Origin of the sequence: Oerskovia turbata (assembly GCF_000718325.1) — a bacterium.
Classification (GTDB): Bacteria; Actinomycetota; Actinomycetes; order Actinomycetales; family Cellulomonadaceae; genus Oerskovia; species Oerskovia turbata.
In genome coordinates, this window is the sequence record NZ_JOFV01000001.1 from 171,120 (window position 1) to 286,462 (window position 115,343).

Genomic DNA, 115,343 nt, shown 5'->3' on the forward strand with positions numbered 1-115,343 from the left:
CCCAGGTGCCGCGCGTCCTGCTCGTGACCAAGGGCGAGCTGTCGTCCGGGTCCACGGTCTGGGCCCAGGGCGGCATCGCCGCGGCGCTCGACCCCTCGGACTCCCCGGCCGCGCACCTCGAGGACACGCTCGCCGCAGGCGGCGGGCTGTGCGACCCTGCCGCGGTCGAGGTCCTCGTGACCGAAGGACCCGAGCGGGTGCGCGAGCTCGTCTCGCGCGGCGCGAACTTCGACCTGGCACCCGGCGGAGACATCGCCCTCACGCGCGAGGGCGGCCACCACGCCGACCGCATCGCGCACGCGGGCGGCGACGCCACGGGCGCCGAGATCTCCCGGGCACTCGTCGCCCAGCTCGAGGCAGTCCTCGCCGACCCCGGGATCGAGGTCATCGAGAACGCGCTCGTGCTCGACGTCCTGACCACCGCGCCCGACGCCCCGGGCGGCGAGCGGGCGTGCGGCGTCACGCTGCACGTGCGCGGCGAGGGTTCGCGTGACGGCGTGGGGGCCGTCCTCGGCCGGGCCGTCGTGCTCGCGACGGGCGGGATCGGGCAGGTCTTCCGCTCCTCGACCAACCCGCCCCAGGCCACGGGCGACGGCATGGCCGCCGCGCTGCGGGCCGGTGCGACGCTCGGCGACGTCGAGTTCGTCCAGTTCCACCCGACCGTGCTGTGGCTCGGGCTGGGCGCCAAGGGCCAGCTCCCGCTCATCTCCGAGGCCGTGCGCGGTGAGGGCGCGATCCTCCTCGACACCGACGGGCACCGCTTCATGCCCGCCGTGCACCCCATGGCCGAGCTCGCGCCGCGCGACGTCGTCGCGCACGCGATCGTGCGGCAGATGGCCGCGACCGGCTCGGACCACGTGCTGCTCGACGCCCGACACCTCGGCGCGGACTTCCTCCGCAGGCGCTTCCCGACCATCACCGAGCGGCTGCTCGACCAGGGCATCGACCTCACCGAGGAACCGATCCCGGTCGCGCCCGCCCAGCACTACCACTCGGGCGGCGTCGTGACCGACCTCCACGGCCGCTCGACCCTCGACGGCCTGTACGCCGTGGGTGAGGTCGCCTGCACGGGAGTGCACGGGGCGAACCGGCTCGCGTCGAACTCCCTCCTGGAGGGACTGGTCTTCGCGTACCGCGCGGCCCAGGAGATCACGGCCCGGGTGGCCGCCGGCGAGCTCCCGCTCGGGACACCCGTCGAGCGCGCCGGAGCGGCGGCCCTCGTGCCGGCCGCGGCACGCTCCCGGGTCCAGTCCGTCTCGTCGGCCGGTCCGGGCGTGATCCGCAGCGGCGAAGGGTTGCGTGCCGCGGCCGACAGGCTCGCGGCCGTCCGTACCGACGCGCACCGGTCCACGGACGTCGTCGCCGCGCCGCAGACCGCCGAGTGGGAGACGACCAACGTCCACCAGGTCGCGACCGTGCTCACCGAGGCTGCGCTCCTGCGCGAGGAGAGCCGCGGTGGCCACTTCCGGACGGACTTCCCCGAGGTCGAGCCCGCATGGGCGCGGCGGATCGAGATCACGTTGGGGCCCGACGGCGAGCTGCGGGTCGTCTGAGCCGCTCGCCCGCCGAGGGTGACGGCCCGGTACGCCGAGGGTGACGTGCGTGCCCGCCGAGGGTGACGTGCGTGCCCGCTGAGGGTGACGGCCCGGTGCGCCGAGGGTGACGTGCGTGCCCGCCGAGGGTGACGTGCGTGCCCGCTGAGGGTGACGGCCGAGTCATGAGGTGGCCATCAGGAGGTGCTGCGCGTCACCCTCGGCGGTCGCCCGCGTCACCCTCGGCGGTTAGGACCGTCACCCTCGGCGGTCAGGACCGTCACCCTCGGCGGGCGGTAGCGTGAGCGCCGTGAACTCTCCCTCTCTCATCGAGCCAGGTCTCGACCCCCGGTGGGTCGCCGACATCGTGACGCGCGCCCTCGACGAGGACCTCGGCCCCACGCCCGGCCGGGACGTGACCACCCAGGCCACCGTGCCGCCGTCGGGCACGGGGACGGCCCACCTCGTGGCGAGAGCCGACGGGGTCGTGGCCGGGCTCGTCGTCGTCGAGGAGGTCACCCGGCAGGTGGCACAGCGCTTCGGGCTGGCACCCGTGACCGTCACGTTCACCGCCCAGGACGGCGATGCGGTGACCCGTGGTCGTGTCCTGGCGGCCCTCACGGGCCCCGTCCAGGTGCTCCTGACCGCCGAGCGCACCCTGCTCAACCTCGCGAGCCGTGCGAGCGGCGTCGCGACCGCGACGAGGGCCTGGGCGCGCGAGCTCGACGGCACCGGGGCGCAGGTGCTCGACACCCGCAAGACGACCCCCGGCCTGCGGGCACTGGAGAAGTACGCGGTCCGCGCCGGCGGCGGCACGAACAAGCGCATGGGGCTGTACGACGTGGCCATGGTCAAGGACAACCACGTCGTGGCGGCCGGTTCGGTGAGCGGCGCGATCGACGCGGTGCGGGAGATGTTCCCCGACGTCCTGATCCAGGTCGAGGCCGACACGACCGACCAGGCCCTGGAGGCCCTCGACGCGGGTGCCGACTTCCTGCTGCTCGACAACATGCCCACGCCTGTGCTCGCCGAGACGGTGCGGCTCGTGCGCGCGCGGGAGGGCGCCCCGGACGGCCCGGCGAAGATCGAGCTCGAGGCGACGGGCAACCTGACCCTCGACCGGGCGCGCGAGGTCGCCGGGACGGGTGTGGACTACCTGTCGGTGGGCGCCCTCACGCACTCGGCGCCCATCCTCGACCTCGCGCTCGACCTGATCGGCTGAGGTGTCGGGCCTGGCCAGGTCAGCAACCGGATCGGCCCCGCCAGGCATGGCCGGCCCGACCGGGACGGCCGGCCACAGGGTCGGAACCCTCCCTGCCGGGCCCCGGTAGAATCGTCGCGTGACTTCCCCCGATCCCGCTGCTGCCGCCGTGCCCGCCGCCGATGCCGCTCCCGTCGTGAACCCCGCCCCGGCGGAGGTCGAGGAGACGGACGACCTCCCCGAGCAGCTGCGGGTCCGGCGCGAGAAGCGTGAGCGTCTCCTGGCGCAGGGTGAGGAGGCGTACCCGGTCTCGGTACCTCGTACGCACACGATCGCCCAGGTCCGTACGTCGTACGACCATCTCGAGAGCGGCCAGGAGACGGACGACGTCGTGGGGGTGGCGGGCCGTGTCGTGTACCTGCGGAACACGGGCAAGCTCTGCTTCGTGACGTTGCAGGACGGCGAGGGCAACCGCCTCCAGGTCATGCTGAGCCAGGCCGTGGTGGGCGAGGAGTCGCTCGCGGCGTTCAAGGCGGACGTGGATCTGGGTGACCACCTGTTCGCGCACGGCCGGGTCATCAGCTCGCGTCGCGGTGAGCTGAGCATCTTCGCGGACGAGTGGAGGATCGCCGCGAAGTCGTTGCGCCCGCTGCCTGTGCTGCACAAGGAGCTCGCGGAGGAGAGCCGTGTCCGTCAGCGCTACGTCGACCTGATCGCGCGGCCTGCGGCGCGGGACATGGTCCGTCTGCGCGCGGCGGTCGTGCGGTCGTTGCGCGAGAACTTCCACGAGCGTGGCTACCTCGAGGTCGAGACCCCGATGCTCCAGACCATCCACGGTGGTGCGGCGGCGCGTCCGTTCACGACGCACATGAATGCGTTCGACATGGAGCTGTACCTGCGGATCGCGCCGGAGCTGTTCCTCAAGCGTGCGGTCGTGGGTGGCGTGGAGCGGGTGTTCGAGATCAACCGCAACTTCCGCAACGAGGGTGCGGACTCGACGCACTCGCCGGAATTCGCGATGCTCGAGGCGTACGAGGCCTACGGTGATTACAACACCATGGCCGACCTGGCCCAGAACCTCGTCCAGCGTGCTGCTCAGGATGCTCTGGGAACGACGACGATCGAGCTTCCGGACGGCGAGCGGTACGAGCTCGGTGGTGAATGGGCGCAGCTCAAGATGTACGACTCGTTGTCGGCGGCGCTGGGGGAGGAGATCACCCCGGAAACGTCTGTGGAACACCTGTCCAAGATTGCCGACCGGCTCGAGATCTCGTACGACACGAAGCGTGTCGGCCACGGCAAGCTCGTCGAGGAGATCTGGGAGCACATGGTGGGCGACCACCTGTATGCCCCGACGTTCGTGCGCGACTTCCCGGTCGAGACCTCTCCTTTGACGCGTGATCACCGCACGGTCAAGGGGCAGGTCGAGAAGTGGGACCTCTACGTCCGTGGGTTCGAGCTCGCGACGGCCTATTCCGAGCTCGTCGACCCCGTGATCCAGCGTCAGCGTTTCGAGGCGCAGGCGGTCCTCGCGGCGGCGGGCGACGACGAGGCGATGCGCCTCGACGAGGACTTCCTCACAGCGATGGAGTACGCGATGCCGCCGTCGGGGGGCATGGGGATGGGACTCGACCGCCTCCTCATGGCGCTGACCGGTCACGGTATCCGCGAGACGATCCTCTTCCCGCTGGTCAAGCCCGCGCAGTGAACTCGCGGGCGGGTGACCGCCCGAGGTGCCCCAGGTGCAGTGCCGCGCGCCGCGTGGGACGCGTGCGGGGCGCAGGCCGACCGGTCGGCGCCCCGCACGCTTCCGGCGGTCGTAGACTGGCCCGCATGAGCGATTTCTGGCCGGCCGTCTATGCCCTGATCCCGTCGATCGGGGTCGGCATCCTCTTCTATTTCGCGATGCGCGCGATCATCCGTGCGGACCGTAACGAACGTCTCGCCATGGCCGAGCTCGACGCGCAGGCGGAGCGGGCGGAGGTCGCCGCACGGACCGCGGGTGATTCTTCGACGACTTCTGCCTAGCCGCGACACGCTCTTTGACTTTGACGTCATTCCCTCGTAATGGCACACTTCGAGATACCAGCATCAATTCTCGAAGACGCGAGGTAGCACAGTGGCACAGAAGGTCCAGGTAATTCTCGTCGACGACGTCGACGGCGGAGTGGCGGACGAGTCCGTGACGTTCGCTCTCGACGGCGTCTCCTACGAGATCGACCTCAGCTCGGCTCACGCCCAGGAATTGCGCGACGCTTTTGCGTCGTGGGTCGGTCACGCACGCAAGGTCACGCGCGGCGGTGCTCGCCCCGCAGCGCGCAAGGCGCGTTCTTCTGCAGCGGGCCCGTCGCGTGCGACGGAGATCCGTGAATGGGCGCGCGCGAACGGTCACACGGTCAGCGAGCGCGGTCGTATCTCGGCCGACGTCCAGCAGGCGTACGACGCGGCGCACTGATTCTTCGCTGTTTCTCGTCAGGGGCGTCCTGACCTGTTCTCCGTTCTGCGGAGGTCGGGTCGGGGCGCCCCTGAGGCGTGTCCGGGTGCTACTAGGCTCTGGTCATGACCTCCATCTCGACATCGTCCGTGGCTTCCGCTCCGGACTCGCGGACCCTCTGGCTCGGCACGTACCCCGACGGCGCGGCGCCCGGGAGCGGTGAGGGGATCTGGCGGTTGTCGGTCGACGCGTCGACGGGCGAGCTGGGTGATCCGGTGCTCGCGGCCGTGTCGCCGTCGCCGTCGTTCGTCGCGCTCGCCCCGGGTGGCGAGCGCCTGTACGCGGTGTCGGAGACCGAGCAGGGGACGGTCAGCGGCTTCGAGGTCACGCCGGACGGGGGGCTGGCGCCGTCGGGCACGGCGCTGAGTGGGGGCACGTACCCGTGCCACCTGGTCGCGACGGACGACGCCGTGCGGGTCGCGAACTACGGCGACGGCACGTTCGCGGTCCTCCCGCTCGACGCCTCGGGTGTCCCGACGGCACCTCTGCGCCTGGGGCACCGGGGTGCCGGGCCGGACGCGGCCCGTCAGGAGGGGCCGCACGCTCACTTCGTGGCGGAGGTCGCGGGGGAGCCGGTCGTGGTGGACCTGGGCACGGACGAGCTGCGCGCGTACCCGCGGTCTCTCGTGGACGTTCGCTCTCTGGCCGAGGGGCCCGACGGCGCCGGTCCGGCCCGTGTCGCGGCCACGTTCCCGGCGGGGGCCGGCCCGCGGCACCTCGCGGTCCTCGAGGACGGGCGCGGCGTGCCGGCCGCGCTCTTCGTCGCGACCGAGCTCGACGCGCGTGTGTACGTCCTGGTCCCGTCGAGCGAGGGTTCCTTCGAGGTGGCCGCCTCTGTCGAGGCCACGGCGGCACCGGTCCCCGTGGGCGGCCGCAACTACCCCTCGCACGTCGCGCTGAGCGAGGACGGATCGCGCCTGTTCGTCGCGATCCGTGGTGCGGACGTCCTGTCGACGTTCGCGGTCTCGCGGACGTCCGCGGGGCCCGACGGCGCCGCTCCTGTCCTCGAGCACCTCGCCGACTCCCCGCTCGGCGGGGCGTGGCCGCGGCACTTCGCGGTGCTGGCTCCTGCGGGCCAGGGCTCCCCCGAGGCTGATCTGGTCGTGGTGGCGAACCAGAACTCGTCGAACCTCACGGTCCTGCGGATCGACCGGGCGGACGGTGCGGGCACGCTCGTCGACGAGGTCGCGATCCCCGTCCCGGCCTGCGTCGTGGAGGCCTGAGCGCCGTGAAGGACTCGCCGCGCATCGCGATGCTCTCGGTGCACACCTCTCCGCTCGACCAGCCCGGCACGGGTGACGCGGGCGGCATGAACGTGTACATCACGGAGCTGTCGCGGGCGCTGGCGCGTCGCGGGGCGAAGGTCGAGATCTTCACGCGCGCGACGTCGTCGGCGCAGCCTCCGGTGGTCGAGGCCGAGGACGGCGTCCTGGTGCGCCACGTCGTGGCCGGTCCGTTCGAGGGGCTCGACAAGAACGACCTGCCCGGTCAGCTGTGCGCCTTCACGGCAGGGGTCCTGCGGGCCGAGGCGCGTCGGGACGCGGGCTGGTACGACGTGGTGCACACGCACTACTGGTTGTCGGGGCAGGCGGGCTGGCTCGCTGCCGACCGGTGGGACGTGCCGCTCGTGAACTCGATGCACACCATGGCTCGTGTGAAGAACGCGGCCCTCGCACCGGGGGACGCCCCGGAGCCGCTCGGCCGGATCATCGGCGAGGAGCAGGTCGTGGCGGAGGCCGACGCGCTCGTGGCGAGCACTCCCGAGGAGTTCAAGGACCTCGTCGAGGAGTACGGGGCGGACCCTGCAAAGGTGCACGTCGTGCCTCCGGGGGTCGATCTGGAGCTGTTCTCGCCGCCTGCCCGGGGTGAGACGAAGGAGTCGCTGCGGGCCGCGCTCGGGCTGCCCACGACGGGTCGGCTCGTGCTGTTCGCGGGTCGGGTCCAGCCGCTCAAGGCTCCGGACGTCCTGGTCCGGGCGCTCGGCGTCCTCGCGGACCACGACGAGCCGCTGCCGACGCTCGTGGTGCTCGGGGGGCCGAGCGGGCGGATGACGGCTGTGCGTGAGCTCGAGGCGCTGGCTTACCAGATGGGGGTCTCCGACCGGGTGATCGTGCGGCCCCCGGTGCCGCGCGACGAGCTCGTGCGTTACTACCGGGCCGCCGACGTCGTCGCGGTGCCGTCGCACAACGAGTCGTTCGGGCTGGTCGCGGCCGAGGCGCAGGCGTCGGGCACGCCCGTGGTGGCGGCGGCCGTGGGCGGGCTGCGGACGGTCGTCGAGGACGGCGTCTCCGGGATCCTGGTCGCCGACCACAACCCGTGGACCTGGTCGAGCACGTTGAGGGACCTCCTCGCTGACGATGCGCGCCGCGCGGAGCTCGCGGTGGGGGCTCGGCGCGTGAGCGAGCGCTACGGCTGGGACGCGACCGCGGAGGCCGTGCTCACGGTGTACGAGCAGGCGGCCGAGGCGCGGGCGCGCAGGCCGCGCTGAGGGGTGCTCGTGGGTTCCGGCGACGAGCGCAGGGGCGGGCGTCAGCCCCGACGCTCCAGGACGAGCACCGGGATCTCGCGGGCCGTGTAGTCGTGGTGCAACGCGTGGTGCGCGCGACCATTCCCGGGTCGTCCGTCGCCGAGGGATTCCCGTTCCGTAGATGTTCGGTGACCATTTCCCGGGACAGCGCTGCCACGGCCGCTGCGGTACGGGATGATGGTCACCATGACCTACACCCTCGTGCTGCTCCGCCACGGCGAGAGCGAATGGAATGCCAAGAACCTGTTCACCGGCTGGGTGGACGTCGCACTCTCGGAGAAGGGCGTCGAGGAGGCGAAGCGCGGCGGGAGCCTGCTGACGGACGCGGGAGTGCTTCCGGACGTCGTGCACACGTCGCTGCTGCGTCGCGCGATCACCACGGCGAACCTCGCCCTGGACTCCGCGGACCGTCACTGGATCCCGGTGAAGCGCTCGTGGCGCCTCAACGAGCGCCACTACGGTGCGCTCCAGGGCAAGGACAAGAAGCAGACGCTCGCCGAGTTCGGCGAGGAGCAGTTCATGCTGTGGCGTCGTTCGTACGACGTGCCGCCGCCCGCGATCGAGCTGGGCTCGGAGTTCTCGCAGGACACGGACCCGCGCTACGCGGACGCCCCGGTCGTGCAGACCGAGTGCCTCAAGGACGTGCTCGAGCGCGCCCTTCCCTACTGGGAGGGTGAGGTCGTCCCCGACCTCAAGGCGGGCAAGACGGTCCTCGTCGCGGCTCACGGCAACTCGCTGCGCGCGATCATCAAGCACCTGGACGGCATCTCGGACGAGGACATCGCGGGCCTCAACGTGCCCACGGGCATCCCGCTCGTCTACGAGCTGGACGAGAACCTCGTCCCCGTCGTCAAGGGTGGGAAGTACCTCGACCCGGCTGCTGCGGCGGACGCGATCGCCGCGGTCGCGAACCAGGGTCGCTGATCGTCCCGTCGCTCTGACGCGAACGCCCGACGGCGCCGCCCCCCTCGCGAGGGGAGCGGCGCCGTCGGGCGTTCGCGTGGGTGACGGGTGCCGTGCTGCTCGCACGGACCGCGCCCGGCCGACGGGCCGGCCCTTCGCCGCCAACATGCGGTTGACGCACCACGAGCATGCGGTTGGCGTCGAGAAACGCGTGATTCTCGACGCCAACCGCATGCTCGGCAGCGGGAGGGGGCCGGGTACCCGGGACCCGGGACCCGGGACTTCGGAGGGCTGGCTAGGCGCGTGCGGCCTGGCCGCGGTCGTCCGCGAAGTCGCCCGTGACGAGGTAGGTCACGCGCTTGGCGATCGACACGCCGTGGTCGCCGAACCGCTCGTAGTACCGGCCCACGAGGGTCACGTCGACCGTCTCCTGGGCGGTGCCGGTCCAGTCCGGTCCCAGAAGAGCGGCGAACGTGTCCTGGTGGAGGTGGTCCAGCAGGTCGTCGTCCCGCTCGACGTTGGCCGCGACCGTCAGGTCCCGGGTCGTGAGCAGGGTCGTGGTGCGACGCGCGACGCGGGTCGCGGCGTCGTGCATCTGGGAGAACGTCCCCTCCAGCAAGGGGTGGATCGCGTGCGCCGGGTAGCGGCCCCGCGCGACCTGGGCGACGTGCCGGGCGAGGTCGCCCATGCGCTCCAGGGTCGCGCTCATGCGCAGGGCGCTCACGACGACGCGCAGGTCCGTGGCGACGGGTTGCTGCTGCGCGAGCAGCAGCACGCACCGCTCGTCGAGCTCACGCTCCAGGGCGTCGATCGCGTGGTCCGACGCGATGACGGACTGCGCGAGCTGGAGGTCTGCGGTGAGCAGCGCCGTCCCGGCTCGACTGATGGCCGACTCGACCAGCCGACTCATCTCGGCGAGGTCGTCGCCGACCTGCTTGAGCTCGGCCTCGAAGATTTCCCGCATCGCTTCCCTTTCCTGGTGACCAGCAGAGTCCACCATGACAGGTGCGGTGAACGGGGAGATGAACGGTCAGGTGAACGCTGGGACGACGCCACGTGAACTCTTGGACACGCGTCGGCCTGCCGGGCCAAGCTGGTCGGGTCGCCCCGGGGGACGACCGTACGCTGGTGCCGTGGAAGGAATCCAGGAGGGCATCGGGCTGCTCGTCGCGGGAGTCATCGGGCTCCTCGTCGGCGTCTTCGCGACGCTCGCGTTCCGGTTCAGCGAGCGCACGCTGCGGCGCATGCCCGACGAGGAGGCGCCCGAGCTCGACGAGGGGCTGGTCCGTGTCCTCGCGGTGCTGCGCTCCGCGGCCGTCGTGCTCGACGCCGAGGGTGAGGTCGTGCGGGCCAGCCCGCCGGCCTACGCGCTGGGCGTGGTCCGTGGGGACGCGATCGTGCACGCCCCGATCCTCGACATGATCGAGGAGGTCCGGCGCGACGGCGTGATCCGCGACGAGGAGCTCGAGCTGCCGCGCGGGCCGGTCGGTCGCGGCATGGTCATGCTCCAGGTGCGCGTCGCGCAGGTCGGCCCCCACCACATCCTGGTGCTCGCGGAGGACCGGACCGAGGCACGTCGTGTCGACGCGATCCGCCGTGACTTCGTCGTCAACGTGTCGCACGAGCTCAAGACGCCCGTGGGCGCGCTCGCCCTGCTCGCCGAGACCGTCCAGGACGCCGCCGACGACCCCGTCGCGGTCCGCCGCTTCACGGGGCGCATGCAGCAGGAGGCGACGCGCCTGTCCGCGCTGGTGCAGGAGATCATCGAGCTCTCTCGCCTTCAGGTGGCCGGCGCCCTCCAGGCGGTCACGGCCGTGCCCGTGCGCGGGGTCGTGGAGGAGTCGGTCGACCGTGCCCGCACCAACGCCCAGGGCAAGGGCATCGTCCTGACCGTCGGCGGGGACCTCGATGCCGTGGTCTACGGGGACCACGCGCTGCTCGTGACCGCGGTCCGCAACCTGCTCGACAACGCGGTCGCCTACTCGGGGGAGAACACCCGCGTCGGTGTCGGGGTGAGCGTGGTCGGCGACCTCGTCGAGATCGCGGTCGTGGACCAGGGCATCGGGATCTCCGAGGGCGAGCAGCAGCGCGTGTTCGAGCGCTTCTACCGGGTCGACCCCGCACGCTCGCGCGACACCGGTGGGACGGGCCTGGGGCTCAGCATCGTCAAGCACATCGCGGCCGACCACGGTGGCGAGGTGACCATGTGGTCCGAGCCGGGGCGCGGGTCGACGTTCACGCTGCGCATCCCGGCGGCGAACCCGACCGCCGAGGGCTTCCGGAGCGGCACGGACCCCGACGGGCAGGACGTGGCAGAGCCGTCCGACGCGTCCGGCCCTGCGGGCGTCCGCCCCGCCGACACCGACGCCGCGGCTGAGCCCGACCGTCCGACGGACGCCGACGCCGACGCCGACGCCGACGCCGCGCACGCCGACCCGACCGGCGCCGGCGCTGCGGGCGTCCCGGCCGAGCCCGACGGCCCCACGAACCCCGGTCCGACGCCCACCCGGGCACAGGCCGCCCAGACAGCTCCCCATCCGGGCACGTCCCCCAGAACCAAGGAGGTGGGTGCGTGACGCGCATCCTGGTCGTCGAGGACGAGGAGTCGTACCGCGACCCTCTGACCTACCAGCTGGCCCGTGAGGGCTTCGACGTCGTCGAGGCGGCGACGGGGCCCGAGGCCCTGGCCGCGTACGACGCCGGGGGAGCGGACCTCGTGCTGCTCGACCTCATGCTCCCGGGGCTCAGCGGCACCGAGGTGTGCCGGGAGCTGCGCCAGCGCGGCAACGTGCCCGTCATCATGCTCACGGCCAAGGACTCGGAGATCGACAAGGTCGTGGGTCTCGAGCTCGGGGCCGACGACTACGTGACCAAGCCGTACTCGTTCCGCGAGCTCCTGGCGCGTGTCCGTGCGGTGCTGCGGCGCCAGGGCAGCGCCGAACCGGCCGCCGAGCCCGAGGTCGACGGGGCGCTCGAGGTCGGGCCCGTGCGGATGGACGTCGACCGGCACGTCGTCACGGTGCACGGCGAGCTCGTGTCGTTCCCGCTCAAGGAGTTCGAGCTGCTCGAGCTGCTGCTGCGCAACGCCGGACGCGTGCTGACGCGCGGCCAGCTGATCGACCGGGTGTGGGGTGCCGACTACGTGGGCGACACCAAGACGCTCGACGTGCACGTCAAGCGCATCCGCTCGAAGATCGAGCCGGACCCTGCGACGCCCCGCTACCTGCTCACGGTCCGTGGCCTGGGCTACAAGGTGGCCGACGGCGCCGCGTAGGCGGGGTGCGCGGGTGCACCTGCCGGGGAGCGGGGCCCGCAGCGGGTGACACGGGCGGCACCTCCGCCGGCCGCCGGCCGGGGCCCGCTCGTGTCAGGTGGGCGGCGGGCCTGCGGGCGGACCACTGGGCGGTCCGTCGGGCGGTGCGTCGCGGTCGCCGCGCCGCCGGGGCCGTCCGATGAGCGCACCTCGCCGCTCGGCGGGCGTCTTGGGAGGCTTCGGCGGTTTGGGGGGCTTGCGCCCGTCGCTGCCGTAGAGCTCGTCCCACTGCTCGGAGATGGACTCGGTGACGCGGCGCGTGACGTGCTGGGTGAGTGCGAGGCGCGCCTGTGCGCGTTCGGCGCGCAGGATCGCGGAGTGCTCCTCGCGCAGGGCGATCACTGTGGACAGGGCCATCCCGATCATCACGACCGAGAACGGCAGCGCGATGAGGATGGCAGCGGTCTGGAGCGCGCTGAGTCCACCCGAGATCAGGAGTGCGACCGCGAGGAGCCCGGACAGCACGGCCCACAGGATGCGGTTCCACACCGCGGGGTGCGGATCGCCGCCCGAGGTCAGCATCCCGACGACGAACGAGCCCGAGTCGGCGGACGTCACGAAGAACACTCCGATGACCGCGATCGCGAGGACCGTGAGGACGGCTCCGCCGGGCAGGTCGCCGAGGAGCTGGAAGAGCACGGTGTCGGTGTCGACGCTCCCGTCCGGGCCCACGAGCCCGCCGTCGCCGAAGATCTGCCGGTACAGCGCGGAGCCGCCGAAGACCGAGAACCACAGGAACGTCACGAGCGTGGGGACCAGGAGCGTGCCCATGACGAACTCGCGGATGGTGCGGCCGCGCGAGATGCGCGCGATGAAGACGCCCACGAACGGGGCCCAGGAGATCCACCAGCCCCAGTAGAAGATGGTCCATGCCGACTGCCACTCGAGGCCGGCGTCGCCCTGGAAGGCCGTGGTGTCGAACGTGAGACGGATGACGTTCTGCAGGTAGTACCCCATGGACTGCACGTAGTCGCGCAGCAGGAACAGCGTGGGGCCGACGACGAGCACCGTGAGGGCCAGGACGCCCGCGAGGATCATGTTGCCGTTGGACAGCCACTTCATGCCGCGTCCCAGGCCGGACGCGACCGAGAGCGTCGCGACGGCCGTGATCCCGACGATGAGCCCGATCTGGAGCGCGAGGCCCGGCTCGGCGACGTTCAGGTAGCCGAGGCCCGCCCCGATCTGCAGGACCCCGAAGCCGAGCGAGGTCGCGACGCCGAACACGGTGCCGAGCACCGCGAAGACGTCGACCAGGTCGCCGAGGCGCCCCTTGACCCGGTCGCCGAGCAGGGGTTCGAGGGCCCACCGGATCGAGACGGGCCGCCCCTTGCGGTGGATCGCGTAGGCGAGCGCGAGGCCTGCGACGACGTAGATCGCCCAGGCGTGCACGCCCCAGTGGAGGTAGCTCTGCCCCATCGCGGCCTGTGCGAGGGCCGCGGGCTCGCCCGTGACGCCGGGCTTGGGCGACGCGTAGTGCGTCAGCGGCTCGGCGGCTCCCCAGTACACGAGCCCGATCCCCATGCCGGTCGCGAACAGCATCGCGAACCATACGGGCAGCCGGAACAGCGGGGCCTCGTCGTCCTTGCCGAGCACGATGTCGCCGAAGCGGCTCAGCCCCATCCACAGCGCGAAGATGACGAACCCGGCCACGATGAGCACGTAGTACCAGCCGAACGCCCCGATCACGTCGGCCTGGAGCGTGTCCAGGACCGCGGTCGTCCCGTCGGTGAAGACCATCGCGAGGAGCACGAACAGCAGGATGAGCCCCGCGGCGGGGTAGAAGACGCGGGGGTACATGCGCCCGGGCGGGGCGGGCAGCACCGCCGTGCCCGACGACGTCGCGTCCTCGGGTGCGGGGGCGGCGCCGTCGGCGGCCGTGGCCTGGTCCGTGGTCGAGGCGGTCGTGGTGGCCTCCGGCTCGCCCTCGGCCGGGTGCGGCTGGCTCGTGCCGTCGTCTGTCACAGGGGTCCTCCTGACGTCCGTCGTGGTGCGGTCGTCGATCGACCTCGGATCGCCGGACCGTGGTGCGTCCCGGTGACCTGTTCCCACCAGACTTCCCGACGCGTACGGGCAGGGCAACCGCTGGCGTGCGCGCGGGGTGTGCTCTGCCTCACCGGGTCACGGGGAGGGGGCGGAGCGGTGGTGCCGACGGAGACCGCCGTCGGCCGACCGCCGCTCTGTCCACAGGCCGCAAGAGTCTGTGCACTGTTCATCCGTCGTTCACCCGGAGCACCGGAGCGCGTCACCCGGGCTGCTTAGCGTCGTTGTTGTCACCGGCGCTCGCTGGTGCCTCCGCGTTGACAGGATGGAAGAAGAGAGTGAAGCTCAGCCGATTCACCCGCGCAGGTTCCGCAGCAGCCGTCGGTGTGCTCGCGTTGACGTTGGCAGCGTGCGGCTCGAACAGCACCGACTCCGGTGGTGGCGCTGCCACCGACGGCGCAGAGAACGGCTCGACCGAGGACCTCACGGGAACGCTTGCCGGCGCGGGCGCCTCGTCCCAGGAGAAGGCCGTGGCCGGCTGGATCGCCGGCTTCGGTGACATCGCTCCGGGCGTGACCCTCAGCTACGACGCGGTGGGCTCGGGCGGTGGCCGGGAGCAGTTCCTGTCCGGCGCGACGCAGTTCGCCGGGTCGGACGCCGCGCTCAAGGAGGACGAGCTCGCGACCGCGACCGACCGCTGCTTCGGCGGCGAGGCCATCGAGGTCCCGCTCTACATCAGCCCCATCGCCGTGATCTACAACCTGCCCGGCCTCGACGCCGAGCACCTCAACCTCTCGGCCGCGACCCTCGCGAAGATCTTCAACCGCGAGATCACGACCTGGAACGACCCGGCGATCGCCGCGGAGAACGAGGGCGTGACCCTCCCCAGCACCGCGATCATCCCCGTCAACCGCTCGGACGAGTCCGGCACGACGGAGAACTTCACGGAGTACCTCGCGGACGCCTCGAACGGCGCCTGGCCGCACGAGGCCAGCGGTGACTGGCCGCTGTCCGGCGGACAGTCCGGCCAGGGCACGCAGGGCGTCGTCGACACGGTCACGGGTGCCGAGGGCGCCATCGGGTACGCCGACGCCTCGCGCGCCGGCGACCTGGGCACGGTCGCGATCAAGGTCGGCGAGGAGTACGTGCCGTTCTCGCCCGAGGCCGCGGCCAAGGTGGTCGACGCCTCGCCGCGCGCCGCGGACGCGACCGACAAGCGCCTGGTCGTCGAGATCGACCGCACCACGACCGAGCCCGGCGTCTACCCGCTGGTCCTCATCTCCTACTCGCTCGCGTGCGACACCTACGACAAGGCCGAGGACGCCGCCAACGTCAAGGCGTACCTGACCTACGTCGCCAGCGAGGAGGGCCAGGCCCGCGCGGCCGAGCCGTCCGTCGCCGGCTCCGCCCCGATCTCGGACGCGCTGCGCACCGAGGTCCAGGCTGCGCTCGACTCGATCAGCGTCAAGAGCTGACCGAACACCTGAACACGGTCACTCACCCAGGGGCGGGTCACGTCGAGGCACTGCGCCCGACGCGGCCCGCCACGGGTGCGTGACCACCGGAACGTCCGTCCCACCACCGCCGCACCTCAGTCATCGGAGCATCAGTGGCCGTCACCTCTCCTCCCTCCACCCGAGCCGGGCTCGAGTCCGAACCCACGGTCCCCGTGACCAAGGGCGGCCTGGCGGGCCGTCTCTTCGCGGGCCTGTCGACGGGTGCCGGGATCCTCATCCTGCTCGTCCTCGCCGCGGTGGCCGTGTTCCTCGTCATCGAGGCGTGGCCGGCCCTGACGGCGAGCCCCGAGGAGCTCCAGGAGATCTCCTGGTTCAAGGCGGACTCGCTGCTCGCCTACGTCGGGCCTCTGGTGTTCGGCACGCTCCTCGCCTCGATCCTGGCGCTCCTGATCGCCGTGCCGGTCTCGGTGGGCATCGCGCTGTTCATCTCGCACTACGCGCCCCGGCGTCTGGCGCAGGGCCTCGGCTACCTGATCGACCTCCTCGCGGCCATCCCGAGCGTCGTGTACGGCCTGTGGGGCGCGTTGTGGCTGCTCCCGATCCTCAACCCGTTCTTCACGTGGCTGAGCGGCACGCTCGGGTTCATCCCCTTGTTCGAGGGGTACCAGGCCCCCGCGAAGAACATCATGTCGGCCTCGATCGTCCTGGCCGTCATGATCCTGCCGATCATCACGGCGGTCTCGCGCGAGGTGTTCCTCCAGACCCCGGTCCTGCACGAGGAGGCCTCGCTCGCGCTGGGGGCGACCCGCTGGGAGATGGTCCGCATGGCCGTCCTGCCGTTCGGCCGCTCGGGCGTGATCAGCGCGTCGATGCTGGGCCTCGGGCGTGCGCTCGGCGAGACCATGGCCGTGCTCATGGTCATCTCGCCCGGGTTCCTCTACTCGCTGTTCCTGCTCAAGCCGGGCCAGCAGCAGACGATCGCCGCGAACATCGCCTCGAAGTTCCCTGAGGCCAGCGGCCTCGCGGTGAGCACCCTCATCGCGACGGGCCTCGCGCTGTTCGTCATCACGTTCGTCGTCAACATGATCGCGCGCTGGATCATCGCGCGCCGCAAGGACTTCTCGGGAGCGAACTGATGACGGCCACCGACCTCACCCCCACCACGCCCGCCGCCCCCGACGGCTCGGGCTCCCTCCAGCTCGTCCCGGCGCAGAAGCGCCTGCCCCGCTGGGCCCCCTGGGCCTTCGCCCTGGGCGGTGTCCTCGTCGCGTTCGCGGTCCTCGCGCTCGCCGGGAACCCGACCGTCGCGGGGGTGCTGGGCCTCGGCGCGGTGCTCTACGCCGTCGGGCTGACCGTGACCTCGCGGTTCGTCGAGGGCGCCCGCTGGGCCACCGACCGCCTCGCGACCACGCTCGTGACGTTCGCGTTCCTGCTCGCGCTGATCCCGCTCGTCTCGCTGCTGTGGATCGTGGTCTCGCGCGGCGCCGAGCTGTTCGGGGCGACGTTCCTGTCGACCGACATGGTCGGCGTCTACGGCGACATGACGAGCGGCGGGATCTGGCACGCGATCGTCGGGACGCTCCTCATCACGGGCGCGGCGACGCTCATCTCCGTGCCGATCGGCCTGCTCACCGCGATCTACCTCGTCGAGTACGGGCGCGGCCCCCTCGCCCGCTGGATCACGTTCCTCGTGGACGTCATGACGGGCATCCCGTCGATCGTCGCGGGCCTGTTCGCGTTCTCGCTGTTCACGCTGATCTTCGGCCCCGCGTACCGGGCCGGGATCATGGGCGCGGTCGCGCTGTCGCTGCTCATGACCCCGGTCGTGATCCGCTCGGTCGAGGAGATGCTGCGCCTGGTCCCCAACGAGCTGCGCGAGGCGTCCCTCGCGCTGGGTGTGCCCAAGTGGCTGACGATCGTCAAGGTCGTGCTGCGCACGTCGATCGCCGGGATCGTCACGGGCGTGATGCTCTCGATCGCCCGCGTGATCGGGGAGACCGCGCCGCTGCTCCTCACGGTCGGCCTCATCACCCAGGTGAACTGGGACCTGTTCGACGGCCGCATGGCGACCCTGCCGGTCTTCGCCTACCGCCAGTACGAGCAGGGCGGCGTCGGGATCGACCGGGCGTGGGCCGCGGCCCTGACCCTGATCCTGATCGTCATGCTGCTCAACCTGATCGCCCGGCTCGTCAGCCGCCTGTTCTCACCCAAGACCGCTCGCTGAACCGAGCCCACCAGCCTGTCCGGGCACCGCACCCCGCGGGACCGGACACCGGAAGGAAGCACATCATGTCGAAGCGAATCGACGTCTCCGACCTCAACGTCTACTACGGCGACTTCCTCGCCGTGGAGGGCGTGACCATGGCGATCGAGCCGCGCTCGGTCACGGCGCTGATCGGCCCGTCGGGCTGCGGCAAGTCGACGTTCCTGCGCACGCTCAACCGCATGCACGAGGTCATCCCGGGGGCGCACGTCCAGGGCAAGGCCGTCATGGACGGCCAGGACCTCTACGCGCCCGACGTCGACCCGGTCGCGGTCCGCCGCCAGGTGGGCATGGTCTTCCAGCGGCCCAACCCGTTCCCGACCATGTCGATCAAGGAGAACGTCCTCGCGGGAGTGCGCCTCAATAACAAGCGCATCTCCAAGTCCGACGCCGAGGAGCTCGTCGAGACGTCGCTGCAGGGCGCGAACCTGTGGAACGAGGTCAAGGACCGCCTCGACCGTCCCGGGTCGGGCCTGTCCGGCGGGCAGCAGCAGCGCCTGTGCATCGCGCGCGCGATCGCGGTGCGCCCGCAGGTGCTCCTCATGGACGAGCCGTGCTCGGCTCTCGACCCGATCTCGACGCTCGCGATCGAGGACCTCATGGCCGAGCTCAAGGACGAGTACACGATCGTCATCGTGACGCACAACATGCAGCAGGCGGCCCGTGTGAGCGACCGCACGGCGTTCTTCAACATCGCGGGCACGGGCAAGCCGGGCCGGCTGATCGAGATGGGCGACACCGCGACGATGTTCTCGTCGCCGACCGAGCAGGCCACGGAGGACTACATCTCGGGCCGCTTCGGGTGACCTGGCGGCACCCGCACCGCCCGTGACGCACGACGGCGAGGCCCCCTTCCAGGAGGGGGCCTCGCCGTCGTGCTGTCTTGCGTCGCCGGTGCCGGCACCGTTGCCGGACCGGCGGCCGTCGATCAGGGCAGGTAGTCCTGGTACTCCTCGAGCGCGCCGTTGACGACCGGGACCTGGACGGTCTCGGACTCGCCCGAGCTCGCGGTGACCGTCACGGAGATCGTGGCGCCGGGGGCGGCGTCGACGTTCCCGAACTGGGCCTCGAACCCGTCCTCGACGCCGATGTAGACGGTCTCGCCGGCCTCGAGCGGGATGTCGACCGGGTCGGTGCCCTCCGGGGCGATGGTGATCTCGACCGGCTCGTCCGAGTCGTTCGCGGCCCCGCCCAGCAGCGTCCCGGGCTCGCCCTCGGCGGCCGAGACGATGAGCAGGTTGAGCGCGCGGACCTCGTCGGTGAGGTCGACGCGGATGCCGTCCGACGGCGAGTAGGCGATGTCCGTCGTGATGGGTGAGCAGGCCGACACGGCGACGGCGCTCGCCACGATCACGGGGATCGCGAGCATGAGCGACCGGCGCGGCGTGGTCGGGCGGGACGGGGTGCGGGTCACGTGCGCTCCAATGTGCTGCGGTCAGTCTCGGTGTGCTCAGGGGGTGTGCTCGACGAGGTTCTCCGCCGCCGGCGCCCCCCTGGGCGCAGATGATCACAGCCTAGTCGCTCCCGGAGGTGTCCGGCCCGGTGTCTCCCGGAGCGTCGGTCGGCGCGGCGTCGGGTCTCCCGAGGCGGGCCGCAGCCCGTCCGGAGCCGTCAGGGCGTGGGAGGTATTCGTGCCAGGACGTCCTCCGGAGGGCCGCACGACCAGGAAAAACGCTGGGACGGTGCGCCTGCCGACCTGGGCAGGGGCTCGGAACGGAGGGACCCCCGTGGTAAGATCGACCTCCGCGAAAGGGGACATCTGCAGATGACGTTCACAGTAGGCGAGACCGTTGTCTACCCACATCACGGTGCCGCAAAGATCGAAGAGATCAAGACCCGCACCATCCGCGGGGAGGACAAGATCTACCTGAAGCTCAAGGTGGCTCAGGGCGACCTGACGATCGAGGTCCCGGCGGACAACGTCGACCTGGTGGGCGTCCGCGACGTCGTCGGCCAGGAAGGCCTCGACAAGGTCTTCGAAGTTCTTCGCGCACCATACACCGAAGAGCCGACCAACTGGTCGCGCCGCTACAAGGCCAACCTCGAGAAGCTGGCCTCGGGCGACGTGATCAAGGTGGCAGAGGTCGTCCGCGACCTCTCGCGACGTGACGCGGACCGCGGCCTCTCGGCCGGGGAGAAGCGCATGCTCGCGAAGGCTCGACAGATCCTGGTCTCGGAGCTGGCCCTGGCCGAGCACACCGAGGAGGACAAGGCCGAGGCCATCCTCGACGAGGTCCTGGCTTCCTGAGCAGAACCCTCACCCACGCACCACCGACGACGCACGGACCGCCAGCGGTCCGTGCGTCGTCGTCGTTCACGCCGACGTCCGCGTGAGGAGGCGCTCACCGCGCCCCGCGTGAGGAGGCGTGGGGGCGACTTCTCACGACCGCTCGTCTCGTCAGCGGGCCGAGGACGGTCCGCAGGCCGAGATCGTCTACCGTGATCGGTGTGACGACCCTCGCCATCCTGACCGCCGCCGGCTCCGGTACCCGCCTCGGCTTCGACCTTCCCAAGGCCCTCGTCCCCCTGCGCGGTCTTCCGCTGGTCCTGCACGCGGCCCGCCGCCTGACCGCCTCGGGCGTGGTCGACGCGCTCGTCGTCACGGCACCGAACGGGCTCGTCTCGGTCATGTCGGACGTCCTGGAGCACGACCCGCACGTGAGCGTGCCCGTGGTCGTCGTGGCGGGCGGGACCACGCGCCAGTCGTCGGTCGCGGCGGGCCTGACGCGGGCCCGTGCCGACATCGACACGGTCGTCGTGCACGACGCCGCACGGCCGCTGGCCCCGGCCGCGATGATCCGTCGCGTCGTCGAGACCGTCAAGGCGGGTCACCAGGCCGTCATCCCCGGGCTCGCCGTGACGGACACCGTCAAGATCCTGGCCCCGCGCGGCCCGGCCGAGGGCTCCACGCTGCCCGCAGGGGTGGACCGGGTCGCCGCCACCCCGGCGCGCACGCTGCTGCGCGCCGTCCAGACGCCGCAGGCCTTCGACCGGGCGCTCCTGGTGCGCGCGCACGCCGCAGGAGCCGCACGGGCCCGGACCGAGGCCACGGCCGCGACGGACGACGCGTCGCTCGTCGAGGCGCTGGGGGAGGACGTGTTCGTGGTCGAGGGCGACGAGCTCGCGATGAAGGTCACGACCGCACGCGACTTCTACTACATCGAGAAGCTGCTGACGGAGGACGTGCGATGAACCTGCCACGCACCGGCATCGGGACCGACGTCCACGCGTACGCCCCGGCGGGCGAGGAACGCGAGCTGTGGCTCGCTGGACTGCACTGGCCCGGGGAACGCGGCCTGGCAGGCCACTCGGACGCCGACGTGGCGGCTCACGCCGCGGCCGACGCCCTGTTCTCGGCGGCGGGGATCGGGGACCTCGGCTCGAACTTCGGGACGAGCGCCCCGGAGTGGTCGGGGGCGAGCGGCGCGTCGCTGCTCGCCGAGGCCGCCCGGCGGGTGCGCGCTGCCGGGTTCGAGATCGGCAACGTCGCGGTCCAGGTCATCGGCAACAGGCCCCGCCTCGGGCCGCGCCGGGCCGAGGGCGAGGCAGCGTTGAGCGCCGCCGCCGGGGCGCCCGTGACCCTCACGGCGACCACGACCGACGGCCTGGGGCTGACCGGCCGCGGCGAGGGCGTCGCGGCCCTCGCGACCGCGCTCGTCGTCCGGACCGGCTAGCGGTCTCGACCGGCTCACGAGAGACGCCCTGGGACACCCGGGCGGTTCCGGGCCAGGACCCCCGGGCCCCGCCCGAGCGCCCCAGGACGGGCCGGGTCAGGTTGTCGGCAGCCAGATGCGCATGGTCGACGGCCCGCGGTTCGCCCAGTCGTGGTAGGGGGTCAGGACGACGTCGAGCAGCTCGTCCGCCGGACCCGAGCCGCCCCCCTGGCCGTCCCGATCGGTGCGCGGGCTCTCCGCGTAGGGCCACGCGCGGTCGGTCGGCGCAGACCGCCGCCCCGTCGCGATCACGAGCCCCTGCTCCTCGCGCAGCGGCAGGGAGGGGTCGACCACGAGCTCGGCGACGTCGTCGACCGTCTGGTCGAGCGACTCGGCGCACAGCACCTCGGGGCCGCGCTCGACCGCGACGCAGCCCCGCACGGCATCGATCCTGTCGTCGGCCGTCACGACCCGTGGCGACACGTCGAGCTCGAGGCGCACCTCGTCGCCCGCGAGGAAGGTCCGCCGGACCTCTGCGGTGCCCGGCTCGACGCTCCAGGTCTCACCGCCCGTGGACAGGCGGGCAGAGGCCGACCACGCCGGCACCCGCACCCGCAAGGACCAGTCACGGCCCGTGTCCCGCAGCACACGGAGGACCACGACCCCCGAGTCGGGGAAGTCGGTGTGCACGTCGACCTCGACAGGTGTGCCGTCCGGCAACGCCGTACGGATCTGCGCGTCGGCGTACTGGTGCACCTGGAGGCCGTCCTCGTCGACCGTCGCGAAGTACGCGGCGAGGCTCGCGAACGTGCGTGCGACGTTGGGCGGGCAGCACGAGACCTCGAACCAGGGGGCCCGCAGCGAGGACGAGGCGCGCACGCTCGCGACGTCCGCGGGTGCGACGGCTCCCGGGACCCGCTGGTGCAGGGTGTTCGTGTAGTAGAACGATGTGCCGTCGTGCGCGGGGGACGTCGCGACGACGTTGAAGAGCGTCCGCTCGACCAGGTCGGAGTAGCGGGCCTCACCCGTGGCGAGCAGCAGCCGCCAGCTCGTCATGATCGAGCCGATCCCGGCGCAGGTCTCCGCGTACGCCCGGTCGGGGGGCAGGACGAAGTCCTCCCCGAAGGCCTCGTCCTGGTGGTGCGAGCCCTGCCCGCCCGTGAGGTAGGTGCGCCGGGCCACGGTGTTCTGCCACTGCGTCGCGACCGCGCGCAGGAGATCGCGGTCGCCCGTGTCGGCGGCGACGTCGAGAGCACCGGCCGCGAGATAGTTGGCACGCACCGCGTGCCCCCGGAAGACGGTCGCCTCACGGACCGGCTGGTCGTCCTGGAAGTAGGAGCGGCCGAACTCGATGTCACGCAGCGTGCCGTTGCCGTGCCGCTCGACGAACAGCGCAGCCTGGTCGAGATAGCGACGCTCGCCCGTGACCCGGGACAGCTCGGCGAGCGCGACCTCGATCTCGGCGTGCCCGCAGATCCCCTGCCGGCCGTCGGGCCCGAACACCGCGCACACGTGGTCGGCGGCCCGCCGGGCCACGTCGACCAGGAGCTGGTCGCCGCCCGTGCGGGCGCGGGCCACCGCGGCCTGGATCAGGTGGCCGTAGCAGTACAGCTCGTGCCCCCACTCGAGGTCCGAGTAGCGGTCCCCCTGGCCAGGCCGGCCGAACATCGTGGACAGGTAGCCGTCCGGCTCCTGCACGGCCGCCACGCGCCGGACGATCGCGTCGAAGCGGGCGTCGAGCTCGCCGTCGGGCCTCCTGCCCAGCTCCCAGGCCATGGCCTCGAGGAGCTTGTACACCTCGGAGTCGGAGAACTCGCGCCCGCGGCGGGCCGCCGGGAGACGGCCCTCGACGGCCGCGTCGAAGTTGCCCAGCCACCCCTCCTTCTCGAGCCAGTGCTCGATGTGGGCCAGCGTGGCCACGCGGTTCGTCTCCTGGCGGTCGGCCCAGAACCCGCCCGTGATCCGGACTTCGTCGAGGCCGAGCGGACGCAGGACCGACGAGCTGGGGACGACCGGTCGGCCGCCGGTCGACCGACTGGTGGTGGTGGTCACGGAATTCCTCCGGTGAGGTCGATGCCCACGAGGATGGGCGAGGTGATGGGTGGGACGGGACTGCGCGGTGACCCGGAGGTCAGCCCTTGAGCGCGCCCGACATGAAGCCCTGGACGTAGTGCCGCTGCAGCAGCAGGAAGAGGACGACGCACGGCAGGGCGAGGACGACCACGCCCGCCTCGGTGGCCCCGTAGTCGACGATGCCCATGATCTGCTGGCGCATGTTGGCCACGGCCAGCGGGAGCGGGAGCTTGGACGAGTCGGAGATGAGGATCAGCGGCGCGATGAAGTCGTTCCAGGCCGCGAGGAACGCGAAGAGGCCGACCGTGATGAGACCGGGCTTGACCGCCGGCAGCAGCACCCGCCGCAGGGCACCGAACGACGTGCACCCGTCGACGAGGGCCGCCTCCTCCATCTCGGTGGGGACGGACTCGAACGAGATCCGCATCATGAAGGTCGCGAACGGGAGCTGGAACATCGTCAGGACCAGCGCGAGCCCGAAGAGCGAGTTCTGCAGGTGCAGGGCGTTCAGCAGGACGTAGAGCGGGATCAGCAGGGTCGCGTAGGGCACCATCAGGATCCCGAGCGTGAGCATGAAGAGGATGTTCTTGCCGGGGAACGCGAAGCGGGCGAACGCGTAGCCGCCGAGGAGCGAGGTCACGAGGGTGAACAGCACGGTCAGCCCGGAGACCACGACCGAGTTCAGGAGGTACTGCCCGATCCCCGCCTGGTAGCCGGCGAGGGTCACGTAGTTCCCGAACCCCCAGCCGTCGCTCTGCGCGCTGCCGGCCTGCGGCGAGACCGATGCGACACCGGCCCAGATGAGCGGGAAGAGGAAGATCAGGGCGAGGCCGCCCGTGAAGACGTAGTACGGCGTACGCAGCGCGAGGCCGCCGAGCGTCGTGGTCGGGGTCGCACGCACGACCCGGCGTCGTCGCCGTGCCGGCGTGGGGGGCGCGGCGGTCACGGACGGAGGGACGGGAGCGGACGGGGTGTCGGTCGTGGTGGGCATGTCCGGGGTCCTCACTTCTCGTCCGTCTGGCGCATGCCGCGGAACTGCAGGGCGTTGATGACGATCAGGGCCAGGAGCACGAGGATCGACAGGGCGGCAGCGCGGCCCAGGTCGTTCTGGCCCTGGAACGCCATGTTGTAGATCAGCTGGACGACCGTGATGGTGCTGTTGTCCGGGCCGCCCTTGGTCAGGATGTAGAACTGGTCGAACGCGAGCAGCGAGCCCGTGACGCACATGATCGTGCAGAGCATGAGCGAGGGGCGCAGGAGCGGCAGGGTGATGCTCCGGAAGATCTGGAACGGCTTGGCGCCGTCGATGCGCGCCGCCTCGTACACCTCGCCGGGGATGTTCTGCAGACCCACCAGGAGCAGGAGCATGTAGAAGCCCGCGAACCGCCACACGATGAGGAAGACGGTCGACCACAGGGCCGCGGTGGGTGTGCCCAGGAAGGAGATGGGCTCGTCGACCAGGCCGAGCTTCTCGAGGAAGGGGCTGATCGGGCCGGACTGGGGGGAGTAGAGCGCGTAGAACAGGAGCGAGGCGGAGGCCAGGCCGAGCGCGCTGGGGACGAGGAACGCGGTGCGCAGGAACCCCTTCCACCGCGTGCTCTCCTGGACCAGCAGCGCCATCCCGAGCCCGAGGCCCAGGAGGAGGACCGTCGCGATCACGGTGTACTTCAGCGTGAAGACGATCGATGGCCAGAAGTACTTGTTGGCGACGACGTCCTGGAAGTTCTCCGGGAAGTTGGGGCCGCGGTTGCCCGCGAGCAGGGGCCAGTCGGAGACCGACATCTGCACGACCAGGAGGATCGGGACGATGAAGAAGAGGCCGACGAAGACGGCGGTGGGCATCGCGTAGAGCCAGCCCTGGGCCCCCCGACCGCGCAGGGCGTTGCGCGTGCGGCGGCGCCCGGCCGGGCGGGCTGCGGGCCTCGGGGTGCTCACGGGGGCCGTGGTGTGCGTGGTCACGGGAGTCCTCTCTGACTCGGGTGGACCGTGGTGGGTGCGCCGGTGCGCACCCACCACGGTGCTCGTCCTCGACGGACGGAGCTGGTTACTGGTCGAGGACGGCCGTGATCTCGTCGTTGTCGGCGTCGATGTTCTTCGCGTCGCCGAAGACCGCTCCACGGACGAGCGTCAGCCACGGGCTGTCGGGAGCGTTGAACGCCTGCTGGAAGTTGATCGCGACGGGCGTGCTGCCCTTGGCCGCGACCTCGTTGATCGTCACGAGGCGCGGGTCGACGGCCGCGTACTTGTTGTCGGCCAGGTCCGCACGCGACACGACGTCGTTGTTCTTGGCCAGGACCTCGACCTGCGCGTCCTCGCTCGTGAGCCACGAGAGGAAGTTCCAGGCGGCCGCCTCGTTCTTCGAGTCCTTCGAGATCCCGATGCCGTCACCGCCCACGAACGTGGACTCCCCGCCGTCGGGACCGGGGATCGGGGCGACGCCGACGTCGACCGTCTCGGCCGCGGTCGACAGCAGGGTCGCGGGGTACGGCATCACACCGACCTTGCCCTCCTGGAAGGGGCCGGTCCACGTCGCGCCGGTCTCGTCCTTGGTGCCGGTGCCGATCGCCCCCGAGTCGACCATGTCCTTGTAGACCGCGTAGACGTCCTTGGCGGTGTCGCTCGCGAGCAGGGACTCGGTGCCGTCGGCGCTCAGGACCTGGTCGCCGCCGGCCCAGACGGACGGGAACCACGTGAAGAGCGTGCACCCGCCGCAGTTGCCGCCGAAGTACGTGCCGGACACGCCGTCCTTGCCCAGCCCGCTGATCGCCTTGGCGTGCTCGCCGTACTCCTTGAGCGTCGTCGGGGGCTTCTCGGGGTCGAGCCCGGCCTCGCGGTAGAGGTCCTTGTTGTAGAACATGACCGAGAGGTCGAGGACGAACGGCAGGACGTGCTCCTGGTCCTCGTACGTCCCTGCGTCGACGTGGCCCTGCGCGAGCTCGTCGGCGTAGGGAAGCCCGTCGATCCGGTCGGTGATGTCGGTGAACAGGCCTTGGGAGGTCCAGTTCGGGACGTAGACGATGTCCGCCGCGAAGAGATCCGGGAGGCTGCTGCTGCCGGCCGCCGCGCCCACCTTCGCGACGTAGTCGTCGTTGGGCGTGATGGTCAGGGAGACCTGGTTCTTGTGGCTCGCGTTGTAGGCGTCGACCAGGAGGGTGGCCTGCTTCTCCATCGGGGCACGGGTCCACAGCGTGAGCTCCGTGCCGTCGTCGATCCCCTCGGGCGAGTCGCTCGCGGCGGCGTCGCCGCCGGACCCGCTGTCGGTGTCGTCGGCGGGCGAGCACGCAGCCAGGCTCGTGGCCAGCATGCCGACCGTGAGGAGGGTCGCCAGCGGGCGGACTGCGCGGATCGACTTCCGTGTGGTGCTCATTCGAGCCTCCAAGCTCTCTTCGTTGAGGGTGGTACGGGGGTGTGCGGGTGCTGCTGTGCACGTCCAGGGGGCCTGCACACGGCGACGAAACCGTTTCGGAAGCAGGTCATGGAGATCTGACGATCGTGACAATCCTGCGTCCGTGACGAGCTCAATCCGCGTGTTGAGGCCGCTGGGAGCAGGTTAGCGCTCACACGGCCTCTCGCGAAATCCGCCGAAAAGGTTTTCTGAGACTATTGCGGAGTGAGGGAGCCGTCAACCCTCTGAGGGGGCTACAGTTTCGTCACGACCTCCGGACCCACCAGGGGCCTGGAACATCTCGAGGGAGCAGGACGATGGTGCGCGAGGACGAAGGGGGAGCCCTGCCGGTCGACCGAGCCAAGCGCTCGGTCACGCTGACCGACGTCGCCCGGCTCGCAGGCGTCTCGGTGGCCACGGCCTCCAAGGCGCTCAACGGGCGTGACCAGGTCAAGGCCGAGACCAGGACGCGGGTCATGGAAGCGGCCGAGCGCCTGTCGTTCCAGCCCAACGCGCTCGCCCGTGGGCTGCTCGCGGGCCGGACCGGCACGGTCGGCCTGCTCACGAGCGACCTCGAGGGACGCTTCGTCATCCCCATCCTCATGGGCGCCGAGGACGCGTTCGGGGCCGGCCGCGTCTCGGTCTTCCTGTGCGACGCGCGGGGCGACTCGATCCGCGAGCAGTACCACCTCCAGGCGCTGCTCTCACGTCGCGTCGACGGTCTGATCGTCGTCGGGCGCCAGACGGACCCGCGCCAGTCGTTGGGCCAGCGGCTCCCCGTACCCGTGGTCTACGCCTACGCGCCGTCCCAGGACGACACGGACCTCTCGATCGTCCCCGACAACGTCGCGGGCGGTCGGGTCGCCGTCGAGCACCTCATCGCGTGCGGGCGACGGCGCATCGCGCACGTCTCGGGCGACCCCACGTACGCGGCAGCCCAGGACCGCGCCGCCGGCACCACCGCGGCGCTCGCGGCAGCGGGACTCGAGCTCGCGGGGGACGGCGTGCTGTTCGGGGAGTGGTCGGAGAGATGGGGACGGAGCGCAACGGCCATGCTCCTGGCCAAGGACCCGTCGATCGACGCGATCTTCGCCGCGAGCGACCAGATCGCCCGGGGCGTGCTGGAGACCCTCCGTGAGCTCGGCAGGGACGTACCGGGCGACGTCTCGGTCATCGGGTTCGACAACTGGGAGCAGTTCGCGCTCGGCGCGCGACCCGAGCTCACGAGCGTCGACAACAACCTCGAGGTCCTGGGACGCTACGCAGCACAACGCCTGTTCGCCGCGATCGACGGCCAGCGGGCGTCAGGGGTCGAGAAGCTCCCGTGCCGCCTGGTCCCGCGGGAGTCGACCTCACCGCTCGGAGCGCTCGGTCCCTAGGCGTGACCCGCCGTCACCCGACGGGCGTCACGACCAGGCTGTCCGTCACCGCGCGGGCCTGCGCGGCGCCGTCGGCGTCCTGCGTCGCGAACGACTCCGTGACGAACGCGAACGCGGTCCCCGCCGTGGTCGCGACCTCGACGATCGTCTCGACCTGGGAGACCTCGATGCCGTCGACCGTGCGGGTGCCCCCGAACCGGTGGGCGGGAAGCCCGGCGAGCTCGATCGGTCCCGGCTGGGTCGGGTCGACGGTCCAGTCCGCGGTCCCCGCCAGGAAGTCGGCAGCGGCGGCGGTCCGCTCGACGAGCGTCGACCCGCCCGGGGCCTCGGTCGTGACGACCACGTTGGCCGTGAAGCCCGGGTCGCCGTACGGCTTCTGCGCACGGACGACGAGAGGCACCTCCTGCCCCGCCCGGTCCCAGCCCGCGGGTACCGTCAGCGTGACCGAGACCCCGTCGGCGACGACCACGACGCTCTGCGAGGTCGCCGCAGGCGGCGGCGCCTCGTGCGTCGCGCCGCCGCACCCCGCGAGCAGAGGCACGAGCAGCCCGCAGGCAGCGACGAGGGAGAACGGGCGGTGCGAGCGAGCCACAGGTGTCCTTTCGGGCCGGGACGGGCTCCGACGGGAGCCGATCCTCCCAGCCTGCCACGCCCAGGTCGTGGCACGGCCCGTTCGCACGCCCCCCACGTGCGAAAATACGACATTGAAGGCATGGTGGACAGCGACGACGACGGGGCGTTCCTGCCCCGCCGTGCTGCCGGAGCGTGGTCATGAGGGAGGTCGACGATGAACCGCATGTCGATCGAGGAACGTCGGGCGCAGATCGTCGACGCAGCGATGTCGATCGCCGTCCGGGACGGTGTCGAGGCCGTGACGGTGCGCGGGGTCGCGGCCGAGGCCGGGATCTCGTTGGGGACCGTGCACTACTGCTTCGAGGACAAGGACGCGATGCTGCGTGCCATGGGGCACAGCGTCGCGGTCGTCGCCTCGGACCCGGTGCGCATGGCCATGGACCCCACGAAGGACATCCGGACCATCGCCCACGCGGCGGCCGACGGCCTGTGGGAGGGCCTGACGCCGCGCCGGCACATGCGGCTGCTGACGTTCGAGTTCGCCACCGCCGGGTCGCGCAACCGTGCGCTGCGTCCCGTCGCGAAGGCGCACCTCGAGCAGACGTGGGCCATGACGCAGGGCATCCTCGACCAGCTCGCCGAGATCGCGAACATCACGTACTCGATGGACACGCCCTTCCTGTCGCGCATCGTGGCGGGGTACATCGACGGCATCGAGATCGCGTGGCTCGTCGAGCAGGACGACGACGCCGCGATCCGCAGCTTCCACGCGCTCGCCGACTACGTCCTGTCGCTCGTGGTGCACCCCGACGGCGCGGCTCCGGGCGCAGGACCTGACGACGGGCGGCCCGACGGCGCCGCCCCCGCCGCGTCGTAGGCGCACCGCACACCGTGCGCATCCCGTGCGGCGCGTCCACCGCGGGGTGCACCGTGAGCCGTGCGCCTCAGCGCGGCCCGAAGACCTGGTCCGTGTAGGGGTTGGCGAACACGCCGCCGGGGTCGGCCTGGGCGCGGACCCGGCGGAAGGCCTCGAAGCGCGGGTACCGCTCCGCGAGGTCCTCGGCAACCAGCGTGTGGAGCTTGCCCCAGTGCGGTCGCCCGCCGACGTCCGCGACGATCTTCTCGACGCCCTCGAAGTAGCGCTCGTGGGGGAGGCGCACGTACTGGTGGACCGCGACGTAGGCGCTGTCGCGTCCGTGCGCGGTCGAGAGCCAGACGTCGTCCGCGGCCGCGAAGCGGACCTCGACCGGGAAGGGGACGTTCTCGCCCGAGGCGCGGACCCACGAGTCGATCTCCTCGAGCACGTTCACGAGCTCCGCGCGGGGGACCGCGTACTCCATCTCGCGGAAGCGCACCCTGCGCGGCGACACGAACACCTCGTGCGAGGGCGCGACGTACGTGCGCGGGGCGAGCGCACGCGCCGACAGGGCGTTGATCCGCGGGGTCGCGCGCGGCACCGCGGTCGCGACGCGGTTGACGACCTCGAACAGCCCGTTGGACAGCAGCTCCTCGTCGACCCACGACCGCGCGCGCGTCACCGCGCCCGGGCGCTCGCCCCGGGCCGTGCGCAGGACGGCCGCGGCCTCGTCGTCGGGCGCGAGGCGGTCGTTGCGCTTGGTGAGCGCCCGGCGCGTGTGGGGGAACCAGTAGAACTCGACGTGGTCGTGCGCGTTCTCCAGGCCCTCGGCGTCGCTGCCACCGCCACGTCCGCCCGACGCCGTGCTGAGCTCTTCGAGGACCCGGTCCAGCGGCCAGGGCTCCTCCTGGGCACGCAGGTGGAACGCCGGGACCACGTCGAGCGTGACCGCGGCCAGCACGCCCGTGCTGCCCAGGCCCAGGCGGCTCGCCTCGAACAGGTCGGGGTTCTCGTCGGGCGTGGCCTCGGTCACCGAACCGTCGGCGCCGACCACGCGCACACCACGCACCTGCGTCGCGAGCCCGCCGAGCGAGGCTCCCGTGCCGTGCGTGCCGGTCGAGATCGCGCCCGCGACCGACTGCCGGTCGATGTCCCCGAGGTTGCGCATCGCGAGGCCCGCGGACGCGAGCACCGCGTTGAGCCGGTGCAGACGGATCCCGGCACCCACGGTCACGCGCGCCCCGGTCTCGGTGCGGGTCACGTCCTCGACGGTGCCGAGCGCGTCGAGGCTCACGAGCACGCCGTCGGTCACGGCCGCACCCGTGAACGAGTGCCCCGCACCGACGGCCCGCACGCGCAGGCCGTCGGCGGCGGCCCGACGCACGACCTCGGAGAGCTCGTCGGTGTCGCGCGGGGCGACGCGGTGCAGGGGAGCGGCGGTCTGGTTTCGCGCCCAGTTCGTCCATGAACCGGGAGCCTGCTGGCTCGTCACACACGCACTGTCTCACGAGGGGTAGGTTTCCTTCCATGACGACGACGCCCGTGCAGCGCAGCACGCAGGACCCGTCCACGCCGTCCTGGTCCCGAGGACGGGTGAGCCCCGAGGGGCAGGGGGCGCACGACGCGTCGGCCGGGGCCCGCACCCTCGGCGACCGGCTGTCGGCCGCGACCGAGCGCGTCCCGGGGCCCGTCGCGGTCGTCGACCTCGACGTGTTCGACGCCAACGCGCGCGAGCTCCTGGCCCGCGCGGGCGGCGTGCCCGTGCGGCTCGCGTCCAAGTCGGTGCGCGTGCGCCCCCTCGTGCGGCGCGCGGGCGAGCTGGGCTTCGCAGGGATCATGGCGTACTCGCTCGCGGAAGCCCTGTGGCTCGTCGAGGAGGGCGCGCGCGACGTCCTGGTCGCGTACCCCACGGTCGACCGCCGGGCGCTCGCCGAGCTCGCCGCGGACCTGGCGGCCCGCCGCGAGATCACCCTCATGGTCGACGACGTCGCGCAGGTCGCGCTCGTCGCCGCGGCGCTCGCGGGCCACCACCCCGGCGTGGACGGCGGTGCGGCACCGGACGGGCCGCCCGTCCTGCTCTGCCTCGACGTCGATGCGTCGCTGCGCCTGGGCCTCGGCCCGTTCACGGTCCACCTCGGGACCCGCCGCTCACCCGTCCACACGGCCGCCGAGGCACGAGCCCTCGCACGGGCCGTCGCGGACACCCCGGGCCTGCGCGTGCGTGGCCTGATGTTCTACGAGGCGCAGGTCGCGGGCCTGCCCGACACGAGCCCCGCCGTACGGCTCGTCAAGAAGGCCTCGGTCGCGGACCTGGCCACGCGCCGGGGCGAGGTGATCGCCGCGGTGAGCGACGTCGTCGGGCACGACCTGGAGCTCGTGAACTCCGGCGGGACCGGGTCGCTCGAGTCGTCCGCCGCGGACCCGGTCGTGACCGAGGTGACGTCGGGCTCGGGGCTCTACGCGCCCGGGCTGTTCGACGGCTACCGGTCGTTCGACCCGCACCCGTCCGCGTTCTTCGGCCTCGACGTCGTCCGCGTCCCCGCACCCGGCTACGCGACCGCGTTCGCGGGCGGCTACGTGGCCTCGGGACCCGCCGGGGCGCTGCGCGTGCCACGCGTCGTGGAGCCGGGCTGGCGGCTCACGCCCTCGGAGGGCGTGGGCGAGGTCCAGACGCCGCTGCGCGCCACCCGCGGGGCCGAGCGACGGCTCACCGTGGGCGACCGCGTCTGGTTCCGGCACGCCAAGGCCGGCGAGCTCATGGAACGCTTCGACCGCGTGCACCTCGTGCGCGGCGACCAGGTCGTCGAGGAGGTCCCCACCTACCGGGGCGAGGGGAAGAACTTCGGCTGACGGCGTCGGCGACGCTCCCCGAGGTGCCGACCGTGACCACGAGCGAGGCCGACGGCACCGACGAGCACCGCCCCCACGAGAGGGCGGGTTCTGCCGGGAGGGGTGCACCCCGGTAACCTTTGGTCGTGAGCCTTCGACTGTTCGACACCGCGACGCGGGACGTGCGCGCCTTCATCCCTCAGACCCAGGGTGAGGTCGGCATCTACCTGTGCGGTGCGACGGTCCAGTCGGCGCCGCACATCGGGCACATGCGCTCGGCCGTCGCGTTCGACGTCCTGGTGCGCTGGCTGCGCCGCACAGGCTCGCGCGTGACCCTCATCCGCAACGTCACGGACATCGACGACAAGATCCTCGCCAAGTCCGCCGACGCCGGCGAGCCCTGGTGGGCCTGGGCCGCGACCTACGAGCGCGAGTTCACCGCGGCCTACGACGCCCTGGGCGTCGCACCGCCCACCTACGAACCCCGCGCCACCGGGCACGTCACCGACATGGTCGAGCTCATGCAGCGGCTCGTCGACACCGGCCACGCCTACACGACCGGACCCGGCGACGTGTGGTTCGACGTGCGCTCGTGGGCCGACTACGGCTCGCTCACCAACCAGCGGCTCGAGGACCTCACGCCCGCACCCGCGGACTCGGCCGAGGAGTCCCTCAAGCGCGACCCCCGCGACTTCGCGCTCTGGAAGGCCCCCAAGCCCGGCGAGCCCGCCACGGCCTCCTGGGACACCCCGTTCGGGCGCGGACGACCCGGCTGGCACCTCGAGTGCTCGGCCATGGCCCACCGCTACCTCGGCGGCACGTTCGACATCCACGGCGGCGGCCTCGACCTGCGCTTCCCGCACCACGAGAACGAGCAGGCCCAGTCCCGCGCCGCCGGCGACGGGTTCGCCCAGTACTGGCTCCACTCCGCGTGGGTCACGCAGGGCGGCACCAAGATGAGCAAGTCCCTCGGCAACGGGCTCCTCGTCCGCGAGGTCCTGCGCACCACGAGCCCCGCCGTCCTGCGCTACGCGCTCGCAGCCGTCCAGTACCGCTCGATGCTCGAGTGGACCCAGGACACCGTGAGCGAGGCCGAAGCCACGTGGGAGCGGCTCAGCGGGTTCGTGCAGCGCGCGACCGAGCGCGTCGGGACGATCGACCTCGACGACGTGCGCCAGGCCGAGCTCCCGGCCGCCTTCGTGGCCGCCATGGACGACGACCTCAACGTGCCCGCCGCGCTCGCGGTCGTGCACGAGCACCTGCGCGCCGGGAACTCGGCCCTCGCCGACCGCTCCCCGGCCGCGGACGCCGTCGCCCGGCACCACCTCGTCGCCCTCCGGGCGATGCTCGACGTCCTGGGGCTCGACCCCGCGGGCGAGCGGTGGGCCGACGCCGGGGACACCCGGTACCGTCAGGCGCTCGACGCGGTCGTCACGGCCGAGCTCGACGCCCGCGCACAGGCACGGGCAGCACGTGACTTCGCCACCTCCGACGCGATCCGGGACCGCCTCGCGGTCGCCGGGATCGTCGTCGAGGACTCCAGCGACGGGGCCCGCTGGTCCCTCGCTGCACGCCAGGGCACCTGACCCGGAACCCTGGACGGCAGGACGGGCCCACCCGGGCCCAGGGTCCGCCACCACAACTTCACTCGCACACAACGACCGACGGGGCAGACCCATGGCTGGAAACTCACAACGACGCGGCGCGACCCGCAGCAGCAACAAGAAGGGCGCCGTCGCCGGCACGGGCGGCAAGAACCGCCGCGCCCTCGAAGGCCGCGGCCCGACGCCCAAGGCCGAGGACCGCACCTACCACAAGGCCCACAAGGCGAAGGTCGCCGCCGAGCGCCGCGACGCCACCTCGACCGGCCCGCGCGCGCACGACGCCAAGAGCGCTGCCCGCGGCGGACGCCCCAGCGGGCGCACGCCCTCGCGCACGACCCGTTCGAGCAGCGCGAACGAGGTCGTCAACGGCCGCAACGCCGTGCTCGAAGCCCTGCGCGCCTACATCCCGGTCTCCGCGGTGTACATCGCGACGCGCCTCGAGGCTGACGACCGCACCAAGGAGATCCTGAACATCGCCTCCGGGCGCGGGTACAACCTCCTCGAGGTCACCAAGGCCGAGCTCGACCGCATGACCGACGGCTCGGTCCACCAGGGCGTCGCGATCCAGGTCCCGCCCTACGAGTACGCCGACCCCGAGGACCTGCTCGACCGCGCGCACGAGGCCGGCGAGCCGCCGCTCATCGTGGCCCTCGACGGTGTGACCGACCCGCGCAACCTCGGTGCCGTGCTGCGTTCCGCGGGCGCGTTCGGGGCACACGGCGTCCTGGTGCCCGAGCGTCGCGCGGCCGGCGTGACGGCATCCGCGTGGAAGGTCTCCGCGGGCGCTGCGGCGCGCGTGCCCGTGGCCCGCGCGACCAACCTCGTCCGCACGCTCACCGAGTACAAGGCCGCCGGTTGCTTCATCGTGGGGCTCGACGGCGGCGGCCCGGTCGCCGTGGGCGAGCTCGCGTTCGGCAAGGACCCGCTCGTGCTCGTCGTCGGCTCCGAGGGCAAGGGCCTCTCGCGCCTCGTCCGCGAGACGTGCGACGTCGTCGCCTCGATCCCGATCCTCTCGGACGTCGAGTCCCTCAACGCCGGTGTCGCCGCCGGGATCTCGCTCTACGAGGTCGCGCGCCTGCGCTCCGCCGAGGACTGAGTCCCCGCCTCGTTCGTCCAGGACGCCCCGTCGCGCCACCTTCCCGGGGGCGCGACGGGGCGTCCTGCGTCGGCGGCGTGCGACGCCGGCGGCGCGTCGCTGGCCGTGCGGGGGGCCGCCTGGCGGGGCACTGGGGCTGGTGGTGACGCAGGGCGCCCCGGCCGCGACTACTCCTGCCGGTCGACCTCACCCGGGGCGAGGCCCAGGATCGCCTTCTCGTCGGGGCGGTGCCGCAGGACGTTCTCGACGTAGGAGGCCGTGGCCTCGGGCATGGGGATGTCGCGCCCGGCCTTCTCCGAGATGAACCAGCGGTGGTCGAGGATCTCGTGGAAGAGCTGGGCCGGCTGGAGCTTGCGCCGCAGGTCGCGCGGCACCGCCTGGATGGTCGGCTCGAAGACCCCGCTGAGCCAGTCGTGCGCGACGAACTCCTCGTCGTCGTTCTGGCGCTCGGCGGCGGCCCGGTAGGAGTCGAGGTCGTTGAGGAGGCGGCGTGCCTGGTTCTCCTGGACGTCGAGGCCCGTCAGGCGCAGCAGGCGGCGCGCGTGGTGGCCCGCGTCGACGACCTTGGGCTGGATCTGGACGGTCGTGCCGTCGATGTCGGTCGTGATCGCGAGCTCGCCCACGTCGAAGCCCAGGTTGTTGAGGCGTTCGATGCGCGCGGCGACGCGCCAGCGCTCGTCCGAGGCGAAGGTCTCGGCGTTCGTCAGGGCCTCCCAGAGCTCGTCGTAGCGTGCGACGAGCGCGTCACCCACGAGGATCTCGTCGATGTCCTCGTCGAGCAGCTCGCCTGCCGACAGGTCCATGAGCTCACCGATGATGTTGGTCCGGGCGAGGTCCACGTCGTAGCTGCGCTGGCCCGGGCTCAGCTCGCGGTGCAGGTCCCCGGTCTCGGCGTCGACGAGGTACGCGGCGAAGGTCTCGGCGTCGCGCCGGAAGAGCGTGTTGGACAGCGACACGTCGCCCCAGTAGAAGCCGATGAGGTGCAGGCGCACGAGCAGGACCGCGAGGGCGTCGATGAGCCGGGTCGCGGTGTCCGGCTGGAGGGCCTGGCTGAAGAGCGCGCGGTAGGGGAGCGAGAACTGCAGGTGCTCGGTGATGAGCACGGCTTCGAGCCGTTCGCCGTTCGCGTCGCTCCGGCCCGTGATGACCCCCACGGGCACGACGCTGGGGACGTCGAGGCGGCTGAGCTGGCGCAGCAGCTCGTACTCGCGGTACGCGACGGACTCGCCGATCTCCTTGATCGCGATGACGCGGCCCGAGAGCCGCACGAAGCGCACGATGTGGCGCGAGATACCGCGGGGCAGGGCGGCCAGGACGCTGTCCGGCCACTCCTCCAGGGGGATGTCCCAGGGGAGGTCGAGCAGTGCTGGGTCGGGGGCTGACGCGGTGATCTGCAGGTTCTGCACCATGACAGGTCCTTTCTCCGCGGTGGCCGGTCGCGTGCGGGGGCGTGGTGGCGCGGACGTTCCGCACCACCGGGAAGGATATGCGAAAGGGGGCGGCCCCGGCTGTCGCCGAGCCCGCCCCCGTGTCGCTGTGGGTCAGCTGAGACGCAGGCCCGTCGCGGTCGAGAAGATGTGCGTGTTGCCGGGACGGATCGCCACGTAGATGCGCTCGCCCTTGGCGGGCACGTTGCGCGGGTCGACGCGGACGATGATCTGGTTGTCGCCGGCACCCGAGTGGATGTCCGCGTTGGCTGCCAGGTCGCCCTTGAGGGTGCCGTAGACGAACGCGTCGGAGCCGAGCTCCTCGACGATGTTGACCTCGACCGGGAAGGCGCTCTCGTTGGCCTGCGAGGTGACCTCGAGGGCCTCGGGGCGGAAGCCGAGCGTGATCTTGCCCTTGTCGGCGTCGGTGATCTTGGCGGCGACGTCGCGCTCGAGCGGGATGCGGGCCGGGCCGACCTCTGCCAGGCCGTTGTTCACGGCGAACGTGCCGAGGTTCATCGCGGGCGAGCCGATGAAGCCGGCGACGAAGACGTTGGCGGGGGTGTCGTACATGTCGCGCGGCGTGCCGACCTGCTGCAGGAGGCCGTCCTTGAGGACCGCGATGCGGTCACCCATGGTGAGGGCCTCGGTCTGGTCGTGCGTGACGTAGACGGTCGTGACGCCGAGGCGACGCTGGAGCGACGCGATCTGCGTACGGGTCTGGACACGCAGCTTGGCGTCGAGGTTCGACAGCGGCTCGTCCATGAGGAACACCTGGGGCTGACGCACGATCGCGCGGCCCATGGCGACACGCTGACGCTGACCACCCGAGAGCGCCTTGGGCTTGCGGTCCAGGTACTCGGTGAGGTCGAGGATCTTGGCGGCCTCCTCGACGCGCTGGCGGATGTCCGCCTTGGGCGTGCCGGCGATCTTCAGCGCGAAGCCCATGTTGTCCGCGACGGACATGTGGGGGTACAGCGCGTAGTTCTGGAACACCATCGCGATGTCGCGGTCCTTGGGCTGCACGTCGGTGACGTCGCGGTCACCGATGAAGATGTGCCCGCCGTTGACGTCCTCGAGGCCCGCGAGCATGCGGAGCGACGTCGACTTGCCACAACCCGAGGGGCCGACGAGGACGAGGAACTCGCCGTCCTCGATGTGCAGGTTGAGCTGGTCCACCGCAGGACGCTCGGTCCCCGGGTAGAGCCGCGTTGCGTGGTCGAAAGTGACCGTAGCCATGATGGGTACATCCCTCCACCGGCAGGTACGTGCCGGACGATCCGTTGTGTAGTGACGTGCCGCGCTTTCACGTGGTGCGTGTCTGCTGTGACACAGAAGAAGTCGAACTGCCAGGGCTTCCGGTCACCCGGGGGACCTGGTGGTCCGACGTCATCGTTGCTCGGCATCCTACCCCTGGTTCCTGAGTCCTCCGTCACACCCGGGTCACGTCCGGGTCACGGTCGTGGTCGTCAGGGGTTCTCAGGGGTTCTCAGGAGTCCAGCAGGTCGGCGAGCGTGGTCAGTGCGGCCGCGGCGCCGGCGGGGTCGGCGACGCGGTACGTGGCGAGGGTCTCGCCCTCGCCCACCTTGATGCCCACGTCGGCCGGGCCGAGCACCGCGAAGGCCCGCTCGTCGGTCACGTCGTCGCCCAGGTAGAGCACGGCGGGGGAGCCGAGCCGCGCGCGCAGCGTGTCGAGCGCGATGCCCTTGGAGGTCCTGGTGACCGCGATCTCGACGACGTTCTTCCCGGCCATGACGTGCGCGCCGAGCCGGTCCCCGAGCTCGACGGCAGCGGCCGACGCGGTGTGCGCGGGCCCGACGGGTGACAGGCGGGTGTGGAGCACCGCGGCCGAGGGCTTGTGCTCGACCCAGGCACCCTCGATCGGTGCCGCGATCTCCTCGAGGCCGGATGCGACGTCGGCGAGCAGGTCGCGCTGCGCCTCGTCGAGCGCGACGGGGACGAGGCGGACGCGTGCCGCCGTCCCGTCGGCACGCACCGAGCGCTCGTCGTCGGTTCCGTCCCGCAGCGGTGCGAGCACCTCGCCCGTCTCTGCCCCGTGGCTGCCGACGAGGAGCGCACCGGGCGGCGGCGAGGCGAGGTGCGCGAGGTCCTCGATCCGGCGGCCCGACACGAGCGCGACGCGCACCCGGTCGGGTCCGCACGCCGCGAGGCGCGCGAGGGCTGCGGCGGCGGCCGGGGTGGGGCGTGACGCGAGCGGGTCGTCCCCGAGGGGGGCGAGGACCCCGTCGAAGTCGCTGGCGACCAGGACGGGTCCGGTCCCTGCGTCCTGGTGGGGCGTCGCGGCGGCCGCGAGGGTCGCGAGGGCCACGCCGAGGTCGGCGGGTCCGCCGACCTCGGTCTGAGAGGTTCCCGACGCCGTCACGCGCCTTCCCCTTCGACGGGTGCCTCGTCCGTGGGGCGGGACGGGGCGTGGGTGCGGGGCGTGTCGCGCGAGGGCATGGCCTGGAGCACGCCGAGGAACGACTCGGACCACTTCGAGACGTCGTCGGCGAGCACGCGGCGGCGCAGGCGGCGCATGCGCTTGCGTTGCTCGCGCACGTCCATGTTCGCGGCCGCGACGATGATGTCCTTCATGCCGTCGATGTCGTGGGGGTTGACGAGCAGCGCGCCGCCCGCGAGCTCGTCGGCGGCCCCCGTGAACTCCGAGAGGACCAGGACGCCGCGGTCGTCGGAGCGGGCCGCGATGTACTCCTTGGCGACGAGGTTCATGCCGTCGCGCAGCGAGGTGACGAGCATGACGTCGGCCGCGAGGTAGAGCGCGGCCATCTCCTCGGGCGGGTAGGAGTGGTGCAGGTAGTGGATCGCGGCGTGGCCGATCTCGGCGTACTCGCCGTTGATGCGGCCCACGAGGCCTTCGACCTGCTCGCGCAGCTCCTGGTAGGCGCCGACGTTCTCGCGGCTCGGGCTCGCGACCTGGACGAGCGTGACGTGCTCGACGTCGATGCGCCCGTCCTGGAGGATCTCGCCGTAGGCCTTGATGCGGTGGCGGATGCCCTTGGTGTAGTCGAGGCGGTCGACGCCGAGCATCATGCACTCGGGGTCGCCCAGGTCGGCGCGGATCTCGCGCGAGCGGGCCTGGACCTCGGGGGTCCGGGCGAGCTCGTCGAACGTCCGGGAGTCGATCGAGATGGGGAAGGCCGCGGCGCGGACGTTGCGCGAGGGGCGGTCCTCGTCGCCGGGGACGGTCACGATGGGGCCGCGGGTCGTGTAGCCCGTGAGGCGGCGCACGGCGCGGATGAAGTTGGACGCGTCGCCCGCGCGCTGGAACCCGATGAGGTCGGCGCCCAGGAGCCCGTCGATCACCTGGCGTCGCCACGGGAGCTGCTGGAAGAGCTCGAGCGGTGGGAACGGGATGTGGTTGAAGAACCCGATCTTCAGGTCGGGGCGCTGCTCGCGCAGCATGCGTGGCACGAGCTGGAGCTGGTAGTCGTGGACCCAGACGGTCGCGCCCTGCTCGGCCTGCGCGGCGGCGGCGTCGGCGAAGCGCTGGTTGACGCGGCGGTACGCGTCCCACCACTGCCGGTGGAACGCGGGGGGAGCGATCACGTCGTGGTAGAGCGGCCAGAGCGTGTCGTTGGAGAAGCCCTCGTAGTAGCGCTCGATCTCGGTCGCGGACAGCGTCACGGGCACCAGGCGCATGTCGTCGGCGTCGAACGGGTCGACCTCGAGGTCAGGGGCTCCGGACCAGCCGACCCAGGCGCCGTCGGACTTCTGCATGACGGGTTCGAGCGCGGTCACGAGTCCCCCGGGGGAGCGCTTCCAGTCGACGTGCCCCTCGTCGTCGACCGTGAAGTCGACGGGGAGCCGGTTGGACACCACGACGAGGTCGTAGCCGTCTTTGCCAGTCAATGGAGATCTCCTTGGTATTCGGTTGAACTTTGGTGAAACTCCACCCAGGTTATCGGTGTCGCGTCCTGCGTGCTCCCGGGAGCGCAGGGCAGGGCCCCGATTTGTCGATACCTTGACACCATGGAGGAGGCCAGCAGCAGACCAGCCGACCCGGCGCACGACCCGGCGCTCGACCCGGCGCGGAGCAGCGGTGCCGCGCGGCGCGGCGGCCTGCCCACGGGCAGCGAGGTCGGCGGGTACCGCATCCTCGCGCGGCTCGGCGCCGGCGCGATGGGCGCGGTCTACGAGGCCGAGGACGGCGGCGGGAACCTCGTTGCGATCAAGTTCCTGCACGCGCACCTCGACGTCGACGCGCAGGGGCGCGAGCGCCTTCGCCGCGAGGCCGTCGCCCTCCAGCGCCTGCGGCACCCCGCGGTCGCGCAGATCCTCGACGTCGAGCTCGACGGCTCCGAGGCGTTCATCGTGACCGAGCTCGTCGACGGCCCCAACCTCGAGGAGGAGATCGCGACGGGCGGCCCGCTCGACGCGCGCGACCTGTTCGAGCTCGCGGACCAGCTCGCCGAGGCGCTCGAGGCGGTCCATGCGGCAGGGGTCGTGCACCGCGACCTCAAGCCCAGCAACGTCCTGGTGACCGAGAACGGCCCGGTCCTCATCGACTTCGGCATCGCGCACGGGCTCGACGAGGCCCGTGCGACCTCGACCGGCCTCGTCATGGGCACACCGGGCTACCTGGCCCCCGAGCTCCTCGAGGGCGCGGCCCCGAGCGCCAACAGCGACTGGTGGGGCTGGGCGGCGCTGCTCGCGTTCTCCGCGACCGGTCGCCCACCGTTCGGCATGCGCCCGGTCGAGGCCGTGCTCGCGCGCGCCCGGTCGGGAGAGGCGGACCTCGACGGGCTGGGGCCGCGGACGGCCGCGGCGCTCGCGGCGGCGCTGCGGGCGGACCCGGCCTCCCGGCTCGGCCCGTCGGAGGTCGCCGCGGTCCTGCACCGCGTGGCCCAGGAGGGAGACGGCCCGACGGCGTCGCCCGCCACGGGCGCGACGGCGGTCGTCCCGCACCACCTCGGGGGAGGGGGGAGCGCCGGTGGTGGGGGCAGGGCGGCCGGTGGCGCGGCGCTCGCCGGTACCGCCGCCGTGGCCGCCGCCGGAGGCACGCTCGCCGCTGCCGAGCGAGCGGCCGCCGTGGGGGCCGCGGCGCCCGCTGCCGCGAACGGGGCCGGCGGTGGCGCGGTGGCCACCGCGGGTGCCGGTGCGTCCGGTGCCGCGGCGACCGTCGCCCTGCCGGCCTCGGCCGGGGACGTCCAGCCGACGAGCGTCGTCCCGACCGTGCGCTCGGCAGTGCCCGTGCCGCGGCCGACCCCGACCGCACCGTCGATCCCGCCGCTCGCCGCGACCCAGATCATCGCGAACGACGGCCGGACCGTCGCGGTGCCGACGATGCCGCCGACCAGCATGCCGCCGACGGCCATGTCGCCGACCGCGGTGCAGCCCGCCGTCCAGCAGCCCACCCTGAGGCAACCCCCGGCCCCCTCGGCGCCACCCGGGGCGTACCCGCCCGCCCAGGGCCCGTACCCCCCGCCGTCCCAGGGCCCGTACGCGCCGCAGCCCGCTCCTCCCGCGGACGCTCCGGCGTCGGGCAGGCGGAAGGGGCGTGGCGCGCAGGTGGCCGGAACCGAGGGTGGCGACCCGCTCGACGCGTTCGGCCAGCCCCTCGGCGAGGTGTCCGCGTCCGGCTACGCCCGACCCGCCCACCGGCGGCGCGCCGGGACCGTCGCGGCCCTCGGGCTGCCGCTCGTGCTGCTCGCCGGGACGTACCCGGGCATCGCGTTCGTGCTCCTCGCCGTGGTCGTGGTCGTGCTGCGCGTCGTCGGGGTGGGGGCTGACTCGTTCCACGGCCGTCGCGAGCGCAAGGGTGTCCAGCGCAGCGACGGCGTGCGCTCGGTGGTCGCGGTGCCCTGGTACGCGCTGCGCGCGGTCGTCGGCGCCGTACCCTCGCTGCTCGTCGCGCTGTGCGGGGGCGTGCTGCTCGTCGTGGGCTCGTGGTGGCTGCTCGCGCCCGGGATGCTCGTCCTCGCGCCGCAGCAGACCGTCGAGGCGCGGTCGGTCGGCGGCGCCAACGAACCCTGGGTGTTCACGGTCGTGCTGTGCGTCGCGATGGTGGTCACGGTGCTGCTCGCGTGGTTCGGGCCGCTGTCCGGCCTCACCCGGTACGGCGCGCGCACCACGCTCGCGCACGTGGCCCCCGGCCGCGTCGGGGCGATCTTCCTGGTCCTCGCCGGGCTCGTCCTCGCAGCGATCGTGCTCTTCCCCCTCGGCGACGGGGCGCCGATCGACTGGGCCCCCTTCCCGGGACCGCCGCCCAGCCTGTGACGCCCCGCGACTCACCGGAAACTCTCAGAATGCGCGGGTACCCTGAGCCCGTGACCAGGACGTCCGCCCCGGGAGCGCCGACCGGCGCGACCTCCGGGACAGCCCCGAGCGAGGCCGCACCCGCGGCCCGCCCGCGCGCGCGCACGGACCGCCCCGAGCGCCTGCTGGGGCGGTCGCTGACCGCCGCGACCTCGCTCGTCGTCGCAGGCTTCCTCCTGGTCGTCGGGACCCTGACGCTCCTCGCCGACCGCGGGTTCAGCCTCGTCCACCAGTGCGTGCCCGCCCCGGGCGGCTGGGGGGTCGCAGGCGTGCACCTGGCCCTCCTGCGGGAGACCGCCGACTGCCCCGCCGGCACCGCCGCGCTCGGGGGAGACCCCACCCGCGTGGTCACGGTCGTCGGCGTGCTCGCGCTGCCGGTGCTGCTCGCCCACCTCGCGCTGCTCCTCGCCGGGTGCGGGCTGGCCGCCGAGGCCCTGCGCGTCCGTGACCGGGCGACCGCCGTCCTGAGCCCGCGCCGCGCCGTCGCCCTCCTGCGGGCGCCGCTCGCACCCGTCGCCCTCTCGTGCCGGCAGGTCGTGCGGTCCGCGACCAAGGTGCTGCACCACCTCGCGCTCGCCGCGGTGCGCTCCCTGCGCGGGCCACCCGCCGCGCTCGCGGCCGCCTGACGACTCGATCCCGACTCGTCACCGCCGCGCGACCCGGTGCCACCCGCACCCTGGGCACGCGTGGCACGGACCGCTACCCTCGCGACCAGTGCGCCCCCGCGTGGGGCCGCGCCACCACACGACCTCCAAGGACTCCCATGTCGAACGAACCCCGTCAGACCAAGGCCGACCGCCGCGACGCTGCCCGCGCCGAAGCCCTCGCGCTGCGCGAGGCCCAGGCCAAGCGCGACAAGCGCAACCGTGCGATCACCATCGGCGCCCTCGTCGGTGGGCTCGCCGTGCTCATCGGCGCCTTCCTCTGGGTCTTCATCCCCGCGATGAACCAGAAGGAGGCGCGCACCACCGCACCCATGACCGGTGTCACCGCCCCCGCCACGGCCAACGACACGGGCGGCATCCCGATCGGCACGGACGGCGCCGCCGGGACCAGCACCGAGGGCGCCGTCGAGCTGGGCGTGTACTTCGACTACATGTGCCCCATCTGCGGTGACTTCGAGCAGGTCAACTCCGCCTCGATCGACGAGATGCGCGAGGCCGGGGACATCACCCTCGTCCAGCACCCCGTCGCGATCCTCAACCGCATGACGAACGCGCAGGAGTTCTCCACCCGCTCGGCCGCCGCTGCCGCGTACGTCGCCGAGCACGCCCCCGCCCAGTTCAACGCGTTCAACTCGGCGATGTTCGCCAACCAGCCCGAGGAGAACAAGGAGACGCTGACCGACGCGCAGATCGCGGAGATCGCCAAGACCGCGGGCGTCCCGGCCGACGTGGCCGACGAGATCGCCGCGGGTGCAGCGGTCGACGAGTTCGGCGACTGGGTCGAGGGCGCCACGAACCTCGCGACGCAGAACCCCGACCTCGCCAACCCGCAGACCGGTGGCTTCGGCACGCCGACCATCACGATCAACGGCGAGCGCTGGGACGGCAACTGGACCGACCCGGCCGAGCTCAAGAAGGCCGTCGAGGCAGCCAAGGGCTGACCTGCCCGGTCGCTCGCGGTGCGCTCGCGGCAGCGTGCGTCGGTCGGCGTCCGTCCCTGGTGAGGGACGGACGCCGACCGACCGCTCGCCCCGCGTCCACCGCACGCCCGGCACCCGGTAGGCTGTTCGCGCACCTCACGGTGCCGCTGCCCTCCGGGTGGCGTGCCGCCTTAGCTCAGCTGGTAGAGCACTCGCCTTGTAAGCGAAAGGTCGTCGGTTCGAACCCGACAGGCGGCTCCGGTCCCACCACGCAGGCCGGCGTCGTCCGGGGACGTCGGCGGCCTGAGCCCGACCCCGACCCCGAGCGCGGTCGCGGTCGCGGTCGCGGTCGCGCGGCGCCGCCCGGCCGGCCCGTCTACTGCGACTGCACCGGCGTCAGCGCGGGCGCCTTGGGCTCGCGCAGGTCGCCCGACGAGTGGCCCCGGAGGCGTCGCGTCGCCCACGGGTACACGTGCACGCGCACCCACTCGGCGTTCTGCCGTGCACGGTCGAGGAGGGGGACGGGGGGAAGGGGCGACAACGGGTCGTCCCACGCGGCGTCGTCGGGCGCCTGGCCGAGGCCCACGAGCGCGGCCTGGGCCACGCGCTGGTGCCCGTCGGGCGTGAGGTGGATGCGGTCGTCGGACCACATGCGCCAGTCGTGCAGCGACGCCATGCCCCACAGGTCCAGGACGTGGGCGCCGTGGCGGCGCGCGATCGACCAGATGTGCGCGTTGAACACGCCCACCCGGCCGCGCGTGAGGCCCACGAGGGGCGAGCCCGACGTGTCGAAGCCCGTGCCGAGCAGGACGTCGATGCCCTCGGCACGCAGGCGCCCGACGGCATGGTCGAGGTTGCGGGCCAGGCGGTCGATGTCGGCTGCGGGGCGCAGGATGTCGTTGCCGCCGCCGACGAGGCTCACCAGGTCGGGCTTGAGCGCGAGCGCTGCCGGGACCTGCTCCGAGAGGATCGAGCGCAGGAGCCGGCCGCGGATCGCGAGGTTGGCGTACTCGAGCGGTGCCCGGCCTGCGGCGCTGCGTCGCGTCGACAGGTGCCCTGCGAGGAGGTCGGCCCAGCCGCGCTGGCGGTCCGGGTCGTTCGGGTAGGGGTCCCAGAGTCCTTCCGTGAACGAGTCGCCGATCGCGACGTAGCTGGCCCAGCGGGGCGCGTTCTCATCGGTGGGGTGCGAGGTGGTCACCGGTCCATTGTGTGACACGGGGCGCGGGGCGTCCCGTGAGATTCCCGACGGCGCAGCGCGGCCCCGGTGGCGCGGTGCGGTCGTCCGAGGTCGCGCCGTGGCCTGCGGTGGCCCGCCCTGGCACGCTGTGCCCGGCCCGCCGCGTCAGGTCGTCGGCAGCGTCCAGTCGACCGGCGCCGACCCCTGGGCCACGAGCAGCTCGTTGACGCGCGAGAAGGGCCGTGACCCGAAGAACCCGCGGCGAGCCGACAGCGGGCTCGGGTGCGCGCTCTCGACGACCGGGGTGTCGCCCAGGAGGGGCTTGAGCGTCGCGGCGTCACGGCCCCAGAGGATCGCGACGAGCGGCTGGTCGCGGGCCACGAGCGCGCGGATCGCGGCCTCGGTGACGGCCTCCCAGCCCTTGCGGCGGTGCGAGCCGGTGTCTCCCGCGCCGACCGTCAGGACCCTGTTGAGCAGCATGACGCCCTGGTCGCTCCACGCGGACAGGTCACCGTGCACGGGCGTAGGGGTGCCGAGGTCGGTCGCCATCTCGGCGTAGATGTTCTGGAGCGAGCGCGGGACGGGGCGCACGTGCGGCTGGACGGAGAAGGACAGGCCCATCGCGTGCCCGGGGGTCGGGTAGGGGTCCTGGCCCACGATCAGGACACGCACGTCGGCCAGCGGTCGTTGGAAGGCACGCAGGACGTCCGACGGCGCAGGCAGGTACGGGCGTCCGGCCGCGGCCTCGGCGCGCAGGAAGTCGCCCACGGCCCGCAGCCGGGGCTCGACGGGGGTCAGCGCCTCGGCCCAGTCCGGGGCCATGATCTCGGCGAGCGGGCGGTGGCCGCCGGTCGCGGGGACCTGCTCGAGGGCGTCAGGGGACGGTACCGGGGACGGTGGCGTCGCGAAGCTGTTCACGCGGCGAGGGTACGCGAGCGGGTGAATGACATGGTTGTGGTTCGCGCGTAGGCTGGTGCGGTCCAGGTGCCTGCTCCCGAGAAGCGGGCCGCGTCCCGACGAGTGAGGATCTTGCCCATGAGCGAAGCGTTCGCCGCGACCGAGCACCTCGTCGCACCCGCTGAGCCGGACGACGCGGCCGCCACGGAATCGGGGCTCTCGGCCCGCGACCAGGAGATCCTGGCCTTCGAGCGCCAGTGGTGGAAGTACGCCGGTGCCAAGGAGCAGGCGGTCCGTGAGCTCTTCGACATGACCGCGACGCGCTACTACCAGGCACTCAACACCTTGATCGACTCCCCGGCCGCTCTTGCGCACGACCCCATGCTCGTCAAGCGTCTGCGGCGGATGCGGTCCACCCGGCAGCGCGCGCGGTCGGCCCGTCGCCTCGGCGACATTTAGTCGCTGGGCCAAGTCGGGCTAACCTGTCGGCGTGAGCAAGAGCGATTACCCCTACGCGCCTGACGAGTTCGACGTCCCCGCGCCCGAGGGCGCACCCGTGGGGGTCTATCGCGCTCCGCGCAGCGGCTGGAGCAAGACGTGGCCCTTTCTCCTCGTCGCCGTGATCTTCGCAGGTCTCGCGGTCGGGGGGGTCGCCGCGATCTCCGGCGGGCTCGGCCAGAAGGCCCCGGTGGAGGCCGACAAGCCCGCGGCGGAGCAGCCGGCCGACGGCGCGGCCGTGGAGGAGCCCCCGGTCACGGAGGAGCCACCGGTCGTGGAGGAGCCCCCGGTCACGGAGGAGCCCCCCGTCACGGAGGAGACGCCGACGGCCCCCGCCACCGACCTCACGGCCCTGCTCGCCGTCGCGGACAAGGGTGCGTACGTCCGGGTCCTGAACGACGGTGGGCCCGCCGGTGAGGCACGGACCGGCAAGGACGCGCTGGACGCGCAGGGCTTCACCCAGACCAAGGCCGAGGACTACCCCGGCGACTCCGGCCTCACGGTGAACACCGTGTGGTACACCGAGAACCGCAAGGAGACGGCGACCGCCGTCGCGGCGATCCTCGGCATCCCGGCCGAGCAGATGACCGAGACGCAGGTGCGCGAGGGGGACGTCGTCGTGGTCCTGAAGTCGGCACTCACCCCCGCTCCCTGATCGCCCGGTCCCGCCGATCCTGCGCCTGGCCCGTGCTTTCCTCGTGTGACCTCTGCCACTAGGCTCGATCCCACCACGGGGCGTCCCATGCTCCGCTGCTCGCACCCGGTTCGTACGCACGAGGAGACGTTGATGGCACAGGGCACCGTGAAGTGGTTCAACGCCGAGAAGGGCTTCGGGTTCATCACCCCCGCCTCGGGCGGGCCGGACCTCTTCGTCCACTTCAGCTCGATCCAGAGCGACGGCTACCGCTCGCTCGACGAGGGTCAGCAGGTCGAGTACGAGCAGGGGCAGGGACAGAAGGGCCCCCAGGCCGAGCAGGTGCGCGCGCTCTGAGCGCCGTGACCCCCGCCCGGCACCTGACCGAGGTCGACGTCGTCGTCGTCGGGTCGGGCCCCAACGGGCTCGCGGCGGCGGTGACGTGCGCCCGGGCCGGGCTGTCCGTGCGCGTCCTGGAGGCGCAGCCCACGGCCGGCGGGGGATCTCGCACGCTGGACCTCGGGCTGGCCGAGGGCATGGTCCACGACATCTGCTCGGCCGTGCACCCCATGGCGTGGGCGTCGCCCTTCTTCCAGGCGTTCGACCTGCCGTCGCGCGGTGTCGAGCTGCTCGTCCCGGAGGTCTCCTACGCCCAGCCGCTGCCGGGCGGTCGCGCGGGGATCGCCTACCGGGACCTCGACCGGACCGTCGACGCTCTGGGACCCGACGGCGCCGCGTGGCGCTCGCTCCTCGGCTCGCTGTCCCGGCAGCCCGGGCACGCGGTCGCGACGGCGCTCGGTGACAAGCGCAGCATCCCCGCAGGCCTCCTTCCGCGCGGGGCGCCGACCGCGGCCCGGTTCGGCCTCGGGGTCCTCGAGCAGGGCACGGGCCTGTGGGACCGGCGCTTCGTGGGGGACGTCGCACCGGCTCTCCTCACGGGGGTCGCCGCCCACGGGATCGCCCCCATGCCCTCGCTCGCCTCGGCCGGGGTCGCGATGCTGCTCGCCTCGCTCGCGCACACCGACGGCGGCTGGCCCATCCCCCGAGGGGGGTCAGGAGCGATCATGACCGCGCTCGTCGCGGACCTCGAGGCGCACGGCGGCCAGGTCGTGACCGACCACCCGGTCCGCTCGGAGTCGGACCTGCCTCCAGCACGCGCGATCATCTTCGACACCACCCCGCGCACGGTCGTCGAGGTCTTCGGGTCCCGCCTGACCGGCCGGGCCGCCCGAGCGCTCACCGCGTTCCCCTACGGCAACGCAGCGGCCAAGGTCGACTTCGTCCTGCGCGGGCCGGTGCCGTGGCAGCACGCCGACGTCGGGAGAGCGGGAACCGTCCACGTGGGTGGAACGCGCGCGGAGATGGCCGCCGCCGAGGCCGCGGTCGCGGCAGGCACGCACGCCGAGCGCCCCATGGTGCTCGTGAGCGACCCGACGGTCGTCGACCCGTCCCGCCTCGTGGGCGACCTGCGGCCCCTGTGGGCGTACGCGCACGTCCCCGCCGGCTCCACGCTCGACGTCACCGAGGCGATCACGGCGCAGATCGAACGCTTCGCACCCGGCTTCCGCGACGTCGTCGTGACCTCACGCTGCGTGCCTGCCGCGCGCATGAGCGAGCACAACGCCAACTACGTGGGTGGGGACATCGCGGCGGGGGCCGTCAGCCTCTGGCGCGTGATCGCGCGCCCGACCGCGCGCCTCGACCCCTACGCGACCGGCCTCGACGGCGTCTACCTCTGCTCGGCCTCCACGCCCCCCGGCCCCGGTGTCCACGGGCTCGGCGGCTGGTACGCCGCGCGGCGCGTGCTGCACCGCGAGTTCGACCTGCCGCACCCGCCACGACTGGCCCCCTGACGCCCGGCCCGGGCGGCGCCGTCGGACAGGGTCGAACGACGCTCAGGGAAGCGCCGCGCCTGCCGTGCGCTGCTCCTCCAGCTCGACGAGCGTCAGCACCACGAGCGCCGAGCTCCACGTGAGCGGTGCGACCGCCGCAGGGGAACCGTCCGCGAGAACCTTCTCCGGGATCGCGCCCGAGGCCGTCCGATGGGTGTCGAGCCAGTCGAGCCAGCTCTCCGCGGCCCCGACCTCGCCCGTCGAGGCGCCGGCCAGAGCGAAGAGCGCCGTCTGGGGCGTCCACGAGATGCCGTCGGTGCGCCAGCCCGCCCCCGGCGCCACGCCGCCGGCGGGCCGGAGCATCGACATCACCGACGACCGCCACGCCTCGTCGGCCCCCTCCAGGGCCGTGGGCTGGAACGGCGGCAGGGCGAACGTCGTCGCCGCGTCCTGCGGGCCGCCTGACGCGTGCCGCGGATAGCCCCGGGGGCCGAAGCGCCCCTCGATCGCCGTGCGCAGACGAGCGGCGGCACGAGCGGCGTCGGCCGCCGACGCCCACCGCTCGTCGTCGGCATAGATCGAACGAGCCGCCTCGAGGCCCGCGAGCAGGGGCGCCGCGGTGCCGAGCGTGAGCTCGGTCGGGCGGACCTCCCAGTAGTCGCTCGACGGGGGTGGCAGGTCCGTGTCCTCGTCGAGCAGGGTGAGCACGTGAGCGGTCGAGGCGTCGACGAGCGGGCCGAGCCGATCGTGCGCCGCAGCCCGGTCCTGCGGGTCGTCGACCTCGTCGAGCACGATCCAGGCCGACCACAAGGCCCACCCGTTGCCGTCCGACTGGCCGCCCCGGTCGTCCGGCACGCCCGAGGCGTCAGGTCGGTAGCGCGCCTGGAACGACCCGTCGGGCTCCTGGACCGACCGCAGGAAGTCCAGGACCCGCAGCGCGTCCCCCACGTGACCGGTCCGGGCATAGGCCGCCGCCGTGAAGGACGCGTCCCGGGGCCAGACGAAGCGCCACTTCGGGGAGGGGGCCGCGAGCGAGGCGCCGTTCTCGAGCGTCAGGGCGTGCAGGTCGAGCAGGGCGTCCTCGCCGAGCTCCTCGAAGCGCGTGCCGGCGCCCGGGAGCCGGCCGTCCGCGAGCCAGGCCCGGGAGGCGCTCGCGGCGTGCTCGGCAGCCTCGGTGTCCAGGAGCCGGTCCGCCGAGAGAGGAGAGCCGGCGACCACCGTCAGCCGGTCGACCTCGCCGTCAGCCGGGTCGAGGCCTCCGGCGAGCAGCGCGGGATCGAGCGCGGCGGGGTCGAGGACACGGCTGCCGTCGAGGTAGGTGGCCGCCATGCCGTCAGGAAGGCGGAGCAGGGAGCCGTCCCCGGCGGTCGCGACGCCGTCCTGGTAGAGGTCGACGTGCACGTCGGTCGGCAGGGACGCGGGGGTGGCACCCGCGGTCACGAGCACCACGACAGGGGCGATCGCTGCCCCGAGCACCGCCAGTCGCCACCGCGTCGTCGCGAACCTCACAGTGCGCATCCTAGGACGAGCCGGACGCTCGCCGTTCCGCTGCGGGCGATAGGGGACACCTGGCCTTGCACTCGCCCCTGCCGAGTGCCAATAATGGCGTTAGCACTCTCGGTATGAGAGTGACAGGTTTCTCTGGTCGTCAGGTGAGGCCCGCGAGTCGGCGTGACATGAACGCCGGCGTGCGCGAGCCGTCCGTCGCGGGCGCCGACCGACCGTCACACGCCACCAGCGGAGGATCAATCCCCATGGCAAAGATCATCGCCTTCAACGAGGAGGCTCGTCGCGGGATGGAGCGCGGGCTCAACGTCCTCGCCGACACCGTGAAGGTCACGCTCGGCCCCAAGGGCCGCAACGTCGTCCTCGACAAGAAGTGGGGCGCGCCCACCATCACCAACGATGGTGTGAGCATCGCCAAGGAGATCGAGCTCGACGACCCGTACGAGAAGATCGGTGCGGAGCTCGTCAAGGAGGTCGCCAAGAAGACCGACGACGTCGCGGGTGACGGCACCACCACCGCGACCGTGCTCGCCCAGGCGCTCGTGCGCGAGGGCCTGCGCAACGTCGCCGCCGGGTCCAACCCGATCGCCCTCAAGCGCGGCATCGAGAAGGCCGTCGAGGCCGTGACGGCCCAGCTGCTCGTCGCCGCCAAGGACATCGAGACCAAGGAAGAGATCGCCGCCACGGCCGCGATCTCGGCCGGTGACCCCGCGATCGGCGAGCTCATCGCCGAGGCCCTCGACAAGGTGGGCAAGGAAGGCGTCATCACCGTCGAGGAGTCGAACACGTTCGGCCTCGAGCTCGAGCTCACCGAGGGCATGCGCTTCGACAAGGGCTTCCTCGCCCGCTACTTCGAGACCGACCCCGAGCGTCAGGAAGCGGTCCTCGAGGACCCGTACGTCCTGATCGTCGAGTCGAAGATCTCGAACGTCAAGGACCTGCTGCCGCTGCTCGACCAGGTCATGAAGGCCGGCCGCAGCCTCCTCATCATCGCCGAGGACGTCGAGGGCGAGGCCCTGGCCACCCTCGTGCTGAACAAGATCCGCGGCACGTTCAAGTCCGTCGCCGTCAAGGCACCGGGCTTCGGCGACCGCCGCAAGGCCATGCTGCAGGACATCGCGATCCTCACCGGTGGCCAGGTCATCTCCGAGACGGTCGGCCTCAAGCTGGAGACCGCGACCCTCGACCTGCTCGGCCAGGCGCGCAAGGTCGTCGTCACCAAGGACGAGACCACGATCGTCGAGGGTGCCGGCGACGCCGACCTCATCGCGGGTCGCGTGAACCAGATCCGTTCCGAGATCGAGAAGTCGGACTCCGACTACGACCGCGAGAAGCTCCAGGAGCGCCTCGCCAAGCTCGCCGGTGGTGTCGCTGTCATCAAGGCCGGCGCCGCGACCGAGGTGGAGCTCAAGGAGCGCAAGCACCGCATCGAGGACGCCGTCCGCAACGCGAAGGCTGCCGTCGAGGAGGGCATCGTCGCCGGTGGTGGCGTGGCCCTCATCCAGGCCGGTGCCGTCGCGTTCGACACCGCCGCGATCACCGACCTGGTCGGCGACGAGGCGACCGGTGCGCAGATCGTGCGTGCCGCGATCGACGCCCCGCTCAAGCAGATCGCGATCAACGCCGGTCTCGAGGGTGGCGTCGTGGCCGAGAAGGTCCGCAACCTCCCCTCGGGCCACGGCCTGAACGCCGCGACCGGCGTCTACGAGGACCTGCTCGCCGCAGGCGTCAACGACCCGGTCAAGGTCACGCGCTCCGCGCTGCAGAACGCCGCGTCCATCGCAGCGCTCTTCCTCACGACCGAGGCGGTCGTCGCGGACAAGCCGGAGAAGAACCAGCCGATGCCCGGTGGCGACGGCGGCATGGGCGGCATGGACTTCTGATCCGTCCGCTCACGCGGCCGGGCTCGTAGGAGCCCGCGCAGCTGACACGAAGGGCCGTCCGGCCAGGGAGACCTGGCCGGACGGCCCTTCGGCGTCTCCGGGCCCCCGAGGGGGACGTGCCAAGGCCCCGAGGGTGACGCCCGTGACTGCCGAGGGTGACGTGCGTGCCTGTCGAGGGTGACGCCCTTGGCTGCCGAGGGTGACGCCACGACTCCGAGGCTGACTGGCACCCCTCGGCGGAGGCAGGTCACCCTCGGCGGTCGGGTGCGTCACCCTCGGCATTGGTCGGCGTCACCGTCGGCGGTCGGGTGCGTCACCCTCGGCGGGGTTGGGGTTGGGGTTGGGGTTGGGGGCAGGCGGGCACGGGGGCGGTGGCGAGATGGCAGATTGTCGGCATCTGTCCGTTCCGTGGACGCCTCTTCCCAGGCGGGCAGCGTGTGTGCTTAGGTCTACCTCAGTGAGGGAAGGTTTACCTAACTCATTCAACTAACTCGCTTCACACGCCTGGCTCTGGGGGGACCATGGGACTGCCGACGATCGCCGCCTACGACGGCCCGGCACCGCACGAGTACCCGAGCAACCGCGTGACGTGGCAGGTCGACCCTGCCCGTGCGGTGCTCCTCGTGCACGACATGCAGCAGTACTTCGTGAACGCGTTCGACCCGGCGTCGCCCGCCCTGCGGGCCGCCGTCCACAACATCTCGCGGCTCGCCGCGACGGCGCGCGAGATCGGTGTCCCGGTCGTCCTGACCGCCCAGCCACCCGCGCAGCGCCCCGCCGACCGCGGGCTGCTCACCGACTTCTGGGGTCCGGGCATCCTGGACGACGGGTCGGACGTCGTGATCGACGAGCTCGCTCCGCAGCCGGGGGACGCCGTGCTGACCAAGTGGCGCTACGACGCGTTCGTGCGCACCGGGCTGCGGGACCTCCTGCGCGAGCAAGGACGGGACCAGCTCGTCGTGACGGGCGTCTACGCGCACATCGGCTGCCTCGTCACGGCGTGCGACGCGTTCATGCACGACGTCCAGCCGTTCCTCGTCGGCGACGCCGTCGCGGACTTCTCGCTCGCCCACCACCGCCAGGCCCTCGCGTGGGCGGCGGACCGGTGCGCGGTCGTCGGGACGACGGACGACGTGCTGACCCGTCTCGGGGCGCACGTCCCCGCGGTGGTGGGGGCATGAGCACGCGGGTCGCTCTCGTGACCGGTGCCGCGGGCGGCATCGGGGCTGCGGTCGTGGGTGCGCTCGCGGCGCAGGGCTACGTGGTCGTCGCGGGAGACCTCGACGGCGCGGTCCCGACGACGCCGCCCGGCAAGGCGACGGAGGGCGCCGTCGTCCCGGTGCGCCTCGACGTGACCGACGAGCAGGACGTCGTGCGCCTGGTCGGCTGGGTCGAGGCCGAGATCGGCCCGCTCGAGGTCCTCGTGAACGCCGCCGGTGTCCTGCACCCCGGCGTCGTGACCGAGTCCTCGCTCGCGGACTGGCAGCGCATGCTCGCGGTCAACGCGACGGGCGTCTACCTCGTCTCGCGCGAGGTCGCGCGATGTCTGTCGGAGCGCCGGCGGGGCGCGATCGTCACGGTCGCGTCGAACGCGGCAGGCGTCCCGCGCGTCGGGATGGCGGCGTACGCGGCCTCGAAGGCGGCGGCGTCGAGCCTGACCAGGTCGCTCGGTCTCGAGCTCGCGCCGTACGGGGTGCGCTGCAACGTGGTCTCGCCGGGCTCGACCCGCACGCCCATGCTCGCGGCGCTCGCCGGGTCCCCAGGGCCCGACGACGTCCCCGTCCTCGACGAGTCGGCCGAGGCCCGCGTCGTGGCCGGGGTGCCGGAGGACTTCCGGCTCGGCATCCCGCTCGGCCGGCTCGCCGAGGTGCAGGACGTGGCCGACGCGGTCGTCTTCCTCGTCTCGGGAGCGGCCCGGCACATCACGGTGCACGAGCTCGTCGTCGACGGCGGCGCCACGCTCCGCTGACGTACCCGTCCCCCCGCACGACCTCTCGCACGTCACCCTGCTGACGACCTCGCAGGTTCACGTATCCATCGACATCGACGAGGACGCCACATGACCGGCTTCACCGTGCTCGACCCGGCAGAGACCGTTGTCGCGCCCGACCCGGCGCACGCCCGCCACCATGGTTCACCCAGCGATGCGCCCGACGCCGCCGCCCCCCTCGGGCACGGCGAGTTCCGTCTCGCGTCGCCCGACGTGGGTCTCGTGGCGCACGGCGTGCGCGAGCGCCTCGACGTGCCGTCGTGGGACGGCCCGACGGTCGCGGCCGCGGCACGCGACCTGCTCGCCCGGGCGGCCTCCGCGCGGTGGGCGGGGGAGCCCGCGCCCATCCTCGTGGGGACGATCCCGTTCGACCCCTCGCGCCCGGCGCACCTCGTCGTCCCGGCGCACCAGTCCTGGCGGCCCGTGGTCGCTGCCGGTGCACCGGGCGAGACCATCGAGGAGGCCCCGCTACCCGTCGCCCGGCCCGAGGGTGCGCTGCCCGGACGTGACGACGTGGTCTTCCGCGCCGCCGTCGGGCGGGCCGTGTCCCGGCTCGAGGACGGCGTGGCCGAGAAGGTCGTCCTGGCGCGCACCCTCGACGTGTCCGCGGCGGGTCCGCTCGACCGTGGCGTGGTGCGTGCCGCGATGCGGTGCGCGAACCCGGACGCGTACGTGTTCGACGTCGAGCTGCCCGGCGACCAGGGGCACCTGATCGGGGCGAGCCCCGAGCTCCTGGTCTCGGTGCGCGACGGCGTGCTGCACAGCCACCCGCTCGCGGGCTCGGCCCCGCGCTCGGCCGACCCCGAGGAGGACCGCGCGACCGGGCAGCGGCTCCTGACGTCCGAGAAGGACCTGCGCGAGCACGCGTTCGTGACCGCCGCGATCCGCGAGGTGCTGCGCGCGTACGTCGCCCACGAGGACGACCTGGACGTTCCGACGTCCCCGGAGCTCGTCGCGACCTCGCACCTGTGGCACCTCGGCACGCCCGTCACGGCGCGTCTGCGGCCTGGCGTCTCGGTGCTCGACGTCGTCTACGCGCTGCACCCCACGCCCGCGGTCTGCGGGCACCCGCAGGCCGCGGCACGCGAGCTCATCGGGTCCCTCGAACCGTTCGACCGTGGCTTCTACACGGGCCTCGTCGGCTGGGCGGACCAGGCCGGGAACGGCGAGTGGGCGATCGTGCTGCGCTGCGGCGTGGTGCGCGGCGCGGACGTGCGGCTGTTCGCGGGGGCGGGCGTCGTCGTCGGGTCCACGCCCGAGGGCGAGCACGCCGAGACCGCCGTGAAGTTCTCGACGCTGCTGTCCGCGCTGGGCGTGGTCTCGTGAGCGTCGAACTCGCGCGCCCGGCGCCGTTCGTGCTCGACGGCGTCGTACCGTTCCCGGCCGACGTCGCCGAGCGCTACCGCGCGGCCGGGTTCTGGACGGACCAGACGCTCGGCTCGCTCGTGCGCGACGCAGCCGCCGCACGGCCCGACGCGACCGCGCTCGTCGACGCGGCCCGCAGCATGACCTACACGGACCTGGACCGTGCGGCCGACGACCTCGCGCACGGCTTCGCGGCGCTGGGGCTGCGCCGGGGCGACCGCGTCGTCGTGCAGCTACCGAGCGCGAGCGAGCTGGTCGAGGTGCTGGTCGCGCTCGGACGCTCGGGCGTCGTGCCGGTCCTCGCGCTGCCCGCGCACCGGCGCACCGAGGTCGAGTACTTCGCGGCGCACACGGGCGCGGTCGCGCTCGTGACCGGTGGCGTCGAGGCGGGCTTCGACCACGCGGCCCTCGCCCGGGAGGTCGCCGGGACCGTGGCCTCGGTGCGGCACGTCGTCGCGACCCCCGCGGCGCACGCCGAGCGGCCGGACGCACCCAGCCCGTTCACCGCGCACTCCCTCGACGACCTGCGCCGGGCCGACCTGACCGCGGTCCGCGGACCCTTCGAGGACGCCGCCCACCCGGCCGACGTCGTGCTCCTCCAGCTCTCGGGCGGGACCACGGGCACGCCCAAGCTCATCCCGCGCACGCACGCCGACTACCTGTACTCGGTGCGCGAGAGCGCGCGGATCTGCGGGCTCGGTCCGGGCTCGGTGTACCTCGCGACGCTGCCCGTCGCGCACAACTACGCCCTGACGTCGCCCGGTGTGCTCGGGGTGCTGCACGCGGGCGGGACCGTCGTCCTGTCCCCGCACGGCGCCCCGGACACGGCCTTCCCGCTCGTCGAGCGGCACCGCGTCACGCACGTCGCCCTCGTGCCGCCGCTCGCGCACGTCTGGGCCGCGTCGCCGCTCGTCGCCGCGCACGACCTGTCCTCGCTCGAGGTCCTGCAGGTCGGGGGAGCCAAGCTGGGGACGAGCGCGGCCGAGCGCCTGCTCGACGTCTTCGGGGACACGCTCCAGCAGGTCTTCGGCATGGCCGAGGGGCTCGTCTGCTACACCCGGGCGGGCGACCCGCGCGAGGTCGTCGTCGGGACCCAGGGACGGCCCGTCTCTCCCGCTGACGAGGTCCTCGTCGTGGACGACCACGACGAGACCGTGCCGCCCGGGCACCCCGGGCACCTGCTGACCCGCGGCCCGTACACGATCCGCGGCTACTACCGGGCGCCCGAGCACGACGCGCGCTCGTTCACGGCCGACGGCTTCTACCGCACGGGCGACCTCGTGGTGCGCGACGCCGCGGGGTACCTCACGGTCGTCGGGCGCGCGAAGGAGCAGATCAACCGCGGTGGAGAGAAGATCGCCCCCGCCGAGGTCGAGAACCACCTGCGCGCGCACCCCGACGTGCTCGACGCGAGCGTCGTCGGCGAGCCCGACGAGTACCTGGGCGAGCGGGCGGCAGCGCGCGTCGTGCCACGCCCCGGGACGGTCGCGCCGACGGGTCCCGTGCTGCGCCGGTTCCTGCGCGAGCGCGGCATCGCCGCCTACAAGATCCCCGACCGCTTCGAGACCGTCGAGGCGCTCGCCACCACCGCGGTCGGCAAGGTCGACCGCACCCACCCGGCCCCCGCTCCCGCGGCCGCCGGCACCGAACCCCGCACCCAGCCGTGGAGCACGCGATGAGCAACCCGTCCCGCACGCAGGACCCCCGCACGCAGGACCGCCGCCGCACGGCGCACGACGTGGACGTCGACGTCCTGGGTGTCGGCTTCGGGCCGTCGAACATGGCCCTCGCGATCGCGATCGAGGAGCACAACGCGAGCGCCCAGGCACCGTTGCGCGCGGTCTTCCACGAGCGTCAGGCGACCTCGCGCTGGCACCACGGGATGCTCTTCGAGGACGCGCACATGCAGGTCGCGTTCGCCAAGGACCTCGTGACGCTGCGCAACCCCACGAGCGACTACTCGTTCCTCGCGTTCCTGCACGAGCAGGGCCGCCTGACCGACTTCCTCAACCGGGGTAGCTTCGCGCCGTTGCGCGTCGAGTTCGCGGCCTACCTGCGCTGGGCCGCGGCCCGTCTCGCGGGGTTCACGCGCTACGGCTCGTCGGTCGAGTCCGTGACGCCCGTGCACGACGGCGGGAGGGTCGTCGCGTTCGACGTCACCGTCGCGGGGGAGCACGGTACGAGCAGGACCAGGGCCCGTGACGTCGTCGTCGCCGCAGGCCTCCAGCCCCGCCTCCCGGAGGGCGTCGTCGAGTCCGGCCGGGTCTGGCACAACCAGCGCCACCTCGACCGCGTCGCGCTCGCAGGCCACGACGTGCGCCGCGCCGTGGTCGTGGGCGCAGGGCAGAGCGCGGCCGAGATCATGATCGACCTCTACGACCGGTTCCCCGGCGCCGAGGTGCACTCGGTGTCGCGCCGCTACGGCTTCTCTCCCTCGGACTCGACGCCCTACGCCAACTCGGTGTTCGACCCGGGCGCGGTCGACGTCTTCTACGACGCCCCGCCCGCCGGGCGCGCGCAGCTCATGGCGCACCACCGCAACACCAACTACTCGGTCGTCGCCGAGGACACCATCCGCACCCTGCACGAGCGCGAGTACCGCGACCGGTGGCTCGGGCGCGGGCGCCTGCACTGGCACCGCTGCACCGAGGTGCTCGACGTGCGGGACGCCTCGGCCACCCCGACGGACGGCCCGGCGGGAGGTGCGGTGGACGGTCCGGCGGGACGTCCGGTGGGCGGCCCGGTGGCTCTGACGCTCGCCGAGAACCTCACGGGGACGACGGCCGTCCTCGACGCCGACCTCGTCGTGCTCGCCACGGGCTACCGCCCCCTGGACCCGGCGACGCTGCTCGGCGGCGCGACCGACCTGCTCGGTCGCGACGCCGACGGGGCCCTGGACCTGCACCGCGACCACCGCGCCCGCCTCACCGCGCCTGCCGACGCCGGGCTCTACCTCGTGGGGCAGTCCGAGCACTCGCACGGACTCGGCTCGACCCTGCTGTCCACGCTCGGGGTCCGCGCCGGAGAGGTGCTCGCGTCGGTCCTGGCCCGCCGGGTCGACGGCGCCGGGTCCGCCGGGCCCGCCGCGCACGTCCCGGACGAGACGGACGGCGAGACGGACGGCGAGACGCGCGCGGCGCCGTCGGGCACGGGCCGCCTTCTGCCCGGCGGGCGCGTCCTGCCCGACCCGCTGGTCGTCCGATGAGCCTCACCACGACCGACCTGCGCGTCGGCTACGGCAGGCGCGACGTGCTCCAGGGCGTCGACCTCGAGATCCTCCAGGGCGAGCTCACGGTCATCGTCGGGCCCAACGGCTGCGGCAAGTCGACCCTGCTGCTCTCGCTCGCCCGCGTCCTGCGACCCACCACGGGGACGGTCGAGCTCGACGGGCAGGTCGTCACGTCGATGCCGCCCCGCGAGGTCGCCAAGCAGCTCGCGTTCCTGCCGCAGGCCCCCGTCGGCCCCGACGGCATCCGGGTGCGCGACCTCGTGGCCCGCGGACGACACCCGCACCAGGGGTTCCTGCGCGCGCTGTCGTCCGAGGACCACCGGGTGATCGACGAGGCGCTGCTCGCGACCGACACGCTCGACCTGTCGACCCGGCGCGTCAACGAGCTGTCGGGCGGGCAGCGTCAGCGCGTGTGGATCGCCATGGCGCTCGCGCAGGAGACGTCGCTGCTGCTGCTCGACGAACCCACGACGTTCCTCGACGTCGCGCACCAGCTCGACGTCCTCGACACGTGCGCGCGCCTGCACGACGAGGGCCGCACGGTCGTCGCGGTCCTGCACGACCTCAACCTCGCCGTGCGGTACGCGACCCGGCTCGTCCTCATGAAGGACGGCGCGGTCGTGGCGCACGGGCGACCCGAGGAGGTCCTGGACGCCGACGTCGTCCGGCACGTGTTCGGGATCCGCGCCCACGTCGTGACCGACCCCGAGGGCTGGCCGCTCGTCGTCCCCGTCCGCTCCGACGTCCTGGCCAGGCGTTCGCCCGCACGCACCCGCGCACCACACCCCGCCGGAGGACCCGCATGACGCACCCGACCATCACGCGCGAGCAGGTGCTCGCGGACCTCGTCGACGTCCTCGGCGCGGGCGGACCGGCCGCGCACGAGATCGGGCTCGACGACGACCTGACCGACCACGGCCTCGACTCGGTGCGGCTCATGGCCCTGCTCGAGCGCTGGCGCGCCGCGGGCCACCCCGTGGAGTTCGCCCAGGTCGCGGCCCGGCCCACGCTGCGCGGCTGCCTGCGCGCGCTGGGCGTCGCCGCCTGACGCCGCGATGCCCACGCACCCCCTCCGATCCACCGCACGACCTCGCCAGACCCACCTCAAGGAGAAGCCCAGCATGTCCAGCACCCGAACCCTCACCACCGCACGTGGTACCCGGACCTCCCGCGCCACCGCCTGGTTCCTCGTCCCGGCCCTCGCCGCGGTCCTCGCCGTGGGCGGGTGCGCGGGCGGCACGTCGGCGGCCGACGAGCCCGCCGGTTCCTCGGCGGAGGCGGGCACCCGCACGGTCGAGACCGCGTTCGGGACGGTCGACATCCCCGCGGACCCGCAGCGCGTCGTCGCCCTCGAGGGCGGGGCGGGGCCGCTCCTCGAGGCGGGCATCGTGCCCGTCGCGACCGCGGACGGCGACTGGGCCGAGTCGTACCTGCCCGAGGAGTTCGAGCAGGTCGCGGACCTGCCGATCGTGATGGGCGCGGACGGCTGGGACTACGAGAAGATCGCGTCGCTCGACCCCGACCTGATCGTCGGGTTCGTGCGCGGCGGCAAGGAGGAGGAGCTCAGCGCCGAGAAGAAGGCCGACTTCGACAAGCTGTCGCAGATCGCCCCGACCGTCCTCGTCCGCGCCACGGGCTCTGCGACGGTCAAGGACGCGTCGGTCGCGATCGCGAGCGCGCTCGGAGCGGGCGAGGACGCCGAGGCGACGAAGGCCGAGTACGACGCGCGCGTCGCGGAGATCAAGGAGACGTACGGCGACGTCATCGCGGCCAACACGTTCGCGGGGCTCGACTCGTTCGAGGAGGTCACGGTCTACTCGCAGATCTCCTGGCTCGGTGGGATCCTCGCCGACATCGGTGCGCCCCTGCCGCAGGTCGTGGCCGAGGAGACGGCCGAGAACGGCGTGTTCCTGTCCGCCGAGCAGCTCGGCCAGGTCGCCGACGCGACCGTCGTGCTGACCGAGCAGACCGTCGACGGCCGGCCCGGCCCCGGGGCCGAGGAGCTCGAGGCCACCTCGACGTACCAGTCGCTCCCGGCCGTGACCGCAGGCCACGCGTACGGCATCCGCTACTTCTTCGCGGACCGCTACAGCCTGGCGCTCGACGTCCTCGACCAGCTCGAGGTCGTGCTCAAGGACCTCCAGGGCTGATGACGACGCCCTCCGCCCCCGCCCTCGTGCCGTCCGGCGCCGCGCCGACGGCCTTCCCGCTCACGACCGCGCAGCTCGGCGTGATCGGCGCGCAGCTCGTGCGCCCCGGCACGACCGCGTTCGCGGTGGGCGAGGTCGTCGAGATCACGGGCGACGTCGACACGGGTGTGCTCGCGCTCGCGGTCGAGCTGGTGGCCGGGGAGACGGAGGCGCTGCGGACGGCCTTCGTGGTGTCCGACGACGTCGCGCAGGTCGTCCACCCGGCCGGCGGTCCCGCGCTCACGAGGGCGCGTGCGGACGCCGCGACCGGTGGCGTGCGGGTCCTGGACCTGTCGGGGGTGCCCGAGGCCCGGGAGCGCGCGGCCGCTCTCGTCGAGACGGACCGGGCGCTGCCCTTCGCGCTCGACGTCCCGGGGCTGGCCCGCCAGACGATCGTCCGCCTCGACGCCACGACCGTGTGGTGGTCCCTCGTGGTGCACCACGCGATCCTCGACGCGTACGGGATCACGCTCGTCGTGCGCCGCGTCGCCGAGGTCGTCACCGCGCTCACCTCGGGTCGCGACGTGGGCCCCAGCCCGTTCGGGAAGGTCGCGGACGTCGTGGCCGAGGAGGCCCGCTACGCGGGCTCGCCCGAGCGGGAGCGGGACCGGGAGCACTGGGCCTCGCGGGTGGGCGCCCTCGACGGCGGTCCGGGGAGCTTCAGCGACGGGCCCCTCTCGGAGACGGCCGCCGGTCCGGTCCCGGCCGACGCCGTGGTGCGCGTCGCGCACGAGGCGGGGTGCGCCGTCGGGCCGCTCGAGGAGGTCGCCGCGCGGTCCGGTGCCGGGTGGCCCGACGTCGTCGCGGCCACCTTCGCGGTGCACCTCGCGCTGGTCGCGGGGCGCCGCCGCGTGGGCGTCGCGATGCCCGCCATGAACCGCATGGGGTCGGTCGCGGCGGTCGTGCCGACCATGCGCGTCAACGTCCTGCCGGTCGTGGTCGACGTCGCGCCCGCGCAGAGCGTCGACGAGCTCGTGACACAGGTGCGCGAGCGCGTGGGCGAGCTGCGCCGGCACGGGCGCTACCCGGCCGAGCAGATCGCGCGCGACGCGGGCTCGGCCGTGACCGCGGCCGAGCTCAACGTCAAGCTCTTCGACCACGACCTGCGCTTCGGCGCCGCCGTCGGCCGGCTCCGCAACGTGGCCGAGGGGCCCGTCGACGACCTCGCGGTCTCGGTCGTGCGCGTCCCCGGGCCGGACGGCGACGAGCTGCGCCTGACGGGCACCGCACCCGCACGCCTCTTCACCGCGCCCGACGTCGCCGCTCGCCTGCGCGAGCTGGCCCACCTCCTCGAGAGCGTGGGCCGTGCCGCGCCCGGTGCGCGCGTGGGGAGCCTCGGCCTCGCGCCCGCGGCGACCGAGGCCGCGATCGTGGCCGCCTCGACCGGAGCCGCGCTCCCCGGGGACGTGCCGCCCCCGCTCGCCGGGGCGCTGTTCGACCAGGCCGTGGCCCTGCGCGGGGACGCCGTGGCGCTCGTCGCGCGCGAGACCTCGACGTTCCGCGCGCTCGACGAGCGCGTCGCGCACCTCGCCGGACGGCTCGTCGCGGCCGGAGCCCGCTCCGACACGCTCGTCGCGGTCGACCTGCCGCGCGGCACCGACTACGTGGTGACGCTGCTCGCGCTGCACCGCTGCGGGGCCGCCGCGCTCCTGCTCGACGACCGGACCCCGCCCGCGCGACGCCTCGCGCTCGCCGACCGGCACGAGGCACGGCTCGTCGTCGCCGACGTCACGGGTCTGTCGCTCCACAGCGGCGACGGCTCCCTGTGGACGGGGCGCGTCGTCGTCGGGCCGCGCGGGGACGCCGCCGCCCGGGGCGAGACGCCCCTGCGGCACGCGCTCGACGTGCCCCGCGACGCGCTCGCCTACGTCCTGCACACCTCGGGCTCCACGGGCGAGCCCAAGGCCGTCGGGATCAGCCACGGCGCGCTCGCGCAGTTCCTCGCCCATCACGCTGCGCAGGTCGTGCCGCGCGCGGGCCGGTACCCGGCCCCGGCGCAACGCGTCGCGCAGACCATGCCGCTCGTGTTCGACGGCTCGTGGGACACGCTGCTCACCCTGTTGCTCGGGCACGAGCTCCACCTGCTCGACGTCGAGCAGTACCGCGACCCCGGGACCCTCGTGGACCTCGTGGTCGAGCGCGGCATCCACCGCCTCGACCTCACGCCCACCGTCATGTCGGCCGTCGTCGAGGCCGGGCTGTTCGCACGCGACCACTCCCTGCGGACCGTGTCCGTGGGCGGCGAGGCCTGCCCGCCCGCGCTGTGGACCACGCTGCGCGCACAGCCAGGCCTCGACGTCCTCAACCTGTACGGGCCCACCGAGTACACGGTCGACGCCGTGGGCGCGAGCGGCGCCGACGCGGACCAACCCGTGATCGGGCGGCCGCTCAGCGCCACGGCCGCCCTGGTGCTCGACCAGCACCTGCGGCCCGTGCCCGACGGCGTGGTCGGTGAGCTCTACCTCGCCGGCCCCCAGCTCGCGCGCGGCTACCTGCGCCGCCCCGACCTCACGGCCGAACGCTTCGTCGCGAACCCGTTCGGGACGGCGGGGGAGCGCATGTACCGCACGGGCGACCTCGCGCGCCGCGACGCCGACGGACTGCTGCACTACGTCGGTCGGCGCGACCACCAGGTCAAGATCCGCGGGTTCCGCGTCGAGCCCGGCGAGACCGAGGCCGCGCTGCTCGCGCTGCCCGACGTCGCGCAGGCGACCGTGCAGGCGCGCAGGTCCGCGCTCGGCGCGCGCCTGGTGGCGTACGTCGTGGGCCCCGGGCTGACGGGCGACGCGCTGCGCGCGGCGCTCGCGGACGTGCTGCCCGAGCACCTGGTGCCCTCGGCCGTCGTGGTGCTCGACGCGCTGCCGCTCACGACCAACGGCAAGCTCGACGTCGCAGCGCTCCCGGACCCGGCCCTCCTCCCGCCGCTGGAGCCCGGCGCGCCGCTGGAGCCCGGCGCGCCGAGGGTGACGCCCTCGCCCGCCGAGGGTGACGGGATCGCCCGCCGAGGGCGACCGCACCAGGCGCCGACGGTGACCGACGTGGCCCTGGCGTTCGCCTCGGCCCTCGACAGCGGCCCCGTCCCGCCCGACGCCGACTTCTTCGCGCTCGGCGGCGACAGCATCCGCGCGATCCACGTCGTGGCACGACTGCGCGACAAGGGCTGGCGCTCGAGCGTGCAGGACGTGTTCGAGCAGCGCACCGTCGCGGGCGTCGCCGCCAGGTTGCGGCCCCTCGTCGTCACCGACGGCCCGACGGCGCAGCGCCCCTCCGGCGCCGACGCCGCGCGGGTACCGGCGACCGCGGACGCGGCAGCCCCTCTCCTCGACCTCGCGCCCGGCGACCTCGACCGCCTCGGCGCACTCCTCGGCGACCGCCGACGCACACGGAAGGCACGACCATGAGCTCGACCGAGGACATCGAGGCCGTCTGGCCCCTCACCGCGCTGCAGCGCGCACTGACCGCGCACGCCGGGCTCACCGACGGGCACGACCCGTACGTGGGGCAGACCCTCGTCGAGCTGCGCGGCCCCCTCGACGGCCCTGCCCTCGAACGCAGCCTCGACGCGCTCCTCGTGGCCCACCCGAACCTGCGCGCGGGCTTCGCGGTCGACGACGACCTGGACCCGGTCCAGTTCGTCCCCAGCCAGGCCACGGCCGAGGTCGTCTGGTACGACGCGGACGTCCGGGGCCCGGTCGGGCTCTCCGGCACCGTCTCGGCGGACACCGACGACGCTCTCGGGGCCGACCGTGCCCTGCGGGTCGCGACCCGTGCGGCGGCCGAGGCCGAGCGGTCGCTCCCGTTCGACCCGGCCGACCCGCCGCTCGTGCGCTTCGGGGTCGTCGCGCTCGGCGCGGCGCACCACGTGCTGGTCGTCACGAGCCACCACCTGGTGCTCGACGGCTGGTCGATGCCGCTGCTCGTGCGCGAGGTCGCGCGCCTCTACGGAGCCGAGCTGTCCGCCGAGGGTGACGCACCCGCCCGCCGAGGGCGACCGAGCTCGGCGCCGACGGTGACCGCCGTACCGCCGACGGTGACCGACTCACCCGCCGAGGGTGACGCCCTCGACCCCGCCCTCGACCCCGCTCGAGGCCGGTTCGTCGACCACCTCGTATGGCTGGGACGGCAGGACGCCGACGCAGCACGCACGCACTGGCGAGAGGCCCTCGCCGACGTCGAGCCGTCCCCCTGGCCCGTGTCCGCCGCGTGGACGGCGACGGACCGAACCCCCGTGGACGCGTTCGCGACCCACCGGACCCTCGCCACGACCGCCGTCGAGGCGATCCGCAGGGGAGCCCGCGCCCAGGGCGTCACGTCGGCCACGCTCGTGCGCGCCGCCTGGGGCCTGACCGTCGCGGCCCACGCCGGGTCGACCTGCGCGACCTTCGCCGTCCCGGTCGCGCTCCGCGGCCCCGACGTCGCGCACGCCGACGAGATCGTCGGGATGCTCACAGAGTCGGTCGTCGCACGCGTCGGCGCCGACGCCGCCACGACCCTCGGCGAGGTCGTCGCCGACCACTCCCGCCGGTGGAACGCCTCGTGGGAGCACCAGCACGTCGGGCTGCGCGGCATCCAGGCAGCGACGGGGTCGGAGACGCCCGTCGCGACGACGCTCGTGTCGTTCGAGCAGACGCCCGGCGCCGGCGTGGTCGCGCCGACGGTCGTCGGCCTCGACCCCGTGCACCTGCGCGTGCTCGCGACGCACGACGCCACGCACTTCCCCCTCGCGCTCGCGGTCGACGCCAGCCCCGACACGTGGGACCTCGCCCTCGACGCGCACACGGCCGCCTTCACGACGACGGCCGCCGACGCTCTCCTCGCGACGTTCGAGCGGATCCTCCTCGCGATCGCCACGAACCCGGGCGCGCGGGTCGCGAGCCTCGACCTGGTCCCGCGGCGTCCCGACGGCGTGACCTCGGACGGCGCGACCGCCGCGGGCGCACTCGCCGGCACGGCGGCCGCCCCGGCAGCCGGTCGCGTCCCGACGAGCCCTCCCGCCCTCGTGACCGACGTCCTCGCCGGCTCGATCGCGCGCCACCCGCACGCGGGCGCGCTCGTCGTCGGGGACAGGCGGTGGACGTTCGCCGAGCTCGACCTCGCGATCACGCGCGCCGAGCGCCGCCTCACGGCGTGCGGGGCCCGGCCGGGCGACGCGCTCGCGATCGACCTGCCGCGCGACGAACGGATCGTGCACGTGATCCTCGCGGCCCTGCGCCGCGGCCTGGCCGTGACGCCCCTGCCGCACGGGGCGCCCGAGCGCCGCGCGCACGTCCTGCGGATCAGCGGTGCGCGGCTCCTGTGGGACGAGTCCGGGCCGCGCTCCCTCGACGCGGCGCCCATGCCCGCCCGCAGAGCGACGGACGCACCCGGGGCGAGCACCGCCGTCGGGCCCGACGACGCGCCTGCGGCGGCCCGGACGCCTGAGCCGAGCACCGCCGTCGGGCACGACCTGCCGCCCGCCCCCGACGCCGCGACCCTGCGCGCGTGCGTCGGCAGCATCATCTTCACGTCCGGCTCGACGGGCGAGCCCAAGGGGGTTGCCGTGGGGCAGGACGCGCTCGCGCACCTGCTGGACCGGCACCGCACCGAGCTCTACCCGCCGGGCGAGCGCCTGCGGGTCGCGCACACCGCGGCGTTCTCGTTCGACGCGCACTACGACGCGTTCCTCGCGCTCGCAGCGGGCCACGAGCTGCACGTGCTCGACGAGGACGTGTTCCTCGACCCGGTCGCGCTGCGCGACTACGCGCGCGACCAGCGCATCGACTACCTCGACTTCACCCCGACCGTGTGGACCGCGCTGCTCGCGGGCGCCGAGTGGGCGCGTCTGCCGCGGATCTGCGTCGCGGGCGGCGAGGCGTTCGGGCCCGCGCTGTGGACGCGGATGCGGGAGCTCGCGGCGCGCACGGGCGCGCGCGTCGTCAACCTGTACGGCCCGACCGAGGCGACCGTCGACGCCCTCGCCGCGGACGTCGCGGACACGGCAGAGCCCGTCGTCGGGCGACCCGTGGGGCGCACCCAGGCCGTGGTGCTCGACGCCGCGCTGCGCGAGGTCCCCGCCGGCACCGTGGGCGAGCTGTACCTCGCGGGACCGCAGCTCGCCGAGGCGTACCTGGGGCGCGCGGGCCTGACCGCGAGCCGCTTCGTCGCCCGCCCCGGCGGCGCCTCGGGGGAACGCATGTACCGCACGGGAGACCTCGCGCGCCGCGCCGAGGACGGCACCCTGAGCCTGCTCGGCCGCAACGACGACCAGCTCTCGCTGCACGGGTTCCGCATCGAGCCGGGCGAGGTCGAGCAGGCGCTCGTCGCGCTCGACGGCGTGGCCGAGGCCGCGGTCGTGCTCGCCGAGCACCCGCGGTGGGGTGCGCGCCTCGTGGCGTACGTGACGGGAGCGGGCCTCGACCCCGAGGCCCTGCGCGCCGCGGCCGCGGACCGCCTCGCGAGACACCTCGTGCCGACCGCGTTCGTCACCCTCGACGCCCTGCCGCTCACGCGTCACGGCAAGCTCGACCGCCGCGCGCTGCCCGCGCCCGACTGGGACGGGTCGCGGACCTCCGGGGGTGGGGCCGGTGGTACCGCGTCCGCCGGGCGGGCCGCTGCCGAGCCGACGCCCGTCGAGGCGCAGGTCCACGCGGCCGCCGCGCGCGTCCTGGGCGGCGACGGCGTGGGCCTCGACGAGAGCTTCTTCGCCGCGGGCGGTGACAGCATCGACGCGCTCCAGCTCATCGCCGCGCTGCGCCGTGAGGGGCTCGTCCTCTCGCCCGCGGACCTGTTCGCGGCGCGCACGCCGCGCGAGATGGCCAGGCGCGTCCGGCCCGACGGCGCCGCGCCCGCTGGTGGGTACGTCGCCCCGGGTGCTGGGGCAGGGGCAGGGGCAGGGGCAGGTGCGGGTACGGGTGCTGGCGCGGGGGCAGGTGCGGGGTCGGCCCGGGGCGACGGCGCCGCCGACGTGCTCGTGGCGCTGACGGACGCGCAGGCTGCCGCGTTCGACGAGCACGCGCGCGCGGTCGTGGCGGGCGCGACGCGCGTCGTCGACGTGCTGACCCTGACCCCGACCCAGCTCGGCATGGTCGCCGAGGCCGCGCGTGACGCGGTCGACGCCTACCGCACCACGACCCGGTTCACCGTGACCGGGCTGGGCGACGACGGGTCCGCGCGGGTCGCGGGTGCGGTGCAGGCGCTCGTGGCCCGCCACGCGAACCTGCGCAGCGGCGTGCTCCAGCTCGACCTGCCGGCGCCCGTCTTCTTCGTGCCCGACGCTGTCCAGGTACCGGTCGCCGAGCACGACGGCCGCGGGCTCGACCCGGTGGCGCTGGCCGCCCTGCTCGACGAGGTGGACCTCACCGAGCGTTCGCGGCTGGGTGACCTGTCGTTCGCGCCGCTCGTGGCGGGTGCGGTCGTGCGGACGGGCGAGGACGAGCACGTCCTGGTCCTCGCGATGCACCACCTGTTGACCGACGGTTGGTCGGTGCCGCTCCTGGCGCAGGACCTGCGGAGGACTCTCACGTCGGACGCAGCGGTGGGCGCGGGGGCGGATGGCGTGGCGGGTGCGGCGACGGGCGACGAGGCCTCCGTGGAGGTGGCCCGTGCGAGCGACCCGTCGTTCCGTGACTACCTGACGTGGCTGCGTGACGCGGAGTCGACCCGTGCCGAGGTCGAGGCCTTGTGGCGGGCGGAGCTCGCCGGGGTCGTGGAGCCGTCGCTGCTGGGCGCGCTGCCCGCTCCCGCGCCGACGGTGACCGACTCACCCGCCGAGGGTGACGGACCTGCCCGCCGAGGGCGACGCACCGAGACGCCGACGGTGACGTGCCGGCCCGCCGAGGGTGACGCGCGCGTCGTGACGACGCTCCCCCCGGGGACGGAAGGGCTCCGGGAGGCTGCCCGCCGCGCCGAGGTCACGCCCGCGACCGTCGTCCAGACGGCATGGGGCCTCGTCGTCGCGGCACTGACCGGGCAGCCCGAGGCCGTCGTGGGCTCGACCGTCGCGGGTCGCCCGACCGACCTGGAGGGCGCGGACCGCATCATCGGCATGTTCGTGAGCTCGTCACCGGTCCGGGTCCCGGCCGGGGCGCACGTCACCGCCGACTCGCTGCTCCAGGACGTCCAGGCGCGACAGGCTCGGCTCCTCGCCGCCCACCACGTGGGCCTTCCGTCGATCGCCCGGATCGTCGGCCACTCGCTGTTCGACACCCTCGTGGTCGTCGAGAGCTACCCGCGCGAGACGGCCGCGGTCACCGTCGGCGGTGACACGGTCACCCTCGGCACGAGTGTCGGTCACCCTCGGCGGGCCGGCATGTCACCCTCGGCGGGCGGGGGCGTCACCCTCGGCGGGTGGGGGCGTCACCCTCGGCCCGTCGACGTCGTTCCCACCGGGGGCCACGACGCGACGCACTACCCCGTGACCGTCACGGTCCTGCCCTGTGCGGACGGCGGGCTCACGATCGAGCTCGAGGAGCGCCCCGGGGTGCTCGACCCCGCGGTCAGCGCCGTCCTCCCGGCCGCGCTCACCGCGGCGGTCGAGCACCTGGCCCGCGGCGGCGCCCTCCCGACGGCGCACGCCCTCGTCGGTGAGGTGCGCGTCCCACGCCCGGCACCCGCCGAGCCTGCACCCCGCACCGAGTCCCTACCCGCACCCCGGACCGACGCCCAGGGCGACGCCCAGGGCGACGCGAACATGCCGGTGAGCGGCGCCGTCGGGCCGCGTGACGGCCACGCGGGCGAGCGTACCGAGCGTGTCCGTGCGGAGATCGCGCGCGTCCTGGGTGACGACGTCGGCCCGACGACCGACTTCTTCGCCGCGGGCGGCGACAGCATCAGCGCGATGCAGCTCGTCGGTGCGCTGCGAGGACGAGGGCTGGTCGTGACGGTCGGGGCGGTCTTCACGGGCCGCACGGCGGCGGGCATCGCCCTCGCCGCGACCGAGGTCGAGCCCGCTCCCGCGCGACCGGCCGCCCGCACCGTCGAGGTCACCGAGTCGGGCGACCTGCCGCTCACGCCCGCGCTCGCGTGGCTCCTGGAGGCCGGCGGCGACCACCGCGGGTTCGTCCAGGTGCGCGTCCAGCGCACGCCCGCCGGCCTCGCCGAGGACTCGCTGCGGGCGGCGCTCGGGGCCCTCGTGGAGGCCCACGGCGCACTGCGTCTCGCGGTGCACGACGGCGCCGCGCGTGTCCTCGACGTCGCCTCGCCCACCGTCGTGGCCGGGGCGGGCGACGTCCTGCACGTCACCGACGGCCCTCTCACCGAGGCGCTGCGTGGAGCGGCGGCGCAGGTCGACCCGGCGGCGGGCCGGGTCCTGCGCGCGGTCTGGGACCGGGGGGCTCGCGAGCTGGCCCTCGTGGCGCACCACGTCGCGGTCGACGCCGTGTCGTGGCGCATCCTCGTGGACGACCTGCGGACGCTCGTCGCAGGCCGTCCGTTGCCGCACGCGTCGGCGAGCCTGCGGGCCGCGGCGTCGGCCATGCACGACGAGGCCGCGCGCCGGGAGGGCGAGGTGCCCGCGTGGGTCGACGTGCACTCCGGCGAGGCCGTCTCGCTGACGGCTCGACCGCTCGACCCGGCGCTCGACACGGTGTCGAGCGCTCGCGAGGTCGTCGTGCGTCTCGGTGCCGACGACACCCGGCTCCTGCTGGGACTCGCCCCCGAGCACCGCACGGACCACGTGCTGCTCGCGGCGTTGTCGCTCGCTGCTGCCGACGTGGCGGCTGCCGGAGCGGCACCCGCCGACGCGGCATCCGACGTGGCGCCGGGCGCGGCACCTGACGTGGCGCCGGGCGCGGCGTGGGCCGGCGCGGACCTCGTGGTCGAGACCGAGGGGCACGGGCGACGCCTCGACGGCGAGGGCCCGGACCTGTCGCGCACGGTCGGCTGGTTCACGACGACCTGGCCGCTGCGCCTCGCCGCGGTGCCCGGGGCGACGGCGACGGCGCACCTGCGAGCGACGGCCCGACAGGTCGCCGCGGTCCCGGGGGACGGCCGGGCGTACGGGTTGTTGCGTCACCTGGCGCCGGGCACGTCGGTGGTGTTGCGCGATGCCGCGGTGGCCTGCCCGCCACAGGTCCTCGTGAACTACCTGGGGCGTGAGACGGAGAGCGTCGACGACTGGGGGAGCGTGGCCGACGCCGCGCACGTCGAGTCCACTCTCGACCTGCACGCCGACCTGCCCCTGTCTCACCCGGTCGAGCTCAACGCGTACGTGGCCGACGGCGCCGCCGGGCCCGAGCTCGTGGCGCGCTGGCTGCTGGCCCCGGCGGTGTCCGGGAGCGGCACGGCGTCACCGTCGGCGGGCGATCCGGTCACCGTCGGCGGGCCGGACGGTCACCCTCGGCGGGTGGGGGCGTCACCCTCGGCGGGGGAGTCGGTCACCCTCGGCGAGGGCGTCGGCTCGTTCGGCGAGAGGCTGGTCGAGGCGTGGGTCCGGCACCTGCGCGCGCTCGTCCGCGGGGCCGTCGCCGAGGCCCACGACGACGCCGGCTTCTCCGACGGCCGGGCGACGACGCTCCCCACGGGCGTCCCGTGGCCGCTCACCCCCGTCCAGCGAGGCATGGTCCTGCACGCCCTGGAAGCACCGGTCGACCGCTACACGAGCGCGATCGACGTGGGGCTCGACGGCCCGCTCGACGTCGCCGCGTTGCGTGCCGCTGCGGCCGACGTCCTCGCGGCCCACCCGCAGCTGCGTCTCGCGGTTGCCGCACGGGGCCCGCAGGACGTGGGGCTTGTCGTCACGGACGTCACCGAGGTCCCGCTGCGCGAGGTCACGCTGCCCGACGACGTCGCCCACCCCGTGCGCACCGCGCGAGATGCGGCCAACGGGGGTTCCGGCGGTTCCCCGACCCCAGTTGGCCGCATCTCGCCGGACGGTGCTGGCGACGCGGCCCAGGACTCCGGGACCGGGCACCTCGACGACCCTCACCCCGACGCCGTGCGCCGAGCCCTCGACGAGATCATGGCCGACGAGCTCGACCGTCCGTTCGACCTGGCGCGCCCGCCGCTGCTGCGGCTCGTCGTCGTCCGGGTCGGCTCCCACGAGGGCGCCCGGCACCGGCTCGTCGTGACCAACCACCACGTGCTGCTCGACGGCTGGTCGGTGCCGTTCCTGGTCGACCTCCTGCTGGGGGCGTACGTGCGCCGCGTCGGTGCACCTGCGGGAGCGACGCCGTCGGGCAGCGGACCGGCGACGCACCCGACCGGGCTCGTGCCGCCCACGCCGGGCACCGCCTGGCAGCTCTCCCGGCGCCTCGCGCGACGCGACACCGGCGCGGTCGGCGTGTGGCGCGACGCCCTCGCCGGGGCGCGACCCGTGCGCGTGGCCGAGCCCGAGGACACGGGCGAGCGCCCGGCCGTCCTGCACGCGACGCCCGTGGGCCTGGGCACCCGGCTCGTCGCGGCCGCACGGGCCGCGCAGGTCACGACCGCCGACGTCGTGACCTCGGCCTGGGGGCTCGTGCTCGCCGCCCTCACGGGGGAGCGCGACGTCCTCACGGGAACGACCGTCGCCGGGCGGCCCGCGGAGATCGAGGGTGCGCACGACGTGCTCGGGATGTTCGTCAACACGGTGCCCGTGCGGATCACGGTCCGGAGGCCGGGGGACAGCACGACCTGGACCCTCGCGGACCTGGTCCGCTCGGTCCACGAGCGGCAGGCGCGCCTGCGGGACGTCGACCACGTCGGGCTCGCGGACGTGCAGCGCGCGCTCGGGGTCGGCGAGCTGTTCGACACGCTGCTCGTGGTCGAGAACTACCCGCGCGACGCCGACGCCCAGCCGGGCGCCGAGGCCGGGCTGCGGATCACCGACGTCCAGGGCGACGACCGCACGCAGTACCCGCTCGCGCTGACCGTCGACGCGTCCGAGGGGCTGAGCGTGCAGCTCGACCACCTGGCGTCGGTGCCCGCCGACCGGGCGGGCGCGGCGCTCGCGGGCGTCGTCGAGGTGCTCGGGCTGCTGGCCGACTCCCCGTCGACGCCGGTCGAGGACGTGCTGGCCGGGCTCGCCGCGCGGCACCCGGCGCTACGCGGGCGCACAGCGGCCGGGGCCCCCGCCTCCACGGCGGACGCGCCCGAGGACGCGCCCGAGGGCGCGCCCGTCGCCGTCGTGCGCGAGGTCTTCGCCGAGGCGCTGGGCGTGCGACGCGTGGCCGACGACGACAACTTCTTCGCCCTGGGCGGCGACTCGATCGTCGCGATGAAGGTCACGACGACGCTCCGCGCGCGGGGTTGGACGGTCGACCCGCGCTCGGTCTTCGCAGCACCGACCCCGGCCACGCTCGCCCTGCGGGCCCGCCCCGCCGTCCCCCCTGGCCCGGCCGCCGTGTCAGAACGAGCGAGCACTCCAGTGCTCGCTGGCTCTGACAGCTCTCCGCTCGTCTCCCCGCTCCTCGCGTTGTCCGCGAGCGAGCTCGGCGACCTCGACGACCTGATGAGGAACCTGACATGACCACGACCGACGAGCGCACCGGCACGGCCCCCGCCGGAGGTACGGCCGCCTCCGCGACCGCCGTCCCCACGATCGCCGAGGTCCTGCCCCTTGCCCCGCTCCAGGAGGGCCTGCTCTTCCACGCCGTCTCGGAGGACACGGGCCTCGACGTCTACACGATGCAGTCGACGTACCGGTTCCCGGGCGGCGTCGACGAGCACGCGATGCAGCGCGCGTGCGAGTCGCTGCTGCGGCGGCACGCGGTCCTGCGCGCGGGGTTCGCGCACGAGCGCTTCGCGCGCCCGGTGCAGTTCGTGCCCACGGCGGTCACGGTCCCGTGGCGCGTCCACGACCTGTCCGACCTCGACCCCGCGCGGCCCGACGCGCGCGCCGACGCTCTCGACCGGCTCCAGTACGACGAGCGCCAGCGCCGCTTCGCGATGGACCGCCCGCCGCTCATCCGCTTCGTGCTCGTGCGGCTCGGCGAGCAGGGGGCCGCGCTCGTCGTGACGAACCACCACATCCTGCTCGACGGCTGGTCCGACGCGCTGCTCGTGACCGAGCTCCTGCGGCACTACGCCGCGGGCGGCGAGGACGCGAGCCTGCCGCCCGCCCCGCAGTTCCGCGACTACCTCGCGTGGGTCGCGGCGCAGGACGCGGGCGCGGCGGCGAGCGCGTGGGACGTCGCGTTGTCGGGTCTCGCGGAGGGGACGCTCGTCGCCCCGCCGGACCCGCGCCGTCGGGCCTCGATGCCCGAGGTCGTCGAGCGGGACCTCGATCCGACCCTCTCGCTCGCGGTCCTGGCCCTGGCGCGCACGTGCGCGGTCTCGGTCAGCACGGTCTACTCGGCCGCGTGGGCGCTCGCGCTGCGCTCGGTCACGGGGAGCGACGACATCGTGTTCGGCAGCACCGTCTCGGGTCGCCCGCCTGCGCTCGCGGGCGTCGAGGACATGGTCGGGCTGTTCCTCAACACCGTGCCCGTGCGCCTGGCGACGCGGCCTGGGGAGCCGTTCCGCGACCTGCTGCGCCGCTTCCAGTCGGAGCAGGCCGAGCTCATGGCCCACCACCACGTGAGCCTGGGCGAGCTGCAGCGCCGGGCGGGCGTCGGGACGCTGTTCGACACGCTCTACGTCATGCGCAACACGCCCGAGGACGACGCCGAGCTCGACCGGCTCAGCGCGTCCGTGGGCCTCGAGGACGTCGAGGGCGGCGACGCCACGCACTACCCGCTGACGTTCGTGGTCCACCCCGGGCAGCCGTACCGGCTGATCCTGTCGCACCGCACCGACGTCGTCGACGCGGCCCGGGCAGGCGCCCTGCTCGACCAGGTCGAGGCGGTCCTGCGCCGCGCGGTGGGTGAGCCGGGTGCACCGGTCGCCCGGGTCGCCGCGGTGCCCGACGACGTCGCGCCCCTCCTGCTTGCGCGTGGCGTCCGCGCGGTGCAGGACGTGGGCGAGGAGTCGTTGCTCGACCTGCTGGACCGGGCCGTCGCGGCCCACCCGCAGCGCACCGCGCTGGTCCACGGCACCGACTCCGTGACGTTCGCCCGGCTCGGTGAGCGCGTCGACGGGCTTGCGCGCGCGCTGGTCGCGGCCGGTGCCGGGCCCGAGGACGTCGTGGCGCTCGCGGTGCCGCGCGGCATCGACTTCGTGGTCGCGCTGTTCGCGACCCTGCGGGCCGGGGCGGCGTACGTGCCGCTCGACGCCGCGCACCCGGCCGAACGGCTGTGCGCGATCGTCGAGGCGGCAGGGGCTTGCGCCGTGGTGCTGGACGAGTCGTTCCGGGGTCTCGTGGCGCCGGTGCTGGCGGGCCGCACGGTGGTGAAAGCGCCCCCGGCACCCCCTGCACCGCCGACGGTGACGTACCCGCCCGTCGAGGGTGACGGACACGCCCGCCGAGGGCGACCGGACCTGCCGCCGACGGTGACCGACCCGTGGCCCGCCTACCGGCACGACCGCCTCGCGTACGTCATGTACACGTCGGGGTCGACGGGCACCCCCAAGGGCGTGGCGATCGAGCACGGGGGCCTGGTCAACATGCTGCGCAACCACCGGGCGGAGATCTTCGAGCCGCTCGTCGCCTCCCGCCCGGCCGGGCTCCGCGCCGAGCCGGTCCGGGTAGCGCACACGGTGTCGTTCGCGTTCGACATGTCGTGGGAGGAGCTGCTGTGGCTCGTCGACGGCCACGAGGTGCACCTGCTCGACGAGGCCGTCCGACGCGACCCGCACGCCATGGCGTCGTACTGCGCAGCGGAGCGGATCGACGTCGTCAACGTGACGCCTTCGGTGTGCTCGGCGCTCCTCGCGGAGGGCCTGCTCGACGAGGGGCGTCACCGTCCGGGCCTCGTGCTGCTGGGCGGCGAGGCCGTGGGGGCGGAGGTGTGGGACGCGATCGTCGCCACCCCGGGGACGCGTGGCTACAACCTGTACGGCCCGACCGAGTACACGATCAACACGCTCGGTGGCGGCACGGACGAGAGCCGGCGCCCGACCGTCGGGCGTCCCATCGCCAACACGTCGGTGTACGTCCTGGACTCGGGCCTCGCGCCCGTGCCCGACGGCACGCCGGGCGAGCTGTTCGTGAGCGGGGTCGGGCTCGCCCGGGGGTATCACGGGGCGCCCGGTCTGAGCGCCGAGCGGTTCGTCGCAGACCCGTTCGGGGTGCCGGGCACGCGCATGTACCGCACGGGCGACGTGGTGCGCCGCAGGCCCGACGGGCAGCTCGACTTCCTCGGGCGCAGCGACGGCCAGGTCAAGATCCGGGGCTACCGGGTCGAGCCGGGGGAGTCGCAGGCGGTGCTGGCGCGCGACCCGCGGGTCGCGCAGTGCGCCGTGGTCGCCCGCCGGGGGGCTGGGGATGGGCACGTCCTGGTGGGCTACGTGGTGCTTGCCTCGGGCGCGGAGCCCTCCGCCGAGGGTGACACCCCCGCCCGCCGAGGGCGACGCCCCGGGGCGCCGACGGTGACCGACGTGCCCTCCGAGGGTGACGCGGCCCTCCTGGCCGACGTGCTGCGCACCATGCGCCGAACGGTTCCCGACCATCTGGTCCCCTCGGCCCTCGTCCCGCTCGACGAGCTGCCGCTGACGCCGCACGCCAAGCTCGACGTCCGTCGCCTCCCGGCCCCCGACCTCACGCGCGGGGGCGGGCGCGAACCCCGGACGGACCTCGAGCGCGAGCTCTGCGCGATCTTCGCCGAGGTCCTGGGCGTGGCGAGATTCGGGGCCGACGACGACTTCTACGCCGCCGGGGGGCACTCGCTCCTCGCGATGCGCGTGGTCTCGATGGTCCGCACGCGACTGGGCCGCCCGCTCAGCGTCGGCGTCCTCGTGACCGCTCCGACGGTCGAGGCGATCGTCGCGCACTGGGACGCCCCGGAGACCGACCCGTTCGCGGGCACGCTCACGCTGCGTGCGCCCTCGCCCGGGAGCGGGGCCGCGCCGCTCTTCTGCCTCGCGCCGGCAGGTGGCCTCGGGTGGTCCTTCGCGTCGCTCGTCCCGCACGTCCCGGCCGGGGCGGCGGTGTACGCGCTGCAGTCGCCGCGTCTCGCGGGGCCCGACGGCGCCCCCTCCTCGCTCGTCGACCTCGCCGAGCACTGGGTCCGGTCGGTGCGCGAGGTGGCGCCGCACGGGCCGTACCACCTGCTCGGCTACTCGTTCGGGGCCCACCTGGCTCACCTCGTGGCGACTCGGTTGCAGGAGGCGGGCGACGTCGTCGCGAGCCTGACGATGCTCGACGCCGAGGCCGTCGTGCCCGAGGTGGGCGGCGCCGTCGGGCAAGGCGGTCACCCTCGGCGGGGGAGTGCGTCACCCTCGGCGGGGGAGTGCGTCACCCTCGGCGGGCGGGACGGTCACCCTCGGCGGGCGGGACGGTCACCGTCGGCGGAGGATGCCGACGAGCGCGCCGAGATCGACGCCCTGCGGTCCCTGCTCGCCGCCGGCGGTGCCGACCCCGACCTGTTCGCCGCGCCCACGCGCGACGACGTCCTCGACGTCCTGGCGGATGCGCCCGGCGCGTGGGGCGACCTCGACGAGGACGGGCTCGCCGCGGTCGTCGACACCTACCTGTCCTCGTGCGACCTCATGGGCCAGGCCCGCTACACCCCGTTCCGGGGCGACCTGCTGCTGTTCACGGCGCACGAGGGCACCGACCGCCACGACCTCGCGGCCCAGCGCGACGCCTGGACCCCGCACGTGACCGGCACCGTGACCCAGCACGCGGTCCTCGCGGGCCACCACGACATGGTGTCGCCCGCGGCGATCGGCCAGCTCGGCCCGGTCCTCGCGCGACACCTGTCCCAGGCCCCCGCGACCACCCATCCCCGCACCGACGAGAGGCACTGACCCATGAACCCCTTCGACGACTCCGAGGGCACCTTCCTGGTGCTCGTCAACGACGAGCAGCAGCACTCCCTGTGGCCCGAGTTCGCGGCCGTCCCGCCCGGGTGGGACGTCGTGCTGGGCGCCTCGACGCGCGCGGTCGCGCTCGCGTACGTCGACGCGCACTGGACGGACCTGCGCCCCGCGAGCCTGCGCCGCGTGCTCGACGGCGCCGCTCCCGCCGGGCCCCGGACCGCGACGACAGCGACGTGAGTGCCTCGGGCCTCTTCTCCGCGCTCGCCCTCGACCTGTCGCCGCTGCGCGCGAGCCGCAGCTTCCGCCTGCTGTTCGCCGGGCGCGTCGTGTCCCTGCTGGGACTCGGCATGCTGGTGGTGGCGCTGCCCGTGCAGGTCTACGCGCTCACGGGCACGTCGCTGCACGTCGCGGGCGTCAGCACGACCCTGGGGGTCGCGGCGTTCGCGGGGACGCTCGTCGCGGGCGTCGTCGCCGACCGCCTGGACCGGCGTCGCGTCATCCTGTGGTCGCGCTCGGCCGCGATCGTGGGCTTCGTCGCGCTGCTCGTGAACTCGCTCGCGGAGTCGCCCTCGGTCGCCGCGATCTACGCGATCGCGGCGTGGGACGGCCTCGCCGGCGGGTTCAGCGTGGTCGCGCTCGCGGCCGCGGTGCCGTCACTCGTGCCCCGCGGCCAGCTGCCCGCGGTCGCGGCGCTCCAGGCGATCTCTCTCGACCTGGGCGCGGTCGTGTCGCCGCTCGTCGCGGGGATCGCGATCGCGCACGGCGGGTCGAGCCTCGTGTTCGGGGTCGTGGTCGTGGCGAGCGTCGTGAGCCTGGGCTTCCTGGTGCGCCTCCCGTCCCTGCCGCCGGGCGGCGGGGACGGGGAGCGCGTCGTGCCCGACGGCGCCGGCTCGCCCGAGCACGAAGCCCCACCCTCAGCCGGGGCCGGGACCGGGACAGCCACGACCACCCGAGCACCACGCCCGTGGGACGACATGGTCGAAGGGCTTCGCTTCGCCGCGACCGACCGGGTGATCGGCGGCATCATCCTGCTGGGCTTCGTCCAGATCCTGTTCGCGTCCCCGCACGTGCTCGTCCCCGAGCTGGTCGACAAGCAGCTCGGCGCCGGGCCCGAGGTCGTGGGGCTGCTCTTCAGCGCCCCGGCCGTCGGCGCGCTCGTCGCGACCCTCACGAGCGGGTGGACCGGACGCGTGCGACGCACGGGGCGCCTGCTCCTGATCGTGTTCGCGGCCTCGGGTGCGGGCGTCGCGATGCTCGGCCTGTCGCAGTCGGTCGTGCTCGCGGTCGTCGCCATGACCTTGGTCGGCGCGGGCGACGTCCTGGGCGAGATCCTGCGGTTCACGCTGCTCTACGAGCGCACGCCCGACCACCTGCGCGGCCGCGTGAGTGCCCTGTGGACCGCGCAGGGCACCGCGGGCGACGCACTCGGCGGCCCGCTGCTGACCCTGATCGCCCGGGCGCTCGGCGCGGGCGGTGCGATCGCCGTGGGCGGGGCGCTCGCGGCCGTCGCCACGGGCCTCGTCGCGCTCGCTGTCCCCGGGCTGCGCCGCGCGGTCACCGAGCCGGGCGCGGTCACCGAGCCGGGCGCGGTTCTCGACGCCCCCCACGAACCTTCCCCCCAGCCCGTCGACGCGACCGTCGGCACCACCCGAGGAGAGAACGCATGACCAGCACCACGAGCAGGCTCGACACGACCGAGCAGGACACGGCGCCGCAGGCCCCGGCCGACCCCGTCGAGCAGGTGACCCTCCTGACGCACCCGCTGCGCCCGCGGCTGCTGACGGTCTCGGCCGTCGAGCAGGTCGCGGCCCGCATGGTCCGGGTCCGCCTCACGGGCGAGGACCTCGACGACTTCGTGACGGTGGCCCCCGAGGACCACGTCAAGCTGTTCCTGCCGACCGAGCCGGGCGGGACCCCGGAGATGCCGCAGGTGGTCGACGACCGCTGGGTCGGCGGACGCCACCTCACGAGCCGCGACTACACGGTGCGCTCCTTCGACCGGGAGGCCCGCGCGCTCGACGTCGACCTCGTGGTGCACGAGCACGGGATCGCGGGCCGGTGGGCGGGGCGCGCCCAGGTCGGCGACCTGGTCGGCGTCCTGGGACCGCGCGGCTCGTTCCTGGTGAACGACGTGTTCGACTGGTACGTCTTCGCGGTCGACGAGACGGCCCTGCCCGCGGCGGCCCGGTGGCTCGAGACGCTGCGCCCCGAGGTCCCCGTCACGGTCTTCGTCGAGGTCCAGGACGAGGGTGACGTGCTGCCGCTCGCGTCGGCCGCGAACGCCGACGTCACGTGGCTCTTCCGCGAGGACCGCGCGCCGGGCACGACGTCGCTGCTCGCCGACGCGGTGCGCGGCACCGAGCTGCCGCCCGGCAACGGGTTCGTGTGGGTCGCCGGGGAGTCGCTCTCGATCAAGCCGCTGCGTCGCTACCTCAAGAACGAGGTGGGGCTGGGCCGCGACAACTTCGACGTCGACGGGTACTGGCGCAAGGGGGTCGCGGACCACGACCACCACGGCGACGACACCGACGAGGCCGAGGCCGAGCCCGATGCCTCGTCCGAGGCCGACGGCACCCCTCGTGACTGACGGGCCGGCCGACGCGCCGTGCGGCGACCACCCGGCGCTGCGCGTCCTGGCCTCGCCCCCGGCGGCGACGTGGCGGGTCGTGGTGTGCCCGCACGCAGGGGGCGCCGCGAGCTACTACCGGCGGCTCGTCCTCGCCCGTGACCGAGGGGTCGGCGGGCAGGCCGCCGGCCGCAGGGGGTCGTCGGCCCCGTTCGCGTCGGCCCCCGAGGTCGTGGCCGTGCAGTACCCGGGCCGCGAGACGCGTCTCGACGAGCCGCCCGTGCAGACCATGGCCGACCTCCTCGCGGACGTCGCTGGCCCTGTGCGCGCGCTCCTCGCAGACGACGTCCCCACGGTCCTGCTCGGGCACAGCCTCGGGGCGTCGGTCGCGGTCCGTGTCGCGGCCGGCCTCGGGCCGGGGGAGGGCCCGGACCTGCTCGTGGTCTCGGGTCGTGCGGCGCGTGCCGACCGGCCGCGGTCCGGCGGCCGGGACGGGGACGGGAGCGGCGTCGTCGGGCCGGGGAGGCTCACCGCGCGCGACGACTCCGCCCTGCGGACGTGGATCACCGCGCTGGGAGGCACGCCGCCCGAGCTGCTCGCCGACGCCGAGTTCTTCGCGCTGCACGCGCGCGTCCTGCGCGCGGACCTCGCGGTCCACGACTCGCTCGGGACCGTCGCGGCGAGGGAGGCCTCGGAGATCGCGGCGCCGCTCCTGCTGCTCGCCGGGTCCGACGACGTCGCGTCGCCACCCGAGGCCGTCGCGCCCTGGGCTGAACGTGCCCGGGCGGGGGTCCGACGGCGGGTCGTCGAGGGCGGGCACTTCTTCGTGGGCGACCGTGCACCGGAGGTGGTCGAGGCTCTGCGGGTCGCGCTGACGGCCGTCGCGGCGGGCACCTACGCGGACCAGGTCACCCGCCCGACCGCCGAGGAACGGTGGGTGTGGTCGCGCGAGATCGTCGCTGCGGACCTGCGGCGGCTCGCGGGCGCGGGTGCGACGTCGTGAGCGGCACGCTCGCCCCGGTGACCGCGCCGCGCACGGGACGCCGCCCGGGCGGCCGGCTGCCCCTCGTGGGTGCTGCGCTCGTGCTCGCGCTCCTGGGCGCGGTCGCCGCGAGCATCGCGTTCGGGTCTCAGCCCGTGCCGCTGCCCGACGTGCTCGCAGTCCTGCGCGCGCGGGGCACGAGCGAGGCCTCCGCGATCGTGTGGGACATGCGCGTGCCGCGCACGGTCCTGGGGCTGCTCGTCGGGATCGCGCTCGGGGTGGCCGGTGCGCTCACCCAGGCGCACACCCGCAACCCGCTCGCCGACCCTGGCCTGCTCGGGGTGACGTCGGGGGCCGCGTGCGCCGTGGTGCTCGCGATCCACGCGGGGGTCACGAGCCCGTCGGGGGCCGTGGGGTTCGCGCTCGTCGGCGCGCTGTGCGCCGGGGGGATCGTCGTGGTCCTCTCCCAGCGCATCCGCATCCTCGCGCCGGGCGTCACGCTCGTCCTCACGGGGTCGATCGTCACGGCGCTCCTCGCGTCGATCACGTCAGGGGTCCTGCTGCTCGACCGCGCGACCATGGACGTGTTCCGGTTCTGGAGCATCGGGTCGCTCGTGGGGCGCGGCCCCGAGGTCATCTGGACCGTCGCGCCGTTCCTCCTGCTCGGGCTGGTGCTCGCGGTCGTCAACGCGCCGACCCTCGGGGCTCTCGAGATGGGCGACCAGCTCGGTGTCACGCTCGGACGACCTGTCGTGCGTGACCGGGTCGTGGGGCTGCTCGCCGTCACGCTGCTCGCCGGGGCCGCGACGGCCGCGTGCGGGTCGATCGCGTTCGTCGGTCTCGCGGCGACGCACGCCGCGAGCCGCCTCGGGCTCGGGGGGCCCGGGTGGCGCGTGCCGGTCGCCGGCCTGTGCGGAGCCGTCCTGGTCCTGGGGGCCGACGTCGTCGGACGGCTCGCCCCCGCGACCTCCGAGATCCAGGTCGGCATCGTCATCGCGCTCGTCGGTGCGCCCCTGTTCGTCGTCCTCGCCCGTGGCTACCTGGGAGACCGCTCATGACCACGCACCTCGCGAACGGGTCCCGCCCCCGCCCCCGGGGCAGCGACGTACCGGAGGGACACCGGGGGAGCCACGGGCCGGGCGACGGCCGGCCGCACGACCCGCCGGGGCGCTCGGGACGTCCGGGACGCTCAGGGAGCTCGGGGCGTTCCGGGTCCACCGGCCCGGGACGGTGGCTCCGGCGCGCCCTCGAACCCCTGCGGCGGCACCCGGGCGGCCGACGGCAGGTCTTGGTCGGCGCAGGCCTCGTCGCCCTGGTGCTGGCCCTGATCGTCGCCTCGATCATGGTCGGCGAGTACGTGCTGTCCGCCGGGGACGTGGTCCGGACCTTGCTCGGCGCGGGAGACCCGGGTGACCGGTTCGTCGTCCTGGGCCTGCGCGCGCCGCGGGCGGCGACCGCGATCGTCGTGGGCTTCGCCCTGGGCGCGGCCGGGGCGATCACGCAGTCGGTGGCACGCAACCCGCTCGCGAGCCCCGACATCCTGGGCGTCACGGCCGGAGCCACGGCCGCAGCCGTCGCGGCGATCGTGCTCGCGGGAGCCGGCACGGGCGCCGTGGGCGGCTTCCTGATCTCCGCCGGGCTGCCGATCGTCGCCGTCCTGGGCGGCCTCGTCGCGACCACGCTCGTCTGCGTGCTCGCCTGGCGCGGCGGGATCGAGGGGTACCGGCTGGTGCTCGTGGGGCTCGGGGTCAACGCCGGGGCGTCGGCGATCACGTCGTGGCTCCTGGTACGGGCCGAGCTGCCCGACCTCAACGCGGCCCTCATCTGGATGACGGGGAGCCTCAACCGGGCGAGCCTCGCGATCGTCGGTCCGGTCGCGGCCGTGGTCGTGGTCACGGTCGTGCTCAGCGCGCTCTCGACCCGGTGGCTCGCGATCCTGCGCTTCGACTCGCGCGTGGTCGTGGGGCTGGGCGTCCGACGCTCAGCCACCCAGCTCGTGCAGATCACCCTGGCCGTGGTCCTCGCAGCCGCCGCGACCGCAGCGGCCGGGCCCGTCCCGTTCGTCGCGTTCGTCGCACCGCAGATCGCGTGGCGGGCGCTCGCGACGCAGGGGCCGCCGCCGCTCGGGGCCGGGCTCGTGGGGGCGTGCGTGGTGCTGGCCGCGGACCTGGGGGCACGTTCGCTGCCCGTCGACCTGCCGGTCGGCGTCGTGACCTCGGCGGTCGGCGCGCCGTTCCTGCTGTGGCTGCTGCTGCGCGAGAGCAAGGAGGTCCGCTGATCGCCCTGCTCAGGGCCGGTCGGGCACGGTCCGCGCGGTGATGCCGTGCCGGGCGAGGAACACGGTCCCGTCGGCCATCCGGACGCTCCCGAGCGCGACGGGCCCGCGGGCCGAGCGGAGTGCGACGGCCGCAAGAAAGGCCCCGCCCGCCCCCGCCCCCGCCGCCGCTCCCGCCCCCGCCGCCCCCGCACCCCCGCCCGCCGAGGGTGACGCCCCGGTCCGCCGAGGGTGACGCTCGGGCCCGCCGAGGGTGACGTCCCGGACTGCCGCGGGTGACGGCCACGCGGCCGGGAGCTCGAGGTCCTGCACGACGAGAAGGTCGGGAGCAGGGAGCAGCCCCCCGCTGTGCACGACGCCGGCCGGCCGGTCCGCACGGGACAGGAGGAGGTCGTCGCGCGGGGCGAGGAGCCCTGTGCCGACCGCCTTGAGGACCGCCTCTCGGCGGACCCACGACCGGGTGAACGAGTCGGCGTCCCATCCGCCGGCCGGGCGCTCGCCCGAGGGGACGGCGTCGAGCAGGTCGGCGAGGTGGGTGCGTGCTGGCGCCGTGGACTCGACGTCCACGCCGACGTCCACGCCGACGTCCACGCACGCCCAGGCGTCCGACCCGGCCTCGGGAACCGTCGCGGCGTCGGCCCCGGGCAGAGTCGGACCCACCGGGTCGACGACGGCGACGAGCACCCAGGTCCCGGCGTGCGCGATCGAGAACGAGGGCCCGTGGGCGACGTACGGTCGCCCGGGTGCCGCGCTCTCCCGCGCCCCGAGCCGGATGTCGACGTCGTCGGGAGCCTGGTGGAGCCGCTCCCCGAGGGCGGCTCGGGTCAGGAGTCGTCCGGTGACGAACCGGTCGCGATCGAGCGGCCGCCGGAATCTTGAGGCCTTGGCCGCCTCGTCGGCCGACAGCCAGGCCTCCTGGCCGGGTAGCCACGGGGTCGGGGGCGCGCACCAGACCGTGACGCTCGCGGTCAGGAGGGACGTCGGCACACCGGACACCCTAGGTCGTCGGGACCGGGTCACCCCACCCGGCTCACGGAGTCCTCGGAGAGCCTCAGCAGCGCACCGTGGTAGCTGATCAGGCCTTGGCCCGGGGCGTCCTCGACGGTCCACAGCACGTCACCTGTCGCCAGGTCGTACGCCGTGGTCCGGGGCGCCCCGTCGGCACCGTAGGCGAGGACGATCGCCTGGGATCCGTCGGTCGCCGCGCCGGACGGGTAGATCGAGTCCTCCCCGGGCACGGTCCACAGCCTGCGGCCCGTGCTCGGGTCGAGCGCGGTCAGACCGTTCGCGCCGTCGTCGACGACGATGACGGTGCTCGTGTGCACGAACAGCGTGCTTGCGTACGTCGAGACGTCCCAGAGCTCCGTGCCCTCGGGCGTGAAGGCCGCGAGGCCGCTCAGGGTGTCGACGAAGACCGTGCTCTCGCCCGTCCCGTCGGTGGCGGCCGGGCTGAGGATCTGCCCGGAGACGTCCCACGACGGGGCGCCCGTGCGGTCGAGCACGGTCGTGTGCGTGGTCGCCTGGTCGAACCTGTGCACGGTCGTCGCCGTGAGCGGCTCGACCTGGTCGTCGGGGGTGGCCGGGTCGTCCAGGCGGGCGCCGCTCGTGTCGAACGAAGCGCTGACGCCGCATCCGGCGACGTGGACGACGTGGCCCGTCGCCCAGACGTTCACGGTGTCGAGTGCCAGCACGGGCTCGGTCCCGTCGCCGCGTCCTTGACATTCCCAGGCTTCGTCCGGCGCGACGAACGGCACCTGGTTCTCCCAGAGCGGGTCTCCGGTCACGGCGTCCTCCAGGGTCACGACGACGCCGCGCCCTCCGGGCATGTCGACGAAGGTCGGGGACCCGTCCTCGTTCCAGACCTCGCGCGGACCGACCGGGGGGCCGACGGGTCCGTCGCGACGGACCGTCACGACGGTGCTGCCGGGCCCGACGGCGTAGCCCGACGCCTCGTCGAACGCGCCGAGGTCTCTGCGCCCCGTGACCTGCCCGTCCGGGGTCAGGGCCGTGATCGTGATGACCTCCGGGGTGCCGGACAGGCACAGCAGGGGACCCTCGTCCAGGGCGAACGTCTGCCGGTAGGTGCTCCGGCCGCAGGTCGCCGCAGGGCCGACCGTCGCCTCCCACACGTCCTGACCGGTCAGGACGTCGACGGCGGTGACGGCCTCCTCGGTGTCGGTGATGTCGCGGACGAGGAGCAGCCCGCCCCAGGGCGTCCAGACCTGATCGGCCAGGTCCCTCGACCAGATCTCCTGCGGAGGCCCCGTGAAGGGCAGCACACCCCCCTCGCTCATGAGGAGGCGCTCCCGCGTGCGCCGCTCCTCGATCTGGCCGCCCACCGCGAGGCCGCCCGCGACGAGGGCCAGGACACCGGCGGCGGCCGCCCAGGGCTTCCAGCGAATCGTCCCCCTGCCCGACGGCGCGTCGCCCGCCCCCGGGGTCCCGTCACCGAGGTCGTCGTCCAGGTCCTCGACGACCTCGAACGGCACGGTGCGAGGGGCGGCGGGCTGGCGGCGGCGCGGCATGGAGCGGAGCCTAACCGCCGCGGTGGCGCGCCACGACACCGCCGCGCCACGTCGACCGCCACGGCTCGTCAGCGCAGGAACAGCCTCGAGGCCTGCGCCTCGGCGTCCGCGTATGTCTGGGCTGCGGAGCCCAGCGCGGTCGTGATCGAGTCGAGCGCGGTCTCGACGTGCACCTGTGCACCCTGCCACTCGGCCATGACGCCCGCGAACGCGGTGGCCGCGCCGCCCTGCCAGCTCGCCTGGAGGTCCTGGAGGTTGCGCATCATGGCGCCGACCTCGGCGCGGATGGCGGTCACGGATCCTCCGACGGCGGCGCTCGCCTGTGCGACCCGTGCGCTGTCGACCTCGTACCTGCTCATGTCGTCCTGCCTCTCACCGTGCCTGCGGGGCACCGGTCGGTGCCCTGCCCCGGGGCGCGGTGCGCGACCGGGTGAGCAGGACGCTAGGGGTGAGCGGCGCCGTCGGGCAGCGGGAGTCGCACGCCCTGTGGAAGGCGACTCAGGGCGCGGGCCTGTGCACGGCCCGTCCCGGTGGGGCCCCACGGGGACGGGCCTGCGGACTCAGGACGGCGAGGGCGCGACGAGCGCCGGCGGGGCCGACGCCTCGAGCTTCTTCTGCTCCTTGCGCAGGCGCTGCAGCTCGGCGTCCAGGTTCTGCCGTGCGGGCTCCTCCCACGCGGCACCGAGCGGGCTCGAGAAGAGCGACCGGCGGTCGAGCAGCTTGGTGATGATCGCGGTGCGCGCCCGCAGGTAGTCGGCGAGCGGGATGTGCGCGTACTCGTCGCGCACGTCCTTGAGGTACTCCTTGTACCGCTGGGGCTCGGCCGCGAGCATCGCGAGGTCCGCGTCGCACAGCACGGCGCAGTCGAAGTCCGCAGGGTCCGGCGCGTGGCGCACGAGCGCGTTGACGAGGAACGCGACGCGGCGGCACGCCTTCTCCGGGACGCCCAGCCCCGAGAGCTGCTCGAACGCGAGCGCTGCGCTCGCGCTCTCGTCCTCACCGCCCTTGTTGGCGTACGCGGCCTTGCGCGCAGCGTCGAAGATCGCGCCGTGGTACCAGGCCGCGAGGCGGACCACGTCGGCGTCGTGCGTCTCTTCGGCGAGCTCGTCGACACGTCCCAGGACGTCGGCGAGGTGGCGCAGGTTGTGGAAGTGGCGGTCGGGTTGGTTCCAGCGCTCGAGGAGTCCTTCGCCGACGGCGAGGATCTCCTCGGTGGGGGCTGTGGCCCCGGCGCCCTTGCAGCTACGGGTCCAGGAGGTGAGCAACCACTGCGGTGCGTCAGAGGTGGTGACGCCCATGAGATCAGCCTTCTTCGATGCGGGAACAGGATGCGTCGTCGAGCGCAGGTTCTCCTCCGAGCCTACGTCCGATCCGTCGACGACCCGCCATCGTAGCCCTGTGTCGGGAGTTCCACACGAACCGTGAGGCCACCGCCCTGCGTGGGGGCCACGGAGATGTGCCCGTGGTGCGCCCCGACGATGGCCGCGACGATCGCCATGCCCAGCCCGGAGCCCCCCGAGGCGCGGTTGCGGGACGAGTCTGCGCGGTAGAACCGCTCGAACACGTGGTCCGCCTGCTCGGGCGTGATGCCCGGTCCGTGGTCGCGGACCTCGAGGACGCCCACGGGTACGTCACCCGCCGAGACCTGCGTCCCGAGCGCGATCTCCACGGGGGTGCCTGCCGGGGTGTGCTGCGACACGTTGCCGATGAGGTTGGCGAGCACCTGCCGCAGACGGTCCTCGTCGCCGATCACGGTGAGGTCCCGGGGTGCGTCCCCGGGGGCGTCGTCGAGCCTCACGAGGCGCACCTCGCGCGTCGGGTCCAGGGCGTGCAGGTCGCCTGCGGAGTCGCGGGCCAGGGCCGCGAGGTTCACGGGCTCGTGACGGATGGGACGGCCCTCGTCGAGGCGGGCGAGCGCGAGGAGGTCGTTGACGAGCGTGCCCATGCGCGACGCGGAGTCCTCGATGCGGCGCATCGTGTCGTCCATCTGCTCGGGCGTCGTCAGGGCACCCATGCGGTAGAGCTCGCCGTAGCCGCGCACGGTCGCGAGCGGGGTACGCAGCTCGTGGCTCGCGTCCGAGACGAAGCGTCGCATCCGGGCCTCCGACGCTTCGGAGGCTGCGAACGCCCGCTCGATGTGGTTGAGCATGATGTTGAGCGAGGCGGCGAGCGAACCGACCTCGGTCGTGGGTGGCGCCGGCCGGATGCGTCGCGTCAGGTCGCCACCGGCGATGTCGGCGGCGGCCTCCTCGATCTCGCGCAGCGGTCTCAGGGCGCGCTGGACGGCGACGAACGCGATCGCGCCGCCGACGAGCGAGATCGCGAGGGCGCTGATCGCGAGGGTCCACCCGAGGAACCTGACGGTGTCGTGGATCCCGCTCAGCGGCAGGGCGACGAACGCGGTCGACCCGTCGGGGTCGACGAGCGGCATGACGCGCCACTGCGTGGGGTCGGTCGGGGCGAGGACACCGGCCTGCTGCGGCGGGACGGTGAACGGCCCGTCGATGCGCCGCACCTCGTCGAGCGACAGCGCCGGGATGTCGGGCAGCCCGTACCTGAGGGGGGTGCTCGGGAAGTAGTACGCCCGGGTGAACCCGCTCGACCACCGGTAGAGGATGTAGTAGTCGCTCGGGAGGCCGGCCGTGTTCTGGCTGAACTGGCTCGTCGGGTCGGTCGCGACGTCCACAGAGGTCGCCTTGAGCTGGTCGTCGACCTGCCGGACGAGGTAGTTCGACACGAACACGCTGGTCGCGACGGCCGCGACCCCCAGCCCGGCCGCGAGCAGCAGCATGATGATCGCGACGAGCCGCGTGCGCAGCGGGATGCGCGCGAACCAGCCCCAGTTCTTCGTGGCCACGAGCCTGCCGTACGGGCGTGGCTCGTCGGGCGGTGGCACGGGTGGCAGGTGCTGCTCGGCCTGCGCGCCGCCGCCTGTCGCTGCGCCGCCGCCCGTCGTGCCCGACGGCGGTGCCTGCGTCCCAGGACGCGTCGCGCCCGGGGCGGGGCGCGTCGAGGAGGGGGGTGACGTCGTCGGGCCGGGGGGTGGCGGGACGGGGGGCAGCGCGCCCGGGGCGCCCGGCGCTCCGGCCGGACCGCCGGGCGACGAGGACGAGGGCGTGCTCATGACCTGCGGGTGCTCCCGGACTCCGGGGGCGTGCGCAGCAGGTACCCGACGCCGCGCTTGGTGTGGATGAGCGGCTGGACCGGCTCCTCGGTGCCGTCGGGGCCGGTCACCGTGAGGTTGTCGATCTTGCGACGCAGGTACGAGATGTAGGACTCGACGATGTTCGCGTCGCCGCCCCAGTCGTACTGCCAGACGTGGTCGAGGATCTGCGCCTTCGACAGCACGCGGCCCGCGTTGAGCATGAGGTAGCGCAGGAGCTTGAACTCGGTGGGGGACAGGTCCACGACCTGCCCCGCGCGGCGCACCTCGTGCGAGTCCTCGTCGAGCTCGAGGTCGGCGAAGCGCAGCACCGCGGTGTCCTCGGGCTCGGCGTGGGTGCGACGCAGCACGGCACGGATGCGGGCCACGACCTCCTCGAGGCTGAACGGCTTGGTCACGTAGTCGTCCCCACCGACCGTGAGGCCCGTGACCTTGTCCTGCGTGTCGTCGCGCGCCGTGAGGAACAGGACGGGCGTGTGCTGGCCCGTGGCGCGCATGCGGCGCGTCACGGTGAACCCGTCCATGTCCGGGAGCATGACGTCGAGCACCACGAGGTCCGGCTCGACCTCGCGCACGAGCTTGAGCGCGCTCGTGCCGTCCGCGGCCGCGTAGACCTCGAAGCCCGCGAAGCGCAGGGACGTGGACAGCAGCTCGCGGATGTTGGGCTCGTCGTCGACCACGACCAGCCGTGCCTCGGGTTCGCTCATGGTTCCAGTGTGCGACCGAAGCCTGGGAGCCGCCTGGGCGGCAGCGGTGCGGTGCGACGGGAGGTGCCGTGACGCGTGGTGCGCGGCCCGTGTCGGCGGACGATGGTTGCATGGGCCTGCACGCACCGGGCCCGGGCCGTGCGCGGACGACCAGGACGAGGAGCAGGATGCGCATCACCGACCACGACCGCAGGGCACGACTCGTCGCGCACCAGCTCGACCTCGGTGTGACCGGGCCGCAGCCCGTGACCACGGTCGAGGGCGTCGTCGACCGGCTCGTCGCCCTCCACGCGACCGACGCCCCCAGCGTCCACCTCTCGGTGCTCGCGCGCGTCCCCGGGCTGCGCGTCGAGGACGTGCAGGCCGCCCTGTACGAGCGGCGCTCCCTCGTGCGCGTCCTGGCCATGCGCCGCACCCTGTTCGTCGTGGCGCGCGACCTGGTGCCCGTCGTCCACGCGGGGGCGAGCGCCGCCGTCGGGCGACGCCTGCGGGCCCGGCTCCCCAAGGAGCTCGCGACCCTCCCCACGGACCCGCCCGTCGAGGATGCCGAGACGTTCCTCGCGGGCGCCGAGGAGCAGGTCCACGACGCGCTCGCGCAGCACGGCCCCCTCACCGGTGCACAGCTGCCCGCGCAGGCCCCCGTGCTGCGGACCGCGTTCCTGCCGACCACGACCAGGTCGTGGGACGTGCGGCGCTCGCTCACGTCGCCCCTGCTGTCGCTGCTGTCCGCCGAGGGGCGGATCGTCCGGGGCGAACCGACCGGCGGGTGGTCCTCCAACCGTTTTCTGTGGCGCCCCGTCGAGGACTGGCTGCCGGGCGGCATCCCCGACGCCGACGAGGCCGAAGCCAGGGTGCGGCTCGCGTCCGCATGGCTCGAGTCCTTCGGCCCCGCGACCGTCGCGGACCTCCGGTGGTGGACCGGCTGGAACCTGGGGCAGACCCGGGCCGCGCTCGCGGCGCTCGACGTGCGCGAGGTCGAGCTCGACGGGCTGGGTGCCGGAGTCGCGCTGCGGTCGAGCGACCTGGCGCCCGCACCGGGCGCCGCCGCCGGTCACGTGGCCCTGCTGCCCTCGCTCGACCCCACGGCCATGGGGTGGAAGCACCGCGACTGGTACCTCGGGCCGCACCGCGAGCAGCTCTTCGACACCGCGGGGAACATCGGGGCGACCGTCTGGTGGGAGGGCCGCATCGTCGGAGCCTGGGCGGTGCGGACCGACGGCTCGCCCGCGGTGCGCCTGCTCGAGGACATCGGGTCGGACGGCGCCGCAGCCGTCGACGCCGAGGCCGAGCGGATCACCGGGCTGCTCGACGGCGGTGGCGTGACGGCGTCGTTCCCCACGCCGCTGTACCGCGAGCTGCGGGGCTGAGCGCACCTGGGCAGCCCGGTGACGCGACGAGGGCGGGACCGCGCGCCCGTGCGCGGCCCCGCCCTCGTCTCCCCGCGTCTCCGGAGCGTCAGAGGTAGCGCAGCGGGTCGAACTCGTCGAGCGGGATGATCCGGACGCGCGGCAGGACCGTGGTGAACGCGCCCACGTTGTCCTCGAGGTCGTGGAAGCTCAGACCGCGCGACGCGAGCTCCGAGAAGCGCGAGTTGACGAACTCGCGGAAGCACAGCAGCCCCACGCGGCGGTCGCCGTCGTCGAGGAGGTCCTCGACCTGCGGGATGAAGTCGCCGTCGTGGCTCGCGAGGAGCACGTCGCCCGGGCGGTCCTGGAGCGCCTCGAGGGTGCGCTGGATACCGATGTCGACGACCTTCTCGGAGCTCGACCCGGCCAGCGGGATGGGGCGGTAGCCCATCGCGAGCAGCGCCTGGACGAACGCCATGGGCATCTGGCCGGACGACGCGTTGAGGAAGAACAGGGGGGTGACGTCCTGGCCCCACAGGTTCGCCGCGAAGTCGACGATGCGGTCCCAGCGGGGACGCTCCTCAGGGTTGGGGCGGTGGCCCAGGACGCTCATCCCGAGCGTCGCGTCGATGTTCTCCCCGTCGACGATCAGGTAGGTGCGCCGCCTGGTCCCACCCTGCGTGCTGACGAGGCCGTTCGACGTGCTGGAGTCCGACATGGGGTCCAGCCTATCCGCCGCGGCAGGGCGGGCCCGCCCGTCCGCGTGCGGACCGCGACGTGCGGACCCGTCGCGTCCGGTGACACGGATCCCGCCGAGGCGTGGGCACGGTTTGCATGTGAACCCCTGGTTACGAGTACCTTGCACCGGTGAACCTCCAGCTTCTTGACCCGGTCCGGATCACGGTCGTCCAGAACTCCCCGGACGTCCCCCTGGACACCTTCACGGACCTGCTCGGCCCGGGCGTCCGCCTCGTGCGTCCCTTCGCGGGCGACGCCCTGCCGGACGCGACCGACATCGGTGACGGGCTGGTGGTCCTGGGCGGCGAGATGTCCGCGTACGCCGACGACGTCGCGCCCTGGCTCCCTGCGCTGCGCGATCTGCTGAGCGCCGCGGTGATCTCTGCGGTGCCGACGCTCGGGATCTGCCTGGGCGCCCAGCTCCTCGCGGTCGCGGGTGGCGGTCACGTGCAGGTCGCGGCCCCTCCGGGGCGCGAGGCCGGTCTCACGCGGGTGTTCTGGAAGTCGGGTGCGGAGGCTGACCCGGTGCTCGGTCCGTTGGCCCGGGCGGCGGCGGGGACGGGCAAGCGGGCGCGCTCGCTCACGGTGAGCATGCACGCGGACGCGATCATCGACCTGCCCGAGGACGCCTCCTGGTTGGGGATGTCCGACATGTACCCGTACCAGGCGTTCCGTCTCGGGTCTGCCGTGGGCGTCCAGTTCCACCCCGAGGCGTCGCTGTCCACCCTGCGCGCCTGGACCGATCAGCATGCCGACACGGACACCGAGAACGTCCTCGCCGAGGCCGGGCCGTTCGAGGGTGAGGTCCGCGAGACGGGCCGTCTCCTGGCGCAGTCGTTCCTCGCGGTGGTGCACGACGACGTCGCGCGCCGGGGCGTGCGGGCGTAGGTCCGCGCCGGGCTGCGTGTCCGCCTCGGGGTCTGCGTGTCCGCCCGGGGTCACCGGTCGGTCGGTGGCAGGGTGGCGGGATGATCCGACACACCGTCGCCTTCCGCCTGCACCACCCCCAGGGGTCTGCCGCCGAAGCCGCGTTCCTGTCCGACGCGCGCGTCCTCGCGCAGATCCCCGGCGTCCAGAGGTTCGAGCAGCTGCGGCAGACGAGCACCAAGAACCCGTTCGCGTTCGGCTTCTCGATGGAGTTCGCCGACGCCGCGGCGTACGCGGCCTACGACGCGCACCCGGACCACCGGGCGTTCGTCGCCGACCGCTGGGTGCCCGAGGTCGCGGACTTCCTCGAGATCGACTACGAGCCGCTCGAGAGCCGCTGACGCCCGACGACGCCGCTCACCAGGGCGCACGGGCGGCGGCTGGTGAGCGGCGCCGTCGGGCAGGGCGGGTGGCGCGCCGGGGCTACGGGGCGTCCTGCGTGCCGGCGTCGATCGACGTCACGGTCGTGGGCGTGATCTGCGGGGCCGGGGAGGCTCCGCCGCTCTTGAGCGCAGCGAGCCGCGCCTCGACCTCGATGTTCGCCCCTGAGGCCTCGAGCTCCTCGAACTGTGCGTCGAGCGAGGACGCGGCGACCTCGGCCTGGCCGAGCGCCTTGGCCTCCTCGCGGCGGACCTTCTCCTCGAAGCGCGAGACCTCGCTCGTGGGGTCGAGGACGTTGATCGAGCTGATCGCGCCCTGGACGGTCTGCTGCGCCTCGGCGGACTTCTGGCGGGCGACGAGGGAGTCGCGCTTGGACTTGAGCTCGCCCAGCTTGCCCTTCATCTGCGCGAGGCCGGTCTTGAGCTTCTCGACGGTCTCGCGCTGCGACGCGATGAGCGGCTCGGCCTGGCGGACCTCGCCCTCGGCCGAGATCTGCCGCTGGAGCGCGACCTTGGCGAGGTTGTCGAACTTGTCGGCGCCCGCGGTGTCGCCCGACGAGCGGAAACGGTCGGCCTGCGCGGACGCGGCGGCTGCCTTGTCGCCCCACTCGCGCACGGCCGCGACGTCCTCGTTGTAGTCCTGCTCGGCGAGCCGGAGGTTCCCGATGGTCTGCGCGACGGCCTGCTCGGCGTCGGCGATGCTGTTGGTGTAGTCGCGGACGAGCTGGTCCAGCATCTTCTGCGGGTCCTCGGCGCTGTCGAGGAGCGAGTTGATGTTCGCCTTGGCCAGCTGGGTGATGCGTCCGAAGATGCTCTGCTTCTCTGCCATCGGTCGTGCCTTCCTGCTCGTGGATGGGTGCGCGATGTTCGTGCCTGCCGTGCCGTCCTGCCTAGAACCGTCCTCCTCTGCTCGAGCGGCCGCCCGAGGACCTGCCGCCCGACGAGCCTCTCGACGAGCGGCCCGACGAACCGCCGAACCCGCCGCCCCCGAACCCGCCGCCGCCGAACCCGCCGCCGAACCCGCCGCCCGAGCGCCGTCCGCCGCCGCCCCCGCCGCGCAGGATCTGGTCGAGGAGGATGCCGCCGAGGACCATGCCGCCGACGTTGTTGCCGCCGCCTCCAGAGCCGCCGCCGAACGCCCCGGCGTCGTTCTGCTGCGACTCCCACGCGGACGCGTCGCGCTGCGCGAACTGCGCCGCGGCCTGAGCGAGCGCGTCGGCCTGCTGGGCCGTGGCGAGCGCGCGCACGGGGTCGGACGGTTGGAGGGCACGGGCCTCGCCGAGGTGGCGGATCGCCTCGGACAGTCGCGTGCGCGCTTCGGGCCCGACGGCGCCGCGCCGGGTCTCGATGAAGTCGTTCGTCGCGCGGACCTGGGAGTCGACACGCCCGATCGTGTCGCGCAGGAGCGCAGCGGCGCGTGCGGCCTGCTCGGCGCTCGCGCGGGACGGAGCGAGTGCGGCGTCGATCGCGGCCTCGGCGTCGGTGAGCCGGCGCAGGGCAGCGATGGGGTCGCCGCCGCTGCGCGCGGTCTGTGCCTCGGCCACGGCAGCCTGCGCCTCGGTGGCGCGTGCTGTCACGGTCGGGTCGGCCGGTGCCAGTCGGGCGGCATCGGCGATGTCGGCGGTGATCGAGGCGACCGCGACGTCGAGACGCTGTCCGGCCTGCGCGAGGACCTCGCCCGCGGAGTCGATCGCGTCGAGGAGGGTCACGGCCTGCCCGACGGCGTTCTCGGCGGCGCGGGCGTGCGCGACGGCGGACGCCCTGTCCTTGCCCTCGAGTGCCGCGCGGCCGGCGGCGATCGCCTCCCGTGCGTTCGCGACGAGCCGGAGGGCCTGGTCGGGGTTCGCCGAGACCGACGCGAGCGCGGCCTCGGGGTAGGTCGCGAAGAGCGCTGCGAGGGTGCTGCGGGCCGGTGCGACACGGGCCTCGACCTCGCCTGCGCGGCGCTCGACCTGCTCGAGGACCTCGGGGGCGCGGGACTGGAGGTCGCGCAGCTCGTCGAACTGGTCGGACTCGGCGTCGAGGGACCGGCTGACCTCGGCGCACAGCGCGATGATCTGCGCCATCATCGTGCGGGCCTGCGGCTCTGCCTCCGGGGTGTCGTCGTCGAGCTGTTGGCGCAGTGCGAAGGCCTGAGACACCTTCTGCTTGCCGGTCTCGAGCGCGACCTGGAACTCCTGCGTGGCGTCGAGGCCGAACTGGGCCTGAGCGAAGCCGAGCTCCTGCTCGGACGTCTTGACGGCGTCGTCGATCGCCACGAGGGCCGAGCTGGCCCGCCGGTCCAGCTCGTCGGTCGGCAGCTGGGCGAGCTCGTCGGCCTCGTCCGGCCCGCCGGGCTTCGCGGCCGTCCCGCGGCGCTTGCTCAGGATCGCGCGGACCACGAAGAAGCCGGCGATCGCGACCAGGCCGACCACGAGGGCCACGAGCCAGCCCGAGGCGCCCGAGGACGACGAGCCGGTCGCCTCGGTGTGCAGGGTGTCCGCCGCGGCGACCGCGGCGCCCGCCCAGTCGTCCTGCCTGAGCTGGTCCTCGATCGCCTCCTGGACCGTGTCGAGCGAGGCTTCGGACAGGCCGATGTTGTGGTCGGCCGACAGGTCGTACCGGCGATCCTCGGTCGCGACGGCGAGCAGGACGTCGTCCCGGCCCAGACCGGAGAGGTTGGCCGTCGAGGTGGCCCACGTCTGCGCGTCCTGTCCGTCGAACGTGTCGACGTAGACGACGAAGAGCTGGTAGGGCGTGTCGGCCTCGAGCCGGTCCATCGCGGTCTCGACCTCGCCGGTCCGGTCGCCGAGGACCCCGGCGGGGTCGGTGATCCTGTCCGGGAGGTTGAGCGGCTGCTCGGCGGGGAGTGCGAGGGTGGCCGTGGTCCCCGGCAGCGCTGCTCCCGGCAGGGGCCCGCCGGATGCTGCGACCTTCGTGACGGTGCCGGGGAGGGCGTCGTGCGCGCCTGCGGGCGCACCGAGCGCACCGAGGGTCAGCAGGCTCGCGAGCCCGAGCAGCACGCCGACCCGGGCGGCGGGGTGGAGCCCGCGGCGTCGCGGGTGGTGGAGCGCGGGGGGTACAGACGACGAGGCCACCTCGTGATCCTTTCCCGGGGTCGCGGGTGCCGCAATCGCGAAACGGGACGCGCCGGGGCATTTCACCCGACGAGTTCTGCCGGGGCCTGTGGGGGCGGGGTCGCGGGAAATCGCTGGCGGTCGCTGCGGTGACGCTGCGTACGATCCGCCGGTGACGACGATCAGACCTCTGCTCCCGACCGACCTCGACGCGCTCGTCGATCTCTCGCTCCGCGCGTGGGAGCCGGTGTACGACTCGTGGCGCGCGATCCTCGGTGAGCGGATCTACCGTCTCGCGTACCCCGACTGGCGTCGGAGCCAGGCAGAGACGGTGCGCTCGACGTGTTCGACCCATGCTGCGACGAGCTTCGTCGCGGAGGCCGGGGGACGGGTGGTCGGTTTCGCCACGGTCGTGCTCGGGGAGCCTGACCTCGACGGGCGACGCGCGGGCGACGTGGAGCTCGTCGCGGTCGACCCGTCCGTGCAGCGGGCAGGGGTGGGGCGTGCGCTCATGGACGCGTCCTTGGGGTTGATGCGCGAGGCGGGCTGCGCCTACGCGAGCGTGTGGACGGGCGGGGACGACGGCCACGAGCCCGCTCGGGCCATGTACGAGGCGAGCGGGTTCACGGCGTTGCCGCTCGTGCACTACTACCGCGAGCTCTGAGCGGCGGGGCGCCCGCCGGGAATAGTCGTACGGCGTACTATGTTGATTGGACGTGGACGAACGAGAGGAAGCCATGACGACCAGCACGACGCCCGCCCCCGCCGACGGGACCACACCCCTGAGCACTGCCCCCCACCCGGGGTCGGCCCTGCCCTCCCTCGCCGACCAGGCCCAGCGCCTCGTCGCCCTCGGCGTCCACGAGCTGGCCGGACTGTCCGTGGATCAGGTGCGCGACGCCGTCGGACATGTTGCGCACGGCGCGCCCGACGGCGGGCTGCTCGCAGTGCACCCGCACCTCGCCCCGCCGTCCGTCCTCGCGCCCCTGCTGCGGCTCGGCGACAAGGAAGGGTTCGTGGTCGTCGACATGGACGACGTCGACCGGTTCGAACCCCTCGACGGGCTCACGCTGCCCGACGGCCCGCTGTACGTCGTGACCGACGTCGACCGCGGCGACGACCTGGCCAACTGGTCACCCGACGAGGCGCTGCCCGAGATCACGCGCCGCGACCGCACCCCGCTGCTCCTCAGCGAAGGCATCCACTGGGCGCTCCAGGCACCCGGCGTCGTCGAGCGCAACCACTGCTACATGACGATCGGGTCGCGGCTCCGCAAGGCCAAGGGACGCCTCGACTCCCGGACGCCCGCCGTGTGGATCTCGAACGGCACCGGGCGCGACGGCAAGGAACGCCGCGGTGCGCCCAAGGTCGGCTGGTGCTGGGCGGGCAACCGGCACGCGTGGCTCGGCTTCGCGTCGGGGGCGCGTCGCGTCGGAACGCCGACGGGGTAGGCGACCGGGTGGACGGAACCGGGCCGGACGACGATCAGACGGGTGCAGGGTAGGTGGGTGTGTTTTCTGCGGAGCGACAACAATTGTTGTCGCTCCGCAGAAAACACACCCACCACCCCGGAGGGCCACGTCTCGAGGGCGGCCGGTACCGGGCGGGGGCCGCGCTCCTGCGTCGCGGGCCCCCACCCTCTACTGCACGACGCCCAGGTCCTCCGCGTCGACGATGCGGTAGGCGTACCCCTGCTCCGCCAGGAAGCGCTGGCGGTGCGCCGCGAAGTCCTGGTCGACGGTGTCGCGCGAGACGACGGCGTAGAAGTGCGCGGTGCGACCGTCCTGCTTGGGACGCATGATGCGACCCAGGCGCTGGGCCTCCTCCTGGCGTGACCCGAACGACCCCGACACCTGGATCGCGACCGACGCCTCGGGCAGGTCGATCGAGAAGTTCGCGACCTTGCTCACGACGAGCCGGTTGATCTCCCCGGACCGGAACGCCTCGAACAGCCGCTGCCGTTCGCGCACCGTCGTGGCGCCCGTGATGACGGGCGCGTCGAGGTGGTCGCCGAGCTCCTCGAGCTGGTCGAGGTACTGGCCGATCACGAGGACCTGGTCGTCGGGGTGCGCTGCCGCGATCTGCTCGACGACGCGGTTCTTGCCCGTCGCGGTGGCCGCGAGCCGGTACTTGTCCTCGGGCTCGGCGGTCGCGTACGCCATGCGGTCGCGGTCGGACAGCGTGAGGCGCACCTCGACGCAGTCGGCGGGCGCGATGTAGCCCTGGGCTTCGATGTCCTTCCAGGGGGCGTCGTACCGCTTGGGCCCGATGAGGCTGAAGACCTCGTCCTCGCGCCCGTCCTCGCGCACGAGCGTCGCGGTCAGCCCCAGGCGTCGTCGGGCCTGGAGGTCCGCGGTCATACGGAAGATGGGTGCGGGCAGGAGGTGGACCTCGTCGTAGACCACGAGGCCCCAGTCGCGCGCGTCGAGCAGCTCGAGGTGCGTGTAGACGCCCTTCCGCTTGGTCGTGAGCACCTGGTAGGTCGCGATGGTGACGGGCTTGATCTCCTTGCGGGCGCCCGAGTACTCGCCGATCTCGTCCTCGGTGAGCGTCGTGCGTCGCACGAGCTCGTCGCGCCACTGGCGCGCGCTCACGGTGTTCGTCACGAGGATCAGGGTCGTCGTCCCGGACTTCGCCATGGCCCCGGCACCGACGATCGTCTTGCCCGCGCCGCAGGGGAGCACGACGACGCCGCTGCCCCCGTGCCAGAACCCCTCGACGGCCTGCTGCTGGTAGGGGCGCATGGCCCAGGGCTTGTCCTCGTGCGCCGGGTCGGTGGGCGACAGGTCGATGGGGTGCTTCTCGCCGTCGACGTAGCCTGCGAGGTCCTCGGCGGGCCAGCCGAGCTTGAGCAGGACCTGCTTGAGGTGCCCGCGCTCGGACGGGTGGACGATCACCGCGTCGTCCCCGAGCCGGTCGCCGACCAGCCCGGCTGTCCGCTTGGACTTGAGGACCTCGGCGAGCACGGCCTTGTCGGTCGCCTGGAGCACGAGCCCGTGCGTGGGGTGCGCGACGAGCTGGAGGCGCCCGTAGCGCGCCATGGTCTCGGCGACGTCGACGAGCAGCGCGTGCGGCACGGGGTACCGGCTGTACTCGAGCAGGACGTTGACGACCTGCTCGGCGTCGTGCCCCGCGGCGCGCGCGTTCCACAGCCCGAGCGGCGTGAGCCGGTAGGTGTGGACGTGCTCGGGGGCGCGCTCGAGCTCGGCGAACGGGGCGATCGCCCGTCGGGCGTCGCCGGAGAGCGGGTGGTCGACCTCGAGCAGCAAGGTCTTGTCGCTCTGCACGATCAGGGGGCCGTCGGCCATGGGCGTCCTTCCGGGTCGGTACAGCTAGTCGTTCGGCGCCCCCGCCGACGCGTTCGTGGTCGTGTCGGTCGACGCGTCCTGGGTGGGGGCGGGGGCGTCCGTGAAGACGCCCGCGATGCGGTGGACGGCGACGGTCAGCTCGGCGTCGCGTGCGGGGTCGAGGGCGCGCAGGCGGCCGCCCTCCAGGACGAGGGGCTTCACGCGGCGCCGGGTCGGTTGACCGGTGGGGTCGATCGTCTCGAGCACCACGTGGTCGCCCGCGTCGATCGCGTCGCGCAGGAGTCCCAACGCCGCGGGGGGTTCGGTTGTTCCGCGGGGCTCGGGCGCGACGTCCGCACGGGCTGTCGCGGCGGGGGGTGCGGCGAGCGCCGCGTCGTCGGCTGCGCGCAGCCGGGGGACGAGCTCGGCGTACCGTTCGCGCCGGGCCGCGGCGTCATCCTGGTGCACCGCCGGCCCGACGGCGGAGCGCCCCCGGGTGGCCGTGTCCAGCGGGCGTCGCCCGCCCACGCGGGAACGGACCGTGGTGCGGAGCCGCTCGGTGCGCACGACCCGCCCGTCGGGTCCTTCGACGGTCGAGGCGAGGCCGCGGTCGCGCAGCGCGGCCTGGAGCGTCGCCGCGGGAGAGAGGGAGACCAGGACGGTGGGCGCGATGCGGAACAGCGACAGGTGGCGCAGCGCCGGGTCCTCGACGAGGCCCGTCAGGAGCGCCGGGTCCTCCGCGCGCACGTAGCTCGACGCGCTCCCGACCCGTAGCCGCCCGTGCCGGCGAGCGGTGTCGCGGACGAGGTAGTCGAGGGGTTGGGGGAGCGAGGCCCGCGAGTGGTTCGCGAGGTCGGCCAGCAGGTCGTCCGCGGTGCGGCCGGCGTCGAACGCGCGGGTCAGGGACTCGGGGGTGAAGCGGACCGTGATCGCGGCCCCGCGCGACTCGACCTCGGCGGCGTCCTCCAGGAGCCGTTCGAGCGCGGTGCTCGGCCGCCCCGGGACGATCCCCGTGAGGTCGCCCTGGAGCAGGAGGTCGTCGACCTCGGGCGGCAGGACGGACTCGAGCGCGGTCGCGAGCGCCGCTTCCGCGGACGTGAGCGCGGGCGCGCCCGACCCGCTCGACGCGGAGGGCGAGCTCGTGCGCGCGGGGGGTGTGGCGCCGTCGGGCCGCAGGAGTGTGCGGCCCGTGGGGGCGAGTGCCCCGACCCCCGTGACGCCCAGGAGGTGGGCCTCGTGGAGCAGGCCCTCGATCGCCTGGAGCGGAGGGACCGACCGGGGCGACCCCCAGCGCAGGACCTCCAGGAGGTCGCCCGACGTCAGGGCGGTCCCGGGGCGGTCGGCGAGCGCGGACAGCAGGTCGGAGCGCAGGCGCGGGACCCACGGCCGGGTGAGGTCGGGTTCGAGCGCGGAGCGCAGCGTGCCCCGCTCGTCACGGCTGCCGACGGTCCACGGCGTCCGGCCCGAGCCCGCCCAGGCCGCGGCGAGCAGCGCCCAGCGTGGTGCTAGGGGAAGCTCGAGCCAGTCCTCGCCCGTGACCGTGACGGTGAACGAGGGAGGGTCCTCGCCGTCGTCGACCACGAGTCCAGCGGCGAGCGCGAGCTCGGCGACGAACGCCGCCGTCGGCTCCTCGACCTCGAGCGTCGTCGCGAGGCGCCGGAGGTCCCGCACCCCGAGCCCGCCCGCGCGCAGGACGCTCGGTGGCGAGGCCTGCCACAGCGCGAGGAGGTGTGCGACGAGCCGGACCGCGTCCTGCGCCGCGCGCGCGGCTTCCGCGGCGACGGTGTCCTCGGCGAAGTGCGGGGCGTCGGGCTCGGGAGGGTGGGCGAGCGGCCGGGCGTGCGTGCGGCCTCCGCGCAGCGCGAGGGCGACCTCTCGGGGCAGGACGACGTGCCGTTCGTCGGACGCGAGCAGGAGGCGCTGCCGCAGGAGCCAGGTCGTCGCCTCGCGGCCGACGGGGTCGGCGCGCGGCGCGACGCCCACGGGCGGCCCCCAGGTGAGGGCGTCGAGGATGCTGCGGGCACCGGGTGGCGCGTCCGCCAGGAGGTCGGCGAGGGCGGTCGTCCCGGTGCCGGCCTGGTCGTCGGCCGGGGCCCGGTCGCCCGCGGGAGCGGCGGCTGCACGGGGGGCGAGCGGGGACGACGGGTCGGTGGGGCCGAGCCCGGCCGGGTAGGGGCCGAGGACCTCGGACAGGCCCGGTGCGACCGCGAGGTCGGTGCGTTGCGACGGGTCACGGTCCCACAGCAGCGCGGCCTCCTCGAGGTGTGCGAGCGCGGCGCGCACGACCGGGGCGTCGGCGTCGCCCGCCCCCAGGGCGGCGAGGACGCGGTCGACCGTCACGGCCGCGTCCTCGCCCGGGGCACGGCTCGGTGGTCGGGTGGGAGCGGGGCGCGACGTCGGCGCAGGGGGCTGGTCCCCGAGGACGAGGACGGATTCGAGGACCTGGAGCTCGAGGGCGTCGAGCCGGGCGATCGCCCGGTCCAGGCTGGTGCGGCTGGTGGCACGTGCTGCGAGCGAGCGCAGCGTCGACGGCGAAGGAGTGGCCAGGTCAGGGCGCTGCAGCAGCAGCGCGACGAGGTGCTCGTCGCTGCGGGAGCGAAGAGCCTCGGGGAAGGTCCGGCGCGGAGCCGGAGGCGTTGAGGCCATCCGTCCGATGTTACGCGGGTCGGGGGTTCGCCCGCCCCGGGCACCTTCCGCACGGACGGATGATCCTCGACGTTCACGGCCCCGCTGCGTGCTCCGTGACGGGCGCGAGGTCGTCGACCGCAGCGAGCCCGCCGCGGACGAACGCGGTGAGGGCGTCGAGCGCGGGGTCGGACGAGAGGATCGAGGTGTGGCCGGACCCGGAGGTGCGGACCATGGCCGACCGGCCGGCGTGCGCGTCGTGCAGGCGGTGCGCGTCGTGGTCGGGCATGCGCCGGTCGCCGCGGTCGTGCACGACGAGCAGCTCGGTCCCTGCGGGCAGCGGGTGCGTGACCGCGTCATAGCGGGCCGTGACGGAGTCCTGGTTCTCGCCCAGCCTCTCGTGGAAGCGCGCCTCGAGCTGCGTCCGGGTGGCGTCGTCGAGCCGGAACTCGCGTGTGAACGCGGTGAGGAACGCGTCGGGCCCGCCGACCCCGGACACGACGGCGACCCGTCCGGTCCGCACGGACGTGCGGGCCGCGGTGAGCGCGGCCAGGGCGCCCAGCGAGTGTCCGACGATTGCGCGGAAGGGGCCGCGGAGCCGGTCGAGGGCTTCCGCCGCGGCGACCCAGTCGCGGATGTCGGACCGCCCGCCGGGGGAGTCGCCGTGGGCAGGGGCGTCGAAGGACACGACGCGGAACCCCTCGCTGACGAGTTCGCGCACCAGCGGCGCGAGCTGGGACGCACGCCCGCGCCACCCGTGGAGGACCAGCACGGTGTCGGGGCCGGTGCCCCACTCGTAGACCACGAGGTCGCGTCCACGGACGTCGAGCCTTGACCGCCGCGCGGCGTGATGGGTGTCGACGTCGGCGTCGCGCACCGGGGTACGCGGCGTGGTGACGAAGAAGGTGCGGAGCGCGAGGCGCCCCGCGAGGTTCGCTGACAGGGTGCCGACGGCCCGCAGGGTGCGGCCGACCAGGGTGTACGGCGTGGGCATGGCTCCTCCAGATCAATACGCACGAACGTTCGTTGTGTAGATTACGCGATCGATCGTTCGTACACTAGGGAGATGGCTGATCCCGCTGTTCTCGACGGCAGGCGCGCCCGGGGCGACGCGTCGCGCGCGGTCGTGCTCAGGAGCGCGACGGACCTCGCCTCGATCGAGGGGCTCGACGGCCTGACCATCGGCCGCCTGGCAGAGGAGTCGGGGCGCAGCAAGAGCAGCATCGCCACGCTCTTCCACGGCAAGGAAGGTCTGCAGCTCGCGACGGTCGCCGCGGCCCGCGAGGTCTTCGTCGCGACGATCGTCGAGCCCGCCCGGGCCGAGCCCAGGGGGGGTGCGCCGCCTGGTCGCGCTGCTGCGCAACGCCCTGGACTACTCCAAGGACCGGGTCTTCCCGGGCGGCTGCTTCTTCGCGGCGACATCGGCCGACGTCGACTCCAAGCCCGGCCCCGTCAACGACGCCGTGCGGACGGCTCTCGCCACCTGGTACGGGTACGTCGGGGCCCAGGCGAGGGCCGCGGTCGCGGCGGGCGAGCTCACGATCGACCAGGACGAGGCCGAGCAGCTGGCGTTCGAGCTGGTCGCGCTCGACGAGGCCGCGAACTCGCGGTCGCTGCTGCTGGGGGACGACCGCTCCTACGCGCTCGCCGCGGCAGGGATGCGCTCACGCCTGCTGGCCGCCGGCGCGGACCCTGCGCTGCTCGACGGTCTCGTCGCCACGGCCTGAGGCCCGCGCGCGTAGCCACGCGCACGGGCGCCAAGGTGCGCGTATGTGTCAGTCGAAGCTGACGCGCAGGCTCGTGAGGCTGTGGTCGCCCACGACCCGGCTGGACACCCCGACGGCTCGCAGGGGCTCGACGTAGGCCATCCACGAGTCGTCGCCGCCTGTCGCGTCGATGTTCGCGCGGGCGATCGACTCGAGCGCGTCGACGTCGAGGTAGGCCCCAGAGCTCGTCGACCGACGCGGGGTCCACGGTCGCGGACGAGGCGAACAGGGAGCTGTCCGGCAGCCCCGTGAGGAGCGAGGTCCCCGCCGCCTTCATCGGCGCGAGGACCTCCTCGTCGGCGCCGACGGTGATCGCGATCTCCAGGTGGTCGGCGCCCACCCGCGCCGCACCGGCGACCGAGCGGAGGCCCTGGGTGAGGACCGCGCCCAGCCCCTCGGCGCCCGCCTGCCCCTCGAGCGCGGAGATCGTGCCCTCCACGTCCGCCCAGTAGGAGATCAGCCCGGGATCGCCCAGGGCCTTCATGTCGGCGGCGAACTGCGGGGCGTCGGCCAACGGTGCCTTCTTCGCGGCTGCCGGCCTCGGGCTGGGCCCCGCCGCCGTCGAGCGCGCTGTAGGCGAATACGCCTCCGCCGACCAGGACGAGGGCCGCGGTCGCGGCGTCGCCGAGCACGAGGCCGGTGCGCAGCCGGGAGGGCCTGACGGTCGTGACCGGGGCCGGCGCGGGGGTCGCGCCGCCTGCGGGCTGCTGCCACGCTCCCGAGGGGTCGGCGGGGGGAAGGTGGGCGGCGTGGTCCTGAGGAACCCTCTGGGTCGGCGGCGGCTCGACCGACGCGGTGCGTCGGCGGTCGCCCGAAGGCTAGTGGAGGCCGCAGACAGGCCGCAGCCTCCTTCCATGGGGAGAACTCCCCGCTGCCGGAACTCACCCGGGCGCGCTCGTCGGGGCGCGGCCCGGCGGATGCGACTGTGAGGGCTTCGTCCCGGTAGCCTGGGAGTTCTGATTCCCACGAGCACAAACGAGGTTCACGTGCCCACCGGCAAGGTCAAGTGGTTCGACACCGAACGAGGGTTCGGCTTCATCGCGAGCGATGAGGGCGACGAGGTCTTCCTGCATGCTTCCGCCCTGCCCGACGGAGCGGCACCCAAGCCCGGTGCGCGGGTCGAGTTCGGCGTGGCCGACGGGCGACGCGGCCCGCAGGCGCTCGCGATCAAGCTGCTCGACCCTGCGCCGTCCGTGGCGAAGGCTCAGCGCCGCCCGGCCGAGGACCTGGGGGTCGTGATCGAGGACCTCATCAAGGTCATGGACAAGGTCGGTGGCTCGTTGCGCCGTGGCCGGTACCCGGATGCCGCGCAGGGAGCCCAGCTCGCCAAGGTGCTGCGCGCCGTCGCCGACGACCTGGAGGCATGACATGGCTGCCGTAGCCGCCGCTGAGGGTTCGACCCGTCGTGTGAGCGCGCGCGCCGCCAAGGACGCCGTGCTCACGGGCGCGGTGGATCTCGCGCGCGCTGCGGCGGAGCAGGTCGCCGAGCACGTCCGGGACGTGGGCGAGCACCTGGGGACGGTCGTCGAGGAGGACCGCCTCATCTCGCACCAGTTCGCGTGCACCATGCTCGGGTACCGGGGGTGGCGCTGGACGGTGACGCTGGCCCGGGTCCCGCGCGGCCGCACCGCGACGGTGTGCGAGGTCGAGCTCCTGCCGGGCGACGGGTCCATCCTGGCGCCCGAGTGGTTGCCGTGGTCGGAGCGTCTGCGGCCGGGGGACATCGGCGTCGGTGACGTGCTGCCGTTCCAGGCGGACGACCCGCGGCTCGAGCCCGGCTACGTCCCGACGGGCGACGAGGAGCAGGACGCCGTCGCGATCGAGGAGCTTGCGCTCGCGCGTGCCCGGGTGCTGTCGCCCGAGGGGCGCGACGAGGCGGCCGAGCGCTGGTACCGCGGCACCCGCGGCCCCACGGCGCCGGGGGCCGTCTCCTCGGCGGCCGAGTGCGGCTCGTGCGGTTTCCTGGTCCCGCTGCAGGGTGCCCTGGGTCAGGTCTTCGGCGTGTGCGCGAACGCGTGGTCGCCCGACGACGGCAAGGTCGTGAGCCTCGACCACGGGTGCGGGGCGCACTCGGAGACGGACGTCGAGCCGCACCCGACGGACTGGCCTGCCGCGGACCCGCTGATCGACGAGATGGACGTCGAGATCGTCCAGCTCCTGGACGCGGCCCGGGACGCGGCGGGCGCCGCGTCCGGACCGGGTGAGCCTCCTGCTGGCCCCGCGGCCCCGGTGGCCGAGCGTTCCGCGGAGGCCGCGGCGAGCATCGAGCTCGCGCTGTCGCGGATCACGCTTCCCGAGCCGGGGTCGTCGTCGGGGTCGGTGAGCGCACCGGAGTCCACGCCGGAGCAGGACGCGGACCCGGACGAGCCGGCCCGGTGACGACGGACGCCTTCGGGACGTCGGCTCTTCGCCGAGCCGTCACGGAGGCGTGGCTCGCGTCCCCGACCCGCTTCCGGGAGGACGCGAACACCGAGGAGGACCACGCCCGGGGGTACTACCGCGACCGGGTGGTCGTCGAGCTCGCGCAGAACGCCGCCGACGCCGCGGCGCACGCGGGATCCCCGGGCCGCCTCGTGCTACGCCTGGCGCGGGACGCGGGCGGTGCGTGGTGGTTGACGGCCGAGAACTCCGGGGCACCGCTGGACGCGGAGGGCGTCGCGTCGTTGTCGTCGATGCGCGCGTCGGCCAAGCGTCCCGGCGGCCCGACGGCGGAGCCCCCGTCCGCGGACGGAGCCCCCGGGCGGGTGGGCCGGTTCGGGGTGGGTTTCGCGGCTGTTCGTTCGGTCGCGGACGAGGTCTCGGTGCGCTCGACGCTCGGCGGGGTGACGTTCTCCCTGGCGCGGACGCGAGCGGCGCTGACGGAGGCCGTCGTGGTCGCGCGGAAGGACCCGCGGGTCGGAGCCGTAGCGGCCGACCGGCTCGGGGCCGCGGTCCGCGAGCGGGGCGACGCCCTGCCCGTGCTGCGGCTCCCGTTCGCGGCGGACGCGCTGCCGGGCGGCCCCGTCGGCCCTGACGTCCCGGGCGGCCCCGACGGGGCGACCGGGCCTGCGCCGTCGGGCACGGTCGTCGCCCTGCGCCTGCGGGACCGGGTCGCGCTCGACGCGGTCCGTGCCCAGCTCGCCGAGGTGGACGACGCGCTGCTCCTGGCGCTGCCCGCCCTGGACGAGGTCCTGGTCGAGATCGAGGACGACGACGGGCCCCTGCGGGCGCGTCGCCTGCACGACGTGGCCGCCCGCTGGACGGTCGTGCGTGAGCGCGGGGCGTTCGACGCGGGTCTCGTGGACTCGCTGCCGGTCGAGCAGCGGCACGGCGGATGGAGCGTGCTGTGGGCGCTGCCCCGGTCGGCTCCTGCGCCGAGCGAGGCGGTCGCGGGCGTGCTGCACGCTCCGACGCCGACCGACGAGCCGATGACCTTCGCGGCGCTGCTCGTCGCGTCGTTCCCGCTGGACCCGAGCCGTCGGCACGTCCTGCCCGGTCCGGTCACGTCCGCGCTGGCCGAGGTCGCGGGAGGCGCGTACGCGCGCCTGCTCGGGCGCGTCGCCGTCGAGCGCGGCGCCTCGGTCCTGGGCCTCGTGCCCACGGGGTTGCCGGCAGGGGCGCTCGACGCCCAGGTCCGGGACGCTGCGCTCTCCGCGCTGCGCGGCACGCGGCTGCTGTCGCCGCCGGGGGCCGACGTCGACGATCCTGTCCTCGACGGGTCGACCGTCCTGCGCCCCGACAGCCGGATGGTCGCGCCGCGTGACGCCCAGGTCCTCGCGGGCGAGGTCGGGCGCGACGCGGCGGTGGTGGCCGTGCTCGGTCGGACGGTGCCGGACCTCGTCGACGTGCCGTCGTCGCTGCACGCGGTCGCGCGGTCGCTCGGCGTGCGGTCCCGTGAGCTCGCGGACCTGCTCGACGAGCTGCCCGCGGGCATGGGCCCGACCGCGTGGCGCGAGGTCTATGCGGCCCTCGCCCCGCACGCGGGCCAACCGGGGGTGCTCGACGCGCTCGGTGCGGTCACGGTCCCGCTCGCCGACGGCCGGACCGCGCGGGGAGCCCGCGGGGTCCTGCTCGTGGAGGCCGCTGCCTCTGCCTCTGCCGCGGCCGACGGGGACGTCGGGCCCGGCGGGCCTGCCGCGACAGGGCCGACCCGGCCGGGGGTCGCCGATCTCGCCCGTTCGCTCGGTCTGCGCCTCGTCCATCCCGACGCCGTCCACCCGCTCCTCGAGCGGCTGGGGGCGACGCCGTCGTCGGCTCGTGGGCTGCTGACCGAGCCTGCGGTCCGGGACCAGGTGCTGCACCTCGCGGACCGGGTCGCGGACGGCGACCTGCTCGACGACCTCGACGCGGGCGGCGAGGTCCAGGACGTGGTGCCCGCCGCCGTCGGGCAGGTGCTGGCGCTCGTGCGGGCCGCGCTCGCCGAGGGGGCGCTGCCCGAGGACGTGCCCTTCTGGTGGGGCGAGCTCCCGCTGCCGACGGCCGACGGCGAGCTGTCCGCGGCGCGCGAGTGCGTCGTGCCGGGGTCGTGGGCCGCCGAGCACCTGGACGGCCTGGTCCCGCTCGCCGACGGCGTCGTCGAGCGCTGGGGCGAGGACGTCCTGCGCGCGGCCGGGGTCCCGGGCGACGTGACGGTCCACCGGGTCCGTGACGTCCTGACGCCGTGGGACGCCGACGCGGACCTGCCGGACGATCCCGACGACCCGCAGTCGTGGCTCGACGGCTGGGCCGACTACCTCGCGATCCTCGGCGGGCTCGTCGGGGGAGGGGCGTACGTGGGGGACCTCGACGCCGTCGCGGACCTGGACGCCGTCGCCGACGACGCGTGGCCCGCGTTCCTCGCGCGCCTGGCCCGCGAGCCCGGGGCCCGCGCCGCGCTCCTCGCCCCCGTCCGGGCGCAGGGCGGCGCGCGGGTCGGGGACGCGCCGTCGTACACCGCGTGGTGGGTGCGCCGGCACCTGGGCGCGCCCTTCGCGGCCGAGCGGGGCGGGGCACCGTTCCTGCCCGACCCGCCCGCCGAGACCCGTGGCCTGGACGCCGAGGTCGTGCGCGCCCTGGGCGGGGTCGCGGACCTGGGCGACCTGGCACCGGCGGACTGGCCGGACTACCTGGCCGCGCTGCCCGACGTCGGCGCGCGCCTCGACCTGCCCGACGCGCTCGCGGTGTGGCAGGGGTTGGGTGCGCTCGCCCGCTCGGCGCACCGCCGGGAGCTCGACGAGCTGCCCGACCGCCTGCCCGGCCTGCGCGGGGCCGACGCGACGTGCGCCCGGGCCGAGGACCTGGCCGTGGCGACGAGCGCGATGTGGGCGCAGGTGCGGACCGTGCTGCCGGTCGCCCTTCCTGGGCGGACCTCCCCGGGCACGGACGAGGGCGCGGCCCTGGCGGACCTCCTGGACCTGCCGCTGCTCCCGGCCCCGGGCACGCCCGAGGTCCCCCCGCCGGACGGCGCCGGCTCACCGCAGGCGCTCGACCCTCGGGTCGCGGCGCTCGTCCCGGGGGTGCCCGGGGGCTGGTTCGAGCACGACGCCCTGACGGTGGACGGTGTCGAGGTCGACTGGTGGGTGTGCGCGGGCAGCGTGGGACCCGAGGTCCACGCCTCGACGACCGCGGGCCTGGCGCGAGGCCTGGCCGCGGCCGCCGGGCGGCCCGGGGCGCGGCACCTGCTGGAGTCCGCGCTGCTCGACCCCGCGGCGGTCGACGACCTGCTGGCCGAGACCGCGTGGGACGGGGAGTGAGCCGGACGGTGCAGCCCCCCGCCGGACCGGCCGGCATCTTCGACCGTCGCCTCGTGGGCGGCGTGTACGTGCCGACCTTCGTGTTCGAGGCGGGGGTCAGCGCGATCGTCCCCGTCGTGGCGCTGAGCGCCGTCTCGATGGGGGCCGGGATCGCGCTGGCCGGGTTCGTCGTCGCGCTGCTGGGGCTCGGGCAGATCGCCGGGGACGTGCCGGCCGGTGCGTTCGCGGCCCGGTTCGGCGACCGGCGGGCCATGATGACGGCCGCTGCCGCCTCGATCGTCGGCCTCGTGGCGTGCGCGCTCGCGCCCAACCTGTGGGTACTGGGTGCGGGGGTCTTCTGCGTCGGCATGACCAACGCGGTGTTCATGCTCGCCCGGCAGGCCTACCTGACCGAGGTCACGCCCGTGCTCAAGCGCGCCAGGGCGTTGTCGACGCTCGCGGGCACGCACCGGATCGGTGCGTTCGTGGGACCGTTCGCGGCGGCCGCGGTGCTGTGGGTCTGGGACCTGCCCGCGGTGTACTGGCTGGCCGTCGGTGCGAGCGTCGTCGCGGGGCTGGTGACGGCTCTCGTGCCCGACGTCGCAGCGGGCGCCACGGCCCACCGGCGGTCCGTGACCCCGGTCAGCTTCCGCACGGTCCTCGCCGCGAACCGGCACGTGTTCGCGACGCTCGGGTTCGCGGTCGTCATGGTCGGGGCCACGCGGGCTGCCCGTCAGGTGGTGCTGCCCCTGTGGTCCGAGCACCTGGGCTTCAGTCCCGCCACCACGAGCGTGATCTTCGGGCTCTCGGGAGCCGTCGACATGCTGCTGTTCTACCCCGCGGGGAAGGTCATGGACCGCTGGGGGAGGCTGTGGGTCGCGATCCCGTGCATGCTCGTGCTCGGCGGGGCGATCGTCGTGCTGCCGCTCACGAGCACCGTCGCCGGGGTGGCCGTGGTCGCGATGGTCATGGGCTTCGGCAACGGGATCGGCTCGGGCATCCTCATGACGCTCGGCGCCGACGTCGCACCAGCGGACGTCCGTGCGCAGTTCCTCGGGATCTGGCGGCTCTTCCAGGACTCCGGGTCCGCGCTCGGTCCGCTCGTGGTCTCGGCCGGTGCCGCGCTGGGGAGCCTCGCGGGCGGGATCGTCGCGTCGGGGACCGTGGGACTGCTCGGCGCGGTCGCGCTCGCGCGGTGGGTCCCGCGGTGGTCGGTGCACGCGAACCGGACCACGCGCCGTCGGGCGGGGATCGAGAGCCGGGACAGGTAGTCCTGCGGGCGGCTCAGTCCTGCGAGCGGTACTCGTTCCGGTCGCGACGTTCCCATCCGAGCCCGATCATGCCGAGCACGATCCCGGCCGCGCAGGTCGCGGGGAGCTCGAACGTCGCCCGGTCGAGGACCAGGAGGACGACCGAGACCACGAGGGCGACGGCCCACAGGCTCATTCCCACCAGGATCACGGGCTTGAGATCGACGCGCAGCGCCGGCGGGTTGGGGCGGCGCCGCTCCGGGTGGACCAGCAGGGAGATCATCGAGGGCACGCTCGCAGTCTACGTCTCGTGCTCGTCCCGTCGGGTGAAAAAGAAGTCGACTCTCTGCGGCGCGTCGTTGCCCCCGACGCGCGGGTTGCCGTGCTAAAAGCTCCGTCCCTGCCGAGGAGCCGGCATCGCAAAACGCTCGTATCGTGATCTAACGGTCAGCGGGAGCGCGACATCGATCGACAGAGCGGGCGACCCGCTAGGAAGACTTGCCCGTTTTCACCCGTGAGCGGTGTCACAAGGCGCTCGCAGGGAGGTCTCTCCCGGGTGGGACGGAGCGCGGACGGGGTTCCGGTGCGGCAACCCCAGCCGCTACGATCCCCACTTCGCAGATCATCCTTCGTTGGACGGGTGTACAGGAAATTCCTGTGCTGCTCGCGGCGCCGAGCGGGGAGGATTCCGATCCTCCTCGACTTGGACATCTGTCCATCACCATTCCCCGACCTGCCAAGTCTCCCGGACCGGCGCCAGGATCGGCGGGATCCCAGGCTTGGGACTCGCCGGACAAGCGACCTTCTCACCCGGGTGAAAAGGCCGGTTGGTCATTCAATTATTTGCGTGCCGACTCTTACGATGAGGCGTTCCGACGGTCCAGAACCGGCTGTCGGATTGATCGAGAGGTAGCCGGGCCCATGGCCGGAAGCGTCATTCACGACTCGCGTCGTGGACTCCGCCACATCCTGACAGCTGCGCCACCAGGGCCCCTCCGGGCGGTCCGCGCGGCGTTCGCGACGGTCACGTGGGAGCGGTCGTACCGGATCCGCCTCGTCCTCACCGACTTCCTGGCGATCACGATCGGCGTCACCGCCGCGTACTTCCTGCGGTGGGACCAGTTCATCAGCCAGCCCGTCCGGGAGAACCTGTTCCTCCCCTACCTCGTCCTGAGCGTCCTGATCGGCGTCGCCTGGGCCGGCTCGCTCGCGTTCGCCAAGACACGCGACGTACGGGTCGTCGGCAGCGGCCCCACCGAGTACCAGCGGGTCTTCGACGCGTCCTGGCGACTCTTCGGCGTCCTCGCGATCCTCGCCTTCCTCCTGCGCTTCCAGGAGGCTCGCGGCTACCTGATCTTCGCGTTCCCCCTCGGCCTCGCGGGACTCCTGCTGGGGCGCTACTTCTGGCGACAGTGGCTGCACCGCAAGCGGGCCGCCGGCTCCCACCGCACCGCCGTCCTCGCGATCGGGCATCGCGACCAGGCCGAGCGCCTGATCCGCGACCTCAACGACCGCGACAGCTCCGGGTACCGGGTCGTCGCCGTGTGCACCCCCAGCGGCCGTTCCGGCGAGGGCGACGCCATCCTGGGCGTGCCCGTCCTCGGCGACCTCCGCTCCGCCGGCGAGATCGCGGCCCGGGTCGGCGCCGGGTGCGTCGCGGTGAGCGGCTCGGACGCCGTGACCGCGGACGTCGTGCGCCACCTCAGCTGGGAGCTCGAGCCCTTCGGCGTCGACCTCATGCTCACGACCGAGCTGGTCGACGTCGCCGGGCCCCGCATCACCATCACCCCGGCCGAGTCCGTGTCGCTCCTGCACGTCGACGCGCCGCGGTTCAGCGGCCCCAAGTTCGTGGTCAAGTCGATCTCGGACTGGTTCGGCGCGGCGATCCTGACGTTCCTCCTGCTGCCCGTCCTGATCGCCGTCGGGCTCGCGGTCATGCTCACGAGCCGTGGGCCGGTCTTCTACTCCCAGCAGCGGGTCGGGCGCAACGGCGAGACGTTCTCGATGCTCAAGTTCCGGTCCATGCGCGTCGGGTCCGACCTGGACCTCACCGCGCTCTCCGCGGACAACGAGGGGTCCGGGCCGCTCTTCAAGATCCGCAACGACCCTCGCGTCACGACCGTGGGCCGCTTCATCCGCCGCTACTCGCTCGACGAGCTGCCGCAGATCTTCAACGTCCTGCGGGGCGACATGAGCCTCGTGGGCCCGCGGCCGCCGCTGCCGCGCGAGGTCAGCACCTACGAGAAGAAGGTCCGTCGGCGCCTGCTCGTCAAGCCCGGTCTGACGGGCCTGTGGCAGGTCGGCGGCCGCTCGGACCTGTCCTGGGAGGAGAGCGTGCGCCTCGACGTCTACTACGTCGAGAACTGGACGCTGTTCGGCGACATCCTCATCCTGGCGCGCACGGCGAGAGCCGTCGTCTCCGGGAGCGGGGCGTACTGAGCGCTGCCGCCGACGCGGCTGCCGCGGCTGCCTGCGCAGCGTGTCGGCGGACGGGACGTGACCGCGGACACGTCACTAGCACGTGACATGGACGATTCGGAAGCGCAACACGGGATCTGGCACCATTCTCCCCATGACCACCACGACTGACGAGCGCGAAGCCCCCCCGCGTTCCAGCGGCATCGACCGCTTCTTCAAGATCACCGAGCGCGGCTCGACCATCGGCGCCGAGATCCGTGGCGGTCTCGTCACGTTCTTCGCGATGTCCTACATCATCATCCTCAACCCGATCATCCTCGGGACGGCCCCCGACGGCACGGGTCAGTTCCTGGGTGGTGGCACGGACGGCGCGAACTTCCCGATGATCGCCGCGACCACGGCGCTCGTCGCGGGCATCATGACGATCGCGATGGGGGTCTTCGCGAACTACCCCATGGCCCTGGCCGCGGGCCTGGGCCTCAACGCGGTCGTCGCGTTCACGATCGCCACGATCCCTGACGTCACGTGGGCCGACGCGATGGGCATCGTCGTGATCGAGGGCCTCATCATCCTCGTGCTCGTCCTGACGGGCTTCCGTGAGGCGGTCTTCCGGGCGGTGCCGGTCGAGCTCAAGACGGCGATCAGCGTCGGCATCGGCCTGTTCATCGCGCTCGTCGGCCTCGTCAACGCCGGCTTCGTGGCCTCGGGCGGCGGCACGCCGCTCCAGCTCGGTTCGACCGGTTCGCTCGCGGGCTGGCCGATCCTCGTCTTCGTCGTCGGGCTGGTCCTCATGATCGTCCTGTGGGTCCGTAAGGTCCGGGGTGCGATCCTCATCTCGATCCTCGCCGCGACGGTCGTGGCAGTGGTCGTCCAGGCGGTCGCGGGTGTCGGCACCAAGGGTGCGGGCGCGGCCAACGGGTGGAGCCTGAACGCTCCCGAGCTCGAGGGCAGCCCGGTCGCGGTCCCCGACTTCGGTCTGCTGGGTCAGTTCTCGCTGCTCGGGTCGATCGAGAAGGTCGGCATCGTCACGGTCGTCCTGCTCGTCTTCTCGCTGCTGCTCGCCGACTTCTTCGACACCATGGGCACCATGGTCGCGGTCGGTGCGGAGGGCAAGCTGCTCGACGAGACGGGCAACCCGCCGAAGTCGCGTGCGATCCTCATCGTCGACTCGGTCGCCGCGGCGGCCGGTGGTGCCGCGAGCGTCTCGTCCAACACGAGCTACGTCGAGTCGACGACCGGCGTCGGCGAGGGCGCGCGCACGGGCCTCGCGGCCGTGGTGAC

88 protein-coding genes and 1 tRNA gene (2 of these 89 cut by a window edge) are annotated in these 115,343 nt (G+C 73.8%); 60 read left to right on the plus strand and 29 right to left on the minus strand.

Going from position 1 to position 115,343, the window contains the following annotated elements; genetic code table 11:
• The 8 genes from IE95_RS0100785 to IE95_RS0100820 form a co-directional block, all read left to right on the plus strand.
• Positions 1–1,553, plus strand: partial view of an L-aspartate oxidase gene (locus IE95_RS0100785; RefSeq protein ID WP_084689654.1) — the 3' portion only. 211 nt of this gene lie to the left of the window's left edge; 1,553 of the gene's 1,764 nt are visible here — the last part of the coding sequence; its start codon lies off the left edge, out of view; the stop codon is at positions 1,551–1,553.
• A gap of 280 nt (positions 1,554–1,833) precedes the next feature.
• Positions 1,834–2,754, plus strand: a complete 921-nt coding sequence (nadC, locus tag IE95_RS0100790) for a carboxylating nicotinate-nucleotide diphosphorylase (protein ID WP_030144062.1) — start codon at positions 1,834–1,836, stop codon at positions 2,752–2,754.
• A gap of 175 nt (positions 2,755–2,929) precedes the next feature.
• A complete protein-coding gene (lysS, locus tag IE95_RS0100795; protein WP_030144063.1) occupies positions 2,930–4,441 on the plus strand; it encodes a lysine--tRNA ligase in 1,512 nt (503 codons plus the stop codon).
• A 125-nt stretch (positions 4,442–4,566) separates the two neighbouring features.
• The gene (locus IE95_RS0100800; protein ID WP_030144064.1) at positions 4,567–4,761 is read left to right on the plus strand and encodes a hypothetical protein; all 195 of its coding nucleotides are present in this window, start codon (positions 4,567–4,569) and stop codon (positions 4,759–4,761) included.
• A 91-nt stretch (positions 4,762–4,852) separates the two neighbouring features.
• Positions 4,853–5,188 carry a histone-like nucleoid-structuring protein Lsr2 gene (locus tag IE95_RS0100805; RefSeq protein ID WP_030144065.1) on the plus strand — a complete coding sequence of 112 codons (336 nt, stop codon included), beginning with the start codon at positions 4,853–4,855 and terminating at the stop codon, positions 5,186–5,188.
• 104 nt (positions 5,189–5,292) lie between these two features.
• A complete protein-coding gene (locus IE95_RS0100810) occupies positions 5,293–6,450 on the plus strand; it encodes a lactonase family protein (RefSeq protein WP_084689655.1) in 1,158 nt (385 codons plus the stop codon).
• A gap of 29 nt (positions 6,451–6,479) precedes the next feature.
• A complete protein-coding gene (mshA, locus tag IE95_RS0100815; RefSeq protein ID WP_030144067.1) occupies positions 6,480–7,715 on the plus strand; it encodes a D-inositol-3-phosphate glycosyltransferase in 1,236 nt (411 codons plus the stop codon).
• Positions 7,716–7,940: 225 nt separating this feature from the next.
• Positions 7,941–8,678, plus strand: coding sequence for a phosphoglyceromutase (locus IE95_RS0100820; protein WP_030144068.1), 738 nt, complete (start codon positions 7,941–7,943; stop codon positions 8,676–8,678).
• Positions 8,679–8,952: 274 nt separating this feature from the next.
• Here IE95_RS0100820 and phoU read toward each other — a convergent pair whose 3' ends face one another.
• Positions 8,953–9,621: a phosphate signaling complex protein PhoU gene (phoU, locus tag IE95_RS0100825; protein ID WP_030144069.1), complete on the minus strand. Its 669-nt coding sequence runs from the start codon at positions 9,619–9,621 to the stop codon at positions 8,953–8,955.
• Positions 9,622–9,790: 169 nt separating this feature from the next.
• Between phoU and IE95_RS0100830 the strand changes: the two genes are divergently transcribed.
• Positions 9,791–11,233 carry a sensor histidine kinase gene (locus tag IE95_RS0100830; RefSeq protein ID WP_084689656.1) on the plus strand — a complete coding sequence of 481 codons (1,443 nt, stop codon included), beginning with the start codon at positions 9,791–9,793 and terminating at the stop codon, positions 11,231–11,233.
• Positions 11,230–11,931 (plus strand): response regulator transcription factor, encoded by a 702-nt coding sequence (locus tag IE95_RS0100835; RefSeq protein ID WP_030144071.1) that lies wholly within the window; start codon positions 11,230–11,232, stop codon positions 11,929–11,931. The genes IE95_RS0100830 and IE95_RS0100835 overlap by 4 nt, the downstream gene beginning before the upstream one ends.
• 93 nt (positions 11,932–12,024) lie before the next feature.
• On the opposite strand, the gene IE95_RS0100840 is transcribed toward IE95_RS0100835, so the two are convergent.
• Entirely contained in the window at positions 12,025–13,932 is a 1,908-nt protein-coding gene (locus tag IE95_RS0100840) for a BCCT family transporter (protein ID WP_338068431.1), read from the minus strand.
• 356 nt (positions 13,933–14,288) lie between these two features.
• Between IE95_RS0100840 and pstS the strand changes: the two genes are divergently transcribed.
• The 4 genes from pstS to pstB all read left to right on the plus strand — a co-directional run bounded on the left by pstS (position 14,289) and on the right by pstB (position 18,476).
• Complete coding sequence (gene pstS, locus IE95_RS0100850) at positions 14,289–15,425, plus strand: phosphate ABC transporter substrate-binding protein PstS (protein ID WP_030144074.1); 1,137 nt, start codon at positions 14,289–14,291, stop codon at positions 15,423–15,425.
• Positions 15,426–15,559: 134 nt separating this feature from the next.
• Positions 15,560–16,543: a phosphate ABC transporter permease subunit PstC gene (gene pstC / locus IE95_RS0100855; protein WP_030144075.1), complete on the plus strand. Its 984-nt coding sequence runs from the start codon at positions 15,560–15,562 to the stop codon at positions 16,541–16,543.
• Entirely contained in the window at positions 16,543–17,631 is a 1,089-nt protein-coding gene (pstA, locus tag IE95_RS0100860; protein WP_030144076.1) for a phosphate ABC transporter permease PstA, read from the plus strand. Before pstC ends, pstA begins: the two co-directional genes overlap by 1 nt.
• 65 nt (positions 17,632–17,696) lie before the next feature.
• On the plus strand, positions 17,697–18,476 hold the full coding sequence (gene pstB / locus IE95_RS0100865; protein ID WP_030144077.1) for a phosphate ABC transporter ATP-binding protein PstB: 780 nt from the start codon (positions 17,697–17,699) through the stop codon (positions 18,474–18,476).
• 122 nt (positions 18,477–18,598) lie between these two features.
• Here the strand turns inward: pstB and IE95_RS0100870 are convergent, their stop codons facing one another.
• On the minus strand, positions 18,599–19,084 hold the full coding sequence (locus IE95_RS0100870; protein ID WP_036570273.1) for a hypothetical protein: 486 nt from the start codon (positions 19,082–19,084) through the stop codon (positions 18,599–18,601).
• A 351-nt stretch (positions 19,085–19,435) separates the two neighbouring features.
• Here IE95_RS0100870 and IE95_RS0100875 point away from each other — a divergent pair, with 351 nt between their 5' ends.
• From IE95_RS0100875 to ispF, 3 genes are all read left to right on the plus strand, one after another.
• Positions 19,436–19,918 carry a CarD family transcriptional regulator gene (locus IE95_RS0100875; protein ID WP_030144079.1) on the plus strand — a complete coding sequence of 161 codons (483 nt, stop codon included), beginning with the start codon at positions 19,436–19,438 and terminating at the stop codon, positions 19,916–19,918.
• Positions 19,919–20,118: 200 nt separating this feature from the next.
• Positions 20,119–20,862 carry a 2-C-methyl-D-erythritol 4-phosphate cytidylyltransferase gene (gene ispD, locus IE95_RS0100880; protein ID WP_030144080.1) on the plus strand — a complete coding sequence of 248 codons (744 nt, stop codon included), beginning with the start codon at positions 20,119–20,121 and terminating at the stop codon, positions 20,860–20,862.
• On the plus strand, positions 20,859–21,344 hold the full coding sequence (ispF, locus tag IE95_RS0100885; RefSeq protein WP_030144081.1) for a 2-C-methyl-D-erythritol 2,4-cyclodiphosphate synthase: 486 nt from the start codon (positions 20,859–20,861) through the stop codon (positions 21,342–21,344). The genes ispD and ispF overlap by 4 nt, the downstream gene beginning before the upstream one ends.
• A 96-nt stretch (positions 21,345–21,440) precedes the next feature.
• On the opposite strand, the gene IE95_RS0100890 is transcribed toward ispF, so the two are convergent.
• The 4 genes from IE95_RS0100890 to IE95_RS0100905 all read right to left on the minus strand — a co-directional run bounded on the left by IE95_RS0100890 (position 21,441) and on the right by IE95_RS0100905 (position 26,763).
• Positions 21,441–23,375 (minus strand): glycoside hydrolase family 127 protein, encoded by a 1,935-nt coding sequence (locus IE95_RS0100890; protein ID WP_030144082.1) that lies wholly within the window; start codon positions 23,373–23,375, stop codon positions 21,441–21,443.
• 79 nt (positions 23,376–23,454) lie between these two features.
• Positions 23,455–24,387 carry a carbohydrate ABC transporter permease gene (locus IE95_RS0100895; RefSeq protein WP_084689657.1) on the minus strand — a complete coding sequence of 311 codons (933 nt, stop codon included), beginning with the start codon at positions 24,385–24,387 and terminating at the stop codon, positions 23,455–23,457.
• A gap of 11 nt (positions 24,388–24,398) precedes the next feature.
• The gene (locus IE95_RS0100900; protein WP_036570277.1) at positions 24,399–25,355 is read right to left on the minus strand and encodes a carbohydrate ABC transporter permease; all 957 of its coding nucleotides are present in this window, start codon (positions 25,353–25,355) and stop codon (positions 24,399–24,401) included.
• Between the two features lie 85 nt (positions 25,356–25,440).
• Complete coding sequence (locus tag IE95_RS0100905) at positions 25,441–26,763, minus strand: ABC transporter substrate-binding protein (RefSeq protein WP_030144085.1); 1,323 nt, start codon at positions 26,761–26,763, stop codon at positions 25,441–25,443.
• A 338-nt stretch (positions 26,764–27,101) separates the two neighbouring features.
• Here IE95_RS0100905 and IE95_RS0100910 point away from each other — a divergent pair, with 338 nt between their 5' ends.
• Complete coding sequence (locus tag IE95_RS0100910; RefSeq protein WP_248700172.1) at positions 27,102–28,160, plus strand: LacI family DNA-binding transcriptional regulator; 1,059 nt, start codon at positions 27,102–27,104, stop codon at positions 28,158–28,160.
• Positions 28,161–28,173: 13 nt separating this feature from the next.
• Here the strand turns inward: IE95_RS0100910 and IE95_RS0100915 are convergent, their stop codons facing one another.
• Positions 28,174–28,752: a hypothetical protein gene (locus tag IE95_RS0100915; RefSeq protein ID WP_030144087.1), complete on the minus strand. Its 579-nt coding sequence runs from the start codon at positions 28,750–28,752 to the stop codon at positions 28,174–28,176.
• 204 nt (positions 28,753–28,956) lie between these two features.
• On the opposite strand from IE95_RS0100915, the gene IE95_RS19335 reads away from it, so the two are divergent.
• The gene (locus IE95_RS19335; protein ID WP_051702542.1) at positions 28,957–29,610 is read left to right on the plus strand and encodes a TetR/AcrR family transcriptional regulator; all 654 of its coding nucleotides are present in this window, start codon (positions 28,957–28,959) and stop codon (positions 29,608–29,610) included.
• Between the two features lie 67 nt (positions 29,611–29,677).
• Here the strand turns inward: IE95_RS19335 and IE95_RS0100925 are convergent, their stop codons facing one another.
• Positions 29,678–31,081, minus strand: coding sequence for a D-arabinono-1,4-lactone oxidase (locus IE95_RS0100925; protein WP_030144089.1), 1,404 nt, complete (start codon positions 31,079–31,081; stop codon positions 29,678–29,680).
• Positions 31,082–31,116: 35 nt separating this feature from the next.
• Between IE95_RS0100925 and IE95_RS0100930 the strand changes: the two genes are divergently transcribed.
• From IE95_RS0100930 to rlmB, 3 genes are all read left to right on the plus strand, one after another.
• On the plus strand, positions 31,117–32,439 hold the full coding sequence (locus IE95_RS0100930) for an alanine racemase (protein ID WP_084689659.1): 1,323 nt from the start codon (positions 31,117–31,119) through the stop codon (positions 32,437–32,439).
• 125 nt (positions 32,440–32,564) lie between these two features.
• Complete coding sequence (gene cysS, locus IE95_RS0100935) at positions 32,565–34,004, plus strand: cysteine--tRNA ligase (RefSeq protein ID WP_030144091.1); 1,440 nt, start codon at positions 32,565–32,567, stop codon at positions 34,002–34,004.
• Between the two features lie 91 nt (positions 34,005–34,095).
• Entirely contained in the window at positions 34,096–35,118 is a 1,023-nt protein-coding gene (gene rlmB, locus IE95_RS0100940; protein ID WP_030144092.1) for a 23S rRNA (guanosine(2251)-2'-O)-methyltransferase RlmB, read from the plus strand.
• Positions 35,119–35,285: 167 nt separating this feature from the next.
• Here rlmB and IE95_RS0100945 read toward each other — a convergent pair whose 3' ends face one another.
• The 4 genes from IE95_RS0100945 to otsA all read right to left on the minus strand — a co-directional run bounded on the left by IE95_RS0100945 (position 35,286) and on the right by otsA (position 40,415).
• The gene (locus IE95_RS0100945) at positions 35,286–36,527 is read right to left on the minus strand and encodes a DUF4032 domain-containing protein (protein ID WP_030144093.1); all 1,242 of its coding nucleotides are present in this window, start codon (positions 36,525–36,527) and stop codon (positions 35,286–35,288) included.
• 132 nt (positions 36,528–36,659) lie between these two features.
• On the minus strand, positions 36,660–37,784 hold the full coding sequence (locus IE95_RS0100950; protein WP_030144094.1) for an ABC transporter ATP-binding protein: 1,125 nt from the start codon (positions 37,782–37,784) through the stop codon (positions 36,660–36,662).
• Between the two features lie 250 nt (positions 37,785–38,034).
• Positions 38,035–38,928: a trehalose-phosphatase gene (otsB, locus tag IE95_RS0100955; RefSeq protein ID WP_036570281.1), complete on the minus strand. Its 894-nt coding sequence runs from the start codon at positions 38,926–38,928 to the stop codon at positions 38,035–38,037.
• Positions 38,925–40,415: an alpha,alpha-trehalose-phosphate synthase (UDP-forming) gene (otsA, locus tag IE95_RS0100960; protein WP_129429448.1), complete on the minus strand. Its 1,491-nt coding sequence runs from the start codon at positions 40,413–40,415 to the stop codon at positions 38,925–38,927. The genes otsB and otsA overlap by 4 nt, the downstream gene beginning before the upstream one ends.
• Before the next feature lie 120 nt (positions 40,416–40,535).
• Between otsA and IE95_RS20290 the strand changes: the two genes are divergently transcribed.
• The 4 genes from IE95_RS20290 to IE95_RS0100985 all read left to right on the plus strand — a co-directional run bounded on the left by IE95_RS20290 (position 40,536) and on the right by IE95_RS0100985 (position 44,664).
• Positions 40,536–42,782, plus strand: coding sequence for a serine/threonine-protein kinase (locus IE95_RS20290; protein WP_051702543.1), 2,247 nt, complete (start codon positions 40,536–40,538; stop codon positions 42,780–42,782).
• Between the two features lie 50 nt (positions 42,783–42,832).
• The gene (locus IE95_RS19345) at positions 42,833–43,447 is read left to right on the plus strand and encodes a hypothetical protein (RefSeq protein ID WP_129429447.1); all 615 of its coding nucleotides are present in this window, start codon (positions 42,833–42,835) and stop codon (positions 43,445–43,447) included.
• Positions 43,448–43,584: 137 nt separating this feature from the next.
• The gene (locus IE95_RS0100980; protein WP_030144099.1) at positions 43,585–44,427 is read left to right on the plus strand and encodes a DsbA family protein; all 843 of its coding nucleotides are present in this window, start codon (positions 43,585–43,587) and stop codon (positions 44,425–44,427) included.
• 164 nt (positions 44,428–44,591) lie between these two features.
• Positions 44,592–44,664, plus strand: a tRNA-Thr gene (locus IE95_RS0100985).
• Positions 44,665–44,782: 118 nt separating this feature from the next.
• Here IE95_RS0100985 and IE95_RS0100990 read toward each other — a convergent pair.
• Together IE95_RS0100990 and IE95_RS0100995 are read right to left on the minus strand one after the other, a co-directional pair.
• Positions 44,783–45,604 (minus strand): SGNH/GDSL hydrolase family protein, encoded by an 822-nt coding sequence (locus tag IE95_RS0100990; protein ID WP_030144100.1) that lies wholly within the window; start codon positions 45,602–45,604, stop codon positions 44,783–44,785.
• A gap of 144 nt (positions 45,605–45,748) precedes the next feature.
• Positions 45,749–46,501 carry a uracil-DNA glycosylase gene (locus IE95_RS0100995; protein ID WP_276319043.1) on the minus strand — a complete coding sequence of 251 codons (753 nt, stop codon included), beginning with the start codon at positions 46,499–46,501 and terminating at the stop codon, positions 45,749–45,751.
• Positions 46,502–46,618: 117 nt separating this feature from the next.
• On the opposite strand from IE95_RS0100995, the gene IE95_RS0101000 reads away from it, so the two are divergent.
• From IE95_RS0101000 to IE95_RS0101015, 4 genes are all read left to right on the plus strand, one after another.
• The gene (locus tag IE95_RS0101000; RefSeq protein ID WP_030144102.1) at positions 46,619–46,939 is read left to right on the plus strand and encodes a DUF3263 domain-containing protein; all 321 of its coding nucleotides are present in this window, start codon (positions 46,619–46,621) and stop codon (positions 46,937–46,939) included.
• A gap of 31 nt (positions 46,940–46,970) precedes the next feature.
• The gene (locus tag IE95_RS0101005; protein WP_030144103.1) at positions 46,971–47,633 is read left to right on the plus strand and encodes a LytR C-terminal domain-containing protein; all 663 of its coding nucleotides are present in this window, start codon (positions 46,971–46,973) and stop codon (positions 47,631–47,633) included.
• Between the two features lie 132 nt (positions 47,634–47,765).
• Positions 47,766–47,969: a cold-shock protein gene (locus IE95_RS0101010; protein WP_030144104.1), complete on the plus strand. Its 204-nt coding sequence runs from the start codon at positions 47,766–47,768 to the stop codon at positions 47,967–47,969.
• A gap of 5 nt (positions 47,970–47,974) precedes the next feature.
• Positions 47,975–49,465 carry a phytoene desaturase family protein gene (locus tag IE95_RS0101015; RefSeq protein WP_240666194.1) on the plus strand — a complete coding sequence of 497 codons (1,491 nt, stop codon included), beginning with the start codon at positions 47,975–47,977 and terminating at the stop codon, positions 49,463–49,465.
• 42 nt (positions 49,466–49,507) lie between these two features.
• Here the strand turns inward: IE95_RS0101015 and IE95_RS0101020 are convergent, their stop codons facing one another.
• Complete coding sequence (locus tag IE95_RS0101020; protein WP_420819373.1) at positions 49,508–50,962, minus strand: glycoside hydrolase family 15 protein; 1,455 nt, start codon at positions 50,960–50,962, stop codon at positions 49,508–49,510.
• Between the two features lie 236 nt (positions 50,963–51,198).
• Here IE95_RS0101020 and groL point away from each other — a divergent pair, with 236 nt between their 5' ends.
• The 18 genes from groL to IE95_RS0101110 all read left to right on the plus strand — a co-directional run bounded on the left by groL (position 51,199) and on the right by IE95_RS0101110 (position 84,187).
• On the plus strand, positions 51,199–52,833 hold the full coding sequence (gene groL / locus IE95_RS0101025) for a chaperonin GroEL (protein ID WP_030144107.1): 1,635 nt from the start codon (positions 51,199–51,201) through the stop codon (positions 52,831–52,833).
• A 521-nt stretch (positions 52,834–53,354) separates the two neighbouring features.
• The gene (locus IE95_RS0101030; protein WP_030144108.1) at positions 53,355–54,014 is read left to right on the plus strand and encodes an isochorismatase family protein; all 660 of its coding nucleotides are present in this window, start codon (positions 53,355–53,357) and stop codon (positions 54,012–54,014) included.
• Positions 54,011–54,802, plus strand: a complete 792-nt coding sequence (locus IE95_RS0101035; RefSeq protein WP_030144109.1) for a 2,3-dihydro-2,3-dihydroxybenzoate dehydrogenase — start codon at positions 54,011–54,013, stop codon at positions 54,800–54,802. The genes IE95_RS0101030 and IE95_RS0101035 overlap by 4 nt, the downstream gene beginning before the upstream one ends.
• A gap of 90 nt (positions 54,803–54,892) precedes the next feature.
• Entirely contained in the window at positions 54,893–56,149 is a 1,257-nt protein-coding gene (locus IE95_RS0101040; RefSeq protein WP_051702545.1) for an isochorismate synthase, read from the plus strand.
• Positions 56,146–57,867 carry a (2,3-dihydroxybenzoyl)adenylate synthase gene (locus IE95_RS0101045; protein WP_206053275.1) on the plus strand — a complete coding sequence of 574 codons (1,722 nt, stop codon included), beginning with the start codon at positions 56,146–56,148 and terminating at the stop codon, positions 57,865–57,867. The genes IE95_RS0101040 and IE95_RS0101045 overlap by 4 nt, the downstream gene beginning before the upstream one ends.
• Positions 57,864–59,393 (plus strand): lysine N(6)-hydroxylase/L-ornithine N(5)-oxygenase family protein, encoded by a 1,530-nt coding sequence (locus IE95_RS0101050; RefSeq protein ID WP_084689691.1) that lies wholly within the window; start codon positions 57,864–57,866, stop codon positions 59,391–59,393. Before IE95_RS0101045 ends, IE95_RS0101050 begins: the two co-directional genes overlap by 4 nt.
• Positions 59,390–60,223, plus strand: a complete 834-nt coding sequence (locus tag IE95_RS0101055; protein WP_036570292.1) for an ABC transporter ATP-binding protein — start codon at positions 59,390–59,392, stop codon at positions 60,221–60,223. Before IE95_RS0101050 ends, IE95_RS0101055 begins: the two co-directional genes overlap by 4 nt.
• Positions 60,220–60,465 (plus strand): phosphopantetheine-binding protein, encoded by a 246-nt coding sequence (locus IE95_RS0101060; RefSeq protein WP_030144114.1) that lies wholly within the window; start codon positions 60,220–60,222, stop codon positions 60,463–60,465. The genes IE95_RS0101055 and IE95_RS0101060 overlap by 4 nt, the downstream gene beginning before the upstream one ends.
• Positions 60,466–60,538: 73 nt before the next feature.
• Positions 60,539–61,567: an ABC transporter substrate-binding protein gene (locus tag IE95_RS0101065; RefSeq protein WP_051702546.1), complete on the plus strand. Its 1,029-nt coding sequence runs from the start codon at positions 60,539–60,541 to the stop codon at positions 61,565–61,567.
• Positions 61,567–65,007: a non-ribosomal peptide synthetase gene (locus tag IE95_RS0101070; protein ID WP_051702547.1), complete on the plus strand. Its 3,441-nt coding sequence runs from the start codon at positions 61,567–61,569 to the stop codon at positions 65,005–65,007. Before IE95_RS0101065 ends, IE95_RS0101070 begins: the two co-directional genes overlap by 1 nt.
• Positions 65,004–74,030 (plus strand): non-ribosomal peptide synthetase, encoded by a 9,027-nt coding sequence (locus tag IE95_RS0101075; protein ID WP_030144117.1) that lies wholly within the window; start codon positions 65,004–65,006, stop codon positions 74,028–74,030. Before IE95_RS0101070 ends, IE95_RS0101075 begins: the two co-directional genes overlap by 4 nt.
• Positions 74,027–78,349 carry a non-ribosomal peptide synthetase gene (locus tag IE95_RS0101080; RefSeq protein WP_051702548.1) on the plus strand — a complete coding sequence of 1,441 codons (4,323 nt, stop codon included), beginning with the start codon at positions 74,027–74,029 and terminating at the stop codon, positions 78,347–78,349. The genes IE95_RS0101075 and IE95_RS0101080 overlap by 4 nt, the downstream gene beginning before the upstream one ends.
• A gap of 3 nt (positions 78,350–78,352) precedes the next feature.
• Entirely contained in the window at positions 78,353–78,598 is a 246-nt protein-coding gene (locus tag IE95_RS0101085; protein ID WP_030144119.1) for an MbtH family protein, read from the plus strand.
• Complete coding sequence (locus tag IE95_RS0101090) at positions 78,595–80,028, plus strand: MFS transporter (protein ID WP_030144120.1); 1,434 nt, start codon at positions 78,595–78,597, stop codon at positions 80,026–80,028. The genes IE95_RS0101085 and IE95_RS0101090 overlap by 4 nt, the downstream gene beginning before the upstream one ends.
• On the plus strand, positions 80,025–80,948 hold the full coding sequence (locus IE95_RS0101095; protein ID WP_084689662.1) for a siderophore-interacting protein: 924 nt from the start codon (positions 80,025–80,027) through the stop codon (positions 80,946–80,948). Before IE95_RS0101090 ends, IE95_RS0101095 begins: the two co-directional genes overlap by 4 nt.
• Positions 80,941–81,930, plus strand: a complete 990-nt coding sequence (locus IE95_RS0101100; protein ID WP_030144122.1) for a thioesterase II family protein — start codon at positions 80,941–80,943, stop codon at positions 81,928–81,930. The genes IE95_RS0101095 and IE95_RS0101100 overlap by 8 nt, the downstream gene beginning before the upstream one ends.
• 17 nt (positions 81,931–81,947) lie before the next feature.
• Positions 81,948–82,967 carry a FecCD family ABC transporter permease gene (locus IE95_RS0101105; protein WP_030144123.1) on the plus strand — a complete coding sequence of 340 codons (1,020 nt, stop codon included), beginning with the start codon at positions 81,948–81,950 and terminating at the stop codon, positions 82,965–82,967.
• 230 nt (positions 82,968–83,197) lie between these two features.
• Positions 83,198–84,187, plus strand: a complete 990-nt coding sequence (locus IE95_RS0101110; RefSeq protein ID WP_051702549.1) for a FecCD family ABC transporter permease — start codon at positions 83,198–83,200, stop codon at positions 84,185–84,187.
• Between the two features lie 9 nt (positions 84,188–84,196).
• Here the strand turns inward: IE95_RS0101110 and IE95_RS20295 are convergent, their stop codons facing one another.
• The 6 genes from IE95_RS20295 to IE95_RS0101140 all read right to left on the minus strand — a co-directional run bounded on the left by IE95_RS20295 (position 84,197) and on the right by IE95_RS0101140 (position 90,579).
• Positions 84,197–85,171: a 4'-phosphopantetheinyl transferase family protein gene (locus tag IE95_RS20295; protein ID WP_157283402.1), complete on the minus strand. Its 975-nt coding sequence runs from the start codon at positions 85,169–85,171 to the stop codon at positions 84,197–84,199.
• A 29-nt stretch (positions 85,172–85,200) separates the two neighbouring features.
• Complete coding sequence (locus IE95_RS0101120; protein WP_030144126.1) at positions 85,201–86,709, minus strand: outer membrane protein assembly factor BamB family protein; 1,509 nt, start codon at positions 86,707–86,709, stop codon at positions 85,201–85,203.
• Positions 86,710–86,777: 68 nt separating this feature from the next.
• Positions 86,778–87,068, minus strand: a complete 291-nt coding sequence (locus tag IE95_RS0101125) for a WXG100 family type VII secretion target (RefSeq protein WP_030144127.1) — start codon at positions 87,066–87,068, stop codon at positions 86,778–86,780.
• Positions 87,069–87,269: 201 nt separating this feature from the next.
• A complete protein-coding gene (locus IE95_RS0101130; protein WP_030144128.1) occupies positions 87,270–88,007 on the minus strand; it encodes an HD domain-containing protein in 738 nt (245 codons plus the stop codon).
• A 62-nt stretch (positions 88,008–88,069) separates the two neighbouring features.
• Complete coding sequence (locus tag IE95_RS0101135) at positions 88,070–89,833, minus strand: sensor histidine kinase (RefSeq protein ID WP_240666195.1); 1,764 nt, start codon at positions 89,831–89,833, stop codon at positions 88,070–88,072.
• Positions 89,830–90,579: a response regulator transcription factor gene (locus IE95_RS0101140; RefSeq protein WP_030144130.1), complete on the minus strand. Its 750-nt coding sequence runs from the start codon at positions 90,577–90,579 to the stop codon at positions 89,830–89,832. The genes IE95_RS0101135 and IE95_RS0101140 overlap by 4 nt, the downstream gene beginning before the upstream one ends.
• A 167-nt stretch (positions 90,580–90,746) precedes the next feature.
• Between IE95_RS0101140 and IE95_RS0101145 the strand changes: the two genes are divergently transcribed.
• Positions 90,747–91,946 (plus strand): winged helix DNA-binding domain-containing protein, encoded by a 1,200-nt coding sequence (locus IE95_RS0101145; RefSeq protein ID WP_030144131.1) that lies wholly within the window; start codon positions 90,747–90,749, stop codon positions 91,944–91,946.
• Between the two features lie 88 nt (positions 91,947–92,034).
• Here IE95_RS0101145 and IE95_RS0101150 read toward each other — a convergent pair whose 3' ends face one another.
• Complete coding sequence (locus tag IE95_RS0101150) at positions 92,035–92,643, minus strand: NYN domain-containing protein (RefSeq protein ID WP_030144132.1); 609 nt, start codon at positions 92,641–92,643, stop codon at positions 92,035–92,037.
• Between the two features lie 149 nt (positions 92,644–92,792).
• On the opposite strand from IE95_RS0101150, the gene IE95_RS0101155 reads away from it, so the two are divergent.
• Both IE95_RS0101155 and IE95_RS0101160 read left to right on the plus strand, forming a co-directional pair.
• Positions 92,793–93,551, plus strand: a complete 759-nt coding sequence (locus tag IE95_RS0101155) for a type 1 glutamine amidotransferase (RefSeq protein ID WP_030144133.1) — start codon at positions 92,793–92,795, stop codon at positions 93,549–93,551.
• Between the two features lie 80 nt (positions 93,552–93,631).
• The gene (locus IE95_RS0101160) at positions 93,632–93,931 is read left to right on the plus strand and encodes a Dabb family protein (RefSeq protein ID WP_030144134.1); all 300 of its coding nucleotides are present in this window, start codon (positions 93,632–93,634) and stop codon (positions 93,929–93,931) included.
• 82 nt (positions 93,932–94,013) lie between these two features.
• Here the strand turns inward: IE95_RS0101160 and IE95_RS0101165 are convergent, their stop codons facing one another.
• Together IE95_RS0101165 and IE95_RS21210 are read right to left on the minus strand one after the other, a co-directional pair.
• On the minus strand, positions 94,014–94,799 hold the full coding sequence (locus IE95_RS0101165) for a PspA/IM30 family protein (protein ID WP_030144135.1): 786 nt from the start codon (positions 94,797–94,799) through the stop codon (positions 94,014–94,016).
• Between the two features lie 61 nt (positions 94,800–94,860).
• Positions 94,861–97,047 (minus strand): TPM domain-containing protein, encoded by a 2,187-nt coding sequence (locus IE95_RS21210; RefSeq protein ID WP_276319042.1) that lies wholly within the window; start codon positions 97,045–97,047, stop codon positions 94,861–94,863.
• 151 nt (positions 97,048–97,198) lie between these two features.
• Between IE95_RS21210 and IE95_RS0101175 the strand changes: the two genes are divergently transcribed.
• Together IE95_RS0101175 and IE95_RS0101180 are read left to right on the plus strand one after the other, a co-directional pair.
• The gene (locus tag IE95_RS0101175; RefSeq protein WP_030144137.1) at positions 97,199–97,690 is read left to right on the plus strand and encodes a GNAT family N-acetyltransferase; all 492 of its coding nucleotides are present in this window, start codon (positions 97,199–97,201) and stop codon (positions 97,688–97,690) included.
• A 73-nt stretch (positions 97,691–97,763) separates the two neighbouring features.
• Complete coding sequence (locus IE95_RS0101180) at positions 97,764–98,477, plus strand: DUF5701 family protein (RefSeq protein ID WP_030144138.1); 714 nt, start codon at positions 97,764–97,766, stop codon at positions 98,475–98,477.
• A gap of 189 nt (positions 98,478–98,666) precedes the next feature.
• Here the strand turns inward: IE95_RS0101180 and IE95_RS0101185 are convergent, their stop codons facing one another.
• The 3 genes from IE95_RS0101185 to IE95_RS0101195 form a co-directional block, all read right to left on the minus strand.
• Positions 98,667–100,334: a DNA repair helicase XPB gene (locus IE95_RS0101185; protein ID WP_030144139.1), complete on the minus strand. Its 1,668-nt coding sequence runs from the start codon at positions 100,332–100,334 to the stop codon at positions 98,667–98,669.
• A gap of 24 nt (positions 100,335–100,358) precedes the next feature.
• The gene (locus IE95_RS0101190) at positions 100,359–102,959 is read right to left on the minus strand and encodes a helicase-associated domain-containing protein (RefSeq protein WP_051702551.1); all 2,601 of its coding nucleotides are present in this window, start codon (positions 102,957–102,959) and stop codon (positions 100,359–100,361) included.
• A gap of 73 nt (positions 102,960–103,032) precedes the next feature.
• A complete protein-coding gene (locus IE95_RS0101195; RefSeq protein ID WP_051702552.1) occupies positions 103,033–103,932 on the minus strand; it encodes an alpha/beta fold hydrolase in 900 nt (299 codons plus the stop codon).
• A gap of 340 nt (positions 103,933–104,272) precedes the next feature.
• Between IE95_RS0101195 and IE95_RS20960 the strand changes: the two genes are divergently transcribed.
• The 5 genes from IE95_RS20960 to IE95_RS0101230 all read left to right on the plus strand — a co-directional run bounded on the left by IE95_RS20960 (position 104,273) and on the right by IE95_RS0101230 (position 111,665).
• Entirely contained in the window at positions 104,273–104,665 is a 393-nt protein-coding gene (locus IE95_RS20960; RefSeq protein WP_240666196.1) for a TetR family transcriptional regulator C-terminal domain-containing protein, read from the plus strand.
• A 1,025-nt stretch (positions 104,666–105,690) separates the two neighbouring features.
• Positions 105,691–106,071 (plus strand): cold-shock protein, encoded by a 381-nt coding sequence (locus IE95_RS0101215; protein WP_030144143.1) that lies wholly within the window; start codon positions 105,691–105,693, stop codon positions 106,069–106,071.
• A gap of 1 nt (position 106,072) precedes the next feature.
• Positions 106,073–107,083 (plus strand): DUF3027 domain-containing protein, encoded by a 1,011-nt coding sequence (locus IE95_RS0101220; RefSeq protein WP_084689666.1) that lies wholly within the window; start codon positions 106,073–106,075, stop codon positions 107,081–107,083.
• Entirely contained in the window at positions 107,080–110,415 is a 3,336-nt protein-coding gene (locus tag IE95_RS0101225) for a sacsin N-terminal ATP-binding-like domain-containing protein (RefSeq protein WP_030144145.1), read from the plus strand. The genes IE95_RS0101220 and IE95_RS0101225 overlap by 4 nt, the downstream gene beginning before the upstream one ends.
• Entirely contained in the window at positions 110,412–111,665 is a 1,254-nt protein-coding gene (locus IE95_RS0101230) for an MFS transporter (protein WP_240666197.1), read from the plus strand. Before IE95_RS0101225 ends, IE95_RS0101230 begins: the two co-directional genes overlap by 4 nt.
• 13 nt (positions 111,666–111,678) lie before the next feature.
• On the opposite strand, the gene IE95_RS0101235 is transcribed toward IE95_RS0101230, so the two are convergent.
• On the minus strand, positions 111,679–111,927 hold the full coding sequence (locus IE95_RS0101235) for a DUF2530 domain-containing protein (RefSeq protein ID WP_030144147.1): 249 nt from the start codon (positions 111,925–111,927) through the stop codon (positions 111,679–111,681).
• A 638-nt stretch (positions 111,928–112,565) separates the two neighbouring features.
• Here IE95_RS0101235 and IE95_RS0101240 point away from each other — a divergent pair.
• Entirely contained in the window at positions 112,566–114,083 is a 1,518-nt protein-coding gene (locus tag IE95_RS0101240; RefSeq protein WP_051702554.1) for a sugar transferase, read from the plus strand.
• A gap of 133 nt (positions 114,084–114,216) precedes the next feature.
• Positions 114,217–115,343, plus strand: partial view of an NCS2 family permease gene (locus IE95_RS0101245; RefSeq protein WP_030144149.1) — the 5' portion only. 346 nt of this gene lie beyond the right edge of the window; 1,127 of the gene's 1,473 nt are visible here — the first part of the coding sequence; its start codon is at positions 114,217–114,219; its stop codon lies off the right edge, out of view.

Bases quoted from the DNA above. Each gene is read 5' to 3' on its own strand.
- IE95_RS0100800 (WP_030144064.1), top strand. From the start codon at position 4,567: ATGAGCGATTTCTGGCCGGCCGTCTATGCCCTGATCCCGTCGATCGGG.
- IE95_RS0100905 (WP_030144085.1), bottom strand. From the start codon at position 26,763: ATGAGCACCACACGGAAGTCGATCCGCGCAGTCCGCCCGCTGGCGACC.
- IE95_RS0101220 (WP_084689666.1), top strand. From the start codon at position 106,073: ATGGCTGCCGTAGCCGCCGCTGAGGGTTCGACCCGTCGTGTGAGCGCG.
- IE95_RS19335 (WP_051702542.1), top strand. From the start codon at position 28,957: ATGTCGATCGAGGAACGTCGGGCGCAGATCGTCGACGCAGCGATGTCG.
- IE95_RS0101135 (WP_240666195.1), bottom strand. From the start codon at position 89,833: ATGAGCACGCCCTCGTCCTCGTCGCCCGGCGGTCCGGCCGGAGCGCCG.
- IE95_RS0101000 (WP_030144102.1), top strand. From the start codon at position 46,619: ATGAGCGAAGCGTTCGCCGCGACCGAGCACCTCGTCGCACCCGCTGAG.
- IE95_RS20290 (WP_051702543.1), top strand. From the start codon at position 40,536: ATGGAGGAGGCCAGCAGCAGACCAGCCGACCCGGCGCACGACCCGGCG.
- IE95_RS0101035 (WP_030144109.1), top strand. From the start codon at position 54,011: ATGAGCACGCGGGTCGCTCTCGTGACCGGTGCCGCGGGCGGCATCGGG.
- IE95_RS0101050 (WP_084689691.1), top strand. From the start codon at position 57,864: ATGAGCAACCCGTCCCGCACGCAGGACCCCCGCACGCAGGACCGCCGC.
- IE95_RS0101180 (WP_030144138.1), top strand. From the start codon at position 97,764: ATGACGACCAGCACGACGCCCGCCCCCGCCGACGGGACCACACCCCTG.
- IE95_RS0101185 (WP_030144139.1), bottom strand. From the start codon at position 100,334: ATGGCCGACGGCCCCCTGATCGTGCAGAGCGACAAGACCTTGCTGCTC.
- IE95_RS0100810 (WP_084689655.1), top strand. From the start codon at position 5,293: ATGACCTCCATCTCGACATCGTCCGTGGCTTCCGCTCCGGACTCGCGG.
- IE95_RS0100980 (WP_030144099.1), top strand. From the start codon at position 43,585: ATGTCGAACGAACCCCGTCAGACCAAGGCCGACCGCCGCGACGCTGCC.
- IE95_RS0101010 (WP_030144104.1), top strand. From the start codon at position 47,766: ATGGCACAGGGCACCGTGAAGTGGTTCAACGCCGAGAAGGGCTTCGGG.
- IE95_RS0101190 (WP_051702551.1), bottom strand. From the start codon at position 102,959: ATGGCCTCAACGCCTCCGGCTCCGCGCCGGACCTTCCCCGAGGCTCTT.
- IE95_RS0101165 (WP_030144135.1), bottom strand. From the start codon at position 94,799: ATGGCAGAGAAGCAGAGCATCTTCGGACGCATCACCCAGCTGGCCAAG.
- IE95_RS0100950 (WP_030144094.1), bottom strand. From the start codon at position 37,784: ATGGCTACGGTCACTTTCGACCACGCAACGCGGCTCTACCCGGGGACC.
- IE95_RS0100945 (WP_030144093.1), bottom strand. From the start codon at position 36,527: ATGGTGCAGAACCTGCAGATCACCGCGTCAGCCCCCGACCCAGCACTG.
- IE95_RS0101080 (WP_051702548.1), top strand. From the start codon at position 74,027: ATGACCACGACCGACGAGCGCACCGGCACGGCCCCCGCCGGAGGTACG.
- IE95_RS0101065 (WP_051702546.1), top strand. From the start codon at position 60,539: ATGTCCAGCACCCGAACCCTCACCACCGCACGTGGTACCCGGACCTCC.
- IE95_RS0101145 (WP_030144131.1), top strand. From the start codon at position 90,747: ATGCGCATCACCGACCACGACCGCAGGGCACGACTCGTCGCGCACCAG.
- IE95_RS0101070 (WP_051702547.1), top strand. From the start codon at position 61,567: ATGACGACGCCCTCCGCCCCCGCCCTCGTGCCGTCCGGCGCCGCGCCG.
- IE95_RS0101235 (WP_030144147.1), bottom strand. From the start codon at position 111,927: ATGATCTCCCTGCTGGTCCACCCGGAGCGGCGCCGCCCCAACCCGCCG.
- IE95_RS0101085 (WP_030144119.1), top strand. From the start codon at position 78,353: ATGAACCCCTTCGACGACTCCGAGGGCACCTTCCTGGTGCTCGTCAAC.
- IE95_RS0101125 (WP_030144127.1), bottom strand. From the start codon at position 87,068: ATGAGCAGGTACGAGGTCGACAGCGCACGGGTCGCACAGGCGAGCGCC.
- pstA (WP_030144076.1), top strand. From the start codon at position 16,543: ATGACGGCCACCGACCTCACCCCCACCACGCCCGCCGCCCCCGACGGC.
- IE95_RS0101195 (WP_051702552.1), bottom strand. From the start codon at position 103,932: ATGCCCACGCCGTACACCCTGGTCGGCCGCACCCTGCGGGCCGTCGGC.
- IE95_RS0101240 (WP_051702554.1), top strand. From the start codon at position 112,566: ATGGCCGGAAGCGTCATTCACGACTCGCGTCGTGGACTCCGCCACATC.
- IE95_RS0101060 (WP_030144114.1), top strand. From the start codon at position 60,220: ATGACGCACCCGACCATCACGCGCGAGCAGGTGCTCGCGGACCTCGTC.
- ispF (WP_030144081.1), top strand. From the start codon at position 20,859: ATGAACCTGCCACGCACCGGCATCGGGACCGACGTCCACGCGTACGCC.
- phoU (WP_030144069.1), bottom strand. From the start codon at position 9,621: ATGCGGGAAATCTTCGAGGCCGAGCTCAAGCAGGTCGGCGACGACCTC.
- IE95_RS0100930 (WP_084689659.1), top strand. From the start codon at position 31,117: ATGACGACGACGCCCGTGCAGCGCAGCACGCAGGACCCGTCCACGCCG.
- pstB (WP_030144077.1), top strand. From the start codon at position 17,697: ATGTCGAAGCGAATCGACGTCTCCGACCTCAACGTCTACTACGGCGAC.
- rlmB (WP_030144092.1), top strand. From the start codon at position 34,096: ATGGCTGGAAACTCACAACGACGCGGCGCGACCCGCAGCAGCAACAAG.
- IE95_RS0101020 (WP_420819373.1), bottom strand. From the start codon at position 50,962: ATGCGCACTGTGAGGTTCGCGACGACGCGGTGGCGACTGGCGGTGCTC.
- IE95_RS0100875 (WP_030144079.1), top strand. From the start codon at position 19,436: ATGACGTTCACAGTAGGCGAGACCGTTGTCTACCCACATCACGGTGCC.
- IE95_RS0101095 (WP_084689662.1), top strand. From the start codon at position 80,025: ATGACCAGCACCACGAGCAGGCTCGACACGACCGAGCAGGACACGGCG.
- IE95_RS0100820 (WP_030144068.1), top strand. From the start codon at position 7,941: ATGACCTACACCCTCGTGCTGCTCCGCCACGGCGAGAGCGAATGGAAT.
- IE95_RS0101120 (WP_030144126.1), bottom strand. From the start codon at position 86,709: ATGCCGCGCCGCCGCCAGCCCGCCGCCCCTCGCACCGTGCCGTTCGAG.
- IE95_RS0100895 (WP_084689657.1), bottom strand. From the start codon at position 24,387: ATGCCCACCACGACCGACACCCCGTCCGCTCCCGTCCCTCCGTCCGTG.
- IE95_RS0101075 (WP_030144117.1), top strand. From the start codon at position 65,004: ATGAGCTCGACCGAGGACATCGAGGCCGTCTGGCCCCTCACCGCGCTG.
- mshA (WP_030144067.1), top strand. From the start codon at position 6,480: ATGCTCTCGGTGCACACCTCTCCGCTCGACCAGCCCGGCACGGGTGAC.
- IE95_RS0101130 (WP_030144128.1), bottom strand. From the start codon at position 88,007: ATGGGCGTCACCACCTCTGACGCACCGCAGTGGTTGCTCACCTCCTGG.
- IE95_RS0101150 (WP_030144132.1), bottom strand. From the start codon at position 92,643: ATGTCGGACTCCAGCACGTCGAACGGCCTCGTCAGCACGCAGGGTGGG.
- IE95_RS0101055 (WP_036570292.1), top strand. From the start codon at position 59,390: ATGAGCCTCACCACGACCGACCTGCGCGTCGGCTACGGCAGGCGCGAC.
- IE95_RS0101030 (WP_030144108.1), top strand. From the start codon at position 53,355: ATGGGACTGCCGACGATCGCCGCCTACGACGGCCCGGCACCGCACGAG.
- IE95_RS0101160 (WP_030144134.1), top strand. From the start codon at position 93,632: ATGATCCGACACACCGTCGCCTTCCGCCTGCACCACCCCCAGGGGTCT.
- IE95_RS0101140 (WP_030144130.1), bottom strand. From the start codon at position 90,579: ATGAGCGAACCCGAGGCACGGCTGGTCGTGGTCGACGACGAGCCCAAC.
- IE95_RS0101040 (WP_051702545.1), top strand. From the start codon at position 54,893: ATGACCGGCTTCACCGTGCTCGACCCGGCAGAGACCGTTGTCGCGCCC.
- groL (WP_030144107.1), top strand. From the start codon at position 51,199: ATGGCAAAGATCATCGCCTTCAACGAGGAGGCTCGTCGCGGGATGGAG.